The sequence below is a fragment of the Facklamia sp. P12950 genome, from assembly GCF_050409465.1.
Taxonomy (GTDB): Bacteria; Bacillota; Bacilli; order Lactobacillales; family Aerococcaceae; genus Facklamia.
The window spans coordinates 1-115,343 of the sequence record NZ_JBNUPK010000003.1 but is presented as its reverse complement, the minus strand read 5'-3'; the positions used below and the strand labels follow the sequence as shown (position 1 = coordinate 115,343).

Below are 115,343 nucleotides of genomic sequence, written 5' to 3'. Positions count from 1 at the left end.
AAGAGAAATTATTAGGCGATAGACTGTATCAAGGAATGAAAGAGTTAGAGGACGTCGTTCTTTATACTCCTGAATCGGCTAAAAGTCATGGTATTCTTTCTTTTAATATTCAGGGAGTCCATCCGCATGATGCTGCAACAGGCTACGATCAACTAGGAATCGCAGTCCGAGCAGGACACCACTGTGCTCAACCCTTGATGCGTCTGCTAGAAACTCCAGCCACTTTAAGAGCCAGCCTGATGGTTTATAATACCCTTGAAGAAGTCGACCGTTTTATAGAAGCTACCAAAGAAATAAAGGAGTTTTTCACTTATGGCACTTAGTCGATTAGACCAACTCTATCGTACGATTGTACTTGACCATTCTTCAAACCCTCATCATCGAGGGCATTTAGAAAAACCTACCCATCAAATGCAATTACTCAACCCAACTTGTGGTGATGCCATTACTGTGGATATGATTGTTAAAGATAATCAGATTGAACAAATTGCTTTTAATGGTGAAGGTTGCACCATTTCTATTTCCTCAGCCAGTATGATGACCGATTTAATGATTGGTAAAACGGTTGATGAAGCCATCCAATTAGTGCATGACTTCAATCAATTAGTAGGTGGAACAATCGGTGATGATGAAGAAGAAAAAGATGAAGCTGAATTACGCAAACAATTAAAAGATGCAGCTATTTTGGCTGGCGTCAAAAATTTTCCAGCCCGTTATAAATGTGCCATTCTTTCTTGGCGAGCCGTCGAGTACGGACTCGATCAAAACCGCAATGAACAATTGCTCCATCAAGATGGCATTGAAAGAAAGGAAGATGAATAATGTCAGAAGTTCCTGTATTAGGTGAATACGAATACGGTTTTAAAGACGATGCTAAAATCCTCTTTTCGACTGGAAAAGGACTTAATGAGCAAGTCATCCGTACGATTTCAAAAGAAAAAGATGAACCCGAGTGGATGCTTGACTTCCGGTTAAAAGCTTATGAAACTTTCCGCAATAAAAAAGTCTCTACCTGGGGCGTTGATTTATCTGATTTAAATTTCGACGATTATATCTACTATCTAAAAGCAACCGACCAACCTGTTCGTACGTGGGATGAGGTGCCAGACAAAATTAAAGAAACTTTTGAACGTCTAGGTGTGCCAGAAGCCGAACGGGCTTTCTTAGCTGGAACCAGTGTTCAGTATGAATCAGAAACCGTATATTCGCGAATGAAAGACGAAGTGGATAAATTAGGCATAATCTTTACCGATACCGACTCTGCTTTAAAAGACCATCCCGAACTTTTTAGAGAACATTTTGCCTCAGTCATTCATCCCAATGAAAACTTTCAAACAGCCTTAAACTCAGCTTGTTGGAGTGGTGGATCTTTTATCTATATTCCTAAAGGGGTTAAAGTTGATATGCCACTTCAAGCCTATTTCCGTTTAAACAATTCGAGTGTGGCACAATTTGAACGCACCTTAATTATTGTGGATGAAGGGGCGAGCGTGCATTATGTGGAAGGCTGTACTGCTCCAACTTATTCCGCCACTTCCATGCATACTGGGGTGGTGGAAATCGTAGTTAAGAAAAATGCTACTTGCCGGTATACGACCATCCAAAACTGGTCTAACAACGTTTATAACTTAGTTACCCAACGGGGAACCGTTGCAGAAGGTGGCACCTTGGAATGGGTGGACGGCAACTTAGGCTCTTATAAGACCATGAAGTACCCTTCATGTCGTTTAAATGGAGAGGGTGCAAGAGGTACTGTTTTATCGATTGCCTTTGCCGGCGAGGGACAACATCAACATTCTGGAGCTAAAATCTATCACAATGCTCCAAACACTTCCTCAACCATTGTTTCCAAATCGATTGCTAAAGATGGGGGAAATGTCGATTATATGGGGCAGTTGTACTTTGGGCCTGAAGCTGATGGAGCTAAATCCCACGTAGAGTGCGATACTATTATTATGGATGAAAAATCAAAATCAGATACCATCCCTTTCAATGAAGTACATAACTCGAATGTTTCACTTGAGCACGAAGCCAAGGTATCACGTATTTCTGAAGAACAGCTCTTTTACTTAATGAGTCGTGGTATTAGCGAAGAAAAAGCGACTGAAATGATCATCATGGGCTTTGTCGAACCTTTTGCCAAGGAATTGCCATTGGAATATGCTGTCGAGTTGAATCGTCTGATTGCTTATGAGATGGAAGGTAGCGTGGGTTAAATCTCTATTAAATGATTTAAATTGTTATTTATTTTAAATAAGTGTTGACAATTCATCAAATAAGGAACATACTGTGTCTTGTAATAAAGAAATAAGTTCATTAAGACATTTTCATTCAACCATGTAAAATCTTCTTTTTAATTATTTAGTTATTGCAATACAAAGTGCTTAAGAGGCACACAGGAGGATTTACATTATGAACACAGGTACAGTAAAATGGTTTAATGCAGATAAAGGTTTTGGTTTCATCGAAGGTCAAGACGGAAATGATGTTTTTGCACATTTCTCTAACATTCAAGGTGATGGCTTTAAATCTTTAGACGAAGGTCAAACAGTAACATATGACGTAGAAGCTGGCCCACGTGGCAACCAAGCTACTAATATTGTTAAACTATAATTAACCTTATCAAAGGCATCCCTTAGTGGATGCCCCAGATTGAAGACAAACCCTGCTTGAGTTAATCTCAAATAAGGGTTTGTCTTTGTTTGGCTCTATGTCAAATAGGGTTGATGGAAGAATTTTTCTTCCATCAACCCTATTTATTATAGAACCATTATTATACATAAAAAAGCCCTCTAAACCACTAAGAAATAGTGATTTAGAGGGCTTTGTCTACAGTCTGATTCCTTCTGTTTACCCAGAAGGAATTTTTAGCTAGAACTTAAATTAATTCTAAAGCTCTCTCAACATAGTTGGTTATAATGCGATCCACACCCGCATCAATCATCATCTGGATATGATCAGCTTCATTGACTGTGTAAGTGTTAATTTCGACTCCCTGACGATGACATTCTTCAATATCTTCTAAGTCTAAAGTCACAAAAGCAGGATGATAATGACCGACACCATGCTCTTTACAATATTTACCAGGGTTTAATTGACCCGACGCCGTTAAAAAACCGTATTCAATTTTACTATCCCCTGCTAGGCGCATAAAATCACGCACACTGTGGTGATTAAAAGATGAAATCAAAACACGATCTTCTAATTTAAATTCCCTGATTAATTCTAAAACTTTAGCATTAAGACCCTCATAGCGAAAAATGTTAGTTTTCAACTCGATATTAACTTTAATATCTAGAGGCTGCATCCATTCAAAAAATTCGCGCAAAGTCGGAATTTGAATGTCTCTTGCGGACTTAACTTGTGTTTCTTTGAAGTTAGCATAATAGTTATACTGACGTAATTCAATTAAGGTCATATCTTTTACATAGCCACTACCTGTTGAAGTGCGATCAATCGCTTCATCATGAATGATGACTACCTCTTGGTCTTTGGTTAAATGGACATCTAACTCAATACCTTCAATCGGAAATTTTGCCGCCTCTTTGAAAGCTAACATGGTGTTTTCAGGATATATTCCAGAATAACCGCGATGTGCAATAATTTTTACCATTATTTATCAAAATCCTCTCCCACTATTCGATTGAGTATCGATGCTTCTGTTTTCTGATCAAACAACATGATTTTATTCAAGTCCAACTGAACTTGAACTTCTTCACCAATTTTAACAGGACGTGCCGGTGAAAAACGAGCCACCAACTCCCGACTAGAAGTAGGATGATCAAAATAAACAAAAGTGTCAGAGCCTACTTGCTCAACATTTTTAGCGATAACATTCAAACCTGAGGTGTTTAAACCCTCGGCCTTATGGTGCATGTCCTCCGGGCGAATGCCAATATAAACTTCCTGGTCTTCTACTTCAACAAGCAACTGATCTTTAACTTCTTCAGCGAGCTCAAACGATTGATCAGCAATTTTGAGGTTTACTTTCCCATCTTTAATGACTAATCTACCATTGAACATATTAATCATGGGTGACCCAATAAATTCAGCAACAAACTTATTACATGGATTATAATACAAATTGGCCGGTGTGTCATATTGTTCGATACTTCCAGCATTCATCACAGCTATTCGCGTTCCCATTGTCATGGCTTCTGTTTGGTCATGGGTAACATAAACAAAGGTCGTTCCTAATTCACGATGCAACTGGGTAATTTCAGACCGCATCGATACCCGTAATTTAGCGTCTAAGTTGGATAGAGGCTCATCTAATAGAAAAACCTTAGGATTTCGCACCATAGCTCGACCTAAAGCCACTCTTTGACGTTGTCCCCCTGATAAAGCGCCTGGTTTCTTGTCAAGTAGTTCCGTTAACTGAAGCGCTTTAGCAACTTGCTCTACGCGTAATTGACGATCCTTTTTACTGATTCCATTCATCTTCATTGAAAATCCCATATTATCACGAACATTCATATGTGGATAAAGCGCGTAAGTTTGGAAAACCATGGCAATGTCACGATCTTTTGGCTGTAAGTTATTAACCCTTAAATCACCAATCCAGAGTTCTCCTTCTGAAATACTCTCTAAACCAGCAATCATACGTAAAGTTGTTGACTTGCCACAGCCAGAAGGACCTACTAATACGATGAACTCTTTATCTTCAATTTCCAAATCAATATTTTTGACTGCTTTAAAGCCATCATCATAGATTTTAGCAACTTTTCTTAAACTTAATTTCGCCATAAATATTCTCTCCTTATCCTTTCACTGCTCCGGCCGTAAGTCCCTTTACCATATTCCTTGATCCAACAATAAAAATAAGCAGACTTGGAACCATACAGATCATAACCCCTGCTACCATTAAAACCAGTGACTGTGAATCCACCGAATTCAGCATGCTAATACCTATCTGAACGGTACGATTCTGATCATTATTTGTCACTAGTAAAGGCCACATATACATATTCCATCCCGATAAGAATGATTGAACAGACATAGCTCCTAAGGTTGGTTTAATCAAAGGCATCAAAATGGTTAAAACAAATCTGAAATCTGTACAACCATCTACCTTAGCAGCTTCATACACTTCATAAGGAAAGCTCTGCAAGGCTTGAACGCATAAGAAGATATTAAAGGCTGAAATAATAAAGGGTATGATTAACACGTAGAGGGAATCATTCCAACCCCAAGATGAAATCATTAAGAATTGCGAAATAATAACGGCTTCGCCTGGAATCATCATTGTCGATAGGATCAATGCATATAACAGCCCTTTACCTCTGAAGTTCAAAAAGCGAAAGGCGAAAGCAGCTAAGACAGAAGTTATTAACTGACTAAGAGTGATGGCTACTGCAACAATCATTGAATTTCTTATATAAATTCCTATCGGTGCTATTTTAAAAACATCAAGAAAGTTAGTTAATGTAGGATTTTTAGGAAACCAAACACTTTCTGGATCGTATAACTCTCCAGAAGGTTTAACGGACATCATTAGCCCGTACAATAAAGGCGAAAGAACAATCAGTAACATAACTATATTTAAAAGCAATCGTACAATACTCCATACAGTGATTGATTCGCGTCTTTTTTTAATTTTATTGTCCTTATTTTCTTTAATAAGTTCTGCCATTATGCACTCTCCTTTCCACGGATTTTAAACATGATAATGGTCAAGATCATAACGATTAAAAATAAAACAACTGACTCGGCTGAAGCATAGCCATAGCGATAATTCATAAAGGCATTTCGATAAATATCATAAACAATCACATTCGTTGCTTGACCTGGCCCACCCTTGGTTAAAATATTTATCTGTCCAAACCCTTGGAAAGCGTTAATAACGTTGGTTACAACCACGAAAAAAAGGGTTGGCTTCAATGATGGAATGGTTATATAAATAAATTTCTTAATCCCGTTTGCCCCATCAATCGAAGCTGATTCATAAAGAGAATCGTCAATGCTGGCTAAGCCAGATGAGAAATACAAAAAATTCATCCCTGAATTCAACCAGCCGGTCAAAATACCCACAACTAATAAGGCACTGCTTGGTTGAGAGAGATAATTAATATAAGTTCCCAAAATCCGGTTCACAATCCCAACCGTTGGATTTAACATCACTTGAAAAATCATGGCCATTCCAGCAGACGCAATTGCCATTGGCATAGCGTATGAAGTTGAAAAAATTTTAATTCCTGGGAATGTTTTTTGACATAAAAGTGCTGTAATAAAGCCTAATACAACGCCTACAAAAACAACTATAACAACAAATTTAAAAGATACTAAAACACTGTTCCAAAAGCTTTCACTTGCAAAAAGTTCTGTATAATTCCCCAAACCAAGATATTCTGCATTTTGTCCTAAATTATTGGTCAAAAATAAACTCCGATAAATGGTCTGAAAAAATGGCCAGAACATAAATATAGATAAGATTGTCATCGCTGGGAGTAAATAGCCATATCCTTTTACTTTTTCCCAAGTACTTCTCTTTGACTCGATGATTACAATTTCTTCCATCTTTCCACCTCTTCCCATCAAAAATCTTCCACATAAAAAATCGAGAGAACACCAATAATGAAGCTCCCTCGATTATCTATACATTTAATTCATTAAATTATTGGTTGGCTTGATTGTAGTTTTCAATCGCTTTATTGATTTGATCTGCCATAGCTTGTGCAGCTGATTTAGGATCTGTTTCACCATTAATAACTTTTTCAAGTTCATTTTCAAAAACTTGACGCGCTTCTTGAGCAACACCTGCTAAAGCCCCTTGATCATCTGCGGTCGAATCATGCAGCTGATCAATCGCTGTTTGGAATTGCGGGAATGCTTCTAAATTGTCTTTAAAGTTTTGCTCCTCGTGGGCCGCTAGGTTAACTGGGAAATATCCTGTATCAACATTCCATTGTGCTTGTGAGGCAGGAGATACTAAGAATTGAATAAAGTCCCAAGCTGCATCTTTTTTAGCCTCATCATCTGATTCAATCATCCAAAGAGAAGCGCCTCCAATGGATACGCCACCCTTATCTTCTGAGTCGATACCAGGATAATAAGCCGTACCAATTTCAAAACGCCCATCTACTTCAGTTAACAATTGACGTAAACTTGCAGTGGAACCAAAAGTAATAGCTGATTGCCCTGCAATAAATTCTGGATGTCCACCCTCACGACCTACGTTAGGCATAACACCCGCATCCACACCTTTTTTCCACATAGTTAAAATCTTTTCCATACCTCCATTTTCAATAAAGGCCACTGATTCAGGTGCTCCACCGCGTCCGTTAGCATGGTCAAAGATTTCTTTTTCCATTTTGTTAAACCATTGATCAATCCACCAACCATAGATTCCGATAGATGCTGGCATAGCGGCACCAGCTTCTTGTAATTTGGGTCCAATTTCAATTAAGTCTTCTAAGGTTGTTGGAACTTCTACGCCAGCTTTATCAAAAATATCTTTATTATAGTACATTAAAGGGGTCGAATTATTAAAAGGCATCGAGTGTAATCGATCCTCAATAGTGAAATAAGCCAATAAATTAGGCTCCAATAAATCTAAATCAAAATCTGTCTTATCTACATAATCTTGAATTGGAACCGTTAAACCTGAATCAATCATAAAGGTTGTTCCAACTTCAAATACTTGAACCACATCTGCACCCACTTCTGATCCTGAAGCAGAAGAACGTAATTTGGTTAATGTTTCGTCATAAGACCCTTGATACTGTGCATCAACTTCCACCGCATCTTGAGATTCATTATATTGATCTACTAGTTTTTGTAAAGCTTCTCCAACAGAGCCTCCCATTCCATGCCAGAATGATAATTTAACTGGCTCTGCAGCTTGAACAGTTTGACTTAAAGGTAATACACTCGCTACTGACATTGAAGCTGATAGTAATCCCACCATCAATTTCTTAATTACTTTTTTCATGGTGCTTCCTCCTTTGTTATCGATCCTTTTAAAGTGACCGTTGACAAAAATATAGCATGCTAGTATTAACTTTAAGTAAATTCATTGTAAATATTTTGTAAATTTACATGCAATTTTTTTCAGAAAATAAAAAAACACCTTTATAAGGTGGAAAATTACATTAAATCAAAAACGATTTTCAAGGCGCCTATAATACTAAATATACTAAAGGTAATTTCCCCCCATGCACCCATGTAGGTATGTCGCTTAGTTTCTTATGCAAAATACCCCTACAAACATTCGATATATCTTTATATTGATTAGCAAATTAATAAGTATTAATTTATGTATACTCAATATCTTCAACCTTTGCAACAAGTTTAAACTATATAATAATCTGTTTTTTTAATCAACATTAACTATATTATTAGCTTGTCTCTTAAAAGTAAAAAAACACTCACCATGGTATGTAATCTCAATTATATAATCTTCTAGGAGTACTCTCTTTTAGATATAGATCCCCTCAGAAGCTTATAAAATAGACGATCAAGACAAAAAGTCGCATGAGTCACTTTCACACATTTACAACAATGTGACAGCGCTTAGATTATGTGTTGTTATGATAGCTTTTGATGACCTCATAAAAATATTCAAGAATATAAGAAGTTATCTTTTTGCTACCCTTTAAGTTTAAAAAATACTGTAAAAGCCTATCTAATAAGGAAATTAGACAAAATAAAATAGGCACATGACTTCATCACTTATAGCTGCTACCTTCCGGTCCTGACTCGGTTCGTGAATCCATCATTGCCTTTTTATAGTATAGCATGAATGGCTCCTTTTGTAAAATTCATGTTTTAGAGCTAAGGTTCATCTCTTGCCTGTGTATAAAGTTGTGCATAAGTCGTCTTTTGCACAACTTTTCTGTGGATATCCTCCTATTTCGCCTTGTCTTTCTTCTTTGCTTTTTTCTTCTGTCGCAGTTGTCTAAAGAAATTAGACATCATCTGGCTACATTCTTCTTTTAAAACCCCCTCAATAACTTCCACTTGATGATTAAAGCGTTCCTCTTGTAATAAATTCATTAAGCTGCCACTGCAACCCCCTTTAGGATCTCTGGTAGCAAAAATTACTTGTTCAAGTCTCGCTAACACAGATGCTCCAGCACACATTGGACAAGGTTCTAAAGTTACATACAATTTAGCCCCTTGAAGCCGCCATGCTTGTAGCCTTTCATTAGCTTGATTTATCGCTAATATTTCAGCGTGACCTGTAGCTTGGTGCTGACTTTCTCTAACATTAAAGCCTCTTCCAATTATTTCATCATTGTATACAACGACAGCTCCAATCGGCACCTCACCAATTGCTTCAGCTTTTTTTGCTTCCTTAATTGCTTCAAGCATCCATTTTTTATGCTGGACCTGTTGATTTGAATCCAACTCTTTAAATAATAAATTCTCCATTCACTGACTCCTATTTAAATAAAAGTATTTCAAATTAAAAAGCAACCTCCATCTATAGGTTGCTTTTGACTATATATCTGTAATTATTAAAACAGATTATGCATTTTTTCACCAGCATCATCAGCTAGTTCTTTAGCACGGTTAATAATCTGAATAAAACCTTCACTCATTTGAGACTGAGTGGCCTTAGTCTTATTAGCAATACCTACTAAAGTATTTACTTCTTCATCAGAAAGGTCATTTACGATATTCACTAAATGATCGGAGCCTTTTAATTGATGCTTAACATAAGCTTTGACTTTCTCACGGTTAATCATGCCTCTTACACGTTCATTAGCATCATCATCTAAATATGCATAAAGAATAACGCCTGTAACGGCTGCAACAATTGCTGTACCAGCGATGATATTGGTCAATCTGTTCTTTTTATTTAACATAATATATTCCACCTCTTTATTAATTTCTTTTTACTTCATATAAACCTTATCACTAAACGTACAAAATAGATAGTAAAATGCTTTCAGCTTTTGATAGACTATCAATTATTATAATCAAAAAATAGTAGCTGAATAAGCTAGGCTTACTCGGCTACTATTCTAGATAAGATCATCGATTTTTCCAGCTATTTTGATCGGTTGTTAATCCGAATGGATCCTGAGCGACCACCAATTGTTATTTTATCTCCTAAAGCAATATCTCCATTCAAGAGCATCTCACTTAATTCATCTTCAATTTGTTTTTGAATAGCTCGGCGGATTGGACGCGCTCCATATTCTGGATCAAATCCTGCTTCCGCTATAATATCGATTGCTGTATCAGTTATACGCGCATTAATTTCTAATTCATCTAATCGTTTAACAATCTCATTGGTTTGAAGTTTAACAATTTCTTTAATATGTTCTTTATCCAATGAGTGAAAGACAATCGTTTCGTCGATACGGTTTAAAAATTCTGGACGGAAAGCACGTTTTAACTCTTCTAAGATACGCTTTTCCATCGCTTTAAAGTCATCAGCAAAGCTAACCGCGCTGAAGCCAACTGACTTCTCGTCGCGAAGAGCAGTAGCACCGATATTAGATGTCATGATAATAATTGTATTTCTAAAGTCGACCCGACGACCCTTACCATCTGTTAAATGACCGTCATCAAAAACCTGTAATAAGATATTAAAGACATCTGGATGCGCCTTCTCAATTTCATCTAGTAGAATCACTGAATATGGTTTTTGGCGAACTTTTTCAGTTAATTGTCCAGACTCGTCATAACCGACATATCCTGGAGGAGAACCGACTAAACGAGAAACGGCGTGTTTTTCCATATACTCAGACATATCAACACGAATCATATTATCTTGTGAACCAAACATGGAGTTAGCTAAGGTTTTGGCTAATTCTGTTTTTCCAACACCAGTCGGTCCTAAGAATAAGAAGGAGCCAATTGGTCTTTGTGGACTCTTCAAGCCTGAACGAGCACGCCGAATAGCACGCGCTACTGAAGAAACGGCTGAATCTTGTCCTATTACGCGTTCATGCAACTCAGCTTCTAAATGAACTAAACGTTTAGCTTCCGCTACATCCATTTGATAGATTGGCACACCTGTTGCCAGTGCTGTTACTTCAGCTACATGTTCAGCGGTTACTTTTGGATAACTTAATTCTTTTTGTTCATTTTTTTTCTTGGCTTTTTTGTTAGCCTTCTCAATAACTTTTTCTAAATCTTGCTCTTCTTTTCGAATATCGGCAGCTAATTCAAAATTGCGGTCGAGAATGGCTTGTTCTTTACGATTCGCTAGGTTTTTTTGTTGCAATTCTAGCTCTGCTAAATTATCAGTTTGCTTGCCTTCTTCGATTCTTACTTTAGCCGATGCTTCATCGATTAAATCAACCGCCTTATCAGGCAACTTACGCTCATTCATATAGCGTGAGGACAATTTGACTGCCGCTTCAATCGCTTCGTCACTTATCTCCACATGATGATGCTGTTCATATTTAGACCTTAGTCCAGTTATAATTTGAATAGACTCAGCTTGAGAAGGCTCTTCAATCACAATTTTAGAAAAACGACGTTCTAAGGCAGAGTCTTTTTCAATATGCTTTTGATATTCATCGAAGGTTGTAGCTCCCACTGTTTGAATTTCTCCCCTTGCTAAAGCCGGTTTAAGAATGTTGGCAGCATCAATTGCTCCTTCGGCTCCTCCAGCTCCAATAAGTGTGTGGAGTTCATCTATAAAGAGAATTACTTTACCATCTTGAGATATTTCTTCGATTATCTTCTTCATTCGTTCTTCAAATTCGCCTCGATATTTAGTCCCAGCAACTAAAGCAGCTGTATCTAACATCATTAGACGTTTCTCAGCAATTTCACTTGGTACTTTCCCTGTCACCATTGCTTGAGCCAACCCTTCAGCAATCGCTGTTTTTCCAACGCCCGGTTCTCCTACAAGAACAGGGTTGTTTTTCGTTCTGCGAGAAATAATTTGAATCATACGACGAATTTCTTTTTCGCGACCGATAACCGGATCTAATTTACCTTCGCGTGCCAATTGTGTTAGATCTCTTGAAACTCCATCCAAAGTAGCAGTATTAGATTGAGTATTCGTGTTTTGTTGACGTCGCCCTCTTTTACTTTGACTATCTGAACGCTTCTGCTGATTAATTCCAATTTCCTCGAATATTCCTTTACGTAATTCTGCCAGATTAATTCCTATATTTTTCAATAATACCGTAGCGAGTATTTCTTCTTTCAGTAAGCCTAAAAGTAAATGCTCTGTCCCTACTTTTGGAGCGCCAAGACGTTTAGCATCACTAGAGGCATTCATTATTACTTTTTTGGCGCGTGGGGAATAAGGAATGACCACTTCACCACGTCTACCTGCTTTTAAGCTTTTTCCATGAATCATTTCTAATTCATCTACAAGCACAGCATATTCTGCCCCATAATCTCTTAAGACTTTACCGGCAATTCCATTTTCTTCACGAGCTAATCCTAACAAAATATGTTCCGTACCAACTGCTTGATGGTGGAAAACATAGGCATGCTCGGCTGCAAACATCATAGCCTGGCGTGCACTTTCTGTAAATAATTCTTCAAACATTTATTTCACCTCTATTTAATAATCCTCGACTGAGAGCTAACTAGTTAATTCATAGCGTAATTGATGGAGAAAAGTTTTTAACAACATGGCTCGAGCCACTTGATCTTGATTTGAAATCGCATGAAGGACAGATTTTTCAATCACTGATAAAATAAGTCTTCCTTCCCTTTGTGTGATTATTTCTCTTTCAATCAACGTTTCAATAATATTCACACCATTTCGATATGAAATTTGATTGCCAATTAATTCTAACATTGAAGCAACTTCATCTGCATCCGAGGTCAATTGAGTTTTTAAAATACGGATATAACCGCCGCCCCCTCGTTTACTTTCAACCAGATAACCATGCTCTTGAGTAAATCGTGTATTAATAACATAGTTGATCTGTGAAGGGACACAGTCAAATTGATCAGCAATATCGCTGCGCTTTATCTCTACATGTTCTGCGTTTTGCAAGAAGGATTTAAGATAAGCTTCAATTATATCGGACATATTTTTTCTGGACAAATTCAACCCTCCTTCAAGCTAATTTTGTTTAACATTGACTTTCTTTGACCATTATACACAATCTTTTTATTTTTGAAAAGCTATTTGTTTGGACTTGTCTCTTAATCACGATTAAGTAGTCATAGGTATAATTTCATTCAATGTTTGTGTTTTTAAGATTGAAATTTTGTTTTTTAGCAAGTATACTAAACTACAGAACTTAATAAACACAATATATTGGGCTTTATTTTATCTTTATATCCTATATATTGTGTTTCTTACTATGTTTGTTAGAATATTCAAAATGTATCGAAGATCTTAATAGAGAGGCTGAACTGATTATGGAAACGAATACTTTAATTCCAAAGACTGTCGAATGGAACCGTCAAGATCTTAATGAGGCTATCAAACATTTCCCTCAAGTAACTCCTGTTACATCGGAAATGAAAATCACTCACTCTGGTGTCTCACGAATGGTTATGTTAGACAGGTATTCTTTTAAAGACACCGCTAAGAAAACTCTAAAAGCTGGCGATTTAGTAGTCTTAACTGTAAAGCCTGATCCATCCTATCCTGCAAGAGGTATTGGTATTGTGCAAGAACTTGATTGGGAAAAAGGTCAAGCTCTTGTTTTATTAGAAGAAGAATACCGTGGTAATCTTGAAAACGAAAAAGAGCGCCTTAGTGGCTTAATCTTGCGAAGCATTGACAGTTTAGATAAGCCTTTAGAAATATATTATGAACAAATCGCCCACCGTAATGCAGTCGGTTTAGCTGAAATTGAAAGTACAAAAGAAAAACAAGAAAGCTCTTTTGAAGCTTTTTATAATCAGCTTTCTAATTTAAACTTTGTCCCGGCTGGTCGTGTCCTATATGGAGCAGGCTCACAAACGGATGTTACTTATTTTAATTGCTACGTTATGCCGTTTGTCCCTGATTCTCGCGAGGGAATCGCTGAACACCGCAAAGAAGTAATGGAAATCATGTCGCGCGGTGGCGGTGTAGGAACTAACGGCTCCACTCTAAGACCTCGAAATACTCTGGCAAGAGGAGTAAACGGTAAGTCCTCGGGTTCTGTTTCTTGGTTAAACGATATTGCTCAATTAACTCACCTTGTTGAGCAAGGTGGCTCGCGCCGGGGTGCACAAATGATTATGTTAGCAGATTGGCATCCAGATATTATTGAATTTATCATTTCTAAAATGCAAAACCCCCGCGTTCTACGTTATTTAATTGAACAAACAGAAGATGAATTAATTCAAAAGCTAGCACAGGAAAAACTTAAATTTGTTCCACTCACTCCTAATGACCAAGTAATGCATGAAACAATTGCTTCCTATCAAAATAAAGAGGATTTTGGTGGCTTTAATGTAGATATCATTGAGCATTCTAGAGCTGTTTTACGTGATAAGGGTGCTTATGAAGTCCACAATGAAGACTTTTTAACAGGAGCAAATATCTCAGTAACTATCACTTCGGAATTTATGGAAGCGGTAGAGCAAAACCTAGATTGGGACTTACGTTTCCCTGATGTCGAACATTATAATAAAGAAGAAATGCATGCTTATAATACTCAATGGCATCAAGTAGGAGATGTACGTGATTGGGAAGAGATGGGTTATGCAGTCAGAACATACCGAAGTATTCCCGCTCGTGAACTATGGAAATTGATTAATATTTGTGCCACCTATTCAGCAGAGCCTGGTATTTTCTTTATTGATAATGCTAATAAGGATACCAATGCTAAAGCCTATGGCCAAAAAGTCGTAGCCACTAACCCTTGTGGTGAGCAACCTTTAGCTCCATATTCTGTATGTAATTTAGCAGCTATAAACTTAGCAAATATGGCTAATAAAGATGAACACACGGTTAATTTTGAAAAATTGAAAGAAACGGTTCGTGTTGGTGTGCGTATGCAAGATAACGTTATCGATGCTACCCCTTATTTCTTAGCAGCCAATCGTCATCAAGCTTTAGGAGAGCGCCGAATCGGTTTAGGTGTTATGGGGCTAGCTGACTTATTGATCTATACTAATCAACGTTATGGTTCTGCTTCAGGTAATCAATTGATTGATAAAGTCTTCCAAACGATTGCGATCACTGCTTATGAAACTTCGATTGAATTAGCCAAAGAAAAGGGAAGTTTCCCATTCCTAATAGGTTCAACCGATGAAGAAACGAAACAATTGCGTCAAAACTTTATTTCAACAGGTTATATGCAGAAATTACCTAAGCACATTCATCAGGGTATTTTAGAACATGGCATTAGAAACTCTCACTTACTAACAGTCGCTCCTACTGGATCAACCGGTACGATGGTTGGAGTAGCTACGGGTCTTGAGCCTTATTTTGCCTTTAAATATTATCGCTCTGGACGTTTAGGTAAGTTTATTGAAGTAAACGCTGGAATTGTTCAAGAATATTTAGAGCGTCATCCAGAAGCAGATGCTGATCACTTACCAGAAACTTTTGTTTCAGCCATGGAATTAAAGCCAGAAGAACACGTCGATGTTCAAACAACTATCCAGCGATGGGTAGACTCATCCATCTCTAAAACAGTGAATGCCCCCAAAGGTTATACTGTTCAACAAGTCGAAGAAATATATGAACGTTTATACAGTGGGGGAGCTAAAGGCGGAACCGTTTATGTTGATGGTTCAAGAGATTCTCAAGTTCTTACTCTCAAAGCAGAGGAAAATGAAAAAGATCAAAATATTGCTCTTTTTGAGGTTGAAGATCAAGAAATACGTGTTGTCGATGAAGTTGAAGAATTGCGTCAGTTAGTTGATTTAGCTGAGAAAGATCATTATACCCAAAGCGGTCATACTGATGATGTGGTCTACGGTTCAGAAGTAGGAGATACTTGTCCAATTTGTCGTAAAGGAATCGTTGAAGATATTGGGGGTTGTAACACTTGTACAAATTGTAATGCTCAGTTACGATGTGGTCTCTAAGTATTTAAATTTGCTTGCACAAATGTAATCTCTAATTGATAAACCTTATCTTAATCTTGAGATAAGGTTTATCAATTTCTCTTTTAATCGACCCCCCAATCTTATTTTGTGAGTTTTTCACTTATCTATGTTATATTAAAGAAAAATTAAAAAGGAGCGGCTTATGAAAAATAAACTATTCAAATTTATAACGATTTCTATCGCAGTTACTGGTCTTCTCATAGGAAATCTTGCGCCGATATCAGCTCAAGAAATAGATCCCAATGTCGAACAAAAATTATCTATTATGTCGATTGGAGAACTAGCAACTCTAGACGCTATGCTTTATAATGATACCCCATCTTCAGATATGATCGGACAAATTTTTGAAGGACTTTACCGTGTTTCAACTGGTAGTGAAGTCGAATTGGGGCAAGCTGAAAATGTCGATATCTCTGAAGACGGTTTAACCTATACTTTCACCTTAAGAGATGGTTTAACTTGGTCTAATGGTGACCCTGTTACAGCTAACGATTATGTCTTTACTTATCAAAGATTAGTCGATCCGAATAACGCCAATACCTCTTCTTCTGTTGAAGTGTTTAAAAACGCTAGCAAAGTTCGTAATGGTGAAGCTGAACTTTCTGATTTAGGAGTGACTGCTCCTGATGAGAAAACTTTGGTAATTGAGTTAGAATATCCAGCTCCATATCTACCAAAATTACTCACAGGTTCTCGTTTTATGCCAGTTAACCAAAAGGTTGTTGAAGAAAAAGGTCAAGCTTATGGAACAAGCGCAGACAGTATTGCTATGAATGGTCCTTTCCTCATTGAAGGATGGGAAGGAACCAGTTTAGAATGGAAATTGATTAAAAACCCAAATTACTGGGATGCTGAAAAGGTCTTTTTAGAAGAAGTCCTAGTGTCTGTTGTTAAGGAAACAGGAACCGGAGCTGACTTATTTGACGCCGGCGAACTAGACTATACTATCTTGAATGATCAATTTGTAGGACAATACAATGGCGCTGATTTCTTCAACCAGATTCCTAAAGCAACTGTCGGACACCTACAGTTCAATGCCACCAAAGAACCAACCAATAATATTGCTTTGCGTAGGGCCATTATTCAAGCGATTGATAAAGACACTTATACCCAGTCAGTCATTCAAGATGGGTCAACTTCTTTAAACGGTTTCGTTCCTTCAGGATTTGATGTAAATGATGAAGGCGTGGATTACCGTGAAGAAGCGGGTGAAATGCTTACATTCGATATTGAGGCAGCTCAAAAAGATTGGGAAACAGCTCAAAAAGAATTAGGACAAGATAATATTGAGTTACAATTACTAATTTCTGACTCAGATTTAGCTAGTCGTACAGCTGAGTATATTCAAGCTCAATTAATGCAAAATCTTCCCGGATTAACGATTACAATTCGTTCTGTCCCTCTACAAAATCGTTTAGAATTACAAAGATCACTTGATTTCGATATCTTCTATGGAACTTGGGCTCCAGACTATCAAGATGCGATCAACTTTGTAGAACAAATGGAATCAGACGGAGGCATCAACTTTGGTCAATACTCCAATGAGAAAGTGGATCAATTAATTGATCAAGCCAGAAACGAGTTTGCCAATGACCCAGAAAAACGTCGACAAGCTCTTATTGAAGCAGAAAAGATTGCCGTCGCTGATGAAGCTTCTCAGTCTTCATTCTATCAAGCATCTACTACCTACTTATTGGATACTAGCGTAAAAGGCTTCGAAGTTTTACCATTTGGTCGAACAATCAATTTAAGAACTGCATATCGAACTGCAGAGTAAATCTATAATAAATGAAACTCTAAACTTTCTTTATTAAAATAATTAGGCTACCTAGCAGTGGAAGATCCACTACCAGGTAGCCTAATTTTCGGTATTTATCATCCTTTCAATAGATACCAACCTGCTCAACTTCCGTTAGGAATCTCTTTTTTAAGAATAGCTAATATTATCTAACATACCATGTGATTGAATCACAAGCATCTCTCTTGGCTCAAGTTTTACCACAAATAATGCCTGCTTCCCTTCAATTTCAGCTTTAGGATATTCTCCTTCTTGCTAAAGTATTACGTTCAAAGTCGTCAAAGGTCACTAACTTATCCGATTGTTTAATAGCTTCTACTCAACGAATTCTAGCTATCGGATATCTGTTCTATCTAAATCTTTGAGACAAATCGCTTTCTTAATATCACCCATGTGTCACTCCCTTAAAATTAATCATTCTTTAATTATTTATGGTTCGAATAACAAATTTATTTAGTTTAAAAGCTTTAATTATTATTGGACTTTATCCATTTATCAAGTATTATACAAGCTAGATCATTAAACAGCCATGTAGTATTATTAGCTAGAACTATTAATAGTCTGCCAATATTCTACTAAAGCTTTAAAATTTAATGGCTTTCCATTATAAATTTTTGACTCTATCAGCTCATGAAGTGGATAATTCTTACTTAATTGTATTAAAATAAAAGATAATATAAGCAATAATGGCATGATTGACACAAAAGGGTTTATACTGTTTAACTTTAAAATACGAAAGGTGGATAACCATGAATTCCTACACAAAATTTATAATCCGGCGTGTTTTTTATATGTTAATTACGCTTTGGATTATTATTTCCGTTACCTTTTTCCTCTTACAGTTCTTACCTGGTTCCCCTTTTGCCAATCAAGATCTTTTAACCGAGACCCAACTTCAACTTTTAAATGAAAAATATGGTCTCAACCAACCTTTACTTGTTCGCTATTTTTCCTACTTAGCAAATATATTAAAAGGGGATTTAGGGGTGTCCTTTCAATATAATAACTTACCTGTTACTAAAATTATTTTAGATCGAGCCGGCCCCTCTATGATTTTAGGAGCTCAAGCCATGGGTTTTGGTGTGGTAATTGGAACTATCTTAGGAATGATTGCAGCTGTTAAACAAAACACTTGGATCGATACCTTCACCTCCGTTTTTGCTATTGGCGGAAGATCTGTTCCCAACTTTGTTTATGCTGTGGTCCTTCAATTTCTGTTTGCTGTTTGGCTAGATTGGCTACCAATTGCTTTCTGGCGTGACGGCTATGCCTCAACTATTCTTCCAAGTCTTGCTTTAGCCATTTCACCTATGGCAGAGTCTGCGCGTTTCGTTCGAACTGAGATGATTGAAGTGCTTCACTCTGACTATATTGAATTAGCAACCGCTAAAGGCTTTTCAAAATTTTATATAGTTACTAAGCATGCGCTGCGTAATGCGATTATACCTCTATTAACAATAGTAGGACCCATGACAGCAGCTGCCATGACCGGCTCACTGGTAATTGAACAAATTTTTTCAATTCCTGGAATTGGTGAGCAGTTTACCAAGTCAATTTTAGTGAATGACTACCCAACCATTATGGGAATTACAATTATGTATTCTGTCTTATTAGTTGTTATTATTTTAATCGTCGATATTCTATACGGCTTTATAGATCCTAGAATGCGACAAGTTGAAGGAGGTGGCTAGATGCCAATCGAAAATTCTTTAAATACGGCGAATAATGCTTCAACAAAACACACAGCGGATATAGATCCAAAGCTCTTTCAACCAAAAATTTCTATCCAAAGTGAAGACAACGAAAAAATTGAAGCCCCTTCACTGAACTTTCTACAAGATTCATGGCGGAGATTAAAAAAGAATAAAGGTGCTATGATTTCACTCTTTTTCGTTATTTTAATTCTACTTCTTGCTATTTTAGCCCCATGGATTGCACCCGCTTCACCGTTCCAACAAAATCCAGCTCAAGCAAACCTCCCTCCTAAAATACCAGGTTTAGAAGATTTTTCATGGTTTAGTGGTAAAAGTGTCAACCGAGGTGGTGCTTTGACTGATGCCTATCAAAATGCCAATGTGGCTGAGGGAACCTACTACTATCTTGGAACAGATGGTTTAGGTCGTGACCTCCTCTCACGTATTTTATATGGAACTCGAATTTCACTTTTAGTCGCATTTATTGCTGTTCTAATCAATGTCATTATCGGTGTAACCTATGGCATGATATCTGGTTGGCTAGGCGGTAAGGTAGATACACTGATGCAAAGAATACTGGAAATTATTTCAGGTGTTCCCAATTTAGTAATCGTTGTTCTGATGCTTTTAGTATTGCAGCCCGGTTTACTATCTATTATTATTACGATTGCCCTCACCTCTTGGATATCAATGTCCCGGGTGGTAAGAGCGCAAACACTTCGTTTAAAACAACAAGAATATGTCTTAGCTGCTAAGGTATTAGGCCAATCGACTGGCAAGATTCTATTAAAACATATCCTTCCCAATATGTTAGGAATTATTATTGTCCAAATGATGTTTGCTATACCATCTGCCATCTTCTTTGAAGCTTTTTTAAGTTTCATCGGGATTGGAATCCCTGCACCCAACGCTTCCTTAGGAACTTTATTGAGTGAAGGTTACAAGACTTTTCGCTTTTTACCCCATTTAATGTGGTATCCAGCAGCTGTTATCTCATTAATCATGTTGTCCTTTAACTTATTAGCAGATGGACTGCGTGATGCTTTTGATCCCAAAATGAAAGAGTAGGTGACTTCATGAATAAGGCTATCATTCAAATAAAAGACTTAAATATTTCCTTCAAAACCTTTGCTGGCCAATTAAAAGCTATTCGTGGAATCAACTTATCCTTGTATGCCGGTGAAACATTAGCAATTGTTGGCGAATCAGGCTCAGGTAAATCAGTAACCACACGTGCATTGATGGGGCTTCTAGCTAAAAATGCGACCATTGAAGCAGGCGAAGTGATATTTGAAAAACGAGACCTTTTAAAATTATCTAAAAAAGAAATGGAAGCTATACGTGGTAGCAAAATTGCCATGATTTTTCAAGATCCAATGACCGCCCTCAATCCTACCCTAACCATCGGAAGACAAATTACTGAAGTTTTAATTCGTAAACGCGGTTTTAATCACTCACAAGCGCGTAAAGAAGCCATTAACCTTTTGGATTTATGTGGAATTGTTCAATCAGAGAAAAGAATTAATCAGTATCCACATCAATTTTCAGGTGGTCAAAGACAGAGGATTGTGATAGCGATTGCTTTAGCGGGAGATCCTGAAGTGCTTATTGCCGATGAGCCCACAACTGCTTTAGATGTAACCATTCAAGCACAAATCATTGAATTACTTAAAAAAATTCAACAAGAAAAGAATATGACCATTATCTTTATCACTCATGATTTGGGTGTGGTTGCCAATGTAGCAGACCGAATTGCCGTTATGTATGCGGGTAAAATCGTTGAAATAGGGACAGTGGATGATATTTACTACCATCCTCAACATCCCTATACCTGGGGACTTTTGACAGCTATGCCAACCATTTCCAAACAAGATCAATTATATGCTATCCCCGGTAGCCCACCTGACCTTTTAAATCCTCCTAAAGGAGATGCTTTCGCCTATCGGTCAGAATATGCTTTGGCTATCGATTTTGAGGAGGAACCGCCCATGTTTGAAGTCAATCCTGGACATTATGCAGCCACTTGGTTACTCCACCCAATGGCTCCAAAAATGACCCCGCCAACTGCTATCTTAGAAAGATATCAACGTTGTCGAGAAAAGCAGTCACAGACCGATAAGAGTGGAATGGAGGAGCATTATGAATAAGCATGCACCTATTCTACAAGTTAAGCACTTGAAACAATACTACCACCAAGGAACTGATAAGGAAGTCAAAGCGGTAGACGATGTTTCCTTTGAAATCTTTCCTGGAGAAACTTTTGGGTTAGTTGGAGAATCAGGTTCTGGTAAATCAACGATTGGCAAAGCAATTGTTAACCTCTATCAACCGACCAGTGGTGAAATTATCTTTCAAGACAAAGCTTTATCGAGTAGCTACAACAAAAAGGAACGTTTGAAATTCCATAAAGAAATTCAGATGATTTTCCAAGACCCTTATGCTTCTTTAAATCCTCGTATGAAGGTTCGTGATATTATTGCTGAAGGCATTGATATTCATGGACTCGCACAATCAAAAGAGGAAAGAGACGAAAAAGTCAATCGACTCTTAGAAGATGTAGGGCTCAATATTGATCACGCTGGTCGCTATCCTCATGAATTTTCTGGCGGTCAACGTCAACGTATTGGGATAGCACGAGCTTTAGCAGTTGAACCAAAATTCATTGTCGCCGATGAACCGATATCAGCTTTAGATGTTTCCATTCAAGCTCAAGTGGTCAATTTATTACAAGAACTAAAAGAATCAAGAGGACTAACCTATCTCTTTATTGCCCATGATTTATCCATGGTTAAATATGTCAGTGATCGCATTGCCATTATGAACCGTGGTCGGATTTTAGAGTTAGCCGAAGCTGAGGAATTGTATACAAACCCTTTACATGCCTATACCCAGTCCTTACTCTCAGCAATTCCTTTACCAGATCCTGATTACGAACGTCAACGTCAACGTATTCATTATCAGGTTGATCCAGAAAAGTTGGCTGAAGAGATCCTTAAAGAAGTCAAACCTAATCACTGGCTTGCTCAATAAACTAAACAAAAATCACCATTGAATAAGTTTATTCAATGGTGATTTTACTTTTAACTCTTTAATAGTTGACAAACAGCTTGGCTACTGCTGTTAAATTTTCCTCTGTATGAGTTAGTAGGTCTTGCAAGGAGCTTGGCCCAGGCGTAATACTCAAAATCGCATCAAAGCCTAACTGATATAAGATTTCAATATCATTTCTGACAGAACCACATAATGCGATCACTTTCGACCGGAAAGCTACTTGTTTAGCTAATTGCATGACTCCAAAAGGGGGTTACCGTATTGCGTTTGAAAGTCAATCTGACCCTCTCCTGTAAAACAAATATCGACATCTTGTAAAGCTGTCTTCAAATTGACTGTTTCTATAACAATATCGATGCCTCTTTTATGTTTTGCAGAAGTAAATGCTAATAATCCTGCCCCTAACCCACCAGCAGCCCCAGAACCAGCAATATGAGCCACTTCACGATTCAAGTCACGATAAATAAGGCGTGAGAAATGTTCAAGATTCGCATCAAGCTTTTCAATCATTTCTGGACTTGCCCCTTTTTGCGGACCGACTACAGCCGAAGCTCCTTGCGGACCACACAGCGGATTATTGGCATCACAGGCAACCTTGAAGATAGCATGCTCTAGACCAGGATGAATAGTCTGACAATCAATCCTATCCAAATGCGATAAGCCTTGGTTGCCGAAAGGAATCTCTTGGCCTTCTATGTCTAATAAACGATAGCCTAAGGCTTGAGCCATACCGGCTCCCCCGTCATTCGTAGCAGACCCTCCAATCCCTAAAATAAATGAGCGAACTCCTCGATCTAGACATGCCTTAATGACTTGACCTGTTCCATAGGTTGATGTTAATAAAGGATTACGATCTTCTTTTTCAATAAGATGAATGCCTGATGCACTGGCCATTTCAATTACGGCTGTTTTGCCATCTCCTAAAATACCATACCGGGCTTGAATTTTTTCTCCTAAAGGTCCCCGCACTTCGACTGTATAATAAACTCCCTGACTCGCATCAATCAAGGCTTCAGTGGTACCTTCACCTCCATCTGCCATCGGAAGCTGAAGAATTTCTGCTTGAGGAAAGACTTGTTGCACACCTTTTTTTATAGTCTGGCAAGCATGTTTTGCCGAAACCGCTTCTTTAAAAGAATCACAGGCCTTCACAATTTTCATTAATTTTACTAACCTCCTAAAACGCCATAGATACTGGTTGAAACAATAGTTAAAACGAAACCTACTAATGATTCATATGGAATTAGTTTTAGACATTCTTTAAAATCGGCTGATACGGATCCTCCTGTCGCGTGGAAGAATGAACCATGAGGTAAATGGTCTAATACTGTCGCCCCTGCGTGTAACATAGCAGCTCCACTGATAGGAGAAACACCTGACGAGAGAATAGTTGGTGAAAAAACAGCTGAGCCAACTGCCGATCCTGAAGTAGTCGAAGCGGTCGCCGCACTCATAAAAATTCCTGCTAAAGGTGCTAAAAGATAGGCAGGTAAACCTAAAGAGTCTAGACTATTAGTAAGGACATCTCCTAAAGTAGAATTGGTAATCACTCCTGCGATTAAACCTGTTCCTAAAAGGATAATAGCCACATTAATCATCTTACTTAAACCATATTGAGTATATTCTTGTAAGTGCTTAACATGTCCCACCATTATCAAGCCAAAAAGACCTCCCAGAGGAAGAGCCAACATAGGATCAATCATTATATTAAACAAGGGGCGTAAAGATAGTAAAACAATCGCTAAAATAGGTCCTGACAAGGCTTTCCATAAATAAGGTAAATTTTCTGCTGTTTGATCGTCTCTTGAAGTTCCTGTTTGTTCAATTTGACTGCCTTTATTAATTAATCGTTTGGCTAGCCAAGCTGTAAACATCACCCCAATCAAGGCTGGAATAAGACCAGCTAACATGACTTGAGTTAAGGAAACACCAAAACCATCGGAAACAGCAATAGAGTTAGGATTTGGTGAAATAATATTACCTGATTTGCCGCCACCAATCATAGCCATCAAAAGTGCAGTCCGTGAATAACCCAATTCTTTACCAATCTCTAAAGCGATAGGCGCAACTGTTATGACAGATATATCAATAAAAACCCCCACAAAAGTTAAAATCATAGTAGCAAGTGCGATCGCTAATAAAGCTTTTTCGCTTCCCAAACCCTTAATAATAGCATGGGCAATGGCAGCTGCCGAACCTGTCTTAATTAAAACACCTGCAAGGATTCCAGCTGCTAGTATCCTTAAGATAGAGGTAATCATGCCTTGCGCACCATTTGTCATGAGACTGATGGTTTCACTTAGATTCGCTCCTCCTAATAATCCTCCGAATAAAGCGCCGATAAATAAAGCATAAAAAACTGGAAACTTTTTAAAGATTAATAAGATAGCCAATAATAGACCTAACAAAGCGCCGATAGCCGTTACTGTTACTACTTCCATTTCCCCACTCCTAATTGATTATTGAATGGCTTCATTATATTGTTTCTTAATATCTTTGCCAATCTTATTAGCCAATCAGTGACTATATAAAAAGACAGCTTCAAAAGAGAAGCTATCTTTTTCTAATGATTTAATAAATGGATTTAAAAAGTTGATAAAGTTCTACATTGGCTGTGTCTTTAAAATGATGAACCGCTAAATTGTCAGGTCCTTCCATGGTAATCAAAACTCTTGGGATTCCTTGATCTTCAACAAATAAATAAAAATGTCGTTCCGCTCTAGGATTATCTTGATCACGAATATCAGTCATTGCCATTAAGACATTGATTTCATCATTAATAAGCTGTTCAGCTTGATAATGAGCCTTTCGTTCCTGACCATCTAAGTGAATTACCATTGACTTTAAAGGAAGGTCCCCACCTAAGAAGTCTATAGGCGTCTCTGGAGTGACAAACTCATATTTTTGACCCATTTTTGCTTGCCAGTCTCTGACCGCTGTCATCAATGCTTGTTTTTGCTTTGATGACCCATTTAATGATTGCTCTTTTGCTTCAGTCGATAATGACTGGACTTGATAATTGGGGTAATAATTATTAATCACTCGACCATATACTTGTGACCAATCGTAAGCTACTAAAGGATGTAGCTCAGGACTAGCCAAGTGACCCTCTGTGATTTTACCAGAAGGAATATGGAAATAATAAGGAGTCGTTCCCCCAATATCTTGTACAAATGCTCCGTTGGTGATGGTATACATTTCATATTGTTCACTCGGATACTCTAACTCTTCAGGAATAGTAAACATCTCGTCACCAAAACCAAAACTATAGGCTTCTGGTGCATAGCTAGAAGCTAGACTGATGCGAATTAATTGGTCGAGATGTTGATCATCAAGTGCTAAATATTTCACAATGTTTTTTGCAAAATCAGTCCCCTCTAATAGAAAATAGCCCGGTAGGTTCTGATTGATACCGGCTTGATAAGATTCCATAATCGCACTGACTATGAAAAGACGTAATTGATTCAAAGCTTTTTGATCTGCTGAACTTAATTCAGCTAACAACATCTTTTCTAGACCAAAAGAATGTGAAAATATTTCTCTTAAATTGCCAATATGATTCGCGTCTTCTTCAACACTTTGATATTCAATAAGATTCTCATAATAATCATTGTAAAGCTTTGGAATGATCCAATGATAGGAGGTATCAAAATTAGCCGGCCCCATTTGCTGTAAACTAGCAATAGTATATTGGGGAGCATCTAATGAATAGGATTGTACCGTTTCTTGCCACAGTTCCATTGCTTGTCGAACTTCTTGAATATCTACTGCTTCTTCGGCAAAGACTAAATTCTCACCTTGAGCAAAGTAACTTTGATGAGGAGAATGAACCATCCCCATACCACTGAAGCCAGTCACCATCATCAGGCCAAGTCGTAAAATTTTCTTCATTGCTAACACCCTTTCCCTTATTTTTTATTCATAACGATTGAACACTTTTAGTTGATAACAACTTGGTAAGTAGCATTAGCTTTCATTAACTTATGCATGGGACAGCGTTCAAGAGCAACTTCTACGATAGAATCAGCTAAATCTGCTTGAACATGGGGCATAGAGATTTGAACTTTAACCACAAATTGATAGCCGGGATTATCTTGGTGTAGTTCGACCAAGACAGATACTTGAGTCTGGTGTTTAATCCCTCGACGAATTTCTTCTGCTTCTATGGTGGCATTTAGACAAGTTGCTATGGCCATTCCCAGAAGCTGCTCCGGATTACTACCTTCTATTTCACTTAATGGACTGGAAACCTTAACTTCAAAACCTGCTGGATCTTCAACAAAGGTTTTGCCTTGAATACCGTCTCGATTAACTACTTTAGTTTGATAAAGCGTTTTTCCTTCCATCATTTGCAAAAAACCTCCTGTACTCTTTCTGATACTATTGTATAAGCTTTTTTTAGAATATGCTATCTATGTCTCACTAAAAACTAAATCTTTCGCTTTCATTACTTGATAGCTCACACTCTATTTTTTTATAATCATCGAAATAGCTTGCTCTAGTCGTTGATTCTGCTTTTCTGAATCTTTATCACCAGTAGTTAAACATTCTTTTAAATTTTCAACCATGATTATGCCCATAATACGATCCACACTCGAACGAATAGCAGTTAGTTGGGTTACTATATCCATACAGTCTCTGTCCTCTTCTAACATCTTTTGGACCCCTCTTAATTGACCTTCTGCTCGTTTTAAACGATTAAGTAGGTTTTTCTTATTATTATCTTTATGCATGATAAACTCCTCTTATGTATTTGTTCTTAAATTTTAAAACTTGACAAATCTTTTGCATTGATGTTTAATATACCCTACCGGGTATGTTAAGTATATAATTTATTGGCTTAAACTACCACTTATTTATAAAAAATCACTTTTATATGTCAAACAGAAAGGAAGATACCATGTTCCCAACGATTTCCATTGAAGAACTTTATCAAAAATCTCAGGAAAAATCGCTTAATATTATTGATGTTCGAGGTGAAGCTGAATTCCAAGAAGGACATATCCCTGGATCTAAAAACATCCCCTTGAATCAGCTCCCAAATGAATATACATCTCTTAATCAAGATAAAGAATACTATTTAGTATGCCACTCGGGTGGACGTTCTAAAAGGGCTAGCCAATTCTTATCTAAAATGGATTATCAAGTGACTAATGTTACACCTGGAGCACCTTCTTGGCCTGGTGAACTAACCACCGACTAAGCAGAAATTATTAAATTATAAAAGCCATCAGATCTAATAAGGCACTGCCCCCAAATAGTGAGGCAAACATAAAAACACCTCCGTTAAATTCGTATGAAATGAATTTAATGGAGGTGTTTGATTAGGGTTAATCACCTAGCTTATTCTGCAAAAACAAAATGGAAATGTATTGAATTGAAACGTCATCAAGCAGCGATGGATGTCCTAAAAAAACACAAAGAGTTGAAGAGGAGTGGGTACCAAAAGTGGTCGTCGAAACAGTTGAAAGTTTAAAAGCGCATGATTCGGTGAGTTTAATCCTCTCCTGCTTAGGGATCCGCTCGATCTACTTATTATCGTTGGAAAGTTCGTATAAATGCTAACCTAGAAAATGAAGGGAAAATTAAAATTGGACAATTATGTAAGAAACAGCCTTTCACCTATGGTTACCGTAAAATCACCCATTTAATCAACTTAGAAACAGAAAAAACTGTTAATCATAAGCAAGTTCAACAAAAATTAGGCTAGGTGTCACCGGTTCAATACCGACAACAAGCAGCCTAACAGAGGTATTTTTTATTCTGTCCCATTTATGGGGTACAGTGCCACAACAGATCATGATGGCTTTTTGTGCTAATTATTTGACTGAAGTATCCTCATGTTCTAACCAAAGCGGCGCAAAATAATCAATAAAGATAGCGCCTAATGGAGCTGTTATTAAAATAGATACAGTGGCGGCTATTAAAACTAAAGAACCACTAGCAATACCAGCCATTAATGGGAGTCCACCGAGGGAAGCTTGAACCGTAGCTTTTGGTAAATAAGCTCCCATAATAAAATAACGCTCTTTCTTTGCAAATGGTGTCTTTAAAATGGATAAAGCAACCCCCAACATACGGAAAATAAGGCCTATTACAATAATGATTACTATCGGCCAGCCCGCTTCTAAGGCTAAACTCGGATTGACAATCACTCCTAGGAAGACAAAGAGGAAAATTTCAGCAAACTGCCAAATTTTTTGATACGAGGCTGTTAAAGTGACAGCCCTTTGCGGCGCTTTCTTTTGCACAATTAGGAAAATCACTAAAACAGCAAGCACACCTGAATAAGGCAGGATGTCAGTTAATAAGCTCTCTAAACCAAGAACTAAAAAAGAAATAGCTAAAGAGACAATTAAAGCTTGTTGCCCTTCCCACTGATAGCGGTTTAAGAAATAACTTAAGCTATGCCCCACTAAAAACCCCAAAAATATTCCTGTGACTACTGAAATAGGTGCAGATAATACCGTTGATGCTGAAACACCTTGACCTTGAGCTAATTGCATAAAGGCTGCAAATAATACAAAAATTAAAATATCATCTGCTGTCCCGCCTGCTAAAATCATTTGAGGAATGGCCTGTTTAGTTCCTAATCCTCGGTCAATTAACCCCACCATTCTCGGTACTAATACCGCAGGTGATACAGCCGCCAGTACACTAGCTAATAAAAATGAATCAACATAAGATATGTTTAAAAGATAAGGTCCAATCAAACCAATAGCTAAAATTTCACAAATTGCAGGTAAAAAACACATTAAAATAGCTGGTCTTCCTACTTTAATTAAATCCGAAAATTTTAAAGTTAGTCCAGCTCTAATCAAAATAATCATCAAAGCAATTTGACGAATTTCTCCCGCCAAATGTGTTAATTCACCAGATAATAAATTGAAAACATTTGGACCTAAACAAATACCTAATACCAAATAGGCTAACAGTTTTGGTAAGTTAATTTTTTCGAATAGTTTTCCAAACAACCACCCCAATATCAAGACAAGCCCTAAACTCCACAACATTGCTTCTCCTCCTTTAAAATACAAAAACTTCTGTATGCCAAAAAAGCATACAGAAGTCATCAGCTAATTAGCGGTTTATCTACCTTGCTGAAGGTAAATAGGAAGTACTTCATTTCCTTTAAATCTTAGTTTACCCTATTCTATTTTGTTAGGCAAGCTAAACTTTTAAGAAAAGCAATAATTTTAAAAGGGTAATTTTATTTGCCAAATTCCTAGTTCGTGCTATAATTTTTATAGTATCGTTTTACGATGGATACTGGTTCGTTCATTTCGATCAGTAGGGTTTATCTGATGCCTATATCGTCGATAAAGAGCCTAGTTGAAACCTGATGTAGAGTCTGCAAAGGCTAAAAAGATTACTAGAAGCTCAGAGTTTTACCAAAAGAAAAATTAGCAAACAAAAAAAGCATCCATACCATCTTAAGATTGCCGTACGAGGTTAGCCTACGACACAAGCAGTCTTTTTTTGTGTCCTAATGAGACTTCGTGTAATAAAAATTAGGAGTGTAAATATGCTTAAGCGCTTTTTGAGTCGCTTTTTATTAAGTAAAAAAGAAATATTGGTTATTGCATTAGGAGCCTTTATCATGGCTTTTGGCTTGGTGAACATTCATATACCCGCTAAAATTACAGAAGGGGGTGTCATTGGTTTAGTTCTCTTCTGCTATCATTTCTTTGACTGGGAGCCATCTAAATTAAGTTTTTTAGCAGATATTACTTGCTACCTTATTGGCTTATCCTTATTAGGTAAAGATTTTATTCGCCGTGCCATTCACGCATCCTTTCTATTTGCTGTTTTCTATCGCCTTTGTCTTTGGATGGGACCTGTTCTTCCAAGCCTTTATGATAGGCCTTTATTAGCTGCTATCTTAGGAGGCGTTGCAATCGGCGTAGGATGTGGTTTATGTATCAGTCAAGGTTGTGCCGCAGGGGGCAATGATGCTTTGGCAATGGTTATTTCTGAGAGGGCCTACGTATCAATTACAAAAGCCTATTTGTTAACAGATGGCGTGGTTTTATTACTTTCACTGCTATATATTGCTCCACAACACCTGATCTTTTCTTTTATTACCACTTTAGTTTCATCAACAATTATTGGTCAATTCGAACTACATTTTCCTAGCTTTGAATTACCAAAAGCTTCATCCGTTGCTAAAGCCCAATAAAGGAGTGTGCCTATGACTTTAATTATTTTCTCCCCCAGTAAAGAGATGGATACGATAGTCGGTAATGATTTAATTCCTCAATCAGATCCCGTCCAAGCCATTATTAAAGAGCTTGTCTTAAAAGATACGACTGAGTTAGAAAAACTCTTTAAATGCTCAGCTGAGCTTGCTCAAGATATCTATCATCGTTATCAAGTCATTAATGAAAAAACAGCTCGTCAGGCTTATCAAGTCTATCAAGGTCTAGCCTTTCGGCAAATCGAATGGGATAAAATTGACTTGAACTATGCCATTGACCATCTGAAAATTCTGTCTGCTTTATATGGGCCAATCTCTCCCATTCAACCAATCAATCCCTACCGTTTAGACTTTAATACCTCGCTAAAAATCAAAAATCAAAGCTTGAAAAGCTTGTGGAAACCTCTTTACAATAATGTGTTCGAAGAACAAACCGTCATTAATCTCGCTTCTAATGAGTTTGCTTCTTTACTAGACCCTAAAAAAATGCAACTCATCCAGATTAACTTCTATAAAGATATAGAATTAGGTAAAAAGGCACCTTCAGCCACCAGTAAAAAATTGAGAGGGGCTCTACTCAACTATTTACTACAAACAAAATCTTTAGATTTAAATACCTTTAAAGCATTTAAGGCCTTTGAATATAGCTATGCCAATGGTGATTTCGAAAACAAAGAAATTAACTACTGTCTCAATTAGTAAAATATTCAAAATCTAAAACCCTCTTAAAACAACTTGATAAGGTGTTTAAGAGGGTTCTTATTTAAATCAATTTCATTTATCTGCTGGAAACTCTACAGATTTTACCTATATTTTAAACTATATTCTATAAAATCTTAGTTAAGAATAAATTTTGATTAAAATATCGTATTAATTATCTCCAGTAGATAGATAAAAAATTTCTTCAAATTTCTTATCGAGTGCTAAACATAGTAAATAGGCCAATTTTGCAGTTGGGTTATACTGACCTGTTTCTATTGAGGAAATAGTATTTCGAGATACTCCAACCATTTTTGCCAATTCTTCTTGAGTTAGTTTTAATTCTTTTCGTAAACCTTTTAGATTATTCTTTAGTTTTAACTTTTCATCCATAATAAAGATCCTTTAAAAAAAACACTATTGCAACTAATCCCACTGTAAACAATAGGACAAACAAAAATAAATATTTTATTTCTTTCCTTGCAAAGTATTTATATAATTCTCCTACCCCAATTGAAAGACACAGCATGGCAAGAATATCCAAAAAAGGGAGATTCTGCGATTCTTTAATAGCGGAAATAAATGCAGCGATACCAATTAATGCCCTCGAAATCCAAACGCTCGATTTATCATTAACAAAAATCTCTCCCTCATCTTTTTTTTCCTTTTGAGCCAGCTTTAAAAAATCATCTTTTTCCAAGTTTATCTCCCCTTTGCCATGTTTACTTTTCTTAAATTGTATATTTGCAAAGTTAACTTGTCAAGATAAAAATTTATTATCTTCAATAATTACGAAAAAAACTATGAATTGATTGGCTCAAACATCTCCTTCGCATAAATCCTCTGACTTAGAAAGCTTTTATGAGAATAAAGCTTTTAACTACGCTTATATGAAAGGTAATTTCCAAAAGAAACAAATCAACTATTGCTTAATGAAATAAAATCATTATAAAAATCCCTTCTAACTACCTAGTACAGAGGTGTTTTAGAAGGGATATTAATTTAAATCAATTTCATCTGTTCTTCAGGAAATTCTACCGACTGTGCAAATTTAATATCATTGTATAAGTGACATGCCACAAAGTGACCCGGTTCAACTTCTCTGAGTTCAACTGGAGTTGTCTTACAAATCTCCATACAGTGTTTACATCTACCAGCAAAACGACAACCCTCTGGAGGGTTCACCGGACTTGGTACATCTCCTTCTAAGAAAATCCGCTCTCGTTTAACTCCAACTTTTGGAATCGGAATAGCTGAAAGTAAAGCTCTCGTATAAGGATGTAATGGATTTTCAAAAATCCGATCATAAGTACCTAATTCCACGATCTGACCAAGATACATAACAGCTATCCGGTCAGAAATATGCCGAACAACTGATAAGTCATGTGAAATAAAGAGATAAGTCAGACCAAATTCCTCTTGCAGTTGATCCATCAAGTTTAAGATTTGAGCCTGAATGGAAACATCCAAGGCAGAAACCGGTTCATCTAAAACAAGAAACTTCGGTTGAAGAATAAGTGCCCTAGCAATACCAATTCTTTGACGCCGTCCGCCATCTAATTCATGTGGGAATGAACCAGCTAACCGTCTAGCTAGACCTACCGTCTCCATCATTTTATACACTTTTTGCTCTAATTCAGCCTGGTTTCTTGTCAATTTATTAACACGTAAGGGCTCAGCTATTAAGTCAAAAGTGGACATCCTTGGATTAAGAGAAGAGTAAGGGTCTTGAAAAACTATTTGCATCTCTTGACGCATCAAGCGCATTTCTTTCAAGCCCTTGTATTCCATAATGTTCTTACCTTCAAGGTAAATCTCACCGGCCGTTGGTTCATGTAAACGAATAATGGCACGTCCTGCCGTAGACTTTCCACAACCAGACTCACCCACTAGACCCAAAGTCTCACCTTTTTTAATATCAAAACTAATATTATCAACCGCTTTTAAATCACCGGCTTTAGTGGGGAAATATTTTTTAAGATTACGCACACTAATCAATGCTTCTTGATTATTGTTAGTCAAGGTTTTCTCCCCCTTCCTGGTTATATAAATGACAAGCTACATAGTGACCAGGTTTTACTTCACGATATTCTGGAAATTTATACTTACAAATTTCCATGCAATGTTTACATCTTGGATGGAAGCGACAGCCTGACGGTAAATCCGAAGGGTCCGGTGTTGAGCCAGAAATGACTTTTAATTTATCCACATCTTCATCGGCACTTGGAATGGAATCAAACAAACCTCGCGTATAAGGATGCAGTGGTTCTTCATATAAACTCTCAACAGAAGCATGTTCCACAATCGTACCGGCATAAATAACCGATACATAGTCGCAAATTTCAGCGACTACACCTAAATCGTGAGTGATTAAAATCATTGATGTATCGTATTTATCTTTTAAATCTTTCATTAATTCTAGTACTTGTGCTTGAATGGTTACATCGAGAGCCGTTGTCGGTTCATCGGCAATAATTAATTCCGGATTACATGCAAGAGCCATCGCAATAACCACCCGCTGCTTCATACCACCAGAGAATTGATGTGGATAGTCATTCAATCTTTCTTTACGGATTCCAACTAACTCTAACATTTCTTCTGCTTTTGCAACGGTTTCTTCTTTAGTAAGATCTTGATGGAGTTCGATAACTTCCTTAATTTGATCTCCAACGGTCATTATCGGATTTAATGAAGTCATTGGATCTTGGAAAATCATCGAAATTTTATTGCCTCGGATATTGAACATATCCTTTTCTTTAACATTCATTAAGTCTTGATCTTCAAGTAAGATTTCACCTGAGGTAATCTTACCAGGAGGATCTTGAATTAATTGCATAATAGCTAAAGCCGTTGTTGTTTTTCCTGCACCAGTTTCTCCAACTAACCCCAAGGTCTCTTTCTTACCGATTGACAGATTCAAATTATTAACTGCGTATACAGTTCCTGAATCTGTCTCATATTGTACACTAACATTTCGTAAGTCTAATAATTCCACCATAATCTTTCCCCCTAGCGCTTCAGCTTAGGATCGAGTGCATCACGCAGACCATCCCCTAAGACATTTAATGCAAAAATCGTTGTAACAATAGCCAGTCCTGGGAAGAGGGTCATATGTACAGCATCTCGAATATAAGAACGACCACCTGATAACATAGCTCCCCACTCTGGTGTTGGTGGCTCTAATCCTAAACCGATAAAACTTAAACCAGCAGCATTAATAATTGCATAGGCAACCCCGAGGGTCGCTTGAACAATAATCGGTGCCATACAGTTTGGAATGATATGTTTTAAGATAATTCTAAAATCACTCGAACCATTTGCTTTAGCTGCTTCCACAAATTCCATATCACGAATAGAAAGCACAGAGGAGCGTACTAAACGCGCATAACCGGGAATAGCTGCAATCCCCACAGCAATCATAAGGTTTGCCAATCCGGGCCCTAAAGCTGCCATAATAGCAATCGCTAATAGAATATCTGGTATCGATTGTAGAATATCAATAAAGCGCATAAGCATATTATCTACTCGACCACCATAATAACCTGTCACTGCTCCAATCGCTACACCAATAATCAGTGAAATCGATACCGAAATAAATCCAACTTTTAGGGAAATTCTTGATCCATAAATAACCCTAGAAAAAATATCACGACCCAAATCATCTGTTCCAAATAGATGTTCTGAACTTGGTGGTGCAAATTGATTTTGTAGGTTTTGTTCAGCAAAACCATAAGGAGCAATCTGATCTGCAAAAATAGCCACTAATACCAAAAGTCCAATAATAAAGAGACCCACCATTGCCAATTTATTACGTTTCATACGAATCCAAATGTCTTGCAGACCACGGAAGCGACCACGCTTATGTTCTTGCTCTTTCAGATAATGGTCCTTTACAACTGAATGCTCTTCTTCCATTCCGCTAACTATCTGATTACGGTCTAATTCAGCTACTTCATCTTTTTCAGAGTTTAATTTAGGATTTTCCATGTTGATACCCCCTTACACATATTTTGTCTTAATTCGTGGGTCAACATAGGTATATAGGATATCCACAATTAAGTTAACAATACTAAAGGTTACCGCCACAAAGAGAACACATCCCAGAACCATCGGCATATCACGCATCTTGATGGAGTCAACCATCAAACGACCAATACCAGGAATTGAGAAGATTACCTCTGTCATTAAGGCTCCCCCCATAAGCTGACCAAACTGAGTACCGACAATTGTAATGATTGGAATCAAGGCGTTTCCAAGCGCATGCTTCCAAACGACAACATTTTGCCGCTGACCCTTGGCTTTTGCTGTTTGAATATAGTCTTGTCGAATAACTTCCAGCATTGAAGATCGAGTCATCCGCGTAATAACCGAAACGGACTGGGATCCCAAGGCAACAGCAGGAAGAACCATCTGAGATGGCATTGAAAATCCTGATGATGGGAACCAGCCTAGTCTAACAGAGAATAACATAATAAGTAAAAGTCCTAACCAGAATACTGGCATTGAAATACCAATTAAAGCAAAAACCATAGCGATATTATCAAAAATAGAATACTGTTTAATCGCACAGATAATTCCAATTGGAATACCTAATAGAACAGCAAAAGAAATGGAAAGAAATGCTAATTTTATTGTAGCACCTGCTCGGTTAAAAATCTCAGCTGCAACTGAAGACTTAGTAATATAGGAAGTTCCTAAATCTAATTTAGTAAATACATTCTTAATGTAACGACCAAATTGTACTAAGAACGGATCTTCTAATCCCATTTCTAGTCTTAAAGCCTTAACTGCTGCCTCAGAAGCAGAAGGTCCTAAAGCATTTCGTGCAGGATCTCCTGGAGTGATATAAAGCAAAGCAAATACAATAAAAGAGACGCCTAAAATGACAGGAATTAAATACAGTAGCCTTTTTAATATATATTTTAGCATGTTTTAACGCACCCTCTTCTTTAGATAGAGGAGATGTTTCCATCTCCTCTAGAATACAATGAACTATTTTTCTCCCTTAGTTACCGGCGCTAATTGATACCATCCAAATGGAGAAAGTTTAATATTTTTAACATCTTTTTGAGCACCCACTGTCAATTCTTTATTGTGCTCTGGAATCCAAGCTGTGATATCCATTAAATGTTCTTGTGCTTGACGGTAAAGGTCTGCACGCTCCTCATCATCTTGAGAGAAACGGGCTTCTTCTAACATCTTATCTAACTCATCATCTTCAAGATAGATGTAGTTACCACCTTCACCTTTAGCTGAAGAGTGGAAGCATGGATATAAGAAAGTATCTGGGTCTGGAGAATCTGCTGTCCATGCAATTTCAAACATATCGTGTTTACCATTCTTAATTAACTCGTTAAATGCTGACCATTCTAATACGTTTATTGAAACATCAATACCTACTTCTGATAATTGTTCCTTCATAGCAGTTGCCATATCAATCCGGTCTTTGTTTTCATTAGTTGAAATAGAAGTTTCAAAGCCATCTGGGAAACCAGCTTCTTCTAGTAATTCTTTCGCTTTTTCAACGTCGCGTGCACGTGGCTCATATTCATCAGAGATAGAATAAGCTAACGTAGGTGACATTACACCTGTAGCTGTTTGACCTAATCCTTTAAATACAGCTTTAACGATCGAATCAATGTCAATTGCATAAGAAATCGCTTCACGAACTTTTGGATCATTAAATGGTTCTTTAGCAATATTAAATCCTAAATAAGTTGTCCCATAGTCAAAAGATTTCAATAATTGTAATTTATCATTGTTTTCAACCTTCTCAAGATCAATTGCTGAGATGTCATAAGCAATATCTACCCCACCAGATTCCAACTCAATCACACGGTTACTTGGTTCAGGGATTACACGGAAAATTAAATTCTTGTATTCAGTTTTTTCCCCATGGTAATCATCAAAACGTTCCATTTCAACAGAATCTGCCTTGGTCCACTTAACAAATTTCACAGCGTTAGTTCCTACAGGATTACGTGCGTAATCATTACCTGCTTCGTTTACTGCTTTTTCATTTACGATATATGCACCTGGGTGGCATAAAGCAGCTAAAATACCAGAAAACGGCTCAGTTTGTTTAAATTCTACTGTATAGTCATCAGTAGCTTTTACAGAGTCAATATCGATTGTTTCGAATAAGTGCTTCACGTTTGGTGCTTCAATCGCACGTTTTAGAGAAAAAACAACGTCAGATGCCTTTAATTCTTCTCCGTTATGGAATTTGATTCCTTGTTTTAATTTAAAAACGTATGTTGTTTCATCAGGTTGATCAAAACTTTCAGCCAAGCTAGGTTCTGCCTTACCCTCATCATTGATTTTAACTAATCCCTCATATATTTGAGTCATAACATGACTGGACTGGTTATCATTGGTGGCAATCGGATCGAGTGAAATTGCATCCCCAGATACAGCAACTGTTAAAGTTTCTCCACTTCCTCCACCAGAACAGCCTACTAATAAAAATACGCCCATTAACAATAACGTAAATAATCCTAATTTTCTTTTCATTATAATTGCTCCTTTATTTATTTGAAAAATCAACTCTCTTAAAAGTGAAGTTTTTCACAAAGACCAGATAACAATAACTTACCCATTATCCTCCTTCCATAAATATTCATTCCGTTGCAAGCGGATTCATATTTTCAGTCTACCTTTTACCTGTTTGTTTGTCAACGCTTTCTTTATTGACATACAGCTATCTTTTAAAATTTTTATTTTGCTCTAAAATATAATATGAGTAACTATCAAAAAATTTATTGATTTATTTAGTGAAATTTTTTAGTTAATTTTTGGTTAATATTTTATTTATATTGTGAATAAATAAATATGAACGACCTTCATTTTTTTGTTGAGCATATTATTCATTTAAATAGTTTCTTTTCTTTGATTTTCTTCACAATCTTTATTGGATAAGAACGACTTTATTTCAATGAATTAAGTAATTATAGATTGTGCATTCTCTAGATCAAAAAATTCAATAAAAAAATACTGGATCTAAGTCCAGCATTTTTATATCACTTTATTGAAATGTTAATTTGAAAATAAATTATTAAAAATTTTATTAGGCTAATGCTTTAATTTCTTTAGACAGTAAAGTCTAAGCTTTGGGAACGGTCGACAAAAATAACACTGACTAAAGTTCCAAGGACGAGAGTTGGAATCCATGCAAAGCCAATTTTTACTAGGGGCATATCTACAAGCCACTTCCACTCGATGACTTTAGCGTTCAATAGAACAGAAAAAAAGCTAACTAATAAGACGAACAGTAGAGGTAATAAAAATTGCATTCTGTTAAGTGGTCGCACTTTATGTAAGATGACAAGGAAAATAAGAGACATAGTGACAGGATAAATTATCTCTAAAACAGGACCACTAGTCGCTATAATTTGATCCAATCCTTGATTGGCCATTAACCATGACACAGCAGTCATTATGATAACATGATTTTGATAGGAAATCTTAGGGTATAGATCATGAAAAAACTGACTAATTGCTGCTACTAGGCCACAAGCGGTGGTTAAACAAGCTAAAAAGACAATAATTCCTAACAAAGCAACACCGGATTGCCCCATAGCATTATTTGCTATAGTCTGTAATAGAAAAGTTCCAAGATTTTGACCTTCAGGCAGAGCCTCTGTTAGACTAATATGATTACCAACCCATGCTAGACCAAAGTAGAAAAGTCCCAATAAGCTTGCTGCAATTAATGAAGCCTTGCTTCCTTCTTTTAATAGTGTTTTTTGATCAAAGACACCTTTTGTTTCAAAAGCACTTTTAACAACAATAGCAAAGGCTAATGTGGCAAGTGTGTCCATAGTAGCATAACCCTTAACAAAACCTTCAGCCAAAGGATTGTTTTGATATGCTATTTTCATCGGAGCAGAAGGTTCATTTGTTCGATAAAGGAAATAGGATCTTACTAGAAAAATGACTAAGGAAATTAACAAAGCTGGCGTCAGCCACTTGCCAATCGCATCAACTATCGAATTCTTATTTAATGAAATCCACAAAACAAGGCCAAAAAAGACGAAGGTAAATAGGGCTAAAGTAATCCCATTAGCGTTAGATATATATGGAAGAGCGGACATCTCATAAGTAGTTGTGGCCGTCCGCGGAATAGCAAACAAGGGCCCTATGATTAAATAGTTACAAGTTAATAAAACAATCGCAAAGACAGAGTTAATTTTACTCAAAGCATTAAAATAACCGCCTTTTAAACTTGAGCCAACAATCATCGACAATAATGGCAACCCGACGCCGGTAATGATGAAACCTAAAATAGCTGGTAATAAACTCTGACCTGCTTCGTGGCCGAGAGCAACTGGAAAGATTAAGTTACCTGCTCCAAAAAACATGGCAAATAACATAAAACCAATAGCTAATAGATCTTTCTTCTTCATACTAATCCCTCCAGAAAATAAAGTAGGTTTATTTTATTAAAATTGCATGAGGATTTCAAGAGGAATTTCTAATAAAAATTAAGTAAACGAATTCATTTATACAATCAAAAAAGCTGGCCATTAGCCAGCTTTTACTTTTTCTATTATTCTGCTTCTTCTGAAGAATCATCTTGATCATCAGATGCTTCTTCATTCTGATCGTCTTCATCGTCTTCATTGTCTTTAGAATCAAAAGCTGGTTCTAAGTGTCCTTCTTCCGCTAATTTATCGACAAATTCACGTACTTCAGGAGATGAGAAAGCTTTTTGTAATGCCTTAGCTGCTTCACTATCTTTATTTCCTTCACGAACTGAAAGAATAATAGCAAAAGTATTTTCATCATCTTTTTCTAAGAACAAAGCATCTTCAGGTTTTAAATCAATTGAAGCAATATAAGTTGGGTAGTTGAAAACTAATTCAACGCCATCCTCATAAGCACCTGTTAAGTTTAATAAGTCAACACTTGTAAACTCGAAGTTATAAGGATTTTCAGTAATGTCATCTACTGTCGGGAAAAGACCTGCTTCATCATCTAATTCAATTAAGTCATTTTGTTCAAGGACGAATAATGCACGTGCCTCATTTGTTGGATCTGAAGGAATAGCCACTTCTGCGCCCTCTTCGATATCTTCCATTGACTCATAAACAGGTGAATAGAACCCAACAACAGCGTTATATACTGGTTGAATGGCTACTAAATCTGCTTCACGCTCTTCATTGAACATTTCCATAAATGGAAGGTGTTGTGCAAAACTTCCAAAAGCTTCATCATTAAACACTGCTTCATTGTATTGAATATTATCAGAAACCTCTACTAATTCAATAGAGTAAGGCTCTTCAATTACATCCGCTGCAATTTCAACGATATCAGTCATCGGTGGCATATGAGAAGCAATCTTTAATACATTATCTTCTTGTGCCGAAACGGATAGTAGACCGCTTAAAGCTAGTGACACTGATGCAAAAGTAACAAAGCTCTTAAATAAATTTTTATTAAACATCTAATTCCTCCTATTATCTCTTATCTAACTTACGCGCAATTTTTAAACCTAACCATTGTAGAATTTGAACAATGATTATGATTAGAATAATCGCAAAATACATGATATCCGTTTCATACCTCTGGTAACCATATCGGATAGCAAAATCTCCTATCCCACCGCCGCCAACTACCCCCATAATGGTCGAATAAGATAGAAAGGATACAAAAGCAGTGGTAAATCCAATAATTAAAGATGACCGTGCTTCAACAAATAGAAATTGAGTGACTAACTCCCAAGTATTCGCTCCAAGGGAATCAGCTAATTCCACCACGCCTTTAGGAATGTCATGCAAAGACTGTTCCACGAAGCGAGCATAAAGGGCAATGGCAATCAACATCATCGGAAAGGATGCTGCAATCGGATCGCCAGTTGCTCGCCCATAAACCATTCGAATAAGGGGTTGCATTGCGACAACAAGTAACAAAAAAGGAAAAGAACGAACAATATTTACAAATAGGTTTAAGCTAGAATTCAAAAAATAATCCTTTCTTGCTTTACCCATTCGCTGACCCGGACTAGTCAAAAATAAAAGAGTACCTAAAGGAAGACCTAACAAAATAGCTGCTGCTGAGGAGAAAAAAAGCATAATACTTGTTTCTTGAAGACTTTCCCATAATTTTGGCCAATATTCAATGACGCGCACTATTATTTCTTCCAACATCTTAGCTTAGGACCTCCTTCACTTTATCATAATAACTTCCTACTAGTTCTTGGTCACGGTCGGTCAAATTATCAACTATATCTATTAAACCACCTTTTTCCATAATTGCCACTCTGTCGCAAAGTTGCCTTACAAAACCCAATTCATGGGTCACCACTATAATTGTCATGTCGAATTGTTGATGTGCTGCTTTTAATATTTGAACAATTTCATTCGTTCGCATGACATCCAAAGCAGAGGTCGGCTCATCACAAAGCAAAATTTTTGGTTTAGTAATTAACGCTCTTGCAATACCAACTCTTTGTTTTTGCCCCCCCGACAACTGACCAGGATATTGATCTTTTTTATCAGCTAGACCAACAAAATCAAGAACAGAATCAAGAGACAGGGCATTTGAATATTTAAACAATTTAAGGGGTAAGGTGATATTTTCACCAACTGTTTTATTATTCAATAAATTAAAATGCTGAAAAATCATACCTACAGACTTACGATGGAGTCGCAGTTCTTCCTTGCTGAGTTGCAATAGATCTTGTCCATCAATTAATACCTTTCCTTTATCTGGTTTTTCTAAAAGATTAATAAACCTTAAAAGAGTCGATTTTCCAGCACCACTTTCTCCTACCAAACCAAAAATTTCCTTATTTTGGATCGTTAGGGAAACACCATCAACCGCTTTAACTTGTTTATTATTCAAATAGTAATGTTTAGCAACATCAAATAATTCGATCACAAACAATCACCACCTTTCTGCCACAAGTCATAAGAGCATTATAACATAACTTTTTGATATTTCACATTAAATGAAGATTAAAAGGTATTGTGAAAATATAAACTGAAACGTTAGTATAAATGCTTTTATTTAACTTTTTATTGTGATTGGTTTAAATTTAATTTAAAAATGTGCACAAAAAAAGTAGTGGAGAAATATTCACTACTTTAAATATAAACTTATTATCTATATAGCTCACGATCGAATAAACGAGGGGCTGCTTGATAGACTAGGATTAGAATGATTGCCGAAGCAAAAGATGTTAATAAGGCACTCGCTCCATTCATGATAAATGAGAAGACTAAGGGTGACATCCCTTCAGGTGCATAAGATCCCCAATAAATATAGCCAGCGACAAAGTGCCAGAAGAAACGTGCAAATGTTCCAATGAAAGTTGCTAAAATTAAAGGCCAAGCTTTATTTTCAGACTGATAAAAACGCTCAGACATTAAGCCCGCAAAACCACCAAAAGCAAAAGCAAGGAGGTATTCAATTAATACCTGACTAACGCTTAAAAAATATACATTCCCTAGGGGGAAATGTAGCAAACCCCATAGAAAGCCGCAAAACAGCCCCCATTTAAATCCTCGTTTTAAGGATAAAATTGTCAATGGTACCATGCCTAAAGAAATCGTTAATGAAGCACCGAAATTTGTCGGTAATAAAGACAGGACCACTGCGATAGCAGCAAAAATAGCTGCTTCTACTAGAAGTAAAACATTTTTATTCTTTCCCATAAAAAAACTCCTTACATTTTTGCAAAGTAAAGAGAAAAGGCATAAAGTCCCTATTTCAAAGTAATTCCTACGCACGTTTGACCGTGATCAGGTTCAAGGGTCTGGAACAAGTCCACTCTCAGCTTCAAGGCTCCCCTTTACTTTACGATTATTTAACTGCCATTATTTTAGCATTCAAATGTTTGCTTGTAAATTAATTCTTTTCAATTTTCATTTTAAAAAAGCTAATATTTCTTGACCGTTTTTGAAATATAAATTGATGATTGCTTCTAATAATCTATCACTTAGCGTCTTAAATCGATTCGCTCACTGATAAAATAGATAATTATTCCTCCAGCCAATAGAGATAAGCCTTCACTAACCATCATACTTACAAGTCGGGTTATAAAAGTTTCCCAAGGAGCTCCTAAAAAAACAACTAACAAGGCAATATTAACCATCGATATAGTCATGGATAGGCCAATAATTAAATATTTGAAAAACAGCGACTTATTAATTTCATCTTTCTTACTATCAATTAAAGGAAATAGTTTTTCAATGATAGAGCAAGCTAAATGTAAAAAAATAAAGCTAGTGAGCGAGCCAATGATCATATCCCAAATACCGTAAGAAAAATAATTGACAATAAAAACGCCTAAAGTAACTCCTAAAATATAACGTTTATTATAAAGGGCTAAAAAATTCAATCCCTCACTGATACGAATTCCCAATCCAAAGGAAAGAGGGGAAATTATCAAAGTCAACACAATGTAGCAAGCAGCAACTAATGCTATTCGCGTTAAATCATTAGTAGTATATTTTTTTTTCATATTAGTCTCCTTTATAGAGCAGGCTCTAGTAATTACTATGACCAAAGGACTGAGGGCGGCTTGATCCACCGAAGAATCATAGTGTTCATAAAGAACAGACCGTAGTATATCATAAGTAGATTGCACAAGTAAAGACTCAGATTCCTAATAAAAAAGCCAAGAATCGGTCTATTTTCGACTAATTCTTGGATAAATTATTAGTAGTTTCTATTCAGCGATAATATCTCTTAACTTATCTTTTGCTCGTCTCAAAGCATTTTTGACTCGATTTTTATCAATGCCTAAATACTCAGCAATTTCTCTTGGTTTCATTGATAAATCACTATAACAGAAGATAATCTGTCTTTCAAAAAGACTTAGCTTAGCAAGATAACGTTCTTTTTCTTCATTGACAATAACTTGTAATTCGGGAGTAGTTGCTAATTGATAGTCATAGCTTAAGCTCTTATGACTAATACTATCACCAATTTCAAGCTGATCGCGTTCAGCGTCCATTCCAAAGCGAATGGTCTGAGCTTCTTTGGAATTGCGACGGAGTAAATTAATCAGGTAATTATACAATGATCTTTGAAAATAAGGGGCAAAATAACCACCATAAGCAGGATCATAATGTTGAATTACCCGATACATCAGGATAACTCCTTCTTGAATAATGTCTTCTGGTTCATAGCCATCCACTGGCATTTGATAAGCAAATTTTTTTAAGAGGGGAATAAAACGTTCAACTAGTAACATAAATGAAAACTCATCAGCGATATTTTCTTTCAAGCGCATAATCAACATTTCATTGGTCAAATGGTCAAACTCGTTCATTTCATCTCTCCATTATTCATTCTTGTCATCATCTAAGCGAAATCTTAGATCATCTAATAGCTTCAATTGGTCAAGCTTCCAAGGGCTCCGCCGCCTGATTAACTGTGAATAGTGGTCTTCAACTGTTTGTCGAACTTGTCTTTTATTAAATTGTAACTGCATATAAAGCTCATTAGCAGACATTCGCATGGCACCTTTTTGAAAAATTAGCCATTGCTCTGCCATATCGCTTGTCGCAACTACCACACGATTAAGAGGAGAAATCCAATGAGCTACTTCTCTTTCAATATAGGAATCAGCTGTTTCCCCTTCTTGTGTAAAAACAACTTCGACTTGATAGTGTTCATAAATTTGTGTTATTCCGGGAACAAATTGTGCATCAAAGACAACGATAATTTTGAGGTCTCGGTATTTTCGATATTCTGAAAGCTCAAATAATAATTGATCGCGCGCTTGATTTAACTGGTCCATTTTTTTAAGTTGGGTAAGTTCTGGCCATGCACCAATCATGTTATAACCGTCAACAAATAAAATTTCCTGACGTTTATATCGCATGATAATCCCTACTTTCCAATACGGTGGCGTGCTACTTCATACATCAAGACTGCACTTGCAACAGATGCATTCAGACTTTGCACATGCCCAACCATCGGAATAGTAACGATTCCATCTGCTGATTTTTTTACAAGTTCAGAAACCCCTTGACCTTCATTACCAATTACTAATGCAATTGGTCCATGTGAATCCCACTGACGCATATCTTCTCCAGCCATATCCGTCGCAAAGATCCATATTCCCTTTTCTTTTAACTGATCCATAACCTGTTTAATGTTAGCTACTCGGATCACTGGAACATGTTCAATGGCTCCAGTAGATATTTTTGCAACTACATTGGTTAATCCAACTGAACGTCTTTTAGGGATTATCACCCCATGAACGCCTGTAGCGTCTGCCGTTCTTAGAATAGAGCCCAAGTTATGTGGATCGACAATCCCATCTAAAATAAGAATAAAAGGATCCTCTCCTCTTGAAGCTGCTAACTGAAGAGCATCTTCTAGTTCAGCGTAATCAAAAGGAGGAATAGTTAGAACAACACCTTGATGATTTTCACCATCAACCATTTCATCTAGCTTCGACTTTGGCACTTCCTGGAATACAATTCCTTTAATTTTAGCCATTTTTATTATACTAGATATTACTTCTCCTGCAATCCCTATTTGAATAAATAATTTATTAACTTGCTTTTTTGTTTCTAAATAAGCTTGAACAGCATGTTTACCGTAGATCGATTCACTATTTTCAAAAGCTTTTGAGTCTACCAAAGGCTCTTTGAAAGAATTTATATTGGAGCGTTTTTTCTTATGAAAATCCGCTGTATGATTTTTCTTTCTCATTATTAGGCTCCTTCTTCATTAATATATTGAATCGCTAGTTGAATTAAATGATAGCAACGCTCTTCTTGTCCACTTAATTTAAGCCAACCCAATAATGCCTCAAATCCGCTAGCTTGACGGTAATCACCGATCGAAGCATTTTTAGCTTTTGTATTGGCCTTATGATTGCGCCCACGTTTATAGATTTGAATTTCTTCAGCTGTTAAGAAATCGTCTTGCTGAATCCAATGATGCATCACTTTCGCTTGCCCCTTAGCCGAAACATATTTGATGGCGGCTTTGTGCAATTTATTGGGATGCGTTTTTCCTAATTCAATCACATGCTTGCGTATCTCTACTTCAAAAACAGCATCTCCTACATAGGCTAAGGCTGCGCCATTTAGCAAAGAATACTTATCTGGTGTATTTTCATTTGTCACTTTTATCCTCTTTTCCACCTTGTTCCTTGCGGAGTATCATCTAATAAAATATTTTGCTCTTTCAACCAATCACGAATTTCATCCGCTCTTTGAAAGTTTTTCTCTTTACGCGCTTGATTTCTTTCCTCAATTAAATTTTCAATTTCGCTATCAAGGACTTCTGTCGAATTTAATTCCAAACCGAAGATCCCTAAAAGTTGATACATCAATTGATTGATTTCTTTTAACAATTGAAGCGCCACAGCTTCTTGATCAAGATAGCGATGAATTTGCTTACTCATTTCAAAAATAGCTGATAAAGCATTAGCCGTATTGAAGTCATCTTCCATCGCTTGATTAAAAGCATCCACGCCTTCTTTGATTGCTTCTCTTACTTCCTGTTCTCTATCAAGACTAGCTTGTCCACTTCCTAAATGATCCATTCGATAGGCTAAGCGATCCATCAGTTCTTTCAAACGTTCAACTTCACGACTTGCAGTAGCGATGGCATTAGCATCATAACGGATAGGACGACGGTATTGCACACTAGCTAAAAGATAGCGTATAACCATTGGATCGTATTCTTTAATAATATCCCTTAGAAGCACAAAATTACCTAATGATTTCGACATTTTCTCTCCATTGGATCCCATAGTTACAAACCCATTATGTAACCAATATTTAGCAAATGGATGAGAATAATCAGAATGGGCTTCGGACTGAGCGATTTCATTTTCATGATGAGGAAACTGTAAGTCTTGACCACCCCCATGAATATCAATCGTTTCACCCAAGTATTTCGTAGCCATTACCGAGCACTCAATATGCCATCCGGGTCTACCTTTACTCCATGGCGATTCCCAAGAAACCGCACTTTTTCCAGCTGCCTTCCATAAAGCAAAATCAATCGCATTTTCCTTTTTTTCACTCTCTTCATCAGTAATTCGTTGACTAGCGCCATCACGCAAATCGCTGATAGACTGGTCCGATAATTGGCCATACTTCTCAAATTTAGCTGTCCGATAATAGACGTCTCCTTGGCTTTCATAAGCATAGCCCTTATCGATTAAAACTTTAATAAAATCAATGATTTCTGGGATATTTTCCATAACACGCGGGTTATTGCTGGCGGGCTTAACATTAATCGCACGCATATCTTCTTTATAGGCAGCAATATACTTATCAGAAAGCTCTTTGGCTGTTAATCCTTCCTTTTCAGCTGCCTTAATAATTTTATCATCCACATCAGTAAAGTTACTGACAAAATTCACTTCATAACCGCGATACTCTAAATAACGACGAATAGTATCAAAAGCAACAGCAGAACGTGCATTACCAATATGAATATAGTTATATACTGTTGGCCCACAAAGATAAAAGCTCACTTTTCCTTCTTCTAGGGGAATAAAGTTTTCCTTTTGACGTGTTAAGGTATTAAATAATTGAATAGCCATCTTATGAACCCTCTTTCTATCATTAAACTTGAGGCTTATTATATCATTACTAGCACTTACTTTCGAATAAATATATTGGCATTTAATGAGTCCATAAAGAATTAAAAAAGCCGGAAATATTTCCGGCCAATAATTTATTGCACTTTTATGAGAAAATCATTTCAACAAGCTCTTCTGCTTCAACATTTCCTAAATATTTTTTAAGATCCATATTTTCTAGGGCCTTTAAAATACTTTGACGTTCAAATTTAACGCCAGTTATAGCATTTTCTACATCTTCAATTTCACCAAGTCCAAAGAAATCACCATAAATTTTGGTATCGGTAATCATGGCATCTTTAATGTTGAAGCGCATATCTACAAAACCGAAAGGGAATTTGTGAGAGGCTTGAATATCAAATTTTGGTGAGTGACCGTAGTTCCAATCCCAATTACCAAAACGCTCTTCACGAATTTGATAAACCTTTTCCCAGTCTTCTTTTGTCAAATGATATTCTTTAACATCTTCGCGTTTTTCAACATTAAAGATTTCTAATAAGACAAGGTCTCTGAATTGCTCAGTAGTTAACTCTTTATACTTATCATCCACGTAAGGCTTTAAGTTTGTCACCCGTGAGCGTACTGACTTGACACCTTTAGATTCAAACTTTGCTTTGTTTGGTTTTAATGCATTATTGACTTCGTCTAAATCAGAATCGAATAAAATCGTTCCATGAGCTGTCATACGCCCACGTTTAGCATACATTGCATTACCAGAGAACTTCTTGCCATCTACTAGTAAATCATTTCGGCCTAACAATTCAGCTGAAGTGGCTCCCATCTTATGTAAAGCATCAATGACGGGTTGAGTAAATGCTTTAAAATCTCTAAATGTTCCATCATCATCTTTGATAAAGCAGAATGAGAAGTTTCCTAAATCATGGTAAACGGCTCCCCCACCTGACATACGGCGAACTACTCGAATATTATGTTCATCAACATAAGCTTGATTAATTTCTTCAAAAGTGTTTTGATTACGGCCAATAATAATCGAAGGTTCATTAATGTAGAAAAGTAAAATTGGCTCATCGACTAAGCGATTCTCTACTAAATAAGTTTCCAAAGCAATATTGACACTCGCATCATAGTTATTTTCATTATCTACGAAATACATAAGTAGCCTCCTTCAAATTTGTGCATATTTATTATGACATTCCATTATTTAAAGCTCAAGAAAAAGCTCTCAAACAAAAGTGGAAACCATCGGTTTCCACTTTGTATTCACTAAAGCGATAAAACTTGCTGAATATGGTCTAAGGCTTTTTTCTTGCCTAGTACTTCAATCATATCCGGCAATTCTGGACCATGCATTTGACCAGAAACCGCAATTCGGATTGGCATAAAGAGGTTTTTCCCTTTAATACCTGTTTCCTTTTGAATTTCCTTAGTCAATGGTTTGATATTGCTAGCTACAAAATCTTCATCTGACAAAGCCTGTAATTTGCTTTGCATAGCTTGAACAACTGTTGAAGCACTCTCAGCTTGCATAATTTCTTTTGCTTCCTCACTCAGCTCTAACTTATCATTGAAGAATAAGCTAGATGCTTCAACAATCTCAGCACCATAAGAAATTTGCTCATGGTATAAGCTAACTAGCTTTTTAACCCAGGCTAATTCTTCTGCATTAGGATCAGCACTTACTTTTCCTGCTTTTTGTAAATGAGGTAATGCATAGTCTACCACTGTCTCAAGATCTGCTGCTTTCATGTAAGTGTTGTTAATCCATTCTAATTTCTTCTTATCAAATGAAGCAGGAGAAGTTGATAGACGTTCTGGGTCAAATTGTTCCACTAACTCTTGTGGCGAGAAGATTTCTTCTTCACCTTTTGGTGACCAACCTAATAAGGCAATAAAGTTAAACAAAGCCTCTGGTAAATAACCTAAGTTACGGTATTGCTCAATAAATTGTAGGATTCCACCATCACGTTTAGATAACTTTTTATTAGTTTCGGCATTAATAATTAATGTCATATGACCAAATTCTGGATATTCCCAATCAAAAGCATCATAAATCATCATTTGTTTAGGGGTGTTCGCAATATGGTCATCTCCACGTAAAACATGAGTGATCTTCATCATATGATCATCCACAGTTACAGCAAAGTTATAAGTAGGCATACCGTCTCTCTTTTGAATTACCCAATCGCCTGAAATATTTTTCGATTCAAAGCTTACAGGCCCTTTTACAATATCATCAAATTGATAAGTAACATTTGCTGGTACTCTAAAACGAACAACAGGCTGACGGCCCTCAGCTTCAAAAGTTTCTTGTTCTTCCTTGGTTAAGTGGGCATGTTTTCCCCCATAATGAGGCATTTCTCCACGAGCCTTTTGTTCTTCTCTTTCTGCTTCTAACTCTTCTTCAGTCATATAGCATTTATAAGCCAAGTCACGAGCTAATAAGTCATCAATCAAGGGTTGATAGATATGCAAACGCTCTGATTGTCTGTAAGGACCATATTCACCAGGATTAACCGGGGATTCGTCCCAATCAATACCTAGCCAAGTTAGATTGTCTAATTGGCTTTGTTCACCATGTTCTAGATTACGTTTTGTATCTGTATCTTCTGTCCGAATGATAAACGTTCCATCTTGTGAACGTGCATATAGATAATTAAACAAAGCTGTTCTCGCATTCCCAATGTGTAAATCGCCCGTAGGGCTTGGTGCATAACGCACACGAATTTTATCGCTCATTGTATTTCTCCTTTAATTCCATCTAGTCTACAAAAGCTATTGTACTCCTTCATCTAATGAGATTCAAATGCTCTTAATTTTCAAAAATTTTAGCAAAAATCATTCTACCAGCAGCTGTTTGCAAAGATGAAGTAACTACTACATTTAAATGCTTATTAATATAATTTTGGCCATCCTCAACCACTACCATGGTGCCATCATCAAGATAGGCCACCCCTTGGCGGCGTTCGGTTCCTGCTTTTATAATTTGAACTTGCATTTCCTCACCAGGTAACACTTCTGGTTTTACCGCATTGGCTAACTCATTAATGTTCAAGACAGGAACATTTTGAAATTCTGAAACTTTATTTAAATTGTAATCATTGGTTACCAAGATCGCATTTAAATCTTTAGCTAGCCTTACTAATTTCGCATCGACTTCTTCGATATCCGCATAGTCTCCTTCAAAAAAATCAATATTTATTTTGGAAGATTTTTGTAAAAGGTTTAGAATATCTAACCCACGTCTACCTTTTGCCCTTTTTAAAGAATCAGAAGCATCTGCAATATGTTGCAATTCAGATAAGACAAATTTTGGAACTAATAAACTTCCTTCTATAAAGCCTGTTTGAACCACTTCTGCTATTCTTCCATCAATAATTACACTAGTGTCTAATATCTTCAATCTTTGACCTGCTTTGACTTCGCTTTGTTTAGGTTTTTTATTCAATTCAAAAGAAGCAGATTGTAGTTTTTGGCCAGATTTTGTAAAGAGATGTAAGACTTCATCTCGGCGATTGATCATCATTTGATAACCAATCATTCCCCCTAAAACAGTCAGAACAAGCGGCATTGTACTCGATAAGAAAGGGATATCTAAAGACCCAATCGGCAACGAAAGTAAATAACCGATTAATAGTCCTAATAAAATGCCTAAAGCACCGAATAACAGATTTGGCGTTGACTGCTTTTCCAAAATAGATAGTAATTTATGAATTAATTGTTCAAAAAGCGGCGCAAGTAAAATACCTAATAACATAAAAATAAGTCCGAAAATCATACTATTCACAAAAGGATTGATTAATAATTGATGGTATAAGCGAAGACTACGCCAAATTTCTGCTCCTAAAGTATAGCCAAAACTTAAGCCAACAATCATTGATACACTAATCGTCATTTTTTTTATCATTTTTTCACCTCCTTTGTAAGAATTTTCAATTATTTAGGAAAAACGATTGAAATAGCTTGTTTGATCGTTTTAACTGGGATGACTTCAATCGATAGGTCCAGTTGTTTTAGATGCGATTGATTATTATAAGGGATAAAAACACGCTTAAAGCCTAATTTACTTGCTTCCTTAATTCGTTCTTCAATCTGATTGACTCTTCTAATTTCTCCAGTTAGACCAATCTCACCAATAAAGACATCATCTACTCTCACTTCTCGATTCCAATAGCTAGAAGCAATGCTTACAGCTATGGCTAAATCAATGGCGGGTTCATCTAAGCGAACCCCTCCAGTCGTTTTAAAAAAAGCATCTTGGTTTTGAACTAAAAGACCACAATGTTTCTCCATGACTGCTAATAAGAGCGATATACGTTGGTACTCTATTCCTGATGCGGTGCGTTTGGCGTTACCAAACACCGTCGGAGTCATTAATGATTGGATTTCAGCTAATACCGTTCGCGTCCCTTCCATGGCAGCAACAACTGTGGATCCGGTAGCACCTTCTATCCTCTCCTCTAAGAATAACTCTGAGGGGTTGGTTACTTCTACTAAACCTGTATCAATCATTTCAAAGACGCCAATCTCATTGGTAGATCCGTATCGGTTTTTTACAGCCCTTAAGATTCTGAAGCGATTATGTTTTTCACCTTCAAAGTATAAAACCGCATCTACCATATGTTCCAACATTCTAGGTCCCGCTATATTACCTTCTTTAGTTACATGGCCAACTATAAAAATAGCAATTTTATGGTCTTTGGCTATTCGCATCAAAATATTAGTCGCTGCCCGTAACTGAGAAACAGATCCCACTAAGCCTTGATTGTCTGGTGATGCCATCGTTTGAATAGAATCGATGACTACGATTTCAGGATTCACTTCTTGAATTTGAGTCACAATATTACCCAAGTCCGTATCAGATAATAAATAAAAATCTTTACCACTTAATGCCAGTCTTTCAGCTCTGAGTTTAATTTGGGTTAAACTTTCTTCACCAGAAACATAAAGGACCCGCTGTTTCAAATTAGCCAAGCGAATGGATACCTGAAGTAATAAAGTCGATTTCCCAATTCCAGGATCGCCTCCAATTAAAACTAAACCACCTGGAACAATTCCCCCGCCTAATACTCGATCGAACTCTCCCATTTTTGTATTAATTCTTTCTTCAACTTGACTTGGAATTTGATCCAATTGAGTGGCTTTGCCGACCATTGATTGTGATGTATGAGTCAAAGTAGTTGAAGTAGTGGTTGTAGGGACCAATTGTTCTTCCATTTGATTCCAACTGCCACAATTTGGACATTTTCCTAACCACTTAGGTGACTCATAGCCACAAGCTAAACACTCATACATTACCTTATTTTTTGCCATTCAACCCCTCCCTTAACCAGATGACCCAAAACCACCCTGTCGATCACTATTAACTACTTGATCGTCATCTACTTGTAGAAATTTAGAAAAAATTCCTTGAGCAATCCTTTCACCCTTATGAATGGTTCGATCCTTCAAGCCATAATTAATAAGTTGAATATATATATGTCCTTCATTTTTTTCATTATTATAATAATCTTGATCAATAATACCAATACCATTAGGTAGGGTTGTTTGGTGCTTATAACTTCCCGACGAGCGATTAACAATCTTCAAATATTCGTTTTCCATCATGTAGGCCTTTAAACCCGTTGGAACTAAAGTAGCCTGCCATAAGTCATCTTCCTTCATGGTTTCCTGACCCTTAATCATTAAAAAGGTATTATGTATTAAATAATAAACAGACTGTTTCCAAAAGGAAGGAAGTACAACCGTTTCGGCAGCTTCAATGTCATAGCCAGCTGAGTACTTGGTTTGCCGTTGAGGAATTCGAATCGCTTTATCCTTATACGAACGGATAACTTCAAAGCCCCGATTTTTCTTTTCCATTTTATTCACATCCTTTCATTCCCATGCTAAATAAGCCGTTTATATGAAAACGCTTAATAATATTATACGTGATTCTTTTAGATATATCTATCTTTAATAGTTTTAAATTTATCTTATTTCACTAGTCCCATATAGCTTTTTCATCAATCCAAACAGATACTGAGGCTTGATTAACTGGGAAAAATCCTTTTCCTTGCTCATCTAATTCTACTTTGCCTGAGTGATTATTTAGATAATCAACATAAATAGCTCCTGCATTCAATTCACCCATACTCATCTCTTTAAAACCTGCCTCACTATTAGTCATCACTACTGCTATCCCGTAGGGATGTTCTTGTGTTCCTAGACAAGTCCAGCCTACGGTATTTCGATGGTCAAAGTAATCCACTTGCTCTCCGTAAGTATGATATTTTCGCAAGTGTAGTAAAGGATCGATTTGCTCTTGATAGGATGGGGACTTCTCTCCATTTTGTACTCCATAATAATCGCCATAAAAGAGAGTAGGAAGTCCTTGCTGACGCAAAAGAATTAAAGCATAGGCATGTTGTATAAACCATTCTTCGACTTGAGACTCAAGAGATTGTCCTAGTTGTGTGTCGTGATTATTAACAAATGTTACACTGACTAATGGATTGTCCTTAACTAAGCTTCCTGCAAAAATTTTACTTAAATCATACTGATTACCCGCTTGACTGGCTTGGTATAAATTCATATGTAAGCCTACATCAAAGAGATCTAACTGATAATTAATCGATTCTAAATAATCTAATTTTTTTTCAAGATCAGGATTCCAATATTCACCAATTAAATAAAAATCATCACCTTGTGTAAAATTAATTTCTTCACAGAGTTCTTTTATATAGTGAGAATCAATATGTTTTAATGCATCGAAGCGTAAACCTTTAACTCCCGTTTCATTCACCATCCATTTTAACCACTGTTTGATATGTTCGTTTACTTCAGGATGAGAAAAATCAATATCAGCAAACATCAGATAGTCATAATTACCATAGGTACTATCTACCGATTGATCATCAGCCCAACCTTTTTCGTCGCCTAAAATTAAATAAACACCCTCTTCATTATTAGTCGCATCATAATCAATGCCACTAAAATGGTACCAGTGCCATTCAAAATCTGAGTATTTATTCGCTCTACCTGGAAAATAGAAATGGGTCCAACCTTCAATTTCATAAGGATCAGAAATCATTTCTTGACGGTTTTCAGGATTCACTTTCATCACATGAAATTTTTCTTTACCATCTGCATAAGCCTTATGATTAATCACAAGATCAGCAATTGGTAGAATATCTTTTTGTTTGAGTAATTGAATAGCCTTCAATAAGTCTTCCTTTTTACCATACTTAGTGCGCACATTTCCTGCTTGATCAAACTCGCCCAAATCCCAAAGATCATAGACTCCATATCCCACATCATTAATAGAAGTGGCTTTACAAAAAGGAGGAAGCCAGATATGATCCACACCTATTTCATACAAGTGATCTACATCATTTTGTAAGTTTATCCAATGTTTTCCTTCATTAGGCAGATACCATTCAAAATACTGCATCAATAAGTTATTTTTTTCCACTGTACTCTCTCCTTTATATACTCTTCCATTAAAACACAGGACTTAAAAATAGTCACAAATAAGCTCTTAGAGATTCTCATTTAGAATTTAAATTTACCTAATTGCGATATGATTACAAATTTTTTAGTTTTGTTTTTCGATAGGTTTCCCTTATAATTTATGCTATCATAAACAAGAATTTACGGAGTAATGCTCCATTGAGGAGGAAAACCATGCATTCATTTCAAGACAAAATAAATCGTCTTGCAGCCTTCTTATCCCTTATAACCATCCTATTAAGTCTAAGCTTAACTTTCTACTTAAACCATCTTTCTACAAAAGAAAATACCAGTCCAGAGAAAGTTACAACATCCAATCAAGCACTAATTAAAAAAAAATTACCGAGTGTAAAAAATGAAACCATTAATGAAGAAACAGCTACAGAAGAAGAAAAAATGCTGGCCCTTGAATTAAATAAATATGGTTCCAAAACAGCTTCCATTCAAGATATTCAAGAATCGATTGCTGATATTATAAGAACAGATTATCAAGGAAATATTATGAGTGCTCAACAAGATATTGTACAAGCCATCAATGAGAACCAGATGAGTATTGAAAGAGAAGGAACCCTCTTTCTCCCTGATCAGCCTTCCTTCGCTAGTAAAAACTCTTATTTACAAATGGATGTTCCATTAATTTTACAAAAGTCACCCCTTTATTCAGACATCGATTATGGCGCTAGTCAACAAGATACTTTAGGTGACAATGGTTGTGCAATCGTATCTTTAGCCATGGTATATTCTTATCTATCCAACCGATTAGTTGAGCCAGAAGAAGTGCTTGAATGGTCCGGTCACGATTATTTTTTCGAAAATGAGGGTACCTCCTGGACTATATTTTCAGATTATGCAACCGATCATGGATTTAATTTTTATAATCATGGTAATAATTTTTACTCTGCTATGGAAGCTGTCCAAAAAGGCCAAGTGGTGATTGCATCTGTCAAACCTGGTTTCTTTACCGATGTAGGTCACATTATCGTAATTCGTGGCTATGAACCTGGCTATGTCTATGTCAATGATCCCAATGATAATCCTGAAAAAATGTATAGTTTCCAGCCCATTAATGAGCAAATTTTGCTAGATGAAGGATTAAACTACTGGTCTTTTTATAATGATTAAATTTAATTTCATAGAAATAAACCGTTAGGAGTTTTCAATCTTTATGAATAATTACAAACTCGCTTCCAAAGGTGCAGTGATTGGAATTACAGTTTATTTATTACTGACAACAATCAAGTTAACTACCGCTTCAATCTTTAAAGCAAATTCTTTACAAGCTGATGGTCTGAATAACTTATCAGACATTATTGCCTCTTCTGCTGTGTGGATTGGATTATATTTAGCAAAGAAGCCTGCTGATCATAACCATAAATTTGGACATGAAAAATACGAAATTATATCCAGTTTCATTGTCTCTTTGCTAATGTTCACAATTGGCTTTCAAGTAATTCTTTCAGGAATGAGTCAACTTTTTTCCAAAGACTATTCACAAACAAGCCAACAAGTTCTTCTTACTACACTTCTTTCAATCGTAATTCTGACTTTAACGAAGTCCTATTTAAAAAAATTAGCCACCCAATCAAATTCTGTCGGTTTAAAAGCTACTGCTAAGGATATGCAAGGTGACTTACTTATTTCAATAGCAACTCTTATCGGAAGTTTATGTGTCAGCTGGGGCTTTCCTATTATCGATACGTTTCTTTCAATTACAGTGGGCATTATTATTATACTGTCTGCCTTTGAAGTCTTTAAAGAATCGACTTTTACTTTATCAGATGGATTTGACCCTGAAACATTATTAATTTATGAAAAATGTATTCTCTCCCACCCTGATGTGATTGCTATTAATTCCATTCGCGCAAGAATGGCTACACAACAGATCTATTTAGATGTTACCATTGCTTTAGATCCGAGTATGTCCGTCTATCAATCACATTGTATTACAGAAGAAATCGAAGCTATCTTACAAGATCAATTTCAAATTAAAGATATCGACATTCATGTTGAACCCTATGAATAAATTAAAGCGGCTGGAACAAAAATGCTTCTCAGCCGCCTCAAAATTTTCAGCGAGCCTAGATTGGAAAGTGACTTTCCAATCTAGGCTCGCTACTTTGCATATTTACGTAGATTATTGACCACAAATATCAGCTTGACTTCGATCTTCACCTTATCTTTATCGCAAAGGGGGTGGCGAGTAAAATCTAACTTCGCTTTTTCTTTTCCGTTTACAAGCGCTTCTCAATCGTAACAAGGGCTTCCAGGAAGGTGTCGGCTTGATCGAAAGACATGGTTTATATTTTTAAAGAAAAAGTCCGATTAACGATTGTCTCGTTGACCGGACTTTCTTTAATTATTCAAGGATTTTGTCCCAGCCCCTTTATTTTTTGTAAAATTATGCTCGCGTTCTTTCTATTATGACAGCATTTCCTTGTCCGCCACCTATACATAAGGTCGCTAATCCTCTTTCCACATTACGTATCTTCATTTCGTGAATCAGGGTGACAAGAATTCTCGCTCCACTACAGCCAATTGGATGCCCTAAAGCAATAGCTCCTCCATTAACATTAATGATTTCGTCCTTAATTCCTAATGCTCGATTGACTACTAAAGATTGGACTGCGAATGCTTCATTTCCTTCGATTAAATCCATATCTTCAATGGTTAAACCGACATTATTTAAAGCATTTTGAGTAGCTGGAATAGGTCCTGTTCCCATTAAAGAGGGTTCAACGCCTGCTTTACCTATTGAACGAATACTAGCCATTATTTCTAGTCCTAACTCTTTCGCTTTACGCTTAGACATTAGGAGTAAGACAGCAGCACCATCATTAATAGTTGAGGAATTGCCTGCAGTCACAGTCCCATTCTCTTTAAAAACTGGCTTCAATTTTTCTAAGTCGGCAAGAGTTTGTCCCATGCGAATATTTTCATCCTCTTCAAAAACAACTTCTTGACCACGCTTCATTTGGACAATAGGAATAATTTCTTGCTTAAACCGACCAGAAGAATAAGCTTTTTCAGCTTTCTTTTGACTGCTTAACGCAAATTCATCTTGTTCTTCGCGACTGATTTGATATTTTTCAGCCAAGTTTTCAGCGGTTACTCCCATGTGATAACCTTCAAAAGCATCAGTCAAACCATCAAAAACTAAAGTATCCACTACCCTATCATTGCCTAGCTTGGAGCCCCAGCGATGATTGGAAAGAATATGAGGGGCTTGACTCATATTTTCACAACCCCCCGCCACCACAATTTCATTTTCACCTGTCATAATAGACTGGCTAGCTAACATAACAGCTTTCATTCCGGATCCGCAAACTTGATTGATAGTTGTAGCAGGTGTTTTGAAATTAATACCAGATTGAATAGCTATTTGACGAGCAACGTTTTGACCTAAACCTGCGGACAAGACATTTCCCATGAAAACTTCATCAACTAAAGAAGGATCGAGAGTGATATTATCAAGCATCCTTTTGAGTAACTGACTAGTCATTTCCACTGCCGAAACATCTTTCAAACTTCCGCCAAATCTTCCTATAGCTGTTCGATTTGCTGAAACAATCACTACTTCCTCTAAATTCATAAAATCCTCCTAAATTTCTTACTGCGAATAAAATTAGCTAAATAACCTTTGCAACCATGACTTTGACTTAATTGATTCGTTTTGTTCATCATCTTCATCCGAAGAAACTTTCATCGATTGAGCTACTTTATCTTCTATTCCCAGATGTTCAATAGTCTCTATTAAATGATTATTCTTCTTTTCTGTCAAGAGCATTAGCTGCTGTTGCTGGTCGACTAATTGCAGTAAATCATTAATTTGTTTATTTTTTTCTTTTAGTTCATTAATAAGAACATTTCTTTCTTTTTCATCCTTCAACCATTTTTCTTTCAGTTGTTCTTTGACAGCCTTTTCAATATAAGTTCTAATGGCTTGTTGCTGTTTTTTTAGATCCGTATCATCTGACATCAGATTTTTTTTTATAGTATTTGAAGAGCCTTTTTCTTTTACTTCTTCGTTTTCACTTGACTTTTCGTTTTTTGAGTCACGTTCATTTTCAAGGACAATTGAGATTTGCTTCGCCAGTTCAGGATCATAAGAAAAATCACGCTTGAGTTCTGTCAAATGATCTAGGGATTCAGTATTTTCCTCACCTGGTTTATCTTTTATACTTTCTTCATAATTCTGACTTTTTTCTTTTGTCACTTCATTTTTATTTTCGGCTTTGGCTTTGACTGTTTCTTCTATTTGAGTGTCAAATGTATCTGTCATAAAAGATTTTAATAGCTTTTGCTGTTCTTTTGTAAAAACCAATCTGTTTTCTTCATTATACACTTTCTCCTCATTAGGAATCTTTTTTGCATGATAATAGATCAATTGTCGAGTAACTTCTAATTCATCAGCAAATTCCTGGGCTGTTAAATATTCTTCCATATTATCTCCTCGTATTCTATCTTTCAAATCACTACTCTTTGTCAAATAACAAAAGAACCTTTTACTATATTATACAGTAAAAGGTTCTTTTTGATAGGATAAACTTGAAAACTTATTATACTCTTTTTTAAAAAGTAGTTTGACAGTATCTCTTGCACCTGCTCTATTTTTAGCAATAATTACTTCTACCGTATTATCTGGTAAATCGTCCTTGTGTCCTTCGTCTGCATCACCATTTTGCTGGTGATAATCCTCACGGTAAAGAAAAGCGACAATATCTGCATCTTGTTCAATTGAACCCGACTCGCGAATATCACTTAAAATAGGTCGCTTATTTTGCCTTTGTTCCAGACCACGAGAAAGTTGTGATAAGGCAATTACTGGAACCGATAATTCCTTAGATAGTTTCTTTAACTGACGCGAAATTTCTGAGACTTCTTGTTGGCGGTTTTCTCTTCCATTTCCATCAATAAGTTGTAAATAGTCAATAACGATTAAACCTAAATCAGGATTTTCTTGTTTTAGACGACGACACTTAGCCCTAATTTCTGAAACACGTATACCAGCTGAGTCATCAATATAAATAGGAGCTTCTCTTAATATATCAGTTGCTACCGTGAAACTTTTCCATTCATCATCCGTCAATTGCCCTGTTCGTAGATTCGATGCATGTATACTTCCTTCTGCACAAATCATCCGATATACCATGTCTAATGCACTCATCTCTAAGGAGAAAATTACAACTGGAACCTTAGATTTAGTTGCGACATTCTGTGCTATATTTAAGGCAAATGCTGTTTTACCAACAGAAGGTCTAGCGGCAATAATAACTAACTGATCGGGTTGAAAACCACTAGTTAATTTGTCCAGCTCATGATAACCAGTAGGAAGACCAACAACATCGCGTTTTTCCTCTGCTAATTTTACGATATTATCAAAAGCCTCGGCTATCAATTGCCTCATCATTTGAGGTCTATTACTCTGAGAGCCTTCTCCTATTGATAAAATTAACTTTTCACTTTGATCGATGATCTCTTCTATTGCATTTTCTTCATCATAAGCAACTTGAGAAATTTTCGATGATGCATGAATGAGTTGTCGCAATATAGATTTTTCTTTAACAATTCTGGCATAATTTTCAATATTAGCAGTGGTCGGAGTGAAACCTGTTAGTTCAACAATATATTCATAGCCTCCGACATTTTCTAGTTGATCCAAAGCATCTAATTGATTCTTTAACATCAAATGGTCTAAGGTATTGTCGCGATCAAAAACTCTCTCCATAGCTGCAAAAATTTGCTGATGGGCTACTTTATAAAAGTCCTGCTCTTGTAAAAGTGTTTGAACAGTTGCTAATTTCTTTGGATCTAATAAAAGACCACCTAAGACAGATCTTTCTGCTTCAATATTTTGAGGTGCTTGCATCTGATTCATTTGCGAAATATCCATCGTCTCACCTCTTTATATTTTATCTAAACTGCTTCGACTTTTACACGAATAGTTGCTATTACTTCGGTGTGCAATTTAACCGGAACATTGTGGAAACCTAAGGATGAAAGGTTATTTTCTAACTCAATTTTACGTTTATCTACTTCTATGTCGTATTGTTTCTTTAATTCTTGTGCTATTTGTTTAGAAGGGATGGTTCCAAATAAACGACCATCTTCACCTGATTTAGCTGAAATGATAACGATGGTTTCTTCTTTTTCAATTTGTACTTTTAAATCTTTTGCCTCTTGCAATGCTTCCGCTTCCAACTTTGCTTGAGCTTTCTTTTGTGCTTTGAATTCACTCATTGCTTTAGCATCAGCTACTTTTGCTAAACCATTTTTAATTAAGTAATTATTAGCATAACCATCTGAAACATTTATAATCTGACCCTTTTTACCTTGCTTACGAACATCTTCTAACAAAATGACTTTCATTTTTAGTCCTCCTTAACATTAATTACCTTAATTAATTGTTCTTCTACTTCTTGGATTGTTTGGTCTTTTATCTGTGTTGCTGCGTTAGATAAATGACCTCCACCTCCAAGCTTTTCCATAATAACTTGGACATTTATTTTCCCCAAGCTTCTAGCTGAAATACCTATTTCGTTCTCATGGCGTTTATAAATAACAAATGAAGCTTCAATTTGATCAATTCCTAACAAATCATCAGCTGTTTGAGAAGCTAAGACATTGTCCACTACTATATCTTCATCCGTTACTGTTACCGCAAAGACCTTATCGATTATTTCAGTATTCTCAATCAAGCGATTTTTAATTTTAATGCTTTCTAAACTTTCTTTTAACAGATGCTTAATTTTTATATTATCTGCACCCATAGACTTTAAATATGCCGCTGCTTCAAAAGTTCTCGACCCGGTCCTTAAAGAAAATTGATTGGTATCAATAATTATACCAGCTAGCATAACTGTTGCAAGCATTTCATCAATTGCATTTTCCTTTTCATCCATCACACTAAAGTATTCCGTGAGTAATTCGACCGCTGATGAAGCCGAAGGTTCTAAATAACTTAGCACACAATTTTTGGGGAATTCTTCTGCCTGGCGATGGTGATCAATGATAACAATATCGTAGTCAAAAAAGATAGACTCAGCTTGTGAAATCATCGCTCGATGATGGTCTACCAAAATTAGTAGAGTTTTTTCATTTAAGTAGTTATCTAAATCTGCTTCTTCAATGAAAACTTCTTCATCAGACTTCTCGAAGTACTCATTATTAATAATCCCTTTTATATCTTGGTTGAGTTCATCTCTATCAATCAGAATTTTGGCTTGGCGATCAAAAGATTTTACAATTTGTCTGACAGCTAAGGCTGAACCAATTGAATCTAAGTCTGGTGACTGATGTCCACTAATTAAAATTCGATCATAAGTCAATACCGTACTTTTAAGCGCCTGGAAAAACATTTTACTGCGTATATCCGAACGGTTTTCTGTAAAACTAGTCTTTGCGCCATAGAACCTTGCTTTTCCTTCTATTTCACGAATGACAACTTGGTCTCCGCCACGACCTAGTGCTAAGTCTAGGTTTGATTTAACCTGCTTAGAAACTTCAATTATATTTTGTTGAGTATTTCGACTATAAGAAAAAGCGAGAGAAAGCGATATAGGAATTTTTCGACTGGTATAATACTCTTTAATAGCTTCAATGGATTCAAACTTTTCTTTTTCGAGTTCATTTAAAGAACTCTCATTCAACAAAAGTAGAAACTGATCTTCATCAGTTTGCTTTAAGTAAATTTGATAATGATCTGCCCAGCGATTAAGACGACTGATTAAATCAGATTCAAATTTTGCACTTGCTTCATCATCCATCGCATAAATGAGATCATCAAAATCATCTAATAATAAAGATCCCATTACTAGAATGGATTCACCGATTACTTTTTGAATTTCGATATCTTGTGTAATGTCATAAAGATAAAGTGCTTTATATTCATGATGATGTAAGGCTCGGTAATAACCATTAGTTAAAGACACTTCTTGCCATTGACTCATATTACTTTGTCCTAGAATTTGTGTCAATTTCCCATCCACTTTTTCAATTTTTTCACCAATAATATCCTGTTCAAAAATCTTCTTAATAGCTGGGTTAGTCCACGTTACTCTTTCTTCTTGATCATAGAGTATTACTCCTATTGGAGCATTATATAGGGCATATTCTTGCGCTAAAGAAGCATTTTCTGACATATGACTCGCCATCTTCGTTAAATCCTTAATAAAACCTTTAATATTAAAGGTAAAAAATAGAATGATGATACTAAGGAAAATTAGTAATAATACACCTATACGCCACTCTAATTTAAAGGCTACTCCAATTAAAACTATATAAATTAATAAAATAGAATAAATCTGCCAAGAAATTTGAAGCGAATGGAAGTAATCAAAAAATTCTTTTAGTTTTATTTTTTTAAACACAGTACACCTCGTAGTATTAATATCACTTATTTTATCATATTTAAGTGAAATGTTCTATCTACTAATTAATTACTTAATGTTTCACGTGAAACAAAAAAACCACCCAAAGGGTGGTCAAATATTATTCTTGAACGGTAAATGGTAATAAAGCCATGATCCGTGCGCGTTTAATTGCATTAGTCAATGTACGTTGATGCTTTGCGCAAGTACCTGTTACACGACGAGGTAAAATTTTGCCTTTTTCTGAAATAAATCTTTTTAAAAGATCTGTATCTTTGTAATCAATATAATCGATATGATTAGCGCAGAAATGACAAACTTTTTTTCTACGTCTTCCTCCACGACGTTGTGCCATGCATTTTCCTCCTCTACATTATTCTAAAATGGTAGATCATCTTCAGAAATATCCACCTTCTGACTGTCACCAAATGGATTACTATTTTGACTGAAGTCTTGATTAAAACTAAAATCATTACTATTCGTTTGATTTGGTTGTTTGTATGATTGATTACCATCGGAAACTGGACGTTGTTCAGTCACTGATTTTGGTTCTAATAAGTGAAAGTTACTTACAACAACTTCAGTAACATATACTCTCTGTCCTTGTTGATTATCATAACTTCTTGTTTGGATACGACCTTCGACTCCAATTTGAGAACCTTTACGGGTAAAGTTAGCTAAATTCTCAGCAGCTTTACGCCAAATCACACAATTAATAAAATCTGCTTCACGCTCACCTTGTTGATTGGTAAAACTGCGATTTACAGCTAGTGTAAAACTTCCAACTGGAGTTCCTGAAGAAGTATAGCGTAAATCAATTTCCTTGGTTAAACGCCCAACTAATTGTACGGTATTCATAATTTTCCTCCTACAAGTGTTTCACGTGAAACATAGTGATTATTCTTCTACTTTTGTAATCATATGGCGTAAGATATCACGGTTGATTCGTGCTAGACGATCGAACTCGTTGATCCCTTTAGCATCATCAGCGGTTAAAGTAATTAAGTGGTAAACACCTTCACGATAATCGTTGATCTCGTATGCTAAACGTTTCTTAGCCCAGTCTTTTGATTCGACAACTTCTGATCCTTGATCGACTAAGATTTGATCGAAACGAGCAATTAATTCTTTTTTTGCTTCGTCGGTCATATCTGGACGAATAATATAAAGGATTTCATATTTAGTTGGTTGACTCATGACTGCACCTCCTTTTGGTCTAATGGCTCCATAGAGCAAGGAGTTAAGCTATTAAGCTATTAACTCACATTTAATAATTTTATCACTCTATTTTTAAGAAATCAATCTAATTTTTCTATTCCTCTGAATTTTCTATTGAATTATCAGATTCCGACATATCTTCTTCTGTATTTTCTTCATCTTTTTCAATGACAACAATTTTATCAACGATAGAATCATCATCTAATCGAATAACCTTAACTCCCAAGGTATCTCTTGAAGCGGTTGAAATCGAATCGATATGAACACGAATGACGACTCCTTCATTGGTCATGATTAGTAAATCTTCATCACCATCAACAGTGACTAAACCAGCTAATTTACCACTCTTTTGAGAGATATTAGATGTTTTTACACCTTTACCGCCTCGGTTTTTAATAGCATATTGGTTAGATTCAGTTCGCTTACTGTAACCATTTTCTGTCACTACAAGAACTTGCTTATCATCATCTAAAATAGCAGCACCAATAACATAATCTCCTGAACGGAGTCTCATACCTCTGACACCTGAGGCTGTCCGACCCATATCACGGACATCATTTTCATTAAAGCTAACGGCATAACCATTATTAGAACCAATGATAATATTTTTTTGTCCATCAGTAATTAATACATTCACTAACTGATCATTTTCTCTTAATTTAATAGCAATTAAACCATTGGTACGAATGTTATAGTATTCACTTACTAAAGTACGCTTAACGGTCCCATTTTTAGTAACAAACAAGAGATGAGTGTCTTCATCATCAGCTTCTCTACGAATATTAACTATATCTCTTACATACTCTTCTTTATCTAAGTTTAAGAGGTTAATAATAGGTAAGCCCTTCGAAGTTCTTCCATATTGAGGTATATCGTAACCCTTAGCGCGATAAACCTTACCAAAATTAGTGAAAAAGAGGAGGGTATCATGGGTGGAGGCAGAAACTAAGCTTTGAATGGAATCCTCGTCACTCACTCCCATTCCTTTAACCCCTCTACCACCTCGATTTTGAACACGGAACTCATCTTCAGTCATACGCTTAATATAACCAGAAGTGGTTAAAGCAATCAAAATATCTTCCTCATCAATTAAATCTTCATCTTCAAGAGACTGAATTTCACCCAATTTGATTTCAGTTCTTCTTGGATCATTATATTTCTTAAGTATTTCTCTTAATTCATCATGAATAATTTCATAAATTCTTTCTTGAGAAGAAAGTATTTCAGTCAAGCGAACAATCAATTCTTGTAAATCTTTTAGCTCGGCATCGATTTTTTCTCGTTCTAATCCAGTTAAGCGAACCAATCGCATATCTAAAATAGATTGTGCTTGAATTTGCGAAAATTCAAAACGATTAATCAATTCTTGCTTAGCTGTTTCTGAATCGTGGGAAGAACGAATAATAGCAATAATCTCATCAATGACATCTAAGGCTTTTTGTAGACCTTGTAAAATGTGAGCCCGATCTTCTGCTTTTCCTTTTTCAAATTTAGTCCGTCGCGTAATCACTTCAACTTGATGGGCTAAATATTTTTCAAGAATTTCTTTTAAATTTAGTATTTTAGGAACTCCGAAATCAATCGCTAGCATATTAATACCAAAGTTAGTCTGTAAAGGAGTATGTTTATATAAGTTATTTAGAATAACATGAGCAGAAGCGTCTCGACGTGCTTCAACTACAATCCGCATACCTTCACGACCAGACTCATCAGCAATATAGGAGATACCATCAATTCGCTTATCACGACCCAATTCAGCAATTCTTTCAACTAATTTAGCTTTATTTACACCATAAGGTAATTCTTTAATAATAATTCGCTCACGGTCTTGATTATTACCAAAGTATTCAATTTCAACTTTACCGCGAATTGTGATTTTTCCTTTACCTGTCCGATAAGCTTGGCGAATACCTGATTTTCCAACAATAATTCCACCAGTAGGAAAATCAGGACCCGGTAAAGCTTCCATCAATTCATCCACAGTCGCTTCTGGATTACGCATAAGAATTTGTAAAGCGTCAATGACTTCTTCTAAATTATGCGGTGGTATATTGGTTGTCATACCAACTGCAATACCAGAAACTCCATTAACTAAAAGGTTAGGGAAACGACTTGGTAATACAACCGGTTCTTTTTCTTCTTGAGAATAATTTTCTTGGAAATCAATTGTATCTTTATTAATATCTCTTAACATTTCTAGAGTGATTTTAGCCATTCTAGCTTCAGTATACCGCATTGCAGCTGCACCATCACCATCGACTGAACCAAAGTTACCGTGGCCATCAACTAACATTTGGCGGTAGGAGAAGGGTTGCGCCATCCTTACCATGGCTTCATAGATTGCAGAGTCACCGTGAGGGTGATACTTACCCATAACATCCCCAACAATTCTGGCTGACTTCTTATGTGGTTTATCAGGTGTAACACCTAATTCATTCATACCATATAGAATACGACGATGAACAGGTTTTAATCCATCACGAACATCTGGTAGGGCTCTTGCGACAATTACTGACATAGCATAGTCCAAAAATGAATTACGCATTTCATCAGGTAAATTGATTTCTTCAAAAGATTGTTTGCTAACATCAAAATGATCTTCCGTCATGACTAACTCCTTTCAAGGGTAATTCTATACATCCAAGTTACGTACATAGACTGCATTTGTTTCAATAAAGACACGACGGGGTTCTACTTCTTCTCCCATCAACATAGACATCACTGCATCCGCTTCTACTGCATCATCAACAGTTACTCGCTGCATCCGACGATTTTCAGGATTCATCGTTGTTTCCCAAAGTTGATCTTCATTCATTTCTCCAAGACCCTTATACCTTTGTAATGAATACCTAGTATTTGGATTTTCTTTTTCCCATTGGAGTAATTGCTCATGTGTATCTAAATAAATCTCTTTTTTACCAACTTTTAATTTATAGAGTGGCGGAAGTGCAATATAAACATAGCCTGCATCAATCAAAGGACGCATATAGCGGAAAATAAGCGTTAATAATAACGTACGAATATGCGCACCATCGACATCTGCATCGGTCATAATGATTAGTTTATGATAACGGGCTTTGCTCACATCAAATTCTGCTCCAAAACCAGTGCCCATGGCAGTAAATAGCGAGCGAATTTCAATGTTACTCAATATACGCTCCATTGAGGCCTTTTCAACATTTAAGATTTTCCCTCTAATTGGTAAAATAGCCTGATACATTCTTGAACGGCCTTGTTTAGCCGAACCACCTGCTGAATCTCCCTCGACAATAAATAGTTCGCATTTTTCTGCGTCTTTAGAAGAACAATCCGCTAATTTACCAGGTAAGTTTGCGATTTCTAAACCGGATTTACGACGGGTCATCTCCCTAGCTCGCTTGGCAGCCATTCGTGCTTTTGAAGCTAGAATTCCTTTATCTAAAATCAAACGTGCAACTTTAGGATTTTCCAATAAAAATGTTTCAAAATGTTGAGAGAAAAGGCGATCTGTTACAGTTCGTACTTCAGAATTCCCTAATTTTGTCTTAGTTTGACCTTCAAATTGAGGATCTGGATGTTTAACCGAAATAACAGCTGTCAGACCTTCACGAGTATCCTCTCCAGATAAGTTATCATCACCATCTTTAAGTAAGTTATTTTTACGACCATAGTCATTAATAACCCGTGTTAAAGCTGTTTTAAAACCTGATTCATGTGTTCCTCCTTCATAAGTGTGAATATTATTAGCAAAAGACAGTAAATTTAATTGGTAAGCATCTGTATATTGTAGAGCGATTTCAACAGCAATACCATCTTGTTCACCTTCAATATAGATAGGTTCATCAAAAATTAATCCCTTGTCTTCATTAAGATAAGAAACGTATGATTTAATTCCACCATCAAATAAATAACTATCATCAGCTTCGCGATCCATCCGTCGATCTTGTAAAGAAATGCGTAAACCTTTATTTAAGAAAGCTAGCTCATGGATACGCTCATTTAATATTTCATACTTAAAATCCGTTGTTTCGGTAAAGATTGACGGATCCGGTACAAAATTAACTTTAGTACCTGTTTCCGTTGCTTCTCCAACCACCTTTAACTCAGATACAATAGCTCCTCTTTCAAACTTAATTTGATGAACTTTTCCATTACGTGAAACCTCCACTGATAGTTCGCTTGATAAAGCATTCACAACAGAGGCTCCTACACCATGGAGACCACCTGAAACTTTATAACCGCCACCACCAAACTTGCCACCCGCATGCAAAACGGTGTAAACCGTTTCAACAGCAGGTCTGCCTGTTTTAGATTGAATATCGATCGGGATTCCACGACCATCATCTGTTACCGAAATAGAACCATTCGCTTCTATGACTACTTCAATTTGACTACAATAGCCAGCTAAAGCTTCATCAATAGAATTATCAACAATTTCCCAAACTAAATGATGTAATCCAGTACTCGCAGTAGATCCAATATACATTCCTGGTCGTTTACGGACAGCTTCCAATCCTTCTAATACTTGGATTTGTTCAGCATCATATTGGGGTTGAGTTACATTTTTCTTGTCGTTATTTTCTGCCATTTGTATCCTCCTATTGAACTTTACCTTTACTTATATGTCTTATTGAAGAATTTTTTAGCTCTTGAATATGAATATTTTCAATACTAGCTGTGGTTAAAATTGTTTGAACTTTCCCTTCGATTTTACTCATCAAAATAAATTGACGATGATCATCTAACTCGGACAGAACATCATCTAATAAAAGAACTGGATAATCTTGATCAATTGTATAAAATAAATCCAATTCAGCTAACTTTAAACTAAGAACAACTGTTCGTTGTTGGCCTTGTGAGGCAAATTGCTGAGCTGAATTTCCATTAATATTAAAAATTAAATCGTCTCGATGAGGTCCATATATGGTAGCTCCTTGATGGATTTCCCTTTGAATAGACAATTTGAACAATTCACTCATTTGATCTTTAATTAAATCAATCTTCTCATAATCAAGTTTAGAAGAGGAAGACTTATAGACCATTGATAAGCTATCTCTTTCATTAGAAAGTTCATAATGAATCGGGTGAGCCATTGCTTCTAAATCTTTAACAAATTGCAAACGATATTTAATTACTTGGCTTCCTGCATCAATTAGCTGATCAGTTAAGATGTCTAAATAAACTGGATCATAAGTATGTTTTTCACGCGCTTGCTTTAAATAAGCATTTCTTTGTTTAAGTAAGCGATGATATTCTAATAAATTTTGTAGGTAGATGGGATGGGTTTGACCGAGTTCTGTATCTAAAAACTTTCTTCTTAGACTTGGAGACCCCTTAACTAATTGCATGTCTTCGGGAGAAAAGAGGATAACATTTAATTTACCTATAAATTGAGAAAGTCTCTTTTGATCGAGGTGATTGTATTTAGCAATCTTACCCTTATCATTTAATATGATTTCTAAAGGAAATTGAGAGTTTTTAGTGGTTATTTGGCCGACTATCTTTGCATAATCTTCTTCCCAACTAATCATTTCTTGATCATGATTGGTTCGATGACTCTTAGCCAAAGACAACAAAAAAATGGCCTCAAGGATGTTAGTTTTTCCTTGGGCATTTTCACCAGCTAAAATAGTTAGACCGTCATGAAAATCAATCGAAAGCTCTTTATAGTTCCTAAAATTGGTTAAATTTAATTCTTTTATTTTCATAAGCTATCTTATTGATCTACGACATCTACTATTAATTCATCCTGAACAAACTCCACACGGTCTCCAGGATATAATTTTTTTCCTCGTCGATTTTCTGATTCGCCATTTAAATAGACAGTAAATTCACCTAAGTACCATTTAGCCATTCCACCACTGGATATTAAATCTACTATTTTTAATAATTGGCCGAGTGTTACATGGTCACTATCTATTTTGACTTTTTTATGTTCCATTTGGCCACCTCATTAGTAATTTATTAGATTCATTATACTACTAAATAGCTTAAATCTCAAATTTTTGGCGAAAAAATGCCATTTTAAATAAATTTGACCTTCAGAGTATAAAAAGCTTATTTAAGTTAAATTAGGCTTAAATGCTAAATAATGGCAAAAAATAAGCAGGTCGTTTATTAGACCCGCTAAAAAGTTTTAATGTGTACGAACTGGTGTTAATAATTGCAGTAAATCATTGTGGGGTAATTCACTCTTTACACTTGGTGTTATAAGCATTGGACGAACTGCTGAATTAAATTGAATGGTAATTTCTATATCGCCAAAAGATCTTAAAGCTTCTTTCATATAGTCAGGGTTGAATGAAATCTGAAGCTCTTCACCATTTGAGGAAACAAATTGAATTTCTTCTGCCACATTCCCTATTTCATTTCCTTTTACAAATAACTCGATATGGTCTGTTTGAATATCTAATTGGACAATATTATTTTTTCCTTCATGTGACATTAAAGAGGCCCGTTCAATTGCTTGCAGAAAATCAGCCGCATTTAAGACGATTTCTGTTTCAGATGAATTAGGAATTAACCGATCAGTAGCAGGGTAATTACCCTCCAGTAAGCGTGAATAAATTGTTATGTTTTCGAAAGTAAAAATAATTTGTTGATTCGATATAGTCATCATTAAATCAGCATTATCAGGAACTATTCTAGCCAATTCAATCATTGTTTTTTTAGGAACAGTGATTGCTTCTAAATGATGCGAATTCTCAGTTAATTTTAAAGGAATTTCTCTTTGGCTTAAACGATGGCTATCTGTTGCCACTCCCACTAAGTAATCTTTTTCTAGCATTAAGTGAAGTCCTGTTAAAATTGGACGTGATTCTTGATTAGAAGCTGCAAAAATAGTCTGATGAATCATATTTTTAAAAGTAAGTGTTGGAAGTTGAATTTGATGATCTAGGTCAATAATAGGCAAACGAGGATACTCATTTCCATCAATACCAACAATTTGGAATTTTGCATTACCAGATTGAATAGTTGCTTTAAATTGATCATCTACACTCACTATTACCTCATCTTGTGGTAATTTTTTAATAATTTCATTTAATAAACGTGCAGGTAATACAATTTGGCCTGTTTCTTCAATTTGTAAATTAGCTAAGGGTTCATCAACTGAAATATGACTTTCGATAGATATATCAGCATCGCTACCTATTAAAGTCATTCCATTACTATCTAAAGATAATTTAATTCCATATAGAATGTTAATGGTTGTTTTAGAAGGAATAGCTCTTTGAACATTATTTATTTGTTGAGTAAAAGCAGATCGGTTAATTGTAAATTTCATAATTTTCTCCTTTATAAATAATTATTATATATCTAAGTAATAATAGTAGGGCTTGTTGATAGAGTGTATAAGTGATAAAGAGTTCTACAAACTAGGCTTTAGCATTGTTGATGACTATGTGTAAAGATGATTTTTTATAGTAGACTTATCCACATTCTTTATTCTAGCATCTGTTTGATTGTTGCAATTTCATGTTTGAGGGTAGTATTACTTTTAAGATCTTCAGAGATTTTTTCATAAGCATGGATAACCGTCGTATGGTTTTTATTACCGAAAGCTTCACCAATTTTAGGAAAAGATAGTTCTGTTAATTCACGTGTAAGATACATAGCAATTTGACGAGCAGTAACGATTTCTTTGTTCCTTTTCTTTCCTTTAATTTGTTCAGTGGATATTTTATAAAATTGACTACAAGTAGAAATGATAGATTCGGCATCAATTACCTTTTCTTTTTGCTCTCCAAAAATAGAAGAGAGAGCTTCTGCGGCTAAATGACTTGTAATTTCTTTGCCCTCTATAGCTGCATAGGCAAAAACTCTCATTAAAGCTCCTTCTAATTCACGTATGTTTGTATCTACATTATTAGCGATATATGTGAGAGTTTCAGAATCAATATCCAATCGATTATTTGCAGCCTTTTTTCTAAGGATAGCGATACGAGTTTCCAAATCAGGAGGGGTAATGTCGGTTGATAATCCCCATTTGAATCGTGAAATAAGCCTTTCCTCGAGATTATCAATATTATTTGGTAAACGGTCTGAAGTTAAAATAATTTGTTTATTATTATTATAAAGTTCGTTAAAGGTATGGAAAAATTCTTCTTGAGTGGCATCTTTTTTCGATAAAAATTGAATATCATCGATCAATAAGACATCTATTTCACGATACATTTCCCTAAATTTTTTTTGAGAACCGTTTTGAATACTGGTAATAAAATCATTAACAAAAGATTCACTGGTTGCATATTTAATTTTAGTAGAAGGGTTTTTACGTAGGATATCGTTACCTATAGCTTGCATTAAATGAGTTTTTCCTAAACCTACACCACCATAAATTAAAAAGGGATTGTAAGTTTTTCCTGGACCATCACTCACTGCCAGGGCAGCTCCTGCAGCCATTTTATTATCTTCACCAATCACAAAGTTTTCAAAGGTATAAGAAGGATTTAATTTTGAGTCAGAAAAGCTTGGAAGACTATCTGTCTCTCCTTGCTTATCAATCGATTTCAAAAGCATGGGTTCATTTTGCTTGCTTTGATAAATTATAAATTGAGGTTCATATTCAATACCATATCGTTCACGACTATATTGCAATATATAGTTTACCAAATGATTTTCCCAATATTTTTTAGTCATCGGATTAGGAACTGCAATCGTAATTGATTGATTACCAATTCGAGTAGGGATTGAAGGTTCAACCCAGGATCGATAGGAAGAAGTGGACAGGATTTCTTTTAAATAATCTTGAACTCCTTGCCAAAAAAGATCTTTTTCATCCATTCATTTCACCTCGAATAAGTTAATATAGTTAAGATTATTGTATCATATTTAGAGTTTTCCACAAGTTGAGAATGTGTAAAAAGCTCTATCCACATACTCACATTTAAGTTATCCACATGTTAATTAAATGTGTGGATAAAAAAATAGTTTAGTAAACATTAAGTAGATTTGTGCAAAAGAAAAAAATAACAATTCCTATGTCATCAACTTTCTTAAAGGTTTAAATAATGTTTTCAACAGAGTTTGTGGATAAAATAATATTTATTGACAAGCTTAGAAAATGTGGATAATTTTATCCTCTAGTTTGTTAAAAGAAGTTTATTTTTTTAGGGTTTGTTTAAAAACTGTGGATAAGTTGTTGACAATTGTTAAGATTTTACATCGATTGAGATATTTAATAGAATATTAAAAAACACTTGACTTTAAAGGAGTCATTCTTATAAACTATTCTAGTATTGTTTATATTTAGCAACAAGGAGGTGTATTGCATGACTAAGAGAACATACCAACCTAAAAAACGTCAACGTAGTAAAGAACACGGTTTTCGTAAACGCATGTCAACAAAAAATGGACGTCGTGTATTAAGCAAGCGCCGCTTAAAAGGACGCAAAAAGTTAACTGCATAATTTTGAGGCTTCCAAGTGAGGCCTTTTTTTTATAAAATAAAGAGAGAGATTCCAATTATTCTTATTTTTGATATAATATTATGAGGACTCTAAAACATCGGAGTGATAGTCTAATGAAAAAAGAATATCGAGTAAAAAGTGATAAGGATTTTCAAAGAGTCTTTCATCAAGGAAACTCTACAGCAAACCGTCAACTGGTTATTTATACCTATTCAAAACCAGGTCAAAAACATTTTCGTGTCGGTTTGTCAGTAAGTAAAAAGTTAGGTAATGCAGTTTTTAGAAATCAAATAAAACGCTATTTAAGACAAGCCTTGCATGAGGTGGAAGATATGGTTATTCCTGAAGTTGATTTTCTATTGATTGCTCGTAAGGATATTTGTGATAAGGATTTAAAGCAAATAAAGAAATCGATTATTCACGTTATGAAGAAAGCTAAAATTATCCAACCATTATTTAAACTAGAAAAATCTGGAGGTCGTAATGAGCAATAAAAAAGTAAATAAAATTTTAAAACTTTCACTGCTATCAGCTATTGTAGTGGTATTATCTGCTTGTGCAAATATTAATGAACCGATTACTAACGATTCATCAAATCTTTTGGATCAATTTGTTCTCTATCCCTTCTCTCAATTTATTGTTTGGCTAAGTGGTTTAATGGGTCATAATTTTGGTTTAGGTATTATTAGTTTAACCCTTTTAATTCGTCTTTTGCTAACCCCTTTGACATTAATGCAGATGAAATCTCAAAATAAAATAATGGAGTTACAACCGGAAATTGAAGCCATTAAAGCTAAGTACCCTCACAAAGATCGTCACTCAATGGAGTTACTTCAAGCTGAGCAACAAGAATTGTTTGATGAAAAAGGAGTTAATCAATTCGCAGGTTGCTTACCAACTTTAATTCAATTACCAATTTTGATGGCCTTGTATCAAGTGATTTCGCGAACAGAGCTTATAAGACAAGGACAGTTTCTTTGGGTTGATTTAGGACAACCAGACCCTTACTTTATTTTCCCTCTTTTAGCGGCTCTATTCACATTTTTATCTACTTACCTAAGTAGTAAAGCAAATCCTCAACAAAATGTTTCAATGAAAATTATGATGATAACTATGCCAATTATGATTTTCTCTATATCTTTTGCTTTACCTAGTGCAGTTTCACTTTATTGGTTTATATCGAATTTAATTACTGTAATTATTATTTTAATTTTTAACAATCCATATAAAATGATTAAAGAACGCCAAGAACGCATCGCTCATGAAAAAGAAAAAGAGCGTCAATTGCGTAAGGCCTTGAAAAAAGTTAAAAGTCGTAAATAAATTAAAAGGAGTGATGATATGTTAGATCATAATATGACTGTTAGGGCTGAAAATGTCGAATTAGCTATTGAAAAAGGGTTAAAACAATTGCGAATTAGTCGAGAAGAAGCCGATATCCGTATTATAAGTGAAGGAAAAAAAGGTTTCTTTGGCTTCGGTAAGCAAGAAGCAGTAGTTCATATTGAAGCTAAGACTGATCTATCATTAAAAGAATTAACCAATCAATTAGAAAAAAAAGTTGGAATGGAACATAAGGATAAAACAGGTCAAAAACATAAAGAAACAATAAATAAAACTAAAGATTATATCCGTCAAAATAATCAAAAACACAGTGAGCCTGTTAAAGAAGAGGTTCACGATCCAAAAAAAACTGACAATGTTGTTTTAGAAAAAGAATCTTCCATTGAAAAACAAGCAGAAGATAAAAAATCTGTTCAAAAATCTGAAACAGTCGAGCTAAAAGTGAGTGAAAAAGTTTCAAATGAAAACCAAACGTCTGAAACAGAGGTTGCACAAAGTGAATCTACAATAGAAGAAGAGTATCAAGCGGCTTGCCATTACCTCGAAGAAGTTATTCGTTTATATGGTGCAGAATCGCACATTGAATACGAATTAAGAGGTAATCAGTTAGTTTTTAATATTGAAACGGACAAATCAGGTTTAGTCATTGGTAAACATGGAAAAATTATCAATTCCTTACAGACTTTAGTTCAGGTTTTATTGCATAGACGTGATCGTAAACGAATCTCAGTTTTATTAAATGTTGGGGATTACCGTGACCGTCGTTTAAATGTACTTGAACAAATGGCAGAAAGAACTGCTGAGCAAGTTTTAACTACCAAACAAACAGTCATCCTAGATCCGTTACCTGCTTATGAACGCAAACAAATTCATGCTTATCTTGGACAATATGAGCATATTGCAACCCACTCTGAAGGTAAAGATCCTAATCGATATTTAGTGGTAGATTACGTCCCATAATATTAATTACGTCCCTAAGCTCTGCTTAGGGATTTTTTCTCTCAAACCTTTTTTATAAATGTTTAGTCATAATTGAAAATTATCATGAATAAATCAATGGTCTTATTTTTAAAACGAAGCACTAGTAAAATTATATTAGAAGGTTATAAAAATTATGATATAATATAGCTTGTTTTAGGAGGTGACGGATTTGAGTCTGTCTGGCAGAAAGATATTTTGGCTTTTGTTAATTGTTATTACTTTATCAGCTTGTAAACAAGAACCTATGATTAAATTGAGTAAAGAAAACCAAATGAAGATAGAGAAGAAACAAGCAGAAAATAAAGAAACACAGCTAGATCAAATAAATAATAAGAAAGCCAATACATCCGACCAAGTAGTTATTGATCCTAACTCGTGGATTAAAGAAGGAGAAGATGTAAACTATAATTTAGAAAATTTTCTTCCTTATAATGCTAATCAAGTAAAAATCCTTTCCAATGGTAAAACTAGCTATGTTGAATATATGGATCAAACAAGCCAACAGATGCAAGTGAGAGAGACGCTAGCTGATGAAAAAACCATTGAACTCTATCGTTGGAATACTGAAGTGATTGAACTATACGGAAAATATGAAAAAGAGCGTCGATTTACTAATTATTTAAAAAACTCAATAGAAGCTAATCAATTAGAAAAAGGTCTAATCATTTTACAATCTCCTTTAAAAGTAGGAACTGAATGGTTATATGACGGTAACATTCCTTCAAAAATCGTCGGCTTATATAAAGAAGTGAATATCGGTGATCAAATCTATCAAGAAGTGATTGAAGTTGTGACTCAATTTGAAGAGGGCGAAAGACATCAGCTATTTGCTGCTAATAAAGGGATTATTGCTCAATGGCAAGAAAATAAAGAGGAATATTATCTTGCAGAATCGATTACAGATAATGTAATGTTAGTAAGCAAAATGGATTGGTACATGCCTCAATCTTCAACAGAAGAACCTTTTATTCAAAAAGAGACAGTTGACTTTGCCTGGCAAACAAACGATACCCTAGCAACAGCTTTTCAGCGCTTTTATTACGATAACCAATGGATTACTCCCGAAATACAAGTGGTTGATATTTATGAGTCCAATGGAATTGCCCATCTCAATTTTTCAAGCGGTGTTGTTGCTAGTTTAAACCGATATCCAGCAGGTGAAAAAGCGGTAGCAATTGCCATGATGGTGAATATTGCTGACTATTACTCTGTTAATCAAGTGAGTTTAGAAGTGTTTGGAAATGGTATGCTACTCAATGCCATATCTTATCCTCCTAATGGAATTCATCAAATAGATCCCAAATGGGTCAAGCAAGAAGATAGTAGTAATACGCAAACGCCTTTGAGTAGTGAAGAATTAACCTTAGAATAAGTGAAGATCACCATTCTTAATTAGAGGAATGGTGTTTTTATTAAGGCAAATGTTTTGGAGAGCTTATGTTAAAAAAAAGTTAGACACTCTCTTTTAAATATAATTTATCTAAACAGTTTCACACCTATCTTGCAAGAAGAATAACGATTTGATACAATTACTACGATAAATAGACAGGCAGTCAAAGTGCTTTCGAATGACCTAAAAAACTTAGGTATCTTTCGTTGAGCACTTTTTTTATGATTAAAGGGGGTATTAAGTATGTATATTTTAGACACAATTGCAGCTATCTCAACCGCAATTGGCGAGGGAGCTATTGGAATAGTACGTATGAGTGGTCCGGATGCTTTGCCAATAATAAAAAAAATATTTAAAGGCAAAGACTTGAGTCAGGTTGAAAGTCATACCATCCATTATGGTCATATAGTAGATAAGGATCAAAAAGTCTTAGATGAAGTAATGGTCACTATCTTAAAAGGACCAAAAACCTATACACGTGAAGACATAGTAGAAATTAATTGTCATGGTGGTATCGTAGCTATGCAGCGAATCCTGGAAAGTTGTTTATTAGAAGGTGCGCGCATGGCTGAACCAGGTGAATTTACAAAGCGCGCCTTTCTAAATGGTCGCATTGATTTGTCACAAGCAGAAGCTTTGATGGATTTAATTCAAGCTAAAACAGGTAAAGCTATGGACGCTTCTCTAAACCAATTAAAAGGAACCCTATCTCAGCAAATTAGACAATTGCGCCAAGAAATGCTTGAAAGTTTAGCTCAAATTGAAGTAACGATTGATTATCCGGAATATGATGATGTTGAAGAGATGTCTAGTCAAACTCTTATAGAAACAGCACAATATGTAAAAAATAAAATAAATCAAATTTTGAAAAAAGCTCAAAATAGCCGTCTTTTCCGTGAAGGAATACGAACAGCTATTATAGGTAAACCAAATGTTGGTAAGTCGAGTTTACTAAATTACTTAACTGGATTTGACAAAGCAATCGTAACTGATATCGCTGGAACAACTCGAGATACTATTGAAGAATACATCAATGTCAAAGGAGTCCCCCTACATTTAATCGATACAGCAGGCATTCGCCAAACTGATGAATTGGTAGAGCAAATTGGTGTGGCTAAAAGTCGTAAAATTATGGAAGAATCTGATTTAGTTATTTTGATTTTAAATCAATCTGAAGCTTTGACAGAAATTGACAAAGAACTTTTATCTTTGACAAAGGATCAAAAGCGAATCATTTTATTAAATAAAACCGATTTGCCGAGTCAAATTGATTTTACAAAGTTGACAAATGTAGTAAATAAAGAGGAAATCATCCCAATTTCAATCTTAAAAGATCAAGGATTAAATCTACTAGAAGAAAGAATTGAAAATTTGTTTTATACGGGAAATTTAGAGTCGAATGATATTAATTATTTACTTAATTCACGTCATACTAATTTACTAAAGCAAGCAATTCAAGCGCTTGACGAAGTTGTGAATGCTTGTCAAGCAGACGTACCTGTTGATTTGGTACAAATAGATTTTACTAGAGCCTGGGATCTTTTGGGCGAAATAACAGGTGATAGCGTACAAGATGAATTATTAGATAAGTTATTTAGTCAATTCTGTTTAGGAAAGTAGGAAAGCTATAATGCAACAATTATCTACAATTTGTTATCTGGATAATGGAAAACAGTTATTATTGCTCCACCGTAATAAAAGAGAAAATGATATCCATGGAGGAAAATGGGTTAGCGTCGGTGGAAAATTTGAAGCAGGAGAAAGTCCTCAAGAGTGTGCAATTCGTGAAATTTATGAAGAAACGGGTCTAAGGGCCAAAAGCTTAATCCCCTTAGGTTTCATAACTTTTCCAGATTTTACCCATGATGATAGAGATTGGTATTCTTTTGTCTATAGAGTGACAGATTTTGAAGGAGACCTATTAAAGGACTGTGACGAAGGGACTTTAGAGTGGGTGGATTATGACGATGTCTTGGACAAACCAATTTGGGAAGGGGATTATCTCTTTTTACAATGGGTCTTAGAAAACAAACCTTATTTTTGGGCTAAATTTGCTTATGATAAAAAGGGTGACTTAATCGACCATCAGGTTGAATTTATGAAAAACAGAGGTGAAATATAATGCAAACATATGAAGCGGGTCAATATGATGTAATTGTTGTAGGAGCCGGGCATGCAGGTTCGGAAGCAGCTTTAGCTTCAGCTCGACTAGGTGCTCAAACACTTTTAATTACGATGAATCTAGAAATGGTAGCCTTTATGCCATGTAATCCATCAATTGGTGGACCTGCTAAGGGGGTCGTTGTACGTGAAATTGATGCACTGGGTGGAGAAATGGGACGTAATATAGATAGGACTTATATCCAAATGCGTCTTTTAAACACCGGTAAAGGACCAGCAGTTCAAGCACTCAGAGCTCAAGCTGATAAGCAACATTACTCCAATACAATGAAGCAAGTCTTAGAAGAAACAGATAATTTAGACCTCAAACAAGGACTTGTTGAAAGACTTTTAATTGAAGAAAATCAATGTCGCGGTATTATTACCAATTCGGGGGCTATTTATCGTGCTAAATCTGTAGTTCTAACGGCAGGTACTTCTTCACGAGGAAAAATTATTATTGGAGATTTAGCCTATTCTTCCGGTCCTAATAACACCCTACCTTCTGTTAAACTGTCTGAACATTTAATGGAATTAGGGATTGAATTAACTCGTTTTAAAACTGGAACACCTCCACGAGTGCATTATGACTCAGTCCATTTTGACAAAACAGAAGAACAGCCTGGCGATATTAAAGCGAATCATTTTTCTTATTTGACAGATGATAAAGATTATTTGCAAGATCAAATATCTTGTTGGTTGACACATACCAATGGTCAAACGCATAATATAATTAGAAATAATTTGCATAAAGCACCTATGTTTTCGGGAATAGTTGAAGGAGTAGGGGCTAGGTATTGCCCATCAATAGAAGACAAAATAGTTCGTTTTAGTGACAAACCACGCCATCAAGTGTTTATCGAACCTGAAGGTCGTAATACTAAAGAAATGTATGTCCAAGGCTTGTCAACTTCTTTACCAGAAGATGTCCAACTAGAGATGCTCCATTCAGTAGAAGGTTTAGAAGAAGCAAAATTGATGCGAGCAGGGTATGCTATTGAATATGATGTAGTGGTACCCCATCAATTAACGCTATCCTTAGAAGTGCGAGATTTACCTGGCTTATTCACTGCCGGTCAAATGAATGGAACGAGTGGTTATGAAGAAGCAGCAGGACAAGGAATTGTTGCAGGAATCAATGCTTGCCATAAGGCTTTTGACAAAGACCCTTTTATTATAACGCGTTCAGAAGGTTACATTGGTGTTATGATTGATGACCTTGTAACAAAAGGAACGACTGAACCTTATCGTTTGCTAACTTCTCGGGCTGAATACCGTTTATTACTACGTCATGATAATGCAGATTTCCGTTTGACAGAAAAAGCCTATAAAATTGGATTAGTGGATGAAGCACGTTATCAGCATTTTAAAACGAAAGAAGCTGCTGTAAAAGCAGAACTTGATCGCTTAGCGTCTATTCGTATTAAGCCAAGTACAGAGGGTTTAACAGAGTATTTTGAAAGAATCAATTCAACGCCACTTAAAGATGGAATTTTAGCTAGTGAACTTTTAAAAAGACCGGAAATTAAATATTTTGAATTGATTAAAGCTTTACCTATTTTAATGACTGAAGTTAATCGACAAGTAGGAGAACAAGTTGAAATTCAAATCAAATATGCAGGCTACATTAATAAAGCTAACCATAAGGTCGATCGTGTTAAAGCTATGGAAGAAAAAATAATTCCTGAAAACCTAGATTACGATGCAGTGGATAGCTTAGCAACTGAAGCAAGAGAAAGATTAAAATTAATTCGACCTTCTAACATTGGACAGGCTAGTCGAATTTCAGGTGTCAATCCGGCTGATATTGCCATTCTTTCAATCTATATTCAACAGGGTAAAATTGCAAAAATTGAATCTCATCAATAATCAACTAAAAATCACCAAAAAGATAAAGATCTTCTTCTCAATTAGCAAGCTAATTAAGAAGGGATCTTTTTAAAATGAAAAAAGCAGATACTATAAATTTAAGTAATTTAATTATCTTTCGAAATTTATTGAAGGATAGATGTTGCTATTGAGTAGTTATTTTAGTAAAGTAAAGTTGCTGTGAAACATTGTTTCACAATTACCAAAATGAGAGGGATTATATGGAAGAAAATCAGTTTAAAAAGAAATTGCAAGATCAAGGATTATCAATTAGTCCCGATCAACTGCTACAGTTTTCCACTTATTATCAGTGGTTAATTGAATGGAATCAAAAAGTTAATCTGACAGCTATTACTGATAAAGAAGGAGTTTATCTTAAACACTTCTATGATTCTTTAATGCCGCTGTGGCATTTACCTTTAGCGAACTATTATTTGAAGATGTGTGATGTAGGAGCGGGAGCAGGTTTTCCAAGCTTACCAATCAAAATTATTCATCCTGAAATTGAACTGACGATTATCGATTCTTTAAATAAACGTATTCAGTTTTTAAAAGATTTAAGTTCCAATTTAAAACTTGAACAAATAGAGTTTCTCCATGGCAGGGCTGAAGATGTGGGCCAAGATTCAAATTATCGTGGACAATTTGATTTAGTGACTGCTCGGGCAGTAGCTCCTTTAAATGTTTTAGCTGAGTACTGTCTTCCTTTACTAAAAAAAGGTGGAAAATTTATAGTTTTAAAAGGCAGCCATGAACAAACAAATACGGAATTAAAAGAAGCTGAAAAGGCGATTAAAACATTAGGAGCAAAGTTAGAACAAGTGGTGCAAACTTATCTGCCTGAAGATGAAGGTGAGAGAACACTATTATTAATAGAAAAAACATTAGATACTCCCAATAAATACCCGCGTAAAGCAGGTAAGCCAAGCAAACAGCCTATAAAATAAAAGGAGGAAGCATATGGGAAAAATGATTGCAATCGGCAACCAAAAAGGCGGAGTTGGTAAAACAACCACAACTGTTAATTTGGGTGCAGCATTAGCCTTTATGGGGAAAAAGGTACTGGTTATTGACTCCGATTCTCAAGGAAATGCTACTTCCGGTTTAGGAATTGAAAGAGGCGATGTGACTTATAGCTTATATGAAGTGCTGGTCGATCGAGTACCTATTCAGGATAGTATCTTAACCACTTCTAGAGAAAATCTAGATATTATCCCATCAACTATTTCTTTAGCAGCTGCTGAAATTGAATTAGTAAATTTTAAAGACCGCGAATTTCGCTTAAAAGAAGCTGTAGAATCAATAAAGCAAGATTATGATTATCTTTTAGTAGATTGTCCACCGTCCTTAGGGCAATTATCTATTAATGCCTTTACAGCATCTGATACAATTTTGATTCCGGTTCAAGCAGAATATTATGCCTTAGAAGGTTTAAGTCAATTATTAAATACAATCCGCTTAGTTCAAAAGTCATTAAATCCTCAATTCAGAATTGAAGGTGTATTAATAACTATGCTAGATGCGCGCACGAACTTGGGCTATGAAGTAGTTGATGAAGTACGTAAATACTTCCAAGAGAAAGTATATGATACGGTAATTTCACGAAACATTCGTTTGTCAGAGGCTCCATCTTATGGTTTGTCAGTAATTGATTATGACCCAAAATCTAGAGGAGCCATCATGTATAAAGAATTGGCAGAGGAAGTGATCAATAATGGCCAATAAACCAAAAAAAGGTGGACTAGGTCGTGGAATGGAAGCTCTCTTTAGTTCAGCTTATGAAGAAGTACCTAACGATCACGAAATGGTCACCGAAATTAAATTAGAAGATATTCGTCCAAATCCCTACCAACCTAGAAAACACTTTGATCTCAATGCTTTGAATGAGTTAGCGGAATCGATTCGTCAAACGGGTGTTTTCCAACCTATTATTATTAGAAAATCCTCTATTAAAGGATATGAAATTATTGCAGGAGAGCGTAGGGTACGTGCTTCTAAATTGGCAGGCAAAACAACCATTCCAGCAATTGTTAGAGAACTTGATGAAGAAGCAATGATTGAGATTGCTGTAATAGAGAACTTGCAAAGAGAAGACTTGAGTCCTTTAGAAGAAGCAGAAGCATATGATATGCTAATGGAACGTTTAAAACTAACGCAAGCAGAAGTTGCTGAACGTATTGGGAAAAGTCGCCCTTATATAGCCAATTATATTCGTTTACTTCAATTGCCAGATCCAATTAAACAGTTAGTAAATGAAGAAAAACTATCTATGGGCCAAGCACGCACTATTTTAGGGTTAAAAGATAAGAGTCAGATGGAGAATTTAGCTAAAAAAGTTGTTAAAGAACAGCTTACAGTGCGTCAGTTAGAAGAAGTAGTACAAAAATATAATCAATCATTACCAAAAATGACGAAAAAGGGACGAACCGAAAATAAATCACCACTTTGGTTAGCAATTGAAAATCAAATGGAAGAAAAGTTTGGGACACCCGCTAAAATTGTTTCAAAAGGAAACAAGGGAAAAATTGAATTAGAATTCGTCAACGATTCAGATTTGACAAGAATTCTAGACTTACTTAACATTCAAGTTTAAATAGTGACAAATAGGAGGGTCAAAATGGATCCAAAAGCTTACGATAAGTTCGATATAGTAGAAATGAAAAAGCCACATGCTTGTCAAACTAATCGCTGGCAAATTATACGAATGGGTATGGATATTCGTATACGTTGTGAAAATTGTCAGCATATTGTTACCATGACACGCCGTGACTTTGAAAAGAAGATGAAAAAAATTCTTAAAAAACATCAAGAAGTAAACCTTTAGAAAGAGAGTGAAATTATGGCATTAACAGCAGGAATTGTGGGACTACCAAATGTGGGCAAATCAACTTTATTTAATGCAATTACTAAAGCTGGAGTGGAAGCGGCAAATTATCCTTTCGCTACTATTGATCCTAACGTAGGGGTTGTGGAAGTCCCTGATGAACGTTTGACAGAGATTACTCGCCTTGTCAAACCAAAAAAAACCATCCCGACTACAATAGAATTCACCGATATCGCAGGGATAGTAAAAGGAGCGAGTAAAGGGGAAGGGCTGGGTAATAAATTCTTAGCCAATATCCGCCAAGTAGATGCCATTTGTCACGTTGTGCGTTGTTTTGAAGACTCTAATATTACTCACGTTTCAGGTAAAGTTGATCCGATTGAAGATATTGAAACCATTAACTTAGAGCTGATTTTGGCAGATTTAGAAACCATTGAAAAACGAATTACTAAAGTTGAAAAGTTAGCACGTACTAAAGACAAAGAGGCTGTTGCTGAGCATGAAGTACTTTTAAAATTAAAAGAGGCTTTGGAACACAACCAATTAGCTAATAGTGTGGAGTTTTACGATGAACAATTACCTTACGTCAATAACTTGTTCTTGTTAACACGTAAGAAAATGCTTTATGTTGCCAATATAGGTGAAGAAGAAGTTAGCAATCCAGAAGGAAACCCGTTCTTAGTAAAAGTTCGTGAATTAGCTGACCAGCAAGGCGCAGAAGTTGTTCCTGTTTCCGCTCGTTTAGAAGAAGAGATTGCAGAACTAGATGATGAAGAAAAGACCAGTTTCTTAGAAGATTACGGTTTAAAAACTTCAGGTCTTGACCGCTTAATTCAATCAGTTTATAAATTGCTTGGTTTGGGAACTTATTTTACAGCCGGTGAAAAAGAAGTTCGAGCTTGGACTTTTAAAGTAGGAATGAAGGCACCACAAGCAGCCGGTGTGATTCACTCAGATTTTGAACGCGGATTTATTCGTGCAGAGACCATGGCTTATGATGATTTAGTGAAGTATGGCTCTGAGCAAGCAGTAAAAGAAAAAGGCCTCTATCGCTCAGAAGGTAAGGAGTATATAGTTAAAGATGGAGACATTATGCTCTTTCGCTTTAATGTATAGGAGGAAATTCAATGAAAGATCAGCAAGAAGAAAAAGTTGTAGAAGAAGTCTCAAATAGCCAACCACTTGAAAATCAAGTGGCAGTTGAAAGTCAAGAAAGCTCGATATTAACTGGGGTACCACAAGAAAAGGTGGACCAGTTAACCAAACGTAATCTAAAATTTATGCTAGACATTGATCGCTACTTAAAAGAAGAACAAATATCACAAGCAAATTGTCAAGTAGTTTATTTGGAAATGGTAGATACACTTTTAGAAGGGCAAAAAGATGGTCATACTGCTAAACATATTTATGGAACGCCTAGTGAAACTAGTCAGATTATTATTAGTAAAGCAGTAAAAGAGCATGAAGAAAAAGAGAAGTCACCGGATTGGCAAATTGCTGTCGATGGTGGGTTAATGTTAGGAGCTATTTTCACCCTAATAACGGGTGTATTTGGTTTAAGTGGGAGTTCAAATGTTCAAGAAAATTTCTATATGGGTATCCTAACAGTTATCCTCAATTATGCTATCGGTGGTTATGCGATGATGCGAACAGCAAAAGTCTTACCAGACTTGGATGCTCCTAAAGGGCAAAAGGGTTATGGGCGCTATTTCATGGCATCTACAATTGCAATGATGGCTTGGATTGGTTTAATTATGTTAAGTCAAGCCTTTATACCGCCGGTAATTAACCCAATTTTACCGCCTATGGGCTATATCATACTGGGTGTAATTACTTTGGTCTTACGTTATTACTTAAAGAGAAAGTGGAAAATAGTTGGTGGACTCTTTTAAGGGCATGCTGTTTGATAAAAAAGACGAACATTAAATACTTCTCATAATCTAACATCTGCAAAAAACTTGTTTCATTCCCACTAACATGTTAAATTAGTTGGAAATTATCGTCGAATCGCTTGTAGAGAATCAAAAACATATAGGAGGAAAATAATGTCATCTTGGGAAACAAAATTTGCGCGTGAAGGTTACACATTTGATGATGTCTTGTTAGTTCCAGCTCATAGTGAGGTATTACCAAATGATGTCGATTTATCAGTCCAATTAGCCCCTAATTTAAAACTAAATATTCCCATCTTATCAGCCAGTATGGATACCGTAACGGATGGGAACATGGCGATTGCTATAGCCAGACAGGGAGGATTAGGTGTTGTCCATAAGAATATGTCTATTGAAGATCAAGCAAACGAAGTACGAAAAGTAAAACGTTCGGAAAATGGCGTTATCTTGGACCCATTTTATTTAACTCCTGAGAATCTATTGCAAGAAGCAGAAGATTTAATGAGTCATTACCGCATATCAGGTGTTCCAATTGTAAAAAGTGAAGACGATTTGACACTTGTAGGTATTATTACAAATCGTGACATGCGTTTCATTGAAAATTATCAAGATAATATTGGCTCTCACATGACTCATGAGAATCTGGTAACAGCAGCCATTGGCACTTCACTAGAAGAAGCTGAAAAGATTCTTTATAAAAATCGGATTGAAAAATTACCACTAGTAGATGATGAAGGACGTCTTTCAGGTCTAATTACTATAAAAGATATTGAGAAAGTCATTCAATATCCTCAAGCTGCTAAAGATCAACATGGTAGACTATTAGTGGCGGCAGCCATTGGAATAACTAGTGATACATTTGAAAGGGCAGAAGCCTTAATTAAAGAACAAGTTGATGCGATTGTAATTGATACCGCTCACGGGCATTCTGAAGGCGTGATTCGTAAAGTCAAAGAAATCAGAGAGGCTTACCCAGATGTAACCATTATTGCTGGTAACGTAGCAACAGCCGAAGCGACACGCGCTTTATTTGAAATTGGTGTTGATATTGTAAAAGTGGGTATCGGACCTGGTTCAATTTGTACAACTCGTGTAGTAGCCGGAGTAGGAGTTCCTCAACTAACTGCTATCTATGAATGTGCTTCAGCAGCAAAAGAATTTGGTAAAACCATTATTGCTGATGGCGGCATTAAGTATTCAGGTGATATTGTTAAGGCGCTTGCAGCGGGTGGGCATGCGGCTATGCTCGGCTCTATGTTAGCAGGAACAGATGAATCACCAGGTGAAATGGAAATTTATCAAGGTAGAAAATACAAATCTTATCGTGGCATGGGCTCTTTAGCTGCTATGCGTTCAGGATCAAGTGATCGTTACTTCCAATCAAAATCAGAAGCCAACAAAATGGTTCCTGAAGGTATTGAAGGACGTGTTGCATATAAAGGTGCCGTTGAAGATGTTATCTTCCAAATGGTTGGAGGTTTAAGATCTGGTATGGGTTATACCGGTTCAGCTAACCTTAAAGAATTGCGTGAGGAAGCACAATTTGTAAGAATGTCTGGTGCAGGACTGATTGAATCTCACCCACATGACATTAATATCACCAAGGAAGCACCAAACTATTCAAGATAAAGATAAACTGAAGTATCAAAGCCTACTGCAATAGACTTTGATACTTTTTTATTAATTTCTATCATTTTTTACTTAAAAAAGACAAGTAAAATTAAAAGCTGCTAACAATTGAATAACTCTGTATCTAAATTAGGAAAAGCTTATTTTAATAGGAAAGTGAGAACTACCTTTTTTTATTCAGTTGGGTATAATAGAAAAAGCAACTTTTAAATGAGCATAAAGAGTGAGGAGTGGAGCCTAACATTGCTTATAAACGGTATTAAAAGGATACTTGTCTTAGGATTACTTATGAATAACTTTCTATCAACTGATGGTTATGCTGTGACTACATCGAAAGATTCAAATCCCACTGATGAGGCTTCCTTGCAAGAAATGGATACTCTGCCGGAAGAAAGTATAGCTGAAAATCTGGTAAACGCGATGCCTGTTTTTGAGGAAGTAAAGGGGGCCTATATTGTAGACGGCCTCAATGGGCAAATCCTTTATAAGCATGAAGTGGACCAGCTAGTTGAAGTGGGTTCTTTTAGTCAATTACTTTTATTATATAGGGTGTATCAAGCCATTGATCAAGGTCAGTTGGACAGTGATCAAGAGGTATGGATATCGGACGAGGTTTACGCTTTGAGTCAAGATTATAATTTGCCGAATGTTCCTTTAAGACAAGACTTGTCTTATTCCTTAAAAGATTTAATGGAAGCTGTTAGTTTAAATGCTGCCAGAGGAGCGGCCTTAGCCTTAGCAGAAGAATTAACTGGATCCGAAGCAGAAACACTTAAGCAAATGAAAGAACAGTTAAATGAATGGGGAGAAGAAGATTTTGATTTAATAAATGTGACTGGAGTGAGTGATCGTTATCAAGTGGGTGATTCTGAAAGCATTTATCAAGGGCGAACTAACAAAATGACTGCTCAAACAGTTGCTACCATAGCCTATCATCTGATTAATGAATACCCTGAATGCATGGAAGCTAGTCAGATTTATCAAAAGCTTTTTCAAGAAGATACGAGCGATGAGTTTGAAATGACCAATCCCAATCTGCTAATTGAAAGTGCTAATTCACTTTATGCTATGGAGAATGTTGATGGTTTGACTGCCAGTAAATCAGAAGAAGATGGTTATAATTTAGTTGCAACGACAGAAAAGAATGATTTACGTCTAATAGTAGTGGTATTAGGTGTCAGTGAAAACGAAAAGCTTTATCAAGTTAGTAGAGAATTGATTGAAAGGGCCCAAAATATCTTCCGCATTGAAACAGTTATTGAAGAAAATTCATTAGCTACTCACCTAGACTCCATTAAAGTGGAAAATGGCAAAGTTAATAAGTTACAATTAATGTATGGATCAAACTTACAATTAGTGGTACCTATTATTGATACGGCCCCACGACTGGTTTATCAATTTACAGCTAATCAAGAAGTGACCAATTATCACGTTAAAGCGCCTGTTAAAGCAGGCAAGGTTGTAGGAAAAATGCAAGTCGATATAGCTGATTATCGTCTACCTATTCTAAAGTCCGGTAGAGGAAATTATGTGCCAGTAAAAGTAGCAGAAGATATCGAAGAAGCCAATATCTTAGAAAAAACTTGGCGAAATGTTCAAAATACTGGCGAAAATACTTGGAATGCTGTTCGAAAATTCTTTACGGATTTATTTAATTAAATAAGGGAGGTAAAATTATGGAAAATAAAGAAACGGCGATTTTTGCAGGAGGTTGTTTTTGGTGCATGGTTCATCCATTTGATGAAAGAGATGGTGTTATCTCTGTAGCTTCTGGCTATACGGGTGGAGATAGTGTGAATCCTACCTATGAAGAAGTCTGCTCAGGACAAACGGGTCATGCAGAAGCTGTCAAAATCGAATACGATCCTAGTAAAATAAGCTATCAAGAACTTCTAAAAATTTATTGGTCTTCAGTCGATCCGACTGATAAAGATGGACAGTTCGGTGATCGAGGCTCCTCTTACCGACCAGAAATTTTTTATAGTACCCAAGCCCAAAAGGAAGAAGCCGAACAATCGAAAGCAGAACTTGAAGCGTCACAAGTTTTCAAAAAGCCGATTGTTGTGCCAATCAGTCCAGCCCAAACATTTTACCTTGCAGAGGACTATCACCAAGACTTTCACCGCAAAGAACCGGATCATTATCAAAATTTCTACCGTGGTTCCGGGCGTAAAAAATTTGTTGAAGAGGTTAAAGATAAATTGAATTAAGATAGTAAATGCTAAGCTAAGCTTGACATTTAAAAGATTTCTATTTATCATTCTTAATGATTCTAAACAAAAGACGGAGGTGGGAAAATGGCTCAAAAGAAAGCGTCACTAGCTTGTAGTGAATGTGGAAACCGTAATTATCAAATGATACCAACTCAAGCGGGCCAAACCACTCGATTAGAAATTAAGAAATTCTGCAAGAATTGTAATAAACACACGATTCATAGAGAAACCAAATAGAAAAGAGGAATATAATGAGTTACATTAAAGGCATTGCCCAAGAAATGAAAAAAGTAACTTGGCCTACAGCTAAGCAAGTAAATAAATTTACTTGGACCGTAATTATGATGATTATTTTCTTTGGATTATACTTTGCTTTAACAGATTTTGTATTTGGCAATTTCATCGACTGGTTAATTAGTCTAGGCGCATAATCATAAAATTATTTATTATCTGTTTAAGCATGTTATAATAGAATACAAATAAAACCTACACCCTTGTAGGTTTTTTATTTTACAAGAAATTAATTAAAGGAGATTTAACTATGGAATCTAATAAGGAATGGTACGTTTTGCATACTTATTCTGGTTATGAGAATAAAGTAAAAGAGAATATTATGATGCGAGCAGAAAGTATGAATATGGAAGACTTTATCTTCAATGTGGTAGTACCTGAAGAAGAGGTAACCGAAATGCAAGATGGAGAGAAGAAAACAAAGATTCAAAAGACCTTCCCAGGTTATGTGTTAGTTGAAATGGTGATGTCTGATGAGTCTTGGTTTATTGTTCGTAATACGCCAGGCGTGACTGGGTTTGTAGGCTCACATGGCGCTGGATCTAAGCCGGCCCCTCTTTTACCTGAGGAAATGGAAGCGATCTTGGGGGATAAGCCTGCTCAGAAAGTTCAATTAGAAGTTGAAGTGGGCGATTTAGTTGAAATTATCGATGGCGCTTTCTCAGGAATGACTGGAGAAATCGAAGAAATCAGTGAAGAAAATCAAAAACTTAAAGTAGTTATTGAAATGTTTGGTCGTGAAACAGTAGCCGAATTGGACTTTATGCAAGTGCGCAAAGACAATCTTTAATTAGGTGGTTTCATGAAACAAAAGACTGACCACCACATCCTCTATTTTCGTTTAGCCATGGTGATGTATCTCTTGGTTTTGTGCTTACAGTTGGTTTTTGATGCCAGTTTTATCGAATCCATCAGCTTGAACCAAGTCTTAGAGGAAGTTCCTCATGTTTTGCTTCCTGTAGAATTCACTTTTTATCTCTGGCCAATCATTATTCTATGGGAAGCGTTTGGTTTATTTGCGGGACAACGGAGACAGGCTTTTACAACTTTTGATCAGAGTTATTCACTGTTAGTGGCTCCCAAATTAGTTGAATTATCTTTTTACCATACAGTCTATCTTTTGATATGGTCGCAACAATTATATTTATTTACCTTCATCCTTATGGTGCTCTATTTGAGACGGATTATTTCTTTTATGAAATTAATTTCATATAAAAGCTCCCTGAACGAACCAAGTTGGCTATTAAAGCTTCCCATTGGTCTTCATACCGGTTGGTTGATCAGTATGACGGCCCATATTTTTTATAGCTATTTAGTGAGTAAAGGATTAAACAGTCATAATGGGTGGATGATAGCACTTGCTTGCCTTTTAATTCTTGCTATTGCAGCCGGAAGTAGCTACTTGTATGCACGTTATGGTAACCAGGCAATTATGCCGGCTGTTTTAATCTTTCAATTAGGGCTACTCTATCATCATTATCCTCGTTCATCCTTTGGATTAAGACATAACTTCTTTTATCTTGTGATTGCGGTTGTATTTATTCTGACCTTAGCCGTATACATACGTTACTTGCGTTATCAAATAAAGCAAAAGACTTTTTAGATTTTTATAGGAGGAAAACTATGAACTGGCCTTTCAATCAATCGATGCAGTTGACGTAGAAACAAGCAGGCAAAAAACCATTTAGGGTTATTGCTTTTACTGCGCTTATAAATCTTGTTAGTTTACTATTTGCTTCACTTATTTCAGTTTTTTTAATTGGTCCATTAATCTATATGAAATTTGGTGATTCCTTTTTAACCGAAGATGTAGGTCAAGCACTGTTAAACGAGCCATTAATGGTTTATTTAGAACTATTTTTAACGATTATTACTATTATTACAACGGTCCTTTTGGCTAAATGGTTGCAAGGACGCAGACTTAACTCCTTTGGCTTTTATAAAGATAATTTCCTAAAAAAATATGGGATGGGCGTCGTAATTGCTACCGCCTTAATGTTCTTTATTTTTTTAGTTAATCTTTTGATGGGGACGATCTCTGTCCAAATGAACCCTCACGCCGATGGAGTGGCGTTTATCCTCTTATTAGTCGGCTTTATGATCCAAGGAATGTCTGAAGAAATCCTCTTGAGAGGTTACTTGATGAATGGCTTGGCAGCCGCTTGGGGAGTTCCTCTTGCCATTTTGATAAACTCCATCTTCTTTAGTTTGTTGCATTATGGCAATCCAGGAGTTACAGTTTTAGCCTTAGTTAACATTGCCTTAGCCGGTATTTTCTTTTCCTTATTATTCTATATTACTGATAATATGTGGTTAACAGGAGCTGCTCATTCCTTTTGGAATTTTATAATGGGTGTGGTCTTTGGGGTCCAAGTGAGTGGATTGGTATTACCGGGCACACTATTACTAACTAAATCCAAAGCTGAGGCCAGTTTGATCAATGGTGGAGACTTTGGATTTGAGGGGGGTCTTGTGGTTACGGTTATTTTAGTAGCTGCTTGTATTTACTTAATCAATAAATGTCCGAAACAAGAAAAAGCTATTTAAAAACTTCTTGCAATCTCATAAGCCTTCCGTTATAATATTGCAATGCATGTATTCAAACCATGCATTGGGTGGGAGGAGCAAGTTTAAAAAAGATAAAAGCTCCAATTACCACATCACGAAAATTGACATAAGGAGGAATATTCGTGGCTAAAAAAGTTGTCACTCAAGTAAAATTACAAATCCCTGCAGGTCAAGCGAGCCCAGCTCCACCAGTAGGACCAGCGTTAGGTCAAGCCGGTGTTAATATCATGTCCTTTACGAAGGAATTTAACGCACGTACTCAAGATCAACAAGGAATGATTATTCCAGTTGTTATTGATGTCTATGAAGACCGTTCATTTACCTTTATTACTAAAACACCACCAGCTCCAATCCTATTGAAAAAAGCTGTTGGCTTGAAAAAGGCTTCAGGTGAACCTAACAAGAACAAAGTCGGAAAGGTTACACGTGATCAAGTCCGTGAAATCGCAGAAATTAAAATGGCAGACTTAAATGCAGCCGATGTAGAAGCTGCTATGCGTATGGTTGAAGGAACTGCCCGTTCAATGGGGATTACAGTCGAATACTAAGCGCCAAGGTAGCTTCTCGCCCCGTTTCTATCGGGTGTGGGAGGGAAACCCCGAATAACCACAAATATAGGAGGAAAAACAAATGGCTAAGAAAAGCAAAAACTATGTAGCGGCAAGAGAAAAAGTTGACCGTACAAAGAAATATGATGTAACAGAAGCAGTCGCATTAGCAAAAGAAATTGATTTTGCAAAATTTGATGCCTCTGTTGAAGTATCTTACAATTTAAATATCGATGTTAAAAAAGCAGACCAACAAATTCGTGGCGCAATGGTGCTACCACATGGAACAGGTAAAACACAAACAGTGGTAGTTATTGCAAAAGGTGAAAAAGCCGCTGAAGCAGAAGCTGCTGGAGCAGACTTTGTTGGTGAAGAAGATCTAATTAATAAAATCAACGGTGGTTGGTTAGATTTCGACGTAATGGTAGCTACCCCAGATATGATGGGACAAGTTGGACGTTTGGGTCGTGTCTTAGGACCTAAAGGCTTAATGCCAAACCCTAAAACAGGTACCGTTACAATGGACGTAACCAAAGCCGTTAACGATATCAAGGCTGGACAAGTAACTTACCGTGCAGATAAAGCAGGTATCGTGAATGTTCCAATTGGTAAAGTATCTTTTGAAGATGAAAAATTAGTGGAAAACTTCAAAGCACTTCATGAGCAAATTATGCGTGTGAAGCCAGCTACAGCTAAAGGAACTTATATTACTAATTTAGCTTTAGCAACCACTTTCGGACCCGGAATCAAGATTAACGTCGAAAGTTTATAATTTCATATTGACAAATAATTTGTTTATCACTATGATAAATAAGTATTTTAAACGACCTAAGACAGTAAGTGGCTAAGCCTTAATTTCTTACCGAGGAAGTTCCCGTTAAACAGGAAGCTATCTCTATGTCTAGGTGACATAGAGATTTTTAATTTTAAAAATCTCTATACCTATTTGATGGAGGTGAAAGAAGAAACATGGTTAAAGAAGCAGTATTAAATGCAAAGGCTCAAGAAATTGAAAAAATTGCTGAAGATATGAAAAACTCTGCAACAATCGTTGTAGTGGATTATCTTGGCTTAACGGTTGAAGAAGTAACAGACTACCGTAAACAATTACGTGATGCAGGCGTTCAAATGAAGGTTGTGAAAAACACAATGCTTCGTCGTGCGGCTGAAAAAGCAGGAATCGAAGTTCCTCAAGATTTATTCAAGGGTCCTTCAGCGATTGTCTTCTCAGATGACGTCGTAAATCCAGCGAAAATTTCAGCAAACTTTGCTAAAGACAATGAAACTCTTGAAATTCGTGGCGGAATTGTTGAAGGTCAAGCAGCTACTAAAGAAATGATTGAACAAGTAGCGAAAATGCCTGGTCGCGAAGAATTACTTTCAATGTTACTATCTGTATTGCAAGCGCCAATGCGCAATGTGGCATCTGTCCTTTCTCAAGCAAACCCAGCACAACAAATGGTTTACGCTTTGAACGGAATTATCGACAAAAAAGGTGCTGCCTAAATCGATCGCTCGTCGCATAAGTACAATATAAACTAAAAAAATATTTGGAGGAAACCAAAATGGCATTAAATATTGAACAAATTATTGAAGATATCAAATCAGCAACAGTTGTAGAATTAAACGAATTAGTAGAAGCAATTGAAGAAGAATTTGGCGTATCTGCTGCGGCTCCTGTAGCTGTTGCAGCTGGACCTGCTGCTGGCGGTGGCGAAGCTGCTGCAGAGCAAACTGAATTTGACGTAGTATTAACTTCAGCTGGCGACGCTAAAATTAAAGTAATCAAAGTGGTTCGTGAAGCTACTGGCTTGGGCTTGAAAGAAGCTAAAGAATTAGTAGACAACGCTCCTAAAGCAATCAAAGAAGGCATTTCTAAAGAAGACGCTGAAGAATTGAAAGCTAAAATTGAAGAAGTTGGTGGATCTGTAGAAGTTAAATAATTTCTCTATCCCATCTATATTAACCTGGTCAGATCTTCTGATCAGGTTTTTCCCTTTTTAAAGATAAATTTAAAAAGTTGGGCTATAATGGAAGAGAAAGATTGAGGAGGGAAGAAAATGGTCAAGTTATTAATTGCAGATGATGACAAAGCAATTTTAGATTTATTACATATTTATATGCGTAATGAGGGATATGAGTGTATATTAGCTAATAACGGAGAAGAAGCTTTAGAAATAATTAACTTACATCCTGAATTAGATATCGCTCTTTTAGATATTATGATGCCTAAAATGACGGGGATGGAAGTATTAGAAGCCATGCGTCATAAAAATGTAGATATTCCAGTTATTTTTATTTCAGCTAATCAGACTCAAACCGATAAAATTTCTGGCTTGCTTGCAGGAGCCGATGATTATGTTACTAAACCCTTTGAACCTTTAGAGGTAGTCGCTAGAGTCAAGAGTATCTTAAGACGTCAAGGTGTGAATGCTCATTCTTTAGCGCAAAAAGACAGTAAAGACTTTATTAATCTAGGAGCAGTCACAATCGATACTAAAGGACATCAAGTGATGACTGCTGAAGGAGAAGAAATTAAAGTAACAGGTCTGGAATTTGAAATTTTACAGTTACTTGCCGAGCAAAGGGGGAAAGTTTGGTCTGCTGATGAAATTCTTAATAGTGTTTGGAAGGATAATTCCTCTGCTTCTACTAAAACGGTAATGGTCCATGTAAGTAACCTCAGAAATAAAATAGAAGAAGCAACTGGCGGCGAGAAAGTTATTCAAACCGTGTGGGGAGTGGGCTATAAGATTGATAAATAAGAATGAAGAAAAAAAGGCTGGACTAATTCCTTCTTTTAAAAGTTTTAAACTAAGTAAAAGCGACCGCATTGAAATGACGATAAATCTATTTATAGTAGCTGGTACCGTTTCCTTTATTTATCTTGTGCTAATGTTTAGCTATCAACAACTCTTAAATTTTTTAACATTCAATTTAGGATGGACCATTAAAACAAATTTGAAAGATAACATTATCGCATATACACTCTATAATAAAAGTAATCAAATATTAATTGGTCTTTATCTTGCTACTTTATTTATTACAGTGACTTTTAGATATATTCATGAAAGAAATCGGATTACTTTAAGGTATATTCGTAAATATATTTCCGCCATGGCTAAAGGCAAGTATGACCTGAGAATTCCCAATGAGGGAATTGGAGACTATGTCACTTTGGCTCAGGATGTGAACACCCTGATGGACTCTATTAATCAAGCTTTTAAGGAAAGAGACGAGACCGAGAAAACAAAAGATGAATTAATGAATAATATAGGTCATGATATTCGAACGCCACTTACCTCAATACTTGGGTATTTAAGACTGATTCAAGACAGCTCAGATTTAACTCAAGAAGAACTGGCCTCTTATATAAAAACAGTGCATAGTAAAGCTAAAAGCATGCAAGTATTAATCAATGATCTGTTTGAATATACCTCCACCCAACAAACGACTGCAAAAGTTAATAAACAAGCTATAGCTATGCAAGCTTTTACAGAACAGGTGCTTGCTGACTTTAATTTGCAAGCCAAGCAAGCAGGGATTGAAATGTTCTGTCAAGTCACACCAAGTGACTTGGTATTAGAAATTGATCCTGAAAAAATGGTAAGAGTATTTAACAACTTTATAACCAACACTTTTAAATACGGAGAAGGTGCCACTTATCAAAAAATATTAGTGACAGAAATGACTGATCAAGAGTATAAAAAATATACTCGCTATCAAAAAAACAGACTGGATACGATTAAAACAGAAAAATGGGTGGTTATCGAGTTTCGAAATAATGGCACCTTATTGAATGAGGAAGATTTGGAACGAGTATTTGAACGATCCTATCGAGCTGACAGCTCACGGACCTCTCAAAAACCGGGATCAGGCTTAGGGTTAGCGATTGTACGCAATATGGTTGCCCTTCATCAAGGGGTAGCTTATGGAATTGTGGAAGAACAAGATCTTGTCTTTCGGGTCGAAATTCCAATCTTAAGGGAAGACTTACATTAAAGAATCAAACATTACAATACTTGTAATATTTGAAACCGAATTGTATCTTTAAAAACTTTAGATTTACTTGCTATTCTTTAAGAGAAGGTTATAATTATTCATGTTGGAAGAAAGTTAAATGCTTATTCAAACTTAAGTACTAACAAAACTCTAAAGAATTCCTAAAGTTTTTAAATTTTATCTTTAAAAAGCCTTGAAAATTATTTAGAAGTTTGTTAATATTAAAAGTAAGGAATGCAAATAGCTTTCCAGCCGTCGCTAGAAAAATAAAAAACAAAAAAGAAAGAGGTATAATAAATGAAAAAATTATTATTAACTTCAGTTGCAGCATTAACTGTTGCAGCAGCAGGAATGCCAGTAGCAACATCAGTAAACGCACAAACTCAAAATAATCCAGTTGAAGCACAAGAGCAGAAAACTACTTATAAATTAGAAGTAAAAACAGCAGATACAAATATTACTTCAGAATACAAAGCAGAAAGTATGCAAGCAGCTGAGCAACATTTCCACGATTATGTGGCAGGTCAAGGATTAAAAGACTTAGAATGGTCATATGATTTTGATACAATGACATTCATGGCAACAGATGAAAAAGCACCAGAATTATATACTTACAAATTAATAGTAAAAACAGCTGATACTAATATTACATCAGAATATAAAGCAGAAAGTATGCAAGCAGCTGACCAATACTTCCACGACTATGTAGCAGGTCAAGGATTAAAAGGCTTAGAATGGTCATATGATTTTGATACAATGACATTCATGGCAACAGATGAAAAAGCACCTAAATTATATACATTTAAATTAGTTCTAAAAACATCTGATACTAACATTACATCTGAATATGAAGCTGCATCTATGAAAGAAGCTGAAAAATACTTCCATGACTATGTTGCTCGCTTTGGTTTAGGTGAGTTAGTATGGTCATATGATGAAGAAACTATGACATTTATGGTAACTGAAAAACCTGCAGATGAAAAACCTGCAGATGAAAAACCTGCAGATGAAAAACCAAAAAATCCAAAGCCAGTAGAAAATAAAAAAGAAAAATCTGAATTACCACAAACTGGTGAAGGTTCAACCTTCGCAATTTATGGTGCAGCAGCATTATCTGTATTAGCAGGATTAGGCTTAGTTGCTAAGAAACGTGAAGAAGCATAGTTAATTTAATAGCAGCTATTTAAAAGAGCAAGATAATTTTGCTCTCAGATTGAAGACAAACCCTATTTGAGTAACTCTCAAGGAAGGGTTTGTCTTTATTTGTCTTAAAAGTTTCCTGTAAAATAAAAAACCGAAGCCTTTCTAGCTCTTCATCTCTAGTATATTTGCCAATTTCTTCATGTTTAAACAAGTAAAAGTGAGCCCTGCTTTAAATTCCATCAAGCTTTTTCCAATAAAATGCGTCTATCGAAAGCCATGATGTTCTTTAGCAGTGCCGAATATTCTGTCAGCGGACTCTTTGGATTCTTTATAAAGAGCACGCATACCCTCTGAATACCTGATATCCTCACACCTTTCAAGGGCTTTTTGCCACACATGTCGGCTAATTACACATTTATTTTGATTGTTCTCCTGATCTTGACGAGAGGCTTTGTACTCTCGATAGCCTTTTTGATTAGTGGTCGTAGAATGATAGACCCCATTTTTTCATCTAAATAACAGTCATAGTATTCATCATAGATACACTCTCTATGCTCGGGTTTACTTCTTGGTCGCGTATAAGGAAAAACTGGTATGGTGGATTGGTTTAAAAGAAATTGAACGATGGTGGCCGTTTTATAGCTCGCCTCTGCAATGAGATGAGTGGGATTAAAAAGAGTAATCTTTTTAAATAGTAATCGAAATACTTGCGTATAGTGGGTATTTCTAGAGTAGACACTATAAGCTAATATCCACCCCCTTGCGATTGCAAGCTGTTTGAATAGTATAGGCAAAAACTTGCTTATGACCCCTTTATGAAACTACCTTGCATTCGGATTATTGGGACTGATTGTTTGGGACTTTGTTAAGGTCTCTTTTTTTATAAATTCAAAGTTTCCATTATTAAAAAAGGTATAAGACTGTTATAATGTAGCTAACAAATTTAGAGGAGTTCGGTTTATGCAAAAGAAAAAGAGTTTTTTTTATTGTTTGTTAATAGGGTTCCTGTTCAGTCTTTATACTTGTTCTAACTTGATGGTAGAAGCAACTTCTGATCCTTTCATTCCACGACCTGCCCTTCCGTCAGACTTAAAGAAAGTAGAGAAATCTACAAACTCTGATGACGAATCATCCGTTGGTGAGAATGAGGAAAGAGCATCTAATAAAGCAATGGAACAAGGTTTGTTTGAAACGGATATTGTTATTTATCCCCTTAATGAGTTTGAAAATCAAGAATCACTAGATAACTTTGCCAATTATGTAAAGAATGATGCAAGTCTGAATGATCAGATAATTTTAGAGGATGTCTCTGAAGAGAGTCGCTTTTTACTTTCAGCTAATTATCGTGACAGTGCTAAAGAAGATGGTCAACTGATTGTTTTATATTTTCCAGTCAATATTGCCGATCAAAGTCAAGCCCAAGAAGTCTTAGATAAACATCTATTATATTATCCTGATTTGTTTGAAAAAGGTGAATTGGCATCACAAGGTGATGGATATGATCTGGCTTTTGCTTTGAAAGTTAATGCCAACGCAGATGGCTTTGGTATAGATACAGCTAAGCAAGAAATTGAATACTATGATCAAAGAGAGCCTTATCAGTATGAATTAGAATCAAATGGTGATGACCCTTATCGTCAAGCCATTGAAGAACGTTTTCCTGGTGAATTCAGTTTTGAAAGTGTAGAAGAAAATGGCAAAACGTTAGTGACACTTCGCCAACTACCTTTATCTGAGCGGCAAGCGAGTGTAGAAAGTGATGATAACGGCTCAAACATGGCAGGAAATCTATTTTCTCAATTCAACACCAAAGTTGATGACTATTTAACACAGATAAACTTAAAGGAAAAGTTAATGAACCTAGGGATTTCTGAAGATAATGTTTCTATTGTAACTATAGGAGTTGCAGTTGTTTTATTCCTTTTAGGAATTGTCTTAATTGTTTTAGGTTTCCGTCGCTAAATAAGAAAGGAAGAAAATAGAATGAAGAATAAACTTATTAATCTTTTAGTAGTTACCGTTTTAACGTTTGGATGCGTGGGGACAATTTTTGCTCAGGATGACACTGAAAATAAGCCGGACACTGAGCAAACCCTACCCACAAACGAAGGAAATCAGCCTGCACCACAGGAGTCTACGATTGCACCTAGTAAACCTCAAAATGAAACTACAACTAAGCCTAACAATGGTAGCGGTGAGTCTGAAGAGAAAGAAACAACTGTTGCTAACACTACAGTTGAAAGCCCAAAAGAAACAACTGTTCAAACTACAGAAACGACTGTAACAACGGTTGCTAGCCAGCCCCAACCTAATCCAAACCCTAGACCAACTCAACCTTATATTCCAAGTCGCCCACAGCCTTCCAATCGACCAGAAGATATTGAAGTGATTGAGATACCAGAAACAAGTATTGAAATGGAAGAAGAGACGGAAGTAGAAGAAGAGATTGACTTATTTGAGGGAGAATTCATTACTTTTAATGCTAATGTCTTCAAAGAAGAGTCAGAAGCGGATGATTTTATTCAATTGATTGAAGAAGATGAGGCGACAAAAGACCGCTTTATTGCTGAAAAAGAAATCATTGATGAAGACTTTATTTTGGTTCGAGTGACCTATGCAGAAGCTGTTGAAGAAAAAGGACGCTACATTTTATTCTATATTTCGAGTGAATTTGAAACAGAAGAAGCAGCGGAGGAATACTTAGAGAAGGAATTACTGATTTATCCGGATCTTTTTGTTGCTGGAGAAATGATCAAAGTGGACGATAAATTCGATATCATCTTAGGTATTCGACCAGGCACCGAAACCCAAGCGCTAACTTACGATGAAGCAACCTTTGAAGTTCAATATGAGGCAGATCGCGAAGAATATCAATATATCGTTAAAGCTGATGAATTAACCGGTGAGTTTATCGATGAAATTCAAATGGCTGTGGAAGAGGCTTTCCCTGGTGAGTTTACATTCTCTGAAGAAGTTATATCTGATACTGAAAAAGAAGTGACCATGACTCCTCTTGAAATAGAAGAAGAATCAAGTGAAGAGATGGAAAGTTATTTAGAAGACTCAGAAGAAACAACGATGGAAAATTAGAGATTGGTTAAAAAATCGCCCTCAATTTAGATGAGGGCGATTTTTAAATAGCTTAATTAATTAAGCTTTAGAAGGAATTTTTCTAAGTCAGCCATTGAATTGGAGTTTTCCAATTTACTGTCTACTTTACCATCTTTAACAATGAGCAGTTGGGGAACCGTGGAAATTTCAAAGAAATTATCGACAACATCACGGAAATTATCATCCTCCATTCGCTCATCGGCATTATAATAATGATAATTTAGGTTCATTTCTTTAGCTAATTGATTTAACTTAGGTAGAAAAACACGACAATATGGACAAGAATCAAAACCTACATAGATTAGTTTGGCTTCATTTTTAGAATCTTCGATAACTGCTTCATAAGCAGTTTGACCTTCTATTTTAGAAAGGTTAGACATCTTTAAAGGGGCGATACTTACTTCATCGGCATATTTTTCAATCTTGTCTAGCTCTTTATAGACTTTTTCTTTCGTTTCTTTATCTAAGTTTAAAAGAATAAGGTCTTCCTTAAAAGAAACTTGACCATCTTCTCCAATGTAGTCGCTTTTTTCAATCTTGCTTTTTTGATTTGTGATTGGATTTTCTTGTTTGTCTATTTTAGAATCATTTAGTTGGCAAGCAGTTAGTAAGAAACAGACTGACATTAGTAGGAACAATTTTTTATTTAATAATTTCACTGTAAACTTCCTTTCTAAAAAGCTTAGTAATGGTTTAACTCTTATAGAAAATATTTAATTACTTAAGCATGATAATAATTAAATTATATCACTTTTTTAGCAATAATGTTAAGATATATGAGATCGATTCAAGCAAGGGGTGTATTTATGTCCGATCATTATTATAGTCAGCAACCACAAAGCAGTCATGATGAACGTTATATTGAAGCACAGCTTTTTCACCAAAGTTATCAGTTTTCTACCGATGCGGGAGTTTTTTCCAAAGGTAGAGTGGACTTTGGTTCGCGCCTCTTGATAGAAAATTTTTTAAAGCTTAATCAAAGTATAAATTCCGGCCAACTATTGGAGTTAGGCTCAGGTTATGGGCCAATTTCGGTTGCTATTGCTGATCAATCGCAGTCACTTCAAGTGTTGGGTTTGGAAGTTAATCAGCGAGCCTTGGCATTAGCTAAGGAAAATATGCGGTTGAATCGAGTGACAAATCTGGATTTTATACAAGCAGATGTTGTCACTCATAATTTCGAGCCAATTTATGATTATGTTTTAACTAATCCACCTATTCGAGCTGGTAAGACTATTGTTCAGCAATTTGTGACCCAAGCCTATCAAGCACTAAAAGAGGAAGGACAGTTATGGCTGGTTATCCAGAAAAAACAAGGGGCACCCAGTATGAAAAAGTTTATGGAAGAAACATTTGGTAATGTCAGTGAAATCGATCGCTCTAAAGGCTATTGGATTTTACAATCCATCAAGTTGTTTCAAGATTAAACACATTGGTTTTAAAAAGTCATTATTGATTAGAGGGGAAGCGTTTATTTGTTCGATAAAGTTAAAAATTATGTTACTCAGATTTCAGCTCCTATTTATATTGTGCTGACGTTTGTCGTGATTTCCTTTATTGGAGGAATACTATTAGCCACTCCTTTAGCTAGTCGATCAGGTGAATGGACGAAGCTAATTGATGCTTGGTTTACAGCTGTTTCAGCTGTTTGTGTAACGGGAAATGTAACAGTTAACACTACAGACCATTGGAATTATTTTGGACGAACGATTATTCTAGTTTTAATTGAAATTGGTGGACTTGGATTTATGACCTTATGGGTTACCGTTTTTATCTATATGGGCAAGCAAATAAATCTAAGACTGCATAAAGTTTTACTTGAATCTTTAAATATCTCCGATATTTCTGAAGTTAGAAATCTTTTGAGCTATATCATCCAATTCTCTTTGATTGTACAGATTATTGGGGCGGCTTTATTAGGAATTGACTTTATTCCACGCTTTGGCTGGTTAAAAGGAACTTATTATGCCATCTTTCATAGTGTGTCCGCCTTTTGTAATGCCGGTTTTGATTTGTTGGGAGATTCTATGATTGGTTTCCAAGACAATCCTTTAGTTCTCCTAACTTGTATGGGTTTGATTATCATTGGTGGATTAGGTTTCATTGTTTGGCGAGATTTGCTAACCTTTTATCGCAATCGTAAATTATTGTGGCATACTAAAATAGTTTTGACTACAACGGCTATTTTACTCCTTTTAGGAACAGTATTATTCGCTCTAACTGAACAACCTAGTCCTTTGTTTAAGGACCAACCCTTCTTTATTAGACTTGTAAACTATCTTTTTCTAGCGGTGACACCACGAACCGCTGGTTTTTCGAATGTGGACTATACCGCTTTATCATCTGCCGGCATTTTCTTAACCATTGTCTTAATGTTTCTAGGCGCTTCTTCGGGATCCACCGGGGGTGGGGTTAAGACCACTACTTTAGCAAGTCTTTTAATTTTTTCTTCTTCAGCTATTCGTCGTAGAGGATCGGTTATCTTTAAGCGTACCATCCCTGAAGGAGCTATTTTGAAGGCCATCTTTATTTTAATTTCAGGCTTAAGCTTAATTACCTTTGTCACCATGATCTTGTTAATAACAGAAACAATTCCTCCAGGATTCGGCATCGAATATGTAGTAGTAGAAGTTGTCTCTTGCTTTTCAACAGTTGGTTTAAGTATGGGTTTAACCCCTAATTTAACTGGTATTGGTAAAACCGTTTTAATTTTTATGATGTTTATTGGTCGAATCGGGTTGTTAACTATTTTTTGGTCAGCGAGTATGGGAAGAAAGCCATCAAAGATTAAATACCCGCATGGTAACTTGATGATAGGATAGAAAGGGAGAAACTTTCATGAAAAAAGAAATCACAGCAGTTTTAGGTCTCGGATTATTCGGAACATCCTTAGCCAAAACTTTAGCGGAAAACCACAAGCAAGTAATCGTGATTGATCGCGACATGGAGCTAGTTGAAGCTATTGCTAGTAAGGTGGAAGTAGCTGTACAAGGTGACTTTACCAAGTATGAAGTATTAAAAGAAGCCGGAGTTGGTGAAGCACAAATGGCAATTATTGCCTCCTCTTCAAAGTTTGATAATACGATTACTACCTTATTATCTTTGCAAAAGTTAGAAGTACCGACCATTATCGCAAAAACGCGCAAAGAAGAGTATAAAGAAGTGCTTTTGAAATTAGGCGTTGATCGCGTTATTTTACCCGAAACAGATATGGGGATTCGGATTGGTAATGAACTGACCAATGATTCGGTACTCGATTTAATTCAATTAGACGCTCAGAGCCACATTGTTGAATTTACCGCTCGTAAGAATTGGATAGGGAAGACGATTGAAGAAATAAATTTTAGAAGCCGTTATGATATTAATTTGATTGCGATTAAGTCTCGTATTGAAGAAGGATTTGATATTAACGTCAATCCAGACTTTATTATTGAAGAAAGCGACCTCTTTGTCGGCTTAACCAACACCAATAATGCGAAAGTTTTATTAGAAAAAGAAATTTAAGATTTTATATTTATAAGACCACTTGCTAATTTAATTCGAGTGGTCTTTTGCTTTTAAAGTCTGAGAAAGAAAGTCTTGACTTTGATAAAAAATAAGTGTAATATTGAATAACGCATAGCGTGAACATTGAATTCAAAATGGCACCGAAATATTGTCCGGTCGGCGATTTTGGCAGAGTAAACAAAAGATTGAGGAAGCTTAGGCGATTAAAATCAATTCTTTTGTCTTTTTTTTGCCCTTAAAAAGGACAAAAAGTATTTTGTTATCAAATTATAATATTTGTAAACATATTGTAATCTGCCGGTCGATAGTTAAAGCAAGCCCAGAAGAATCACCATTCGCTACGTAATATTAAAGAGGGGTGAATTGTTTGAGTCAGCATCATATCGTGAAATATGGTAAAAAAGCAGAACGTCGTAGTTATGCACGAATTGATGAGGTTTTGGAATTACCAAACTTGATTGAAATCCAAACCGATTCCTATCAATGGTTTTTAGAAGAAGGATTAAAGACCATGTTCCAAGATATCTCGCCAATCGTCGATCATACAGAAAATTTAGAACTTTATTTCCATGATTACTCATTTCAAGAGGCTAAATATACAGTAGAGGAAGCTCGTTCCCACGATGCCAACTACTCTAAACCAATCTATGTTAATTTGCGCTTAGTTAATAAGGAATCTGGTGAAGTAAAAGAACAAGAAGTATTCTTTGGCGATTTCCCAATTATGACGGATATGGGAACCTTCATCATTAATGGGGCAGAACGTGTTATTGTTTCACAATTAGTACGTTCTCCAGGTGTCTACTTCCATGATAAAGTAGACAAAAAATCAAGACATACTTTTGCTTCAACCGTTATTCCTAACCGAGGAGCTTGGCTAGAATTTGAAACGGATGCTAAAGGAATTGCCTATGTCAGAATTGACCGGACACGTAAATTGCCAATTACAGCCTTAATTCGTGCACTTGGTTTTGGCGAAGATGACGAGATTGTTGAAATCTTATCTGAAACTACCCTATTGAATGACACTTTAGCTAAAGATGTCCATAAAAACATTTCTGACTCCCGTGCTGAAGAAGCCTTGAAAGATATTTATGAACGCCTACGTCCTGGTGAGCCGAAGACAGCAGATTCTTCACGTAACTTATTAACGGCTCGTTTCTTTGATCCAAGACGTTATGATTTAGCGCCAGTTGGACGTTATAAGATTAATAAAAAACTCCACTTAAAGCACCGTCTTTTAGGAATGACACTCGCAGAAACTTTGGCAGACCCAGAAACAGGTGAAGTACTCTTCACAGAAGGAACTGAACTTTCTGCAGGAGATATTGAACGTTTAATCCCTTACTTAGATAATGGTTTGAATGTTTATACTTATACTCCTTCACCAGATGGTGTGATTGGTGAACCGATTGACTTGCAAGTGGTCAAAGTATACTCCCCTCTTGATTCGGACCGTGTGATTAATATTGTCGGTAACGCTAATCTTGAAGGAGCGCATCACTTAACCCCAGCAGATATTATCGCGTCAATGAACTACTATTTATTATTAAATGAACAAGTGGGCTCAACAGATGATATTGATCATTTGGGCAACCGTCGTATTCGTTCAGTCGGTGAATTACTGCAAAATCAATTCCGTATTGGCTTATCGCGTATGGAAAGAGTAGTCCGTGAAAGAATGTCCTTACAAGATATTTCAACAATGACACCGCAACAGTTAATTAATATTCGTCCAGTTGTAGCGGCTATTAAAGAGTTCTTTGGCTCTTCTCAATTATCACAATTTATGGATCAAACCAATCCATTGGGTGAATTGACTCACAAGCGTCGTCTTTCTGCTTTAGGACCGGGAGGGTTAACACGTGATCGCGCTGGTTATGAAGTGCGTGACGTTCACTACTCTCACTACGGTCGTATGTGTCCAATTGAAACACCAGAAGGTCCAAACATTGGATTAATTAACTCCTTATCTTCATATGCAAAAATAAACCGTTATGGTTTCATTGAAACACCTTATCGTAAAGTGGATAAGGCTAACAAGACCGTTACAGAAGAAATTGCGTATTTATCAGCAGATGAAGAAGATTTATACATCATTGCTCAAGCTAACTCTCGTTTAAATGAAGATGGTACTTTTGAAAATGACACGGTTATGGCTCGTTATAAAGACCAAAACTTAGAGGTCAAAACTAACACAGTCGATTTTATGGATGTTTCACCAAAACAGGTAGTTGCAGTAGCAACGGCATCGATTCCTTTCTTAGAAAACGATGACTCCAACCGTGCTTTAATGGGAGCTAACATGCAACGTCAAGCAGTTCCTTTAATTCGTCCCAAAGCACCGATTATCGGAACAGGTATTGAGTATAAAGCTGCTCACGACTCGGGTGCGGCATTGATTTGCCGACGTCCAGGTCGAGTAACCTATGTGGATGCTGAACGTATTCGTGTGCAATTAGAAGATGGTTCCGTTGATGAATACCGCTTAACTAAATTTGCGCGTTCCAATGCGGGAACATGTTACAACCAACGTCCAATTGTTGTTGTTGGAGATCAAGTTGATGCTAATGAAATTTTAGCAGATGGATCTTCGATGGAAAACGGTGAAATGGCCTTAGGTCAAAACCCATTGGTAGCCTTTATGACTTGGGATGGTTATAACTACGAGGATGCCATCATCATGTCTGAACGTCTAGTTAAAGACGATGTCTATACCTCTATTCATATTGAAGAATATGAATCAGAATCACGTGATACTAAGTTAGGACCAGAAGAAATTACGCGCGAAATCCCTAATGTTAGTGAGGAATCCCTCAAATATTTAGATAAAGATGGAATTATTATGGTCGGTGCGGAAGTACGCGATGGAGATATTCTAGTCGGAAAAGTCACACCAAAAGGTGTGACTGAATTGACAGCAGAAGAACGCCTCTTACACGCTATTTTTGGTGAAAAAGCACGTGAAGTTCGTGACACTTCCTTAAGAGTTCCCCATGGTGGTGGTGGAATTGTGCACGATGTTAAGGTATTCACTCGTGAAAATGGCGACGAGCTTTCACCAGGAGTGAATAAATTGGTTCGTGTTTATATTGTTCAAAAACGTAAAATTCAAGTCGGTGACAAGATGGCTGGACGTCATGGAAATAAAGGGGTTGTCTCTTTAATCATGCCGGAAGAAGATATGCCATTTATGCCTGATGGGACACCAGTTGATATTATGTTAAACCCATTAGGGGTGCCTTCAAGGATGAATATTGGACAGGTCTTTGAATTACATTTAGGAATGGCCGGACGTCAATTAGGCATTAATTTTGCTACACCTGTCTTTGATGGGGCGAATGAAGAAGAGGTTTGGGAAACAGTTAGAGAAGCCGGATTAGAACCGGATGCTAAGACAACTCTATATGACGGTCGTACTGGAGAACCATTTGACCGAAAAGTTTCAGTCGGTGTCATGTATATGTTGAAACTCGCACACATGGTCGATGACAAGCTGCATGCACGCTCAACGGGCCCATATTCATTAGTAACCCAACAACCGCTCGGAGGCAAAGCACAGTTTGGTGGACAACGTTTTGGCGAGATGGAAGTTTGGGCCTTAGAAGCCTATGGTGCAGCTTATACCTTACAAGAAATCTTGACTTATAAATCAGATGATGTAGTAGGTCGTGTGAAGACATACGAAGCCATTGTCAAAGGAGAAGCTATTCCCAAACCTGGTGTACCAGAATCCTTCCGTGTATTAGTTAAAGAACTACAAGCTTTAGGATTGGACTTGAAAGTCTTGGACGCTGAAGATAAAGAAATTGAACTATTGGATGATGACGATGAAGATGATGTAATTAACTTTAATGCGCTTGAGAAGTATAAAGAAGATCAAAAAGCCGCTGAAGAAAAGAGCGTCGTTCAAACAAGTGAAACTAATGAAAGTTCAGCCTCAATTACTAGTGGAGATACAACTAAAGAGGACTAGTAATGTCTAAATGCCTTGGAGCCATTGGAGAAAAGGCACTCCATTAATTGGTGGAAACACCAGCTTAAATCAAGAAGGAGGTCGGCCCCTTGATAGATGTTAATAAATTTGATTCCATGAAAATCGGTCTCGCATCCCCAGAAAAAATTCGTTCATGGTCTTATGGGGAAGTCAAAAAACCAGAAACCATCAACTATCGAACTTTAAAACCCGAAAAAGATGGACTCTTTTGCGAGCGTATTTTTGGTCCTACCAAGGATTGGGAATGTTCTTGTGGGAAGTTAAAACGTGTTCGCTATAAAGGTCGCGTATGTGACCGTTGTGGCGTGGAAGTGACTCGCGCTAAAGTTCGTCGTGAAAGAATGGGGCATATAGAATTAGCAGCCCCAGTTACTCATGTGTGGTATTTCAAAGGGATTCCAAGCCGTATCGGCTTGATCCTTGACATGAGCCCGAGACTATTAGAAGAAGTGATTTATTTTGCTTCTTACATAGTTATTGATCCAGGCGATACGGGTCTAGAATATAAATCATTACTCACTGAGACAGAGTATCGTGAGAAAAAACGTGAGTTCGGCAACCGTTTTTATGCCAAAATGGGTGCAGAAGCGATTAAAGAACTCCTACATGCAGTTGATGTAGATGCTGAGATCAGTGGTTTACGAGAAGAGCTTAAAACGTTGACTGGACAAAAAAGAACGCGAGCGATTCGTCGTTTAGATATCTTGGATTCTTTCCAAGAATCAGGAAATAAACCAGAATGGATGGTTATGGATGTTTTGCCAGTTATACCACCTGATTTAAGACCGATGGTTCAGTTGGAAGGAGGACGCTTTGCAACTTCTGACTTAAATGATCTTTACCGTCGAGTGATTAATCGTAACAATCGTTTGAAACGCCTTTTAGATTTAGGTGCACCAAATATTATTGTGCAAAACGAAAAACGAATGTTACAAGAGGCAGTAGATGCTTTGATTGATAATGGTCGTCGTGGACGTGCTGTTACTGGTCCTGGTAATCGTCCATTAAAATCTCTTTCTCACATGCTTAAAGGTAAACAAGGACGTTTTCGTCAAAATCTTTTAGGAAAACGTGTGGACTATTCTGGTCGTTCGGTTATCGTTGTTGGACCGTCTTTAAAAATGTACCAATGTGGAATACCAAAAGAAATGGCCATCGAACTATTTAAACCGTTCGTAATGAAAGAATTAGTAGAACGCGAAATAGCTAGCAACGTAAAAAATGCTAAACGTATGATTGAAGTTCAACATGATGCGATTTGGCCTGTTATTGAAGATGTTATTAAGGAACACCCCGTACTACTTAACCGAGCACCTACTCTTCACCGATTAGGTATTCAAGCTTTTGAACCGGTTTTAATTGAAGGGAAAGCAATTCGTCTACACCCATTAGTATGTAACGCTTATAACGCTGACTTTGATGGGGATCAAATGGCAGTTCACGTACCGTTATCTGAAGAAGCTCAAGCTGAAGCCCGTCTGTTAATGTTAGGTGCACAAAACATCCTAAGTCCTAAGGACGGTAAGCCAGTTGCAACACCTTCACAGGACATGGTGCTTGGTAATTATTATTTAACAATTGAAGAACCGGGACGTGTGGGCGAAGGAATGATTCTAAGCTCCATTTCAGAAGCAGAGATTGCATATCAAAATGGCTATGTGCATTTACATACCCGTGTAGCGATTCCTGCTAAGTCTTTCACTAATAAAACTTTCACTGACTGGCAAAGAGAACGTTTAATGGTTACAACTATTGGTAAATTATTCTTTAACGAAATCATGCCAGATGAATTCCCATATTTAAATGAGCCATCAAATGAGAACCTAACGCAACAAACACCTGATAAGTACTTCTTGGAACCAGGTGTAAACGTTAAAGAAGCTATTGAACAGATGGAGCCTGTGTCACCGTTTAAGAAAAAAGATTTTGGTAATATTATTGCTGAAGTCTTTAAACATTATCATATTACTCAAACATCAATTATGCTAGATAAGATGAAAGATTTGGGTTATAAATATTCTACGCAATCAGGTATCACCGTAGGGGTAGCGGATGTTCTCAGTTTAGATAGTAAAGCAGAAATCTTAGAGAAAGCTCATGCTAAAGTTGATGAGATTACTCGAATGAGACGACGCGGACTTCTAACTGAAGACGAGCGCTATGAAAATGTTATTCGTACATGGGAAAAAGCCAAAGATCAGATTCAAAAGGATCTACAAAAGAGCTTGCCACGTCTAAACCCCATCTTTATGATGTCTGACTCTGGTGCCCGTGGTAATATTTCTAACTTTACCCAGCTAGCCGGAATGCGTGGGAATATGGCGGCTCCTTCTGGGAAAATTATCGAATTACCAATTACATCCAACTTCCGTGAAGGCTTAAACGTTATGGAAATGTTTATCTCCACTCACGGAGCGCGTAAAGGGATGACCGATACGGCCTTGAAGACCGCTGACTCAGGTTATTTAACACGTCGATTAGTTGATGTCGCTCAAGATGTCATTATCCGTGAGGAAGATTGTGGAACAGACCGTGGAGTTGAAATTCGTGAAATTGCCGATGGTAATTCGGTTATTGAGTCCCTAGAAGAACGTTTACAAGGACGTTATGCACATAAATCAGTCATTCATCCAGAAACTGGAGAAGAAATTGTTAAGGCTCAAGAATTGATTACAGATGAGAAGGCTGCAGAAATTATTAAAGCAGGTATTGAAGCTGTAACTATTCGTTCAGTCTTTACATGTAATACTGACCATGGTGTATGTAAACATTGCTATGGACGCAACTTAGCGACTGGATCAGAAGTAGAAGTTGGAGAAGCAGTAGGTACAATCGCTGCTCAATCTATCGGTGAGCCTGGTACTCAGTTAACCATGCGTACCTTCCATACGGGAGGGGTTGCCGGTGGTGGTGATATTACTCAAGGTTTACCACGTATTCAAGAAATTTTTGAAGCGCGTGTTCCAAAAGGACAAGCAACCATTACGGAAGTTGCCGGAGTTGTTACTTCGATTGAAGAAAAATCAAGCGAGCGGTTGAAAGAAATTACCGTTACAGGAGTTACGGATAACCGCACTTATAAAGTGGCTTATGCTGCTCGCCTTAAAGTCAATGAAGGCGATCGTGTAGAACGTGGTCAAGCCTTAACAGAAGGATCAATCGATCCCAAAGAATTATTAGCAGTTACTGACGTCTTAACGGTCCAAAAATACATTATGCGCGAAGTTCAAGCCGTATATCGTGGACAAGGGGTAGAAATTGGTGATAAACACGTTGAGGTGATGGCTCGTCAAATGTTACGTAAAGTTCGTGTAATGGACCCTGCTTCTACATCTATTTTACCAGGGGCCTTAATGGATATCGCAGACTTTGCTAAGGCTAATAAAGACACCATTACAAGCGGGGAAACACCAGCTACGGCTCGACCCGTCTTACTTGGAATTACTAAAGCTGCTCTTGAGACAAAATCATTTATCTCAGCTGCTTCCTTCCAAGAGACAACGCGTGTCTTGACCGATGCGGCCATTCGTGGAGACCGTGACTACTTAATTGGTCTAAAAGAAAACGTCATTATTGGTAAATTAATCCCAGCTGGTACTGGAATGAACAGCTACCGTGATTTGGAAATCCAAACCACTCAAGATACTATTCCTATGCCAACTGAGATAACAGAGGAACCACAGCAAATGAAATAAACAAAATAGATTAAACCCTTCAATTATTGAACTGCTCCCCCAAAAGTAAAACTATTTTAGGGGGAGTTTTTCATAATTGAAGGGTATTTTTATATGATATATTGCAATAATTATTACGACACTTCTGTTAACAAATTCAATTCCTCAATATAACGTTCAAAGGGTGCTTCAAACGCTAGACATTTCCTTGGTCTAGCGTTTACTTTATAGATAGCTTTAAACAAGTCTTGATCCTTTAGCTGTGCGAAATCCGTTTTCTTAGGAAAGAATTCCCTTAGCAAGCCATTGCTGCCTTCATTGGTGCCTCTTTGCCATGCACTCTAGGCATCGGCAAAGTAAAAACCTATCCCTAACTTACTCTCTACTACGTCATAGCAAGCGAATTCTTTTCCTCTATCGGATGTGAATGTTTTAAAGGCTCCTTGTGGTAAGGATTTTGTTAATTGATAAAGCGCTTCTAACATAGATTGTTTACTTCTGTCTGGTGTTTTTATCGCAAAATAGGTACGAGTCTTCCTTTCTGCAAAAGTAGCTAAACATTCTTTGCTTTTTCCTCAAGAAGATACTAGAATATCAAGTTGTCAGTGTCCAAATTCAGTGCGCTTCTTCACCACTTTGGGTCTTTTCTAAACAGAAGTATTGATATCAAATCTTTCTCTTCTTTCTTTCGTTTTTTTAGAGTGACCTTTTCTCTTTAACACCTGCAAGGAAACGGATAAAGTCTCCTTATATATCCAATTATAGAATGTCTTAAAGGAGAAGGTATTTGGGAAAAGTCTTACTTCTATCATCCGTGGTAATATATAGGGCTCATAACAATCTCTTTCATGTGTATGTTTTATAGTAATGACATTTTACATGAATTAAATTTGTTATGAGTTTTATTTTTACTCGTGTTGCATTAAATTTTACAATGCATCATATCAAAACATAACTAGTTATAAAAGAAAATATTAAAAAAGGGATAAATGGAATTATTTTACTTTTAGAAAGATAACAATACAAAAGTCCAAGTGAAGCTGCTAAAAATAAAAAGTAAGGAATAGAGCCTAGGGGAATAAACAATAGAGAAATACAGATGAATTTTAAATCGGCACCTCCCATCCAAGACTGTTCTGTTCTTATAAGAAGAAAGCTGATAAGACAGAAAATAAGAAAATACTGAAAGGGAATAATATTATATGAATAATTATAGAGTAATCCGAGTGTCAAAAAAGAAAGTTGTAGAAAATCAGGAACCCACTGATCAAGTATATCCATGAAGGTCATGAATAGAAAGATAAGTAATAAAATCAGATTAAAAAAAGAAAAAGCAGTGAATAGAAAAAAGAAGAAAGAGCAGAGTCCACCAAACAATTCAAAGTAAAAGTGATTGACACTTATTTTCCGACAGCAAAAATAACAATGCCCCTTCAGTAATAAATATGAAAACAAAGGAAATAACTGCCAAAAGTAGAGTTTGTGCTGGCAATAATCACAAGAAGATCGCGCTTTCCAACTAAAGCTTTTATTTATAATGGAATAAGAAAGATAGTAAACAAAACTCGCTATACAAGATCCAATATAAAAGTACAGTATATGAGTCATCATTAACTCCTTTTATAAGTTATAGGCTTAAATACACGTAAAAAAGAAAAAAAGTGCTAAAAATTATTGACACAAATTAAAAAAGATAGTAAAATGTAATTCCTGCTAGCGAATATCTTGTAAAAAAGCAGATATTTAGAAGAAAATTCAAAAAATCTTCAAAAAGGTTTGACAAAAAGTCTAACCCATGCTAGTATATAGAAGTTGTCACTTATGGCAGCGAAGCTCATTGAAAACTGA

At 36.2% G+C, this 115,343-nt stretch carries 109 protein-coding genes, 1 other RNA gene, 2 riboswitches and 1 other annotated feature (1 of these 113 running past the window's edge); of the genes, 52 read left to right on the top strand and 58 right to left on the bottom strand.

Annotated elements, in window-relative coordinates; genetic code table 11:
* From ACQV2Q_RS03880 to ACQV2Q_RS03865, 4 genes are all read left to right on the top strand, one after another.
* On the top strand, positions 1-323 hold the 3' portion of the coding sequence (locus tag ACQV2Q_RS03880; RefSeq protein WP_428881960.1) for an aminotransferase class V-fold PLP-dependent enzyme. 916 nt of this gene lie to the left of the window's left edge; 323 of the gene's 1,239 nt are visible here — the last part of the coding sequence; the start codon falls outside the window, past its left edge; it ends in the stop codon at positions 321-323.
* Positions 313-822 (top strand): Fe-S cluster assembly sulfur transfer protein SufU, encoded by a 510-nt coding sequence (sufU, locus tag ACQV2Q_RS03875; RefSeq protein WP_428875226.1) that lies wholly within the window; start codon positions 313-315, stop codon positions 820-822. Before ACQV2Q_RS03880 ends, sufU begins: the two co-directional genes overlap by 11 nt.
* A complete protein-coding gene (sufB, locus tag ACQV2Q_RS03870) occupies positions 822-2,216 on the top strand; it encodes a Fe-S cluster assembly protein SufB (protein ID WP_428876587.1) in 1,395 nt (464 codons plus the stop codon). The genes sufU and sufB overlap by 1 nt, the downstream gene beginning before the upstream one ends.
* A gap of 196 nt (positions 2,217-2,412) precedes the next feature.
* Positions 2,413-2,613, top strand: coding sequence for a cold-shock protein (locus ACQV2Q_RS03865; RefSeq protein WP_428873104.1), 201 nt, complete (start codon positions 2,413-2,415; stop codon positions 2,611-2,613).
* 265 nt (positions 2,614-2,878) lie between these two features.
* On the opposite strand, the gene ACQV2Q_RS03860 is transcribed toward ACQV2Q_RS03865, so the two are convergent.
* The 10 genes from ACQV2Q_RS03860 to ACQV2Q_RS03815 all read right to left on the bottom strand — a co-directional run bounded on the left by ACQV2Q_RS03860 (position 2,879) and on the right by ACQV2Q_RS03815 (position 12,973).
* A complete protein-coding gene (locus ACQV2Q_RS03860) occupies positions 2,879-3,613 on the bottom strand; it encodes a glycerophosphodiester phosphodiesterase (RefSeq protein WP_428873103.1) in 735 nt (244 codons plus the stop codon).
* Positions 3,613-4,746, bottom strand: a complete 1,134-nt coding sequence (locus ACQV2Q_RS03855) for an ABC transporter ATP-binding protein (protein WP_428881958.1) — start codon at positions 4,744-4,746, stop codon at positions 3,613-3,615. The genes ACQV2Q_RS03860 and ACQV2Q_RS03855 overlap by 1 nt, the downstream gene beginning before the upstream one ends.
* A gap of 13 nt (positions 4,747-4,759) precedes the next feature.
* On the bottom strand, positions 4,760-5,632 hold the full coding sequence (locus tag ACQV2Q_RS03850) for a carbohydrate ABC transporter permease (RefSeq protein WP_428881957.1): 873 nt from the start codon (positions 5,630-5,632) through the stop codon (positions 4,760-4,762).
* Complete coding sequence (locus tag ACQV2Q_RS03845; protein ID WP_428881954.1) at positions 5,632-6,516, bottom strand: carbohydrate ABC transporter permease; 885 nt, start codon at positions 6,514-6,516, stop codon at positions 5,632-5,634. Before ACQV2Q_RS03845 ends, ACQV2Q_RS03850 begins: the two co-directional genes overlap by 1 nt.
* 97 nt (positions 6,517-6,613) lie before the next feature.
* A complete protein-coding gene (locus ACQV2Q_RS03840) occupies positions 6,614-7,930 on the bottom strand; it encodes an ABC transporter substrate-binding protein (protein ID WP_428881952.1) in 1,317 nt (438 codons plus the stop codon).
* Positions 7,931-8,639: 709 nt separating this feature from the next.
* Positions 8,640-8,730, bottom strand: an RNA gene (ffs, locus tag ACQV2Q_RS03835) — signal recognition particle sRNA small type.
* A 117-nt stretch (positions 8,731-8,847) separates the two neighbouring features.
* Positions 8,848-9,372, bottom strand: coding sequence for a tRNA adenosine(34) deaminase TadA (tadA, locus tag ACQV2Q_RS03830; RefSeq protein WP_428873098.1), 525 nt, complete (start codon positions 9,370-9,372; stop codon positions 8,848-8,850).
* 86 nt (positions 9,373-9,458) lie between these two features.
* Positions 9,459-9,809 carry a hypothetical protein gene (locus tag ACQV2Q_RS03825; RefSeq protein ID WP_258437020.1) on the bottom strand — a complete coding sequence of 117 codons (351 nt, stop codon included), beginning with the start codon at positions 9,807-9,809 and terminating at the stop codon, positions 9,459-9,461.
* A 185-nt stretch (positions 9,810-9,994) separates the two neighbouring features.
* On the bottom strand, positions 9,995-12,466 hold the full coding sequence (locus ACQV2Q_RS03820; protein ID WP_428873097.1) for an ATP-dependent Clp protease ATP-binding subunit: 2,472 nt from the start codon (positions 12,464-12,466) through the stop codon (positions 9,995-9,997).
* A gap of 36 nt (positions 12,467-12,502) precedes the next feature.
* The gene (locus ACQV2Q_RS03815) at positions 12,503-12,973 is read right to left on the bottom strand and encodes a CtsR family transcriptional regulator (protein WP_428873096.1); all 471 of its coding nucleotides are present in this window, start codon (positions 12,971-12,973) and stop codon (positions 12,503-12,505) included.
* Positions 12,974-13,293: 320 nt separating this feature from the next.
* Between ACQV2Q_RS03815 and ACQV2Q_RS03810 the strand changes: the two genes are divergently transcribed.
* The 6 genes from ACQV2Q_RS03810 to ACQV2Q_RS03785 all read left to right on the top strand — a co-directional run bounded on the left by ACQV2Q_RS03810 (position 13,294) and on the right by ACQV2Q_RS03785 (position 22,449).
* Positions 13,294-15,906 (top strand): vitamin B12-dependent ribonucleotide reductase, encoded by a 2,613-nt coding sequence (locus ACQV2Q_RS03810; protein WP_428873095.1) that lies wholly within the window; start codon positions 13,294-13,296, stop codon positions 15,904-15,906.
* A 163-nt stretch (positions 15,907-16,069) separates the two neighbouring features.
* Entirely contained in the window at positions 16,070-17,704 is a 1,635-nt protein-coding gene (locus ACQV2Q_RS03805) for a peptide ABC transporter substrate-binding protein (RefSeq protein WP_428873094.1), read from the top strand.
* A gap of 770 nt (positions 17,705-18,474) precedes the next feature.
* Positions 18,475-19,416 carry an ABC transporter permease gene (locus tag ACQV2Q_RS03800; protein ID WP_428873093.1) on the top strand — a complete coding sequence of 314 codons (942 nt, stop codon included), beginning with the start codon at positions 18,475-18,477 and terminating at the stop codon, positions 19,414-19,416.
* Positions 19,417-20,487 (top strand): oligopeptide ABC transporter permease, encoded by a 1,071-nt coding sequence (gene opp3C / locus ACQV2Q_RS03795; RefSeq protein WP_428873092.1) that lies wholly within the window; start codon positions 19,417-19,419, stop codon positions 20,485-20,487.
* An 8-nt stretch (positions 20,488-20,495) separates the two neighbouring features.
* Entirely contained in the window at positions 20,496-21,566 is a 1,071-nt protein-coding gene (locus ACQV2Q_RS03790) for an ABC transporter ATP-binding protein (protein ID WP_428873091.1), read from the top strand.
* Positions 21,556-22,449: an ABC transporter ATP-binding protein gene (locus ACQV2Q_RS03785; protein ID WP_428873162.1), complete on the top strand. Its 894-nt coding sequence runs from the start codon at positions 21,556-21,558 to the stop codon at positions 22,447-22,449. The genes ACQV2Q_RS03790 and ACQV2Q_RS03785 overlap by 11 nt, the downstream gene beginning before the upstream one ends.
* 58 nt (positions 22,450-22,507) lie before the next feature.
* Here the strand turns inward: ACQV2Q_RS03785 and ACQV2Q_RS03780 are convergent, their stop codons facing one another.
* From ACQV2Q_RS03780 to ACQV2Q_RS03755, 6 genes are all read right to left on the bottom strand, one after another.
* Positions 22,508-22,708: a glycerate kinase gene (locus ACQV2Q_RS03780; protein ID WP_428873090.1), complete on the bottom strand. Its 201-nt coding sequence runs from the start codon at positions 22,706-22,708 to the stop codon at positions 22,508-22,510.
* Positions 22,699-23,631 (bottom strand): glycerate kinase, encoded by a 933-nt coding sequence (locus ACQV2Q_RS03775; RefSeq protein ID WP_428873089.1) that lies wholly within the window; start codon positions 23,629-23,631, stop codon positions 22,699-22,701. Before ACQV2Q_RS03775 ends, ACQV2Q_RS03780 begins: the two co-directional genes overlap by 10 nt.
* 8 nt (positions 23,632-23,639) lie before the next feature.
* Complete coding sequence (locus ACQV2Q_RS03770; RefSeq protein ID WP_428873088.1) at positions 23,640-24,911, bottom strand: GntP family permease; 1,272 nt, start codon at positions 24,909-24,911, stop codon at positions 23,640-23,642.
* Between the two features lie 130 nt (positions 24,912-25,041).
* Positions 25,042-26,361, bottom strand: coding sequence for a DUF4767 domain-containing protein (locus ACQV2Q_RS03765; protein ID WP_428873087.1), 1,320 nt, complete (start codon positions 26,359-26,361; stop codon positions 25,042-25,044).
* Between the two features lie 47 nt (positions 26,362-26,408).
* Positions 26,409-26,819 (bottom strand): OsmC family protein, encoded by a 411-nt coding sequence (locus ACQV2Q_RS03760; RefSeq protein WP_428873086.1) that lies wholly within the window; start codon positions 26,817-26,819, stop codon positions 26,409-26,411.
* A gap of 117 nt (positions 26,820-26,936) precedes the next feature.
* Complete coding sequence (locus ACQV2Q_RS03755) at positions 26,937-27,203, bottom strand: metal-sensitive transcriptional regulator (RefSeq protein WP_428873085.1); 267 nt, start codon at positions 27,201-27,203, stop codon at positions 26,937-26,939.
* 143 nt (positions 27,204-27,346) lie between these two features.
* Here ACQV2Q_RS03755 and ACQV2Q_RS03750 point away from each other — a divergent pair, with 143 nt between their 5' ends.
* The gene (locus ACQV2Q_RS03750; RefSeq protein WP_428881950.1) at positions 27,347-27,673 is read left to right on the top strand and encodes a rhodanese-like domain-containing protein; all 327 of its coding nucleotides are present in this window, start codon (positions 27,347-27,349) and stop codon (positions 27,671-27,673) included.
* A gap of 351 nt (positions 27,674-28,024) precedes the next feature.
* On the top strand, positions 28,025-28,180 hold the full coding sequence (locus ACQV2Q_RS03745; protein WP_428882002.1) for a transposase: 156 nt from the start codon (positions 28,025-28,027) through the stop codon (positions 28,178-28,180).
* Between the two features lie 109 nt (positions 28,181-28,289).
* On the opposite strand, the gene ACQV2Q_RS03740 is transcribed toward ACQV2Q_RS03745, so the two are convergent.
* Positions 28,290-29,483, bottom strand: coding sequence for a cation:proton antiporter (locus ACQV2Q_RS03740; RefSeq protein WP_428881949.1), 1,194 nt, complete (start codon positions 29,481-29,483; stop codon positions 28,290-28,292).
* Between the two features lie 43 nt (positions 29,484-29,526).
* A riboswitch (Fluoride riboswitch) is annotated at positions 29,527-29,609 on the bottom strand.
* A 386-nt stretch (positions 29,610-29,995) separates the two neighbouring features.
* Here ACQV2Q_RS03740 and ACQV2Q_RS03735 point away from each other — a divergent pair.
* Both ACQV2Q_RS03735 and ACQV2Q_RS03730 read left to right on the top strand, forming a co-directional pair.
* Positions 29,996-30,649 (top strand): YitT family protein, encoded by a 654-nt coding sequence (locus ACQV2Q_RS03735; RefSeq protein ID WP_428881948.1) that lies wholly within the window; start codon positions 29,996-29,998, stop codon positions 30,647-30,649.
* 12 nt (positions 30,650-30,661) lie between these two features.
* Positions 30,662-31,366 carry a YaaA family protein gene (locus ACQV2Q_RS03730; protein ID WP_428873081.1) on the top strand — a complete coding sequence of 235 codons (705 nt, stop codon included), beginning with the start codon at positions 30,662-30,664 and terminating at the stop codon, positions 31,364-31,366.
* Between the two features lie 171 nt (positions 31,367-31,537).
* On the opposite strand, the gene ACQV2Q_RS03725 is transcribed toward ACQV2Q_RS03730, so the two are convergent.
* The 24 genes from ACQV2Q_RS03725 to ACQV2Q_RS03610 all read right to left on the bottom strand — a co-directional run bounded on the left by ACQV2Q_RS03725 (position 31,538) and on the right by ACQV2Q_RS03610 (position 55,341).
* Positions 31,538-31,759 (bottom strand): helix-turn-helix transcriptional regulator, encoded by a 222-nt coding sequence (locus tag ACQV2Q_RS03725; protein ID WP_090289833.1) that lies wholly within the window; start codon positions 31,757-31,759, stop codon positions 31,538-31,540.
* Positions 31,752-32,066 (bottom strand): DUF6442 family protein, encoded by a 315-nt coding sequence (locus ACQV2Q_RS03720; RefSeq protein ID WP_428881945.1) that lies wholly within the window; start codon positions 32,064-32,066, stop codon positions 31,752-31,754. The genes ACQV2Q_RS03725 and ACQV2Q_RS03720 overlap by 8 nt, the downstream gene beginning before the upstream one ends.
* A 302-nt stretch (positions 32,067-32,368) precedes the next feature.
* Positions 32,369-33,388, bottom strand: a complete 1,020-nt coding sequence (locus tag ACQV2Q_RS03715) for an ABC transporter ATP-binding protein (RefSeq protein WP_428875065.1) — start codon at positions 33,386-33,388, stop codon at positions 32,369-32,371.
* A complete protein-coding gene (locus ACQV2Q_RS03710) occupies positions 33,381-34,364 on the bottom strand; it encodes an ABC transporter ATP-binding protein (protein WP_428873078.1) in 984 nt (327 codons plus the stop codon). The genes ACQV2Q_RS03715 and ACQV2Q_RS03710 overlap by 8 nt, the downstream gene beginning before the upstream one ends.
* Before the next feature lie 11 nt (positions 34,365-34,375).
* On the bottom strand, positions 34,376-35,353 hold the full coding sequence (gene nikC / locus ACQV2Q_RS03705) for a nickel transporter permease (protein WP_428881943.1): 978 nt from the start codon (positions 35,351-35,353) through the stop codon (positions 34,376-34,378).
* 12 nt (positions 35,354-35,365) lie between these two features.
* Entirely contained in the window at positions 35,366-36,295 is a 930-nt protein-coding gene (locus ACQV2Q_RS03700) for an ABC transporter permease (protein ID WP_428873076.1), read from the bottom strand.
* A gap of 63 nt (positions 36,296-36,358) precedes the next feature.
* Positions 36,359-37,879 carry an ABC transporter substrate-binding protein gene (locus ACQV2Q_RS03695; RefSeq protein WP_428873075.1) on the bottom strand — a complete coding sequence of 507 codons (1,521 nt, stop codon included), beginning with the start codon at positions 37,877-37,879 and terminating at the stop codon, positions 36,359-36,361.
* Between the two features lie 575 nt (positions 37,880-38,454).
* Positions 38,455-39,771, bottom strand: coding sequence for a branched-chain amino acid transport system II carrier protein (gene brnQ / locus ACQV2Q_RS03690; protein ID WP_428875067.1), 1,317 nt, complete (start codon positions 39,769-39,771; stop codon positions 38,455-38,457).
* A 143-nt stretch (positions 39,772-39,914) separates the two neighbouring features.
* Positions 39,915-40,811: a MetQ/NlpA family ABC transporter substrate-binding protein gene (locus ACQV2Q_RS03685; RefSeq protein ID WP_428873073.1), complete on the bottom strand. Its 897-nt coding sequence runs from the start codon at positions 40,809-40,811 to the stop codon at positions 39,915-39,917.
* A 13-nt stretch (positions 40,812-40,824) separates the two neighbouring features.
* The gene (locus ACQV2Q_RS03680) at positions 40,825-41,514 is read right to left on the bottom strand and encodes a methionine ABC transporter permease (RefSeq protein WP_428873072.1); all 690 of its coding nucleotides are present in this window, start codon (positions 41,512-41,514) and stop codon (positions 40,825-40,827) included.
* Position 41,515: 1 nt separating this feature from the next.
* Complete coding sequence (locus ACQV2Q_RS03675) at positions 41,516-42,247, bottom strand: methionine ABC transporter ATP-binding protein (protein ID WP_428873071.1); 732 nt, start codon at positions 42,245-42,247, stop codon at positions 41,516-41,518.
* 221 nt (positions 42,248-42,468) lie between these two features.
* Entirely contained in the window at positions 42,469-43,023 is a 555-nt protein-coding gene (thiT, locus tag ACQV2Q_RS03670) for an energy-coupled thiamine transporter ThiT (RefSeq protein WP_428881942.1), read from the bottom strand.
* Between the two features lie 47 nt (positions 43,024-43,070).
* Positions 43,071-43,170: riboswitch (TPP riboswitch) on the bottom strand.
* 137 nt (positions 43,171-43,307) lie between these two features.
* Positions 43,308-43,832 carry a QueT transporter family protein gene (locus tag ACQV2Q_RS03665; RefSeq protein ID WP_428873069.1) on the bottom strand — a complete coding sequence of 175 codons (525 nt, stop codon included), beginning with the start codon at positions 43,830-43,832 and terminating at the stop codon, positions 43,308-43,310.
* A gap of 207 nt (positions 43,833-44,039) precedes the next feature.
* Positions 44,040-44,645 (bottom strand): sigma-70 family RNA polymerase sigma factor, encoded by a 606-nt coding sequence (locus tag ACQV2Q_RS03660; protein ID WP_428873068.1) that lies wholly within the window; start codon positions 44,643-44,645, stop codon positions 44,040-44,042.
* A gap of 12 nt (positions 44,646-44,657) precedes the next feature.
* Positions 44,658-45,200 carry an NYN domain-containing protein gene (locus ACQV2Q_RS03655; RefSeq protein WP_428873067.1) on the bottom strand — a complete coding sequence of 181 codons (543 nt, stop codon included), beginning with the start codon at positions 45,198-45,200 and terminating at the stop codon, positions 44,658-44,660.
* Positions 45,201-45,208: 8 nt separating this feature from the next.
* The gene (gene rlmB, locus ACQV2Q_RS03650; RefSeq protein ID WP_428873066.1) at positions 45,209-46,039 is read right to left on the bottom strand and encodes a 23S rRNA (guanosine(2251)-2'-O)-methyltransferase RlmB; all 831 of its coding nucleotides are present in this window, start codon (positions 46,037-46,039) and stop codon (positions 45,209-45,211) included.
* A gap of 2 nt (positions 46,040-46,041) precedes the next feature.
* Positions 46,042-46,458: a Mini-ribonuclease 3 gene (locus ACQV2Q_RS03645; protein ID WP_428873065.1), complete on the bottom strand. Its 417-nt coding sequence runs from the start codon at positions 46,456-46,458 to the stop codon at positions 46,042-46,044.
* Positions 46,459-46,460: 2 nt separating this feature from the next.
* On the bottom strand, positions 46,461-47,891 hold the full coding sequence (gene cysS, locus ACQV2Q_RS03640) for a cysteine--tRNA ligase (RefSeq protein WP_428873064.1): 1,431 nt from the start codon (positions 47,889-47,891) through the stop codon (positions 46,461-46,463).
* 145 nt (positions 47,892-48,036) lie between these two features.
* Positions 48,037-49,044, bottom strand: coding sequence for a lipoate--protein ligase (locus tag ACQV2Q_RS03635; RefSeq protein WP_428873063.1), 1,008 nt, complete (start codon positions 49,042-49,044; stop codon positions 48,037-48,039).
* Between the two features lie 110 nt (positions 49,045-49,154).
* Positions 49,155-50,627 (bottom strand): glutamate--tRNA ligase, encoded by a 1,473-nt coding sequence (gene gltX, locus ACQV2Q_RS03630; protein WP_428881941.1) that lies wholly within the window; start codon positions 50,625-50,627, stop codon positions 49,155-49,157.
* A 73-nt stretch (positions 50,628-50,700) separates the two neighbouring features.
* Positions 50,701-51,795, bottom strand: a complete 1,095-nt coding sequence (locus ACQV2Q_RS03625; protein WP_428873061.1) for a PIN/TRAM domain-containing protein — start codon at positions 51,793-51,795, stop codon at positions 50,701-50,703.
* Between the two features lie 29 nt (positions 51,796-51,824).
* Positions 51,825-53,201 (bottom strand): DNA repair protein RadA, encoded by a 1,377-nt coding sequence (radA, locus tag ACQV2Q_RS03620; RefSeq protein WP_428873060.1) that lies wholly within the window; start codon positions 53,199-53,201, stop codon positions 51,825-51,827.
* 12 nt (positions 53,202-53,213) lie between these two features.
* On the bottom strand, positions 53,214-53,750 hold the full coding sequence (locus tag ACQV2Q_RS03615) for a dUTP diphosphatase (protein WP_428873059.1): 537 nt from the start codon (positions 53,748-53,750) through the stop codon (positions 53,214-53,216).
* Between the two features lie 121 nt (positions 53,751-53,871).
* On the bottom strand, positions 53,872-55,341 hold the full coding sequence (locus ACQV2Q_RS03610) for an alpha-amylase (protein ID WP_428873058.1): 1,470 nt from the start codon (positions 55,339-55,341) through the stop codon (positions 53,872-53,874).
* A 212-nt stretch (positions 55,342-55,553) separates the two neighbouring features.
* Between ACQV2Q_RS03610 and ACQV2Q_RS03605 the strand changes: the two genes are divergently transcribed.
* Both ACQV2Q_RS03605 and ACQV2Q_RS03600 read left to right on the top strand, forming a co-directional pair.
* On the top strand, positions 55,554-56,501 hold the full coding sequence (locus ACQV2Q_RS03605) for a C39 family peptidase (protein ID WP_428881940.1): 948 nt from the start codon (positions 55,554-55,556) through the stop codon (positions 56,499-56,501).
* A gap of 43 nt (positions 56,502-56,544) precedes the next feature.
* Positions 56,545-57,402, top strand: coding sequence for a cation diffusion facilitator family transporter (locus tag ACQV2Q_RS03600; protein ID WP_428873056.1), 858 nt, complete (start codon positions 56,545-56,547; stop codon positions 57,400-57,402).
* Between the two features lie 375 nt (positions 57,403-57,777).
* Here ACQV2Q_RS03600 and ACQV2Q_RS03595 read toward each other — a convergent pair whose 3' ends face one another.
* The 14 genes from ACQV2Q_RS03595 to dnaA all read right to left on the bottom strand — a co-directional run bounded on the left by ACQV2Q_RS03595 (position 57,778) and on the right by dnaA (position 73,726).
* Positions 57,778-58,968: an acetyl-CoA C-acetyltransferase gene (locus ACQV2Q_RS03595; RefSeq protein WP_428873055.1), complete on the bottom strand. Its 1,191-nt coding sequence runs from the start codon at positions 58,966-58,968 to the stop codon at positions 57,778-57,780.
* Between the two features lie 33 nt (positions 58,969-59,001).
* Positions 59,002-59,820, bottom strand: coding sequence for a hypothetical protein (locus ACQV2Q_RS03590; RefSeq protein ID WP_428881939.1), 819 nt, complete (start codon positions 59,818-59,820; stop codon positions 59,002-59,004).
* Positions 59,821-59,889: 69 nt separating this feature from the next.
* On the bottom strand, positions 59,890-61,269 hold the full coding sequence (gene dnaB / locus ACQV2Q_RS03585; RefSeq protein WP_428881938.1) for a replicative DNA helicase: 1,380 nt from the start codon (positions 61,267-61,269) through the stop codon (positions 59,890-59,892).
* Between the two features lie 23 nt (positions 61,270-61,292).
* Positions 61,293-61,745, bottom strand: a complete 453-nt coding sequence (gene rplI / locus ACQV2Q_RS03580; protein ID WP_428873052.1) for a 50S ribosomal protein L9 — start codon at positions 61,743-61,745, stop codon at positions 61,293-61,295.
* A 2-nt stretch (positions 61,746-61,747) separates the two neighbouring features.
* Entirely contained in the window at positions 61,748-63,745 is a 1,998-nt protein-coding gene (locus ACQV2Q_RS03575; RefSeq protein WP_428873051.1) for a DHH family phosphoesterase, read from the bottom strand.
* Between the two features lie 121 nt (positions 63,746-63,866).
* Positions 63,867-64,100: a 30S ribosomal protein S18 gene (gene rpsR / locus ACQV2Q_RS03570; protein ID WP_428873050.1), complete on the bottom strand. Its 234-nt coding sequence runs from the start codon at positions 64,098-64,100 to the stop codon at positions 63,867-63,869.
* A gap of 23 nt (positions 64,101-64,123) precedes the next feature.
* The gene (gene ssb / locus ACQV2Q_RS03565; RefSeq protein WP_428882001.1) at positions 64,124-64,606 is read right to left on the bottom strand and encodes a single-stranded DNA-binding protein; all 483 of its coding nucleotides are present in this window, start codon (positions 64,604-64,606) and stop codon (positions 64,124-64,126) included.
* Positions 64,607-64,642: 36 nt separating this feature from the next.
* Entirely contained in the window at positions 64,643-64,942 is a 300-nt protein-coding gene (gene rpsF / locus ACQV2Q_RS03560; protein WP_428875074.1) for a 30S ribosomal protein S6, read from the bottom strand.
* A 115-nt stretch (positions 64,943-65,057) separates the two neighbouring features.
* Positions 65,058-67,571: a DNA gyrase subunit A gene (gene gyrA, locus ACQV2Q_RS03555; protein ID WP_428875075.1), complete on the bottom strand. Its 2,514-nt coding sequence runs from the start codon at positions 67,569-67,571 to the stop codon at positions 65,058-65,060.
* 24 nt (positions 67,572-67,595) lie between these two features.
* Positions 67,596-69,530 (bottom strand): DNA topoisomerase (ATP-hydrolyzing) subunit B, encoded by a 1,935-nt coding sequence (gene gyrB, locus ACQV2Q_RS03550; protein WP_428881937.1) that lies wholly within the window; start codon positions 69,528-69,530, stop codon positions 67,596-67,598.
* A 10-nt stretch (positions 69,531-69,540) separates the two neighbouring features.
* The gene (gene recF, locus ACQV2Q_RS03545) at positions 69,541-70,650 is read right to left on the bottom strand and encodes a DNA replication/repair protein RecF (RefSeq protein WP_428873046.1); all 1,110 of its coding nucleotides are present in this window, start codon (positions 70,648-70,650) and stop codon (positions 69,541-69,543) included.
* An 8-nt stretch (positions 70,651-70,658) separates the two neighbouring features.
* Positions 70,659-70,883 carry a S4 domain-containing protein YaaA gene (yaaA, locus tag ACQV2Q_RS03540; protein ID WP_428873045.1) on the bottom strand — a complete coding sequence of 75 codons (225 nt, stop codon included), beginning with the start codon at positions 70,881-70,883 and terminating at the stop codon, positions 70,659-70,661.
* A gap of 195 nt (positions 70,884-71,078) precedes the next feature.
* Complete coding sequence (gene dnaN / locus ACQV2Q_RS03535) at positions 71,079-72,227, bottom strand: DNA polymerase III subunit beta (protein WP_428873044.1); 1,149 nt, start codon at positions 72,225-72,227, stop codon at positions 71,079-71,081.
* 158 nt (positions 72,228-72,385) lie between these two features.
* Entirely contained in the window at positions 72,386-73,726 is a 1,341-nt protein-coding gene (dnaA, locus tag ACQV2Q_RS03530) for a chromosomal replication initiator protein DnaA (protein ID WP_428881934.1), read from the bottom strand.
* 488 nt (positions 73,727-74,214) lie between these two features.
* Between dnaA and rpmH the strand changes: the two genes are divergently transcribed.
* The 31 genes from rpmH to ACQV2Q_RS03375 all read left to right on the top strand — a co-directional run bounded on the left by rpmH (position 74,215) and on the right by ACQV2Q_RS03375 (position 102,296).
* Positions 74,215-74,352, top strand: a complete 138-nt coding sequence (rpmH, locus tag ACQV2Q_RS03525; RefSeq protein WP_258436956.1) for a 50S ribosomal protein L34 — start codon at positions 74,215-74,217, stop codon at positions 74,350-74,352.
* A gap of 113 nt (positions 74,353-74,465) precedes the next feature.
* Entirely contained in the window at positions 74,466-74,846 is a 381-nt protein-coding gene (gene rnpA, locus ACQV2Q_RS03520; RefSeq protein WP_428873042.1) for a ribonuclease P protein component, read from the top strand.
* On the top strand, positions 74,836-75,675 hold the full coding sequence (gene yidC, locus ACQV2Q_RS03515) for a membrane protein insertase YidC (protein WP_428881933.1): 840 nt from the start codon (positions 74,836-74,838) through the stop codon (positions 75,673-75,675). Before rnpA ends, yidC begins: the two co-directional genes overlap by 11 nt.
* Positions 75,676-75,693: 18 nt before the next feature.
* Entirely contained in the window at positions 75,694-76,656 is a 963-nt protein-coding gene (gene jag / locus ACQV2Q_RS03510) for an RNA-binding cell elongation regulator Jag/EloR (protein ID WP_428881932.1), read from the top strand.
* Between the two features lie 190 nt (positions 76,657-76,846).
* Positions 76,847-78,049, top strand: a complete 1,203-nt coding sequence (locus ACQV2Q_RS03505) for a hypothetical protein (protein ID WP_428881931.1) — start codon at positions 76,847-76,849, stop codon at positions 78,047-78,049.
* Positions 78,050-78,310: 261 nt separating this feature from the next.
* Positions 78,311-79,687, top strand: coding sequence for a tRNA uridine-5-carboxymethylaminomethyl(34) synthesis GTPase MnmE (gene mnmE, locus ACQV2Q_RS03500; protein WP_428873038.1), 1,377 nt, complete (start codon positions 78,311-78,313; stop codon positions 79,685-79,687).
* Between the two features lie 10 nt (positions 79,688-79,697).
* Positions 79,698-80,189: an NUDIX hydrolase gene (locus tag ACQV2Q_RS03495; RefSeq protein ID WP_428873037.1), complete on the top strand. Its 492-nt coding sequence runs from the start codon at positions 79,698-79,700 to the stop codon at positions 80,187-80,189.
* The gene (gene mnmG / locus ACQV2Q_RS03490) at positions 80,189-82,096 is read left to right on the top strand and encodes a tRNA uridine-5-carboxymethylaminomethyl(34) synthesis enzyme MnmG (RefSeq protein WP_428881930.1); all 1,908 of its coding nucleotides are present in this window, start codon (positions 80,189-80,191) and stop codon (positions 82,094-82,096) included. Before ACQV2Q_RS03495 ends, mnmG begins: the two co-directional genes overlap by 1 nt.
* A gap of 221 nt (positions 82,097-82,317) precedes the next feature.
* A complete protein-coding gene (gene rsmG / locus ACQV2Q_RS03485) occupies positions 82,318-83,043 on the top strand; it encodes a 16S rRNA (guanine(527)-N(7))-methyltransferase RsmG (RefSeq protein ID WP_428873035.1) in 726 nt (241 codons plus the stop codon).
* 13 nt (positions 83,044-83,056) lie between these two features.
* Complete coding sequence (locus ACQV2Q_RS03480) at positions 83,057-83,821, top strand: ParA family protein (RefSeq protein ID WP_428873033.1); 765 nt, start codon at positions 83,057-83,059, stop codon at positions 83,819-83,821.
* On the top strand, positions 83,811-84,689 hold the full coding sequence (locus ACQV2Q_RS03475) for a ParB/RepB/Spo0J family partition protein (protein WP_428873031.1): 879 nt from the start codon (positions 83,811-83,813) through the stop codon (positions 84,687-84,689). The genes ACQV2Q_RS03480 and ACQV2Q_RS03475 overlap by 11 nt, the downstream gene beginning before the upstream one ends.
* Before the next feature lie 24 nt (positions 84,690-84,713).
* A complete protein-coding gene (locus ACQV2Q_RS03470) occupies positions 84,714-84,920 on the top strand; it encodes a DUF951 domain-containing protein (RefSeq protein WP_428873029.1) in 207 nt (68 codons plus the stop codon).
* Positions 84,921-84,935: 15 nt separating this feature from the next.
* Positions 84,936-86,036 carry a redox-regulated ATPase YchF gene (ychF, locus tag ACQV2Q_RS03465; protein ID WP_428875082.1) on the top strand — a complete coding sequence of 367 codons (1,101 nt, stop codon included), beginning with the start codon at positions 84,936-84,938 and terminating at the stop codon, positions 86,034-86,036.
* 11 nt (positions 86,037-86,047) lie between these two features.
* Positions 86,048-86,812 (top strand): DUF1129 domain-containing protein, encoded by a 765-nt coding sequence (locus ACQV2Q_RS03460; protein ID WP_428873025.1) that lies wholly within the window; start codon positions 86,048-86,050, stop codon positions 86,810-86,812.
* Between the two features lie 153 nt (positions 86,813-86,965).
* Positions 86,966-88,441 (top strand): IMP dehydrogenase, encoded by a 1,476-nt coding sequence (gene guaB / locus ACQV2Q_RS03455; RefSeq protein WP_428875083.1) that lies wholly within the window; start codon positions 86,966-86,968, stop codon positions 88,439-88,441.
* 288 nt (positions 88,442-88,729) lie between these two features.
* Positions 88,730-90,100 carry a D-alanyl-D-alanine carboxypeptidase gene (locus tag ACQV2Q_RS03450; protein WP_428873022.1) on the top strand — a complete coding sequence of 457 codons (1,371 nt, stop codon included), beginning with the start codon at positions 88,730-88,732 and terminating at the stop codon, positions 90,098-90,100.
* 17 nt (positions 90,101-90,117) lie between these two features.
* Positions 90,118-90,651 (top strand): peptide-methionine (S)-S-oxide reductase MsrA, encoded by a 534-nt coding sequence (gene msrA, locus ACQV2Q_RS03445; RefSeq protein ID WP_428876487.1) that lies wholly within the window; start codon positions 90,118-90,120, stop codon positions 90,649-90,651.
* Between the two features lie 87 nt (positions 90,652-90,738).
* Complete coding sequence (rpmG, locus tag ACQV2Q_RS03440; protein WP_258436941.1) at positions 90,739-90,891, top strand: 50S ribosomal protein L33; 153 nt, start codon at positions 90,739-90,741, stop codon at positions 90,889-90,891.
* A 14-nt stretch (positions 90,892-90,905) separates the two neighbouring features.
* The gene (gene secE, locus ACQV2Q_RS03435) at positions 90,906-91,085 is read left to right on the top strand and encodes a preprotein translocase subunit SecE (RefSeq protein ID WP_090289890.1); all 180 of its coding nucleotides are present in this window, start codon (positions 90,906-90,908) and stop codon (positions 91,083-91,085) included.
* 110 nt (positions 91,086-91,195) lie between these two features.
* Positions 91,196-91,735 (top strand): transcription termination/antitermination protein NusG, encoded by a 540-nt coding sequence (gene nusG, locus ACQV2Q_RS03430; protein WP_428873018.1) that lies wholly within the window; start codon positions 91,196-91,198, stop codon positions 91,733-91,735.
* 12 nt (positions 91,736-91,747) lie between these two features.
* Entirely contained in the window at positions 91,748-92,548 is an 801-nt protein-coding gene (locus ACQV2Q_RS03425; protein WP_428876486.1) for a hypothetical protein, read from the top strand.
* Positions 92,549-92,721: 173 nt separating this feature from the next.
* The gene (locus ACQV2Q_RS03420) at positions 92,722-93,492 is read left to right on the top strand and encodes a lysostaphin resistance A-like protein (protein WP_428881928.1); all 771 of its coding nucleotides are present in this window, start codon (positions 92,722-92,724) and stop codon (positions 93,490-93,492) included.
* 143 nt (positions 93,493-93,635) lie between these two features.
* Positions 93,636-94,061: a 50S ribosomal protein L11 gene (rplK, locus tag ACQV2Q_RS03415; protein WP_428881927.1), complete on the top strand. Its 426-nt coding sequence runs from the start codon at positions 93,636-93,638 to the stop codon at positions 94,059-94,061.
* 82 nt (positions 94,062-94,143) lie between these two features.
* Positions 94,144-94,833 carry a 50S ribosomal protein L1 gene (gene rplA / locus ACQV2Q_RS03410; protein ID WP_428874538.1) on the top strand — a complete coding sequence of 230 codons (690 nt, stop codon included), beginning with the start codon at positions 94,144-94,146 and terminating at the stop codon, positions 94,831-94,833.
* Between the two features lie 37 nt (positions 94,834-94,870).
* Positions 94,871-94,993, top strand: a sequence feature (ribosomal protein L10 leader region).
* A 37-nt stretch (positions 94,994-95,030) separates the two neighbouring features.
* Positions 95,031-95,567 carry a 50S ribosomal protein L10 gene (rplJ, locus tag ACQV2Q_RS03405; RefSeq protein ID WP_428874539.1) on the top strand — a complete coding sequence of 179 codons (537 nt, stop codon included), beginning with the start codon at positions 95,031-95,033 and terminating at the stop codon, positions 95,565-95,567.
* A 59-nt stretch (positions 95,568-95,626) separates the two neighbouring features.
* On the top strand, positions 95,627-96,004 hold the full coding sequence (rplL, locus tag ACQV2Q_RS03400) for a 50S ribosomal protein L7/L12 (RefSeq protein ID WP_428875546.1): 378 nt from the start codon (positions 95,627-95,629) through the stop codon (positions 96,002-96,004).
* A 117-nt stretch (positions 96,005-96,121) separates the two neighbouring features.
* A complete protein-coding gene (locus ACQV2Q_RS03395) occupies positions 96,122-96,826 on the top strand; it encodes a response regulator transcription factor (protein ID WP_428874541.1) in 705 nt (234 codons plus the stop codon).
* The gene (locus tag ACQV2Q_RS03390; protein WP_428875547.1) at positions 96,816-98,063 is read left to right on the top strand and encodes a sensor histidine kinase; all 1,248 of its coding nucleotides are present in this window, start codon (positions 96,816-96,818) and stop codon (positions 98,061-98,063) included. The genes ACQV2Q_RS03395 and ACQV2Q_RS03390 overlap by 11 nt, the downstream gene beginning before the upstream one ends.
* Positions 98,064-98,360: 297 nt before the next feature.
* Positions 98,361-99,227 carry an LPXTG cell wall anchor domain-containing protein gene (locus ACQV2Q_RS03385; protein ID WP_428881926.1) on the top strand — a complete coding sequence of 289 codons (867 nt, stop codon included), beginning with the start codon at positions 98,361-98,363 and terminating at the stop codon, positions 99,225-99,227.
* Between the two features lie 939 nt (positions 99,228-100,166).
* Positions 100,167-101,168 carry a hypothetical protein gene (locus tag ACQV2Q_RS03380; RefSeq protein ID WP_428874544.1) on the top strand — a complete coding sequence of 334 codons (1,002 nt, stop codon included), beginning with the start codon at positions 100,167-100,169 and terminating at the stop codon, positions 101,166-101,168.
* A gap of 21 nt (positions 101,169-101,189) precedes the next feature.
* On the top strand, positions 101,190-102,296 hold the full coding sequence (locus ACQV2Q_RS03375; protein WP_428881925.1) for a hypothetical protein: 1,107 nt from the start codon (positions 101,190-101,192) through the stop codon (positions 102,294-102,296).
* A gap of 56 nt (positions 102,297-102,352) precedes the next feature.
* Here ACQV2Q_RS03375 and ACQV2Q_RS03370 read toward each other — a convergent pair whose 3' ends face one another.
* Entirely contained in the window at positions 102,353-102,976 is a 624-nt protein-coding gene (locus ACQV2Q_RS03370) for a thioredoxin family protein (RefSeq protein WP_428874506.1), read from the bottom strand.
* A gap of 147 nt (positions 102,977-103,123) precedes the next feature.
* On the opposite strand from ACQV2Q_RS03370, the gene ACQV2Q_RS03365 reads away from it, so the two are divergent.
* The 5 genes from ACQV2Q_RS03365 to rpoC all read left to right on the top strand — a co-directional run bounded on the left by ACQV2Q_RS03365 (position 103,124) and on the right by rpoC (position 113,516).
* On the top strand, positions 103,124-103,744 hold the full coding sequence (locus tag ACQV2Q_RS03365) for a class I SAM-dependent methyltransferase (protein WP_428876580.1): 621 nt from the start codon (positions 103,124-103,126) through the stop codon (positions 103,742-103,744).
* A gap of 48 nt (positions 103,745-103,792) precedes the next feature.
* On the top strand, positions 103,793-105,139 hold the full coding sequence (locus ACQV2Q_RS03360) for a TrkH family potassium uptake protein (RefSeq protein ID WP_428874504.1): 1,347 nt from the start codon (positions 103,793-103,795) through the stop codon (positions 105,137-105,139).
* A 16-nt stretch (positions 105,140-105,155) separates the two neighbouring features.
* Positions 105,156-105,821: a potassium channel family protein gene (locus ACQV2Q_RS03355; protein ID WP_428874503.1), complete on the top strand. Its 666-nt coding sequence runs from the start codon at positions 105,156-105,158 to the stop codon at positions 105,819-105,821.
* A gap of 370 nt (positions 105,822-106,191) precedes the next feature.
* Positions 106,192-109,800 carry a DNA-directed RNA polymerase subunit beta gene (gene rpoB, locus ACQV2Q_RS03350; protein ID WP_428881924.1) on the top strand — a complete coding sequence of 1,203 codons (3,609 nt, stop codon included), beginning with the start codon at positions 106,192-106,194 and terminating at the stop codon, positions 109,798-109,800.
* A gap of 89 nt (positions 109,801-109,889) precedes the next feature.
* Entirely contained in the window at positions 109,890-113,516 is a 3,627-nt protein-coding gene (rpoC, locus tag ACQV2Q_RS03345; protein ID WP_428874501.1) for a DNA-directed RNA polymerase subunit beta', read from the top strand.
* A gap of 320 nt (positions 113,517-113,836) precedes the next feature.
* Here the strand turns inward: rpoC and ACQV2Q_RS03340 are convergent, their stop codons facing one another.
* Both ACQV2Q_RS03340 and ACQV2Q_RS03335 read right to left on the bottom strand, forming a co-directional pair.
* Complete coding sequence (locus ACQV2Q_RS03340; protein ID WP_428874500.1) at positions 113,837-113,980, bottom strand: hypothetical protein; 144 nt, start codon at positions 113,978-113,980, stop codon at positions 113,837-113,839.
* Positions 113,981-114,434: 454 nt separating this feature from the next.
* A complete protein-coding gene (locus ACQV2Q_RS03335; protein ID WP_428881923.1) occupies positions 114,435-115,103 on the bottom strand; it encodes a prepilin peptidase in 669 nt (222 codons plus the stop codon).
* Positions 115,104-115,343 lie beyond the last annotated feature (240 nt).

What these genes read in the sequence shown, in the direction of transcription:
- ACQV2Q_RS03470 (WP_428873029.1), top strand. Translation starts at nt 84,714, where the DNA reads ATGGATCCAAAAGCTTACGATAAGTTCGATATAGTAGAAATGAAAAAG.
- ACQV2Q_RS03420 (WP_428881928.1), top strand. Translation starts at nt 92,722, where the DNA reads ATGAAATTTGGTGATTCCTTTTTAACCGAAGATGTAGGTCAAGCACTG.
- ACQV2Q_RS03590 (WP_428881939.1), bottom strand. Translation starts at nt 59,820, where the DNA reads ATGGAAGAATATTTAACAGCCCAGGAATTTGCTGATGAATTAGAAGTT.
- nikC (WP_428881943.1), bottom strand. Translation starts at nt 35,353, where the DNA reads ATGGAAAATCCTAAATTAAACTCTGAAAAAGATGAAGTAGCTGAATTA.
- mnmE (WP_428873038.1), top strand. Translation starts at nt 78,311, where the DNA reads ATGTATATTTTAGACACAATTGCAGCTATCTCAACCGCAATTGGCGAG.
- gyrB (WP_428881937.1), bottom strand. Translation starts at nt 69,530, where the DNA reads ATGGCAGAAAATAACGACAAGAAAAATGTAACTCAACCCCAATATGAT.
- sufB (WP_428876587.1), top strand. Translation starts at nt 822, where the DNA reads ATGTCAGAAGTTCCTGTATTAGGTGAATACGAATACGGTTTTAAAGAC.
- ACQV2Q_RS03790 (WP_428873091.1), top strand. Translation starts at nt 20,496, where the DNA reads ATGAATAAGGCTATCATTCAAATAAAAGACTTAAATATTTCCTTCAAA.
- rpmH (WP_258436956.1), top strand. Translation starts at nt 74,215, where the DNA reads ATGACTAAGAGAACATACCAACCTAAAAAACGTCAACGTAGTAAAGAA.
- ACQV2Q_RS03425 (WP_428876486.1), top strand. Translation starts at nt 91,748, where the DNA reads ATGAAACAAAAGACTGACCACCACATCCTCTATTTTCGTTTAGCCATG.
- mnmG (WP_428881930.1), top strand. Translation starts at nt 80,189, where the DNA reads ATGCAAACATATGAAGCGGGTCAATATGATGTAATTGTTGTAGGAGCC.
- ACQV2Q_RS03375 (WP_428881925.1), top strand. Translation starts at nt 101,190, where the DNA reads ATGAAGAATAAACTTATTAATCTTTTAGTAGTTACCGTTTTAACGTTT.
- ACQV2Q_RS03395 (WP_428874541.1), top strand. Translation starts at nt 96,122, where the DNA reads ATGGTCAAGTTATTAATTGCAGATGATGACAAAGCAATTTTAGATTTA.
- ACQV2Q_RS03380 (WP_428874544.1), top strand. Translation starts at nt 100,167, where the DNA reads ATGCAAAAGAAAAAGAGTTTTTTTTATTGTTTGTTAATAGGGTTCCTG.
- guaB (WP_428875083.1), top strand. Translation starts at nt 86,966, where the DNA reads ATGTCATCTTGGGAAACAAAATTTGCGCGTGAAGGTTACACATTTGAT.
- recF (WP_428873046.1), bottom strand. Translation starts at nt 70,650, where the DNA reads ATGAAAATAAAAGAATTAAATTTAACCAATTTTAGGAACTATAAAGAG.
- ACQV2Q_RS03335 (WP_428881923.1), bottom strand. Translation starts at nt 115,103, where the DNA reads ATGACTCATATACTGTACTTTTATATTGGATCTTGTATAGCGAGTTTT.
- rplI (WP_428873052.1), bottom strand. Translation starts at nt 61,745, where the DNA reads ATGAAAGTCATTTTGTTAGAAGATGTTCGTAAGCAAGGTAAAAAGGGT.
- rplJ (WP_428874539.1), top strand. Translation starts at nt 95,031, where the DNA reads ATGGTTAAAGAAGCAGTATTAAATGCAAAGGCTCAAGAAATTGAAAAA.
- ACQV2Q_RS03595 (WP_428873055.1), bottom strand. Translation starts at nt 58,968, where the DNA reads ATGAATTTAGAGGAAGTAGTGATTGTTTCAGCAAATCGAACAGCTATA.
- ACQV2Q_RS03740 (WP_428881949.1), bottom strand. Translation starts at nt 29,483, where the DNA reads ATGTTGTGGAGTTTAGGGCTTGTCTTGATATTGGGGTGGTTGTTTGGA.
- ACQV2Q_RS03825 (WP_258437020.1), bottom strand. Translation starts at nt 9,809, where the DNA reads ATGTTAAATAAAAAGAACAGATTGACCAATATCATCGCTGGTACAGCA.
- ACQV2Q_RS03845 (WP_428881954.1), bottom strand. Translation starts at nt 6,516, where the DNA reads ATGGAAGAAATTGTAATCATCGAGTCAAAGAGAAGTACTTGGGAAAAA.
- ACQV2Q_RS03700 (WP_428873076.1), bottom strand. Translation starts at nt 36,295, where the DNA reads ATGCTAAAATATATATTAAAAAGGCTACTGTATTTAATTCCTGTCATT.
- ACQV2Q_RS03340 (WP_428874500.1), bottom strand. Translation starts at nt 113,980, where the DNA reads ATGTTAGAAGCGCTTTATCAATTAACAAAATCCTTACCACAAGGAGCC.
- brnQ (WP_428875067.1), bottom strand. Translation starts at nt 39,771, where the DNA reads ATGAAGAAGAAAGATCTATTAGCTATTGGTTTTATGTTATTTGCCATG.
- ACQV2Q_RS03605 (WP_428881940.1), top strand. Translation starts at nt 55,554, where the DNA reads ATGCATTCATTTCAAGACAAAATAAATCGTCTTGCAGCCTTCTTATCC.
- ACQV2Q_RS03660 (WP_428873068.1), bottom strand. Translation starts at nt 44,645, where the DNA reads ATGAACGAGTTTGACCATTTGACCAATGAAATGTTGATTATGCGCTTG.
- ACQV2Q_RS03855 (WP_428881958.1), bottom strand. Translation starts at nt 4,746, where the DNA reads ATGGCGAAATTAAGTTTAAGAAAAGTTGCTAAAATCTATGATGATGGC.
- ACQV2Q_RS03695 (WP_428873075.1), bottom strand. Translation starts at nt 37,879, where the DNA reads ATGAAAAGAAAATTAGGATTATTTACGTTATTGTTAATGGGCGTATTT.
- ACQV2Q_RS03820 (WP_428873097.1), bottom strand. Translation starts at nt 12,466, where the DNA reads ATGTTTGAAGAATTATTTACAGAAAGTGCACGCCAGGCTATGATGTTT.
- ACQV2Q_RS03780 (WP_428873090.1), bottom strand. Translation starts at nt 22,708, where the DNA reads ATGCAATTAGCTAAACAAGTAGCTTTCCGGTCGAAAGTGATCGCATTA.
- ACQV2Q_RS03810 (WP_428873095.1), top strand. Translation starts at nt 13,294, where the DNA reads ATGGAAACGAATACTTTAATTCCAAAGACTGTCGAATGGAACCGTCAA.
- ACQV2Q_RS03475 (WP_428873031.1), top strand. Translation starts at nt 83,811, where the DNA reads ATGGCCAATAAACCAAAAAAAGGTGGACTAGGTCGTGGAATGGAAGCT.
- radA (WP_428873060.1), bottom strand. Translation starts at nt 53,201, where the DNA reads ATGGCAAAAAATAAGGTAATGTATGAGTGTTTAGCTTGTGGCTATGAG.
- ACQV2Q_RS03800 (WP_428873093.1), top strand. Translation starts at nt 18,475, where the DNA reads ATGAATTCCTACACAAAATTTATAATCCGGCGTGTTTTTTATATGTTA.
- ACQV2Q_RS03750 (WP_428881950.1), top strand. Translation starts at nt 27,347, where the DNA reads ATGTCAAACAGAAAGGAAGATACCATGTTCCCAACGATTTCCATTGAA.
- ACQV2Q_RS03755 (WP_428873085.1), bottom strand. Translation starts at nt 27,203, where the DNA reads ATGCATAAAGATAATAATAAGAAAAACCTACTTAATCGTTTAAAACGA.
- ACQV2Q_RS03770 (WP_428873088.1), bottom strand. Translation starts at nt 24,911, where the DNA reads ATGGAAGTAGTAACAGTAACGGCTATCGGCGCTTTGTTAGGTCTATTA.
- dnaN (WP_428873044.1), bottom strand. Translation starts at nt 72,227, where the DNA reads ATGAAATTTACAATTAACCGATCTGCTTTTACTCAACAAATAAATAAT.
- ACQV2Q_RS03625 (WP_428873061.1), bottom strand. Translation starts at nt 51,795, where the DNA reads ATGATAAAAAAAATGACGATTAGTGTATCAATGATTGTTGGCTTAAGT.
- rsmG (WP_428873035.1), top strand. Translation starts at nt 82,318, where the DNA reads ATGGAAGAAAATCAGTTTAAAAAGAAATTGCAAGATCAAGGATTATCA.
- rlmB (WP_428873066.1), bottom strand. Translation starts at nt 46,039, where the DNA reads ATGAGAAAGAAAAATCATACAGCGGATTTTCATAAGAAAAAACGCTCC.
- msrA (WP_428876487.1), top strand. Translation starts at nt 90,118, where the DNA reads ATGGAAAATAAAGAAACGGCGATTTTTGCAGGAGGTTGTTTTTGGTGC.
- thiT (WP_428881942.1), bottom strand. Translation starts at nt 43,023, where the DNA reads ATGGGAAAGAATAAAAATGTTTTACTTCTAGTAGAAGCAGCTATTTTT.
- dnaB (WP_428881938.1), bottom strand. Translation starts at nt 61,269, where the DNA reads ATGGATATTTCGCAAATGAATCAGATGCAAGCACCTCAAAATATTGAA.
- ychF (WP_428875082.1), top strand. Translation starts at nt 84,936, where the DNA reads ATGGCATTAACAGCAGGAATTGTGGGACTACCAAATGTGGGCAAATCA.
- sufU (WP_428875226.1), top strand. Translation starts at nt 313, where the DNA reads ATGGCACTTAGTCGATTAGACCAACTCTATCGTACGATTGTACTTGAC.
- rplA (WP_428874538.1), top strand. Translation starts at nt 94,144, where the DNA reads ATGGCTAAGAAAAGCAAAAACTATGTAGCGGCAAGAGAAAAAGTTGAC.
- ACQV2Q_RS03365 (WP_428876580.1), top strand. Translation starts at nt 103,124, where the DNA reads ATGTCCGATCATTATTATAGTCAGCAACCACAAAGCAGTCATGATGAA.
- ACQV2Q_RS03635 (WP_428873063.1), bottom strand. Translation starts at nt 49,044, where the DNA reads ATGTATTTCGTAGATAATGAAAATAACTATGATGCGAGTGTCAATATT.
- yidC (WP_428881933.1), top strand. Translation starts at nt 74,836, where the DNA reads ATGAGCAATAAAAAAGTAAATAAAATTTTAAAACTTTCACTGCTATCA.
- ACQV2Q_RS03615 (WP_428873059.1), bottom strand. Translation starts at nt 53,750, where the DNA reads ATGGAAAAGAAAAATCGGGGCTTTGAAGTTATCCGTTCGTATAAGGAT.
- ACQV2Q_RS03865 (WP_428873104.1), top strand. Translation starts at nt 2,413, where the DNA reads ATGAACACAGGTACAGTAAAATGGTTTAATGCAGATAAAGGTTTTGGT.
- ACQV2Q_RS03805 (WP_428873094.1), top strand. Translation starts at nt 16,070, where the DNA reads ATGAAAAATAAACTATTCAAATTTATAACGATTTCTATCGCAGTTACT.
- ACQV2Q_RS03385 (WP_428881926.1), top strand. Translation starts at nt 98,361, where the DNA reads ATGAAAAAATTATTATTAACTTCAGTTGCAGCATTAACTGTTGCAGCA.
- ACQV2Q_RS03735 (WP_428881948.1), top strand. Translation starts at nt 29,996, where the DNA reads ATGCTTAAGCGCTTTTTGAGTCGCTTTTTATTAAGTAAAAAAGAAATA.
- ACQV2Q_RS03730 (WP_428873081.1), top strand. Translation starts at nt 30,662, where the DNA reads ATGACTTTAATTATTTTCTCCCCCAGTAAAGAGATGGATACGATAGTC.
- ACQV2Q_RS03760 (WP_428873086.1), bottom strand. Translation starts at nt 26,819, where the DNA reads ATGATGGAAGGAAAAACGCTTTATCAAACTAAAGTAGTTAATCGAGAC.
- ACQV2Q_RS03685 (WP_428873073.1), bottom strand. Translation starts at nt 40,811, where the DNA reads ATGTTTAATAAAAATTTATTTAAGAGCTTTGTTACTTTTGCATCAGTG.
- dnaA (WP_428881934.1), bottom strand. Translation starts at nt 73,726, where the DNA reads ATGGATGAAAAAGATCTTTTTTGGCAAGGAGTTCAAGATTATTTAAAA.
- ACQV2Q_RS03840 (WP_428881952.1), bottom strand. Translation starts at nt 7,930, where the DNA reads ATGAAAAAAGTAATTAAGAAATTGATGGTGGGATTACTATCAGCTTCA.
- rpsF (WP_428875074.1), bottom strand. Translation starts at nt 64,942, where the DNA reads ATGAGTCAACCAACTAAATATGAAATCCTTTATATTATTCGTCCAGAT.
- secE (WP_090289890.1), top strand. Translation starts at nt 90,906, where the DNA reads ATGAGTTACATTAAAGGCATTGCCCAAGAAATGAAAAAAGTAACTTGG.
- nusG (WP_428873018.1), top strand. Translation starts at nt 91,196, where the DNA reads ATGGAATCTAATAAGGAATGGTACGTTTTGCATACTTATTCTGGTTAT.
- tadA (WP_428873098.1), bottom strand. Translation starts at nt 9,372, where the DNA reads ATGGAGAATTTATTATTTAAAGAGTTGGATTCAAATCAACAGGTCCAG.
- rpmG (WP_258436941.1), top strand. Translation starts at nt 90,739, where the DNA reads ATGGCTCAAAAGAAAGCGTCACTAGCTTGTAGTGAATGTGGAAACCGT.
- gltX (WP_428881941.1), bottom strand. Translation starts at nt 50,627, where the DNA reads ATGAGCGATAAAATTCGTGTGCGTTATGCACCAAGCCCTACGGGCGAT.
- rpsR (WP_428873050.1), bottom strand. Translation starts at nt 64,100, where the DNA reads ATGGCACAACGTCGTGGAGGAAGACGTAGAAAAAAAGTTTGTCATTTC.
- rnpA (WP_428873042.1), top strand. Translation starts at nt 74,466, where the DNA reads ATGAAAAAAGAATATCGAGTAAAAAGTGATAAGGATTTTCAAAGAGTC.
- ACQV2Q_RS03655 (WP_428873067.1), bottom strand. Translation starts at nt 45,200, where the DNA reads ATGCGATATAAACGTCAGGAAATTTTATTTGTTGACGGTTATAACATG.
- ACQV2Q_RS03860 (WP_428873103.1), bottom strand. Translation starts at nt 3,613, where the DNA reads ATGGTAAAAATTATTGCACATCGCGGTTATTCTGGAATATATCCTGAA.
- ACQV2Q_RS03495 (WP_428873037.1), top strand. Translation starts at nt 79,698, where the DNA reads ATGCAACAATTATCTACAATTTGTTATCTGGATAATGGAAAACAGTTA.
- ACQV2Q_RS03850 (WP_428881957.1), bottom strand. Translation starts at nt 5,632, where the DNA reads ATGGCAGAACTTATTAAAGAAAATAAGGACAATAAAATTAAAAAAAGA.
- ACQV2Q_RS03460 (WP_428873025.1), top strand. Translation starts at nt 86,048, where the DNA reads ATGAAAGATCAGCAAGAAGAAAAAGTTGTAGAAGAAGTCTCAAATAGC.
- rplL (WP_428875546.1), top strand. Translation starts at nt 95,627, where the DNA reads ATGGCATTAAATATTGAACAAATTATTGAAGATATCAAATCAGCAACA.
- ACQV2Q_RS03665 (WP_428873069.1), bottom strand. Translation starts at nt 43,832, where the DNA reads ATGAAAAAAAAATATACTACTAATGATTTAACGCGAATAGCATTAGTT.
- opp3C (WP_428873092.1), top strand. Translation starts at nt 19,417, where the DNA reads ATGCCAATCGAAAATTCTTTAAATACGGCGAATAATGCTTCAACAAAA.
- yaaA (WP_428873045.1), bottom strand. Translation starts at nt 70,883, where the DNA reads ATGGAACATAAAAAAGTCAAAATAGATAGTGACCATGTAACACTCGGC.
- ACQV2Q_RS03355 (WP_428874503.1), top strand. Translation starts at nt 105,156, where the DNA reads ATGAAAAAAGAAATCACAGCAGTTTTAGGTCTCGGATTATTCGGAACA.
- cysS (WP_428873064.1), bottom strand. Translation starts at nt 47,891, where the DNA reads ATGGCTATTCAATTATTTAATACCTTAACACGTCAAAAGGAAAACTTT.
- jag (WP_428881932.1), top strand. Translation starts at nt 75,694, where the DNA reads ATGTTAGATCATAATATGACTGTTAGGGCTGAAAATGTCGAATTAGCT.
- ACQV2Q_RS03600 (WP_428873056.1), top strand. Translation starts at nt 56,545, where the DNA reads ATGAATAATTACAAACTCGCTTCCAAAGGTGCAGTGATTGGAATTACA.
- ACQV2Q_RS03450 (WP_428873022.1), top strand. Translation starts at nt 88,730, where the DNA reads ATGAATAACTTTCTATCAACTGATGGTTATGCTGTGACTACATCGAAA.
- ACQV2Q_RS03725 (WP_090289833.1), bottom strand. Translation starts at nt 31,759, where the DNA reads ATGGATGAAAAGTTAAAACTAAAGAATAATCTAAAAGGTTTACGAAAA.
- ACQV2Q_RS03765 (WP_428873087.1), bottom strand. Translation starts at nt 26,361, where the DNA reads ATGAAGAAAATTTTACGACTTGGCCTGATGATGGTGACTGGCTTCAGT.
- ACQV2Q_RS03480 (WP_428873033.1), top strand. Translation starts at nt 83,057, where the DNA reads ATGGGAAAAATGATTGCAATCGGCAACCAAAAAGGCGGAGTTGGTAAA.
- ACQV2Q_RS03710 (WP_428873078.1), bottom strand. Translation starts at nt 34,364, where the DNA reads ATGGTGGAATTATTAGACTTACGAAATGTTAGTGTACAATATGAGACA.
- ACQV2Q_RS03775 (WP_428873089.1), bottom strand. Translation starts at nt 23,631, where the DNA reads ATGAAAATTGTGAAGGCCTGTGATTCTTTTAAAGAAGCGGTTTCGGCA.
- gyrA (WP_428875075.1), bottom strand. Translation starts at nt 67,571, where the DNA reads ATGACGGAAGATCATTTTGATGTTAGCAAACAATCTTTTGAAGAAATC.
- ACQV2Q_RS03680 (WP_428873072.1), bottom strand. Translation starts at nt 41,514, where the DNA reads ATGTTGGAAGAAATAATAGTGCGCGTCATTGAATATTGGCCAAAATTA.